This is a genomic window from Sphingopyxis sp. FD7 (genome assembly GCF_003609835.1).
GTDB lineage: Bacteria > Pseudomonadota > Alphaproteobacteria > Sphingomonadales > Sphingomonadaceae > Sphingopyxis.
Window position 1 is genome coordinate 1,924,298 of sequence record NZ_AP017898.1, and the last position, 113,538, is coordinate 2,037,835.

Annotated in this window: 107 protein-coding genes, 2 tRNA genes and 1 other RNA gene (1 of these 110 running past the window's edge); 53 read left to right on the forward strand and 57 right to left on the reverse strand. The window is 66.0% G+C overall.

The window, feature by feature from the left end; genetic code table 11:
- The 3 genes from dcd to SPYCA_RS09070 form a co-directional block, all read left to right on the forward strand.
- Window positions 1-484, forward strand: the 3' portion of a protein-coding gene (gene dcd, locus SPYCA_RS09060; RefSeq protein WP_120219879.1) for a dCTP deaminase. The gene continues 71 nt to the left of window position 1, outside the view; the window shows 484 of its 555 coding nt (coding positions 72-555); its start codon lies off the left edge, out of view; it ends in the stop codon at window positions 482-484.
- A 274-nt stretch (window positions 485-758) separates the two neighbouring features.
- Complete coding sequence (locus SPYCA_RS09065; protein ID WP_120219880.1) at window positions 759-1,931, forward strand: saccharopine dehydrogenase family protein; 1,173 nt, start codon at window positions 759-761, stop codon at window positions 1,929-1,931.
- Between the two features lie 7 nt (window positions 1,932-1,938).
- Window positions 1,939-2,739, forward strand: a complete 801-nt coding sequence (locus tag SPYCA_RS09070) for an acyl-CoA thioesterase (protein ID WP_120219881.1) — start codon at window positions 1,939-1,941, stop codon at window positions 2,737-2,739.
- Window positions 2,740-2,951: 212 nt separating this feature from the next.
- On the opposite strand, the gene SPYCA_RS09075 is transcribed toward SPYCA_RS09070, so the two are convergent.
- From SPYCA_RS09075 to SPYCA_RS09095, 5 genes are all read right to left on the reverse strand, one after another.
- Window positions 2,952-4,298, reverse strand: a complete 1,347-nt coding sequence (locus SPYCA_RS09075; protein WP_232003248.1) for a sensor histidine kinase — start codon at window positions 4,296-4,298, stop codon at window positions 2,952-2,954.
- On the reverse strand, window positions 4,295-5,029 hold the full coding sequence (locus tag SPYCA_RS09080; RefSeq protein WP_120219882.1) for a response regulator: 735 nt from the start codon (window positions 5,027-5,029) through the stop codon (window positions 4,295-4,297). Before SPYCA_RS09080 ends, SPYCA_RS09075 begins: the two co-directional genes overlap by 4 nt.
- Window positions 5,030-5,167: 138 nt before the next feature.
- Window positions 5,168-5,758, reverse strand: coding sequence for an EF-hand domain-containing protein (locus SPYCA_RS09085; protein WP_120219883.1), 591 nt, complete (start codon window positions 5,756-5,758; stop codon window positions 5,168-5,170).
- 211 nt (window positions 5,759-5,969) lie between these two features.
- Window positions 5,970-6,197, reverse strand: coding sequence for a hypothetical protein (locus tag SPYCA_RS09090; RefSeq protein ID WP_120219884.1), 228 nt, complete (start codon window positions 6,195-6,197; stop codon window positions 5,970-5,972).
- Between the two features lie 301 nt (window positions 6,198-6,498).
- Window positions 6,499-6,572: transfer RNA gene (locus tag SPYCA_RS09095), tRNA-Gly, on the reverse strand.
- Between the two features lie 172 nt (window positions 6,573-6,744).
- On the opposite strand from SPYCA_RS09095, the gene dinB reads away from it, so the two are divergent.
- Window positions 6,745-7,803 (forward strand): DNA polymerase IV, encoded by a 1,059-nt coding sequence (gene dinB / locus SPYCA_RS09100; RefSeq protein ID WP_443029506.1) that lies wholly within the window; start codon window positions 6,745-6,747, stop codon window positions 7,801-7,803.
- Here dinB and SPYCA_RS09105 read toward each other — a convergent pair.
- Both SPYCA_RS09105 and SPYCA_RS09110 read right to left on the reverse strand, forming a co-directional pair.
- Window positions 7,796-8,254: a hypothetical protein gene (locus SPYCA_RS09105; protein ID WP_146625112.1), complete on the reverse strand. Its 459-nt coding sequence runs from the start codon at window positions 8,252-8,254 to the stop codon at window positions 7,796-7,798. The genes dinB and SPYCA_RS09105 overlap by 8 nt on opposite strands.
- A gap of 57 nt (window positions 8,255-8,311) precedes the next feature.
- Window positions 8,312-9,904, reverse strand: coding sequence for a peptide chain release factor 3 (locus tag SPYCA_RS09110; protein WP_120219887.1), 1,593 nt, complete (start codon window positions 9,902-9,904; stop codon window positions 8,312-8,314).
- A gap of 602 nt (window positions 9,905-10,506) precedes the next feature.
- On the opposite strand from SPYCA_RS09110, the gene SPYCA_RS09115 reads away from it, so the two are divergent.
- Window positions 10,507-11,304: a hypothetical protein gene (locus SPYCA_RS09115; RefSeq protein ID WP_120219888.1), complete on the forward strand. Its 798-nt coding sequence runs from the start codon at window positions 10,507-10,509 to the stop codon at window positions 11,302-11,304.
- 74 nt (window positions 11,305-11,378) lie between these two features.
- On the opposite strand, the gene SPYCA_RS09120 is transcribed toward SPYCA_RS09115, so the two are convergent.
- Window positions 11,379-13,163: a sensor domain-containing diguanylate cyclase gene (locus tag SPYCA_RS09120; RefSeq protein WP_120222239.1), complete on the reverse strand. Its 1,785-nt coding sequence runs from the start codon at window positions 13,161-13,163 to the stop codon at window positions 11,379-11,381.
- Window positions 13,164-13,224: 61 nt separating this feature from the next.
- Window positions 13,225-13,833 carry a TetR/AcrR family transcriptional regulator gene (locus SPYCA_RS09125; protein WP_120222240.1) on the reverse strand — a complete coding sequence of 203 codons (609 nt, stop codon included), beginning with the start codon at window positions 13,831-13,833 and terminating at the stop codon, window positions 13,225-13,227.
- A 50-nt stretch (window positions 13,834-13,883) separates the two neighbouring features.
- Between SPYCA_RS09125 and SPYCA_RS09130 the strand changes: the two genes are divergently transcribed.
- Both SPYCA_RS09130 and SPYCA_RS09135 read left to right on the forward strand, forming a co-directional pair.
- Complete coding sequence (locus tag SPYCA_RS09130) at window positions 13,884-14,252, forward strand: hypothetical protein (RefSeq protein ID WP_120219889.1); 369 nt, start codon at window positions 13,884-13,886, stop codon at window positions 14,250-14,252.
- Window positions 14,253-14,268: 16 nt separating this feature from the next.
- Window positions 14,269-15,711, forward strand: a complete 1,443-nt coding sequence (locus tag SPYCA_RS09135) for an 8'-apo-carotenoid 13,14-cleaving dioxygenase (RefSeq protein WP_120219890.1) — start codon at window positions 14,269-14,271, stop codon at window positions 15,709-15,711.
- On the opposite strand, the gene SPYCA_RS09140 is transcribed toward SPYCA_RS09135, so the two are convergent.
- Together SPYCA_RS09140 and SPYCA_RS09145 are read right to left on the reverse strand one after the other, a co-directional pair.
- A complete protein-coding gene (locus SPYCA_RS09140; protein WP_120219891.1) occupies window positions 15,632-16,492 on the reverse strand; it encodes an NTP transferase domain-containing protein in 861 nt (286 codons plus the stop codon). The genes SPYCA_RS09135 and SPYCA_RS09140 overlap by 80 nt on opposite strands.
- Window positions 16,489-17,517 carry a D-alanine--D-alanine ligase family protein gene (locus SPYCA_RS09145; protein WP_120219892.1) on the reverse strand — a complete coding sequence of 343 codons (1,029 nt, stop codon included), beginning with the start codon at window positions 17,515-17,517 and terminating at the stop codon, window positions 16,489-16,491. The genes SPYCA_RS09140 and SPYCA_RS09145 overlap by 4 nt, the downstream gene beginning before the upstream one ends.
- A 129-nt stretch (window positions 17,518-17,646) precedes the next feature.
- On the opposite strand from SPYCA_RS09145, the gene SPYCA_RS09150 reads away from it, so the two are divergent.
- Window positions 17,647-19,164: a hypothetical protein gene (locus tag SPYCA_RS09150; protein ID WP_120219893.1), complete on the forward strand. Its 1,518-nt coding sequence runs from the start codon at window positions 17,647-17,649 to the stop codon at window positions 19,162-19,164.
- 115 nt (window positions 19,165-19,279) lie between these two features.
- Window positions 19,280-20,308, forward strand: coding sequence for a hypothetical protein (locus tag SPYCA_RS09155; protein WP_120219894.1), 1,029 nt, complete (start codon window positions 19,280-19,282; stop codon window positions 20,306-20,308).
- 102 nt (window positions 20,309-20,410) lie between these two features.
- Here SPYCA_RS09155 and rplL read toward each other — a convergent pair whose 3' ends face one another.
- Both rplL and rplJ read right to left on the reverse strand, forming a co-directional pair.
- A complete protein-coding gene (rplL, locus tag SPYCA_RS09160) occupies window positions 20,411-20,788 on the reverse strand; it encodes a 50S ribosomal protein L7/L12 (RefSeq protein ID WP_011541993.1) in 378 nt (125 codons plus the stop codon).
- Window positions 20,789-20,847: 59 nt separating this feature from the next.
- Window positions 20,848-21,363 (reverse strand): 50S ribosomal protein L10, encoded by a 516-nt coding sequence (gene rplJ, locus SPYCA_RS09165; RefSeq protein WP_120219895.1) that lies wholly within the window; start codon window positions 21,361-21,363, stop codon window positions 20,848-20,850.
- 470 nt (window positions 21,364-21,833) lie between these two features.
- Between rplJ and SPYCA_RS09170 the strand changes: the two genes are divergently transcribed.
- Window positions 21,834-22,088: a zf-TFIIB domain-containing protein gene (locus tag SPYCA_RS09170; protein WP_232003658.1), complete on the forward strand. Its 255-nt coding sequence runs from the start codon at window positions 21,834-21,836 to the stop codon at window positions 22,086-22,088.
- A gap of 48 nt (window positions 22,089-22,136) precedes the next feature.
- On the opposite strand, the gene SPYCA_RS09175 is transcribed toward SPYCA_RS09170, so the two are convergent.
- Complete coding sequence (locus SPYCA_RS09175; RefSeq protein WP_120219897.1) at window positions 22,137-23,534, reverse strand: amino acid permease; 1,398 nt, start codon at window positions 23,532-23,534, stop codon at window positions 22,137-22,139.
- Window positions 23,535-23,796: 262 nt separating this feature from the next.
- Between SPYCA_RS09175 and obgE the strand changes: the two genes are divergently transcribed.
- A complete protein-coding gene (gene obgE / locus SPYCA_RS09180) occupies window positions 23,797-24,846 on the forward strand; it encodes a GTPase ObgE (protein WP_120219898.1) in 1,050 nt (349 codons plus the stop codon).
- Window positions 24,847-24,999: 153 nt separating this feature from the next.
- On the opposite strand, the gene SPYCA_RS09185 is transcribed toward obgE, so the two are convergent.
- Both SPYCA_RS09185 and recF read right to left on the reverse strand, forming a co-directional pair.
- Complete coding sequence (locus SPYCA_RS09185; protein WP_120219899.1) at window positions 25,000-26,061, reverse strand: methyltransferase domain-containing protein; 1,062 nt, start codon at window positions 26,059-26,061, stop codon at window positions 25,000-25,002.
- 109 nt (window positions 26,062-26,170) lie between these two features.
- Window positions 26,171-27,280, reverse strand: coding sequence for a DNA replication/repair protein RecF (gene recF, locus SPYCA_RS09190; protein WP_120219900.1), 1,110 nt, complete (start codon window positions 27,278-27,280; stop codon window positions 26,171-26,173).
- 251 nt (window positions 27,281-27,531) lie between these two features.
- Here recF and SPYCA_RS19705 point away from each other — a divergent pair, with 251 nt between their 5' ends.
- Window positions 27,532-27,660: a hypothetical protein gene (locus SPYCA_RS19705; protein WP_269462414.1), complete on the forward strand. Its 129-nt coding sequence runs from the start codon at window positions 27,532-27,534 to the stop codon at window positions 27,658-27,660.
- 63 nt (window positions 27,661-27,723) lie between these two features.
- A complete protein-coding gene (locus SPYCA_RS09195) occupies window positions 27,724-27,903 on the forward strand; it encodes a PspC domain-containing protein (protein WP_120219901.1) in 180 nt (59 codons plus the stop codon).
- 94 nt (window positions 27,904-27,997) lie between these two features.
- On the opposite strand, the gene SPYCA_RS09200 is transcribed toward SPYCA_RS09195, so the two are convergent.
- The gene (locus tag SPYCA_RS09200; protein ID WP_120219902.1) at window positions 27,998-29,137 is read right to left on the reverse strand and encodes a zinc-binding dehydrogenase; all 1,140 of its coding nucleotides are present in this window, start codon (window positions 29,135-29,137) and stop codon (window positions 27,998-28,000) included.
- Between the two features lie 286 nt (window positions 29,138-29,423).
- Entirely contained in the window at window positions 29,424-29,906 is a 483-nt protein-coding gene (locus tag SPYCA_RS09205; protein ID WP_443029475.1) for a DUF6456 domain-containing protein, read from the reverse strand.
- A gap of 88 nt (window positions 29,907-29,994) precedes the next feature.
- Between SPYCA_RS09205 and SPYCA_RS09210 the strand changes: the two genes are divergently transcribed.
- Both SPYCA_RS09210 and SPYCA_RS09215 read left to right on the forward strand, forming a co-directional pair.
- Window positions 29,995-30,555 (forward strand): helix-turn-helix domain-containing protein, encoded by a 561-nt coding sequence (locus SPYCA_RS09210; protein ID WP_120219903.1) that lies wholly within the window; start codon window positions 29,995-29,997, stop codon window positions 30,553-30,555.
- A gap of 39 nt (window positions 30,556-30,594) precedes the next feature.
- The gene (locus SPYCA_RS09215; protein ID WP_120219904.1) at window positions 30,595-31,764 is read left to right on the forward strand and encodes a glycosyltransferase; all 1,170 of its coding nucleotides are present in this window, start codon (window positions 30,595-30,597) and stop codon (window positions 31,762-31,764) included.
- A gap of 227 nt (window positions 31,765-31,991) precedes the next feature.
- Here the strand turns inward: SPYCA_RS09215 and secF are convergent, their stop codons facing one another.
- Genes secF through yajC form a run of 3 tightly spaced genes read right to left on the reverse strand, consistent with a single transcriptional unit; the run spans window position 31,992 to window position 34,987 of the window.
- Window positions 31,992-32,975: a protein translocase subunit SecF gene (gene secF, locus SPYCA_RS09220; RefSeq protein WP_120219905.1), complete on the reverse strand. Its 984-nt coding sequence runs from the start codon at window positions 32,973-32,975 to the stop codon at window positions 31,992-31,994.
- Between the two features lie 13 nt (window positions 32,976-32,988).
- Window positions 32,989-34,602, reverse strand: a complete 1,614-nt coding sequence (gene secD / locus SPYCA_RS09225) for a protein translocase subunit SecD (protein ID WP_120219906.1) — start codon at window positions 34,600-34,602, stop codon at window positions 32,989-32,991.
- 55 nt (window positions 34,603-34,657) lie between these two features.
- Entirely contained in the window at window positions 34,658-34,987 is a 330-nt protein-coding gene (yajC, locus tag SPYCA_RS09230; protein WP_120219907.1) for a preprotein translocase subunit YajC, read from the reverse strand.
- Window positions 34,988-35,272: 285 nt separating this feature from the next.
- On the opposite strand from yajC, the gene SPYCA_RS09240 reads away from it, so the two are divergent.
- A tRNA-Pro gene (locus SPYCA_RS09240) sits at window positions 35,273-35,349 on the forward strand.
- Between the two features lie 250 nt (window positions 35,350-35,599).
- Here SPYCA_RS09240 and SPYCA_RS09245 read toward each other — a convergent pair.
- Entirely contained in the window at window positions 35,600-36,577 is a 978-nt protein-coding gene (locus tag SPYCA_RS09245; RefSeq protein ID WP_120219909.1) for an NADPH:quinone oxidoreductase family protein, read from the reverse strand.
- A 72-nt stretch (window positions 36,578-36,649) separates the two neighbouring features.
- On the opposite strand from SPYCA_RS09245, the gene SPYCA_RS09250 reads away from it, so the two are divergent.
- Complete coding sequence (locus SPYCA_RS09250; protein WP_120219910.1) at window positions 36,650-37,225, forward strand: glycoside hydrolase family 108 protein; 576 nt, start codon at window positions 36,650-36,652, stop codon at window positions 37,223-37,225.
- A 56-nt stretch (window positions 37,226-37,281) separates the two neighbouring features.
- On the forward strand, window positions 37,282-37,695 hold the full coding sequence (locus tag SPYCA_RS09255; RefSeq protein WP_120219911.1) for a holin family protein: 414 nt from the start codon (window positions 37,282-37,284) through the stop codon (window positions 37,693-37,695).
- Between the two features lie 179 nt (window positions 37,696-37,874).
- Here SPYCA_RS09255 and SPYCA_RS09260 read toward each other — a convergent pair whose 3' ends face one another.
- The 12 genes from SPYCA_RS09260 to dapA all read right to left on the reverse strand — a co-directional run bounded on the left by SPYCA_RS09260 (window position 37,875) and on the right by dapA (window position 51,671).
- Window positions 37,875-38,351, reverse strand: coding sequence for an SRPBCC family protein (locus SPYCA_RS09260; RefSeq protein ID WP_120219912.1), 477 nt, complete (start codon window positions 38,349-38,351; stop codon window positions 37,875-37,877).
- Entirely contained in the window at window positions 38,348-40,987 is a 2,640-nt protein-coding gene (gene alaS, locus SPYCA_RS09265; RefSeq protein ID WP_120219913.1) for an alanine--tRNA ligase, read from the reverse strand. The genes SPYCA_RS09260 and alaS overlap by 4 nt, the downstream gene beginning before the upstream one ends.
- Before the next feature lie 72 nt (window positions 40,988-41,059).
- Window positions 41,060-41,644, reverse strand: coding sequence for a hypothetical protein (locus SPYCA_RS09270; RefSeq protein ID WP_120219914.1), 585 nt, complete (start codon window positions 41,642-41,644; stop codon window positions 41,060-41,062).
- On the reverse strand, window positions 41,634-42,260 hold the full coding sequence (locus SPYCA_RS09275) for a glutathione S-transferase family protein (RefSeq protein ID WP_120219915.1): 627 nt from the start codon (window positions 42,258-42,260) through the stop codon (window positions 41,634-41,636). The genes SPYCA_RS09270 and SPYCA_RS09275 overlap by 11 nt, the downstream gene beginning before the upstream one ends.
- A gap of 18 nt (window positions 42,261-42,278) precedes the next feature.
- Window positions 42,279-43,094, reverse strand: coding sequence for an agmatinase (speB, locus tag SPYCA_RS09280; RefSeq protein WP_120219916.1), 816 nt, complete (start codon window positions 43,092-43,094; stop codon window positions 42,279-42,281).
- Between the two features lie 426 nt (window positions 43,095-43,520).
- Entirely contained in the window at window positions 43,521-44,600 is a 1,080-nt protein-coding gene (gene recA / locus SPYCA_RS09285) for a recombinase RecA (protein ID WP_120219917.1), read from the reverse strand.
- A 103-nt stretch (window positions 44,601-44,703) separates the two neighbouring features.
- Window positions 44,704-45,051: a response regulator gene (locus SPYCA_RS09290; RefSeq protein ID WP_120219918.1), complete on the reverse strand. Its 348-nt coding sequence runs from the start codon at window positions 45,049-45,051 to the stop codon at window positions 44,704-44,706.
- Window positions 45,044-47,428, reverse strand: coding sequence for a hybrid sensor histidine kinase/response regulator (locus tag SPYCA_RS09295; protein ID WP_120222242.1), 2,385 nt, complete (start codon window positions 47,426-47,428; stop codon window positions 45,044-45,046). Before SPYCA_RS09295 ends, SPYCA_RS09290 begins: the two co-directional genes overlap by 8 nt.
- Before the next feature lie 89 nt (window positions 47,429-47,517).
- Window positions 47,518-49,578 (reverse strand): M13 family metallopeptidase, encoded by a 2,061-nt coding sequence (locus SPYCA_RS09300; protein WP_172595025.1) that lies wholly within the window; start codon window positions 49,576-49,578, stop codon window positions 47,518-47,520.
- 96 nt (window positions 49,579-49,674) lie between these two features.
- Entirely contained in the window at window positions 49,675-50,304 is a 630-nt protein-coding gene (locus SPYCA_RS09305) for a DUF2062 domain-containing protein (RefSeq protein WP_120219919.1), read from the reverse strand.
- On the reverse strand, window positions 50,301-50,786 hold the full coding sequence (smpB, locus tag SPYCA_RS09310; RefSeq protein ID WP_120219920.1) for an SsrA-binding protein SmpB: 486 nt from the start codon (window positions 50,784-50,786) through the stop codon (window positions 50,301-50,303). The genes SPYCA_RS09305 and smpB overlap by 4 nt, the downstream gene beginning before the upstream one ends.
- 9 nt (window positions 50,787-50,795) lie before the next feature.
- Complete coding sequence (dapA, locus tag SPYCA_RS09315; protein ID WP_120219921.1) at window positions 50,796-51,671, reverse strand: 4-hydroxy-tetrahydrodipicolinate synthase; 876 nt, start codon at window positions 51,669-51,671, stop codon at window positions 50,796-50,798.
- 100 nt (window positions 51,672-51,771) lie between these two features.
- Between dapA and SPYCA_RS09320 the strand changes: the two genes are divergently transcribed.
- Together SPYCA_RS09320 and greB are read left to right on the forward strand one after the other, a co-directional pair.
- Window positions 51,772-53,799 (forward strand): lytic transglycosylase domain-containing protein, encoded by a 2,028-nt coding sequence (locus SPYCA_RS09320; protein WP_120222244.1) that lies wholly within the window; start codon window positions 51,772-51,774, stop codon window positions 53,797-53,799.
- A gap of 59 nt (window positions 53,800-53,858) precedes the next feature.
- Window positions 53,859-54,341, forward strand: a complete 483-nt coding sequence (greB, locus tag SPYCA_RS09325; RefSeq protein ID WP_120219922.1) for a transcription elongation factor GreB — start codon at window positions 53,859-53,861, stop codon at window positions 54,339-54,341.
- Between the two features lie 3 nt (window positions 54,342-54,344).
- Here the strand turns inward: greB and SPYCA_RS09330 are convergent, their stop codons facing one another.
- From SPYCA_RS09330 to SPYCA_RS09370, 10 genes are all read right to left on the reverse strand, one after another.
- A complete protein-coding gene (locus SPYCA_RS09330) occupies window positions 54,345-56,015 on the reverse strand; it encodes a caspase family protein (RefSeq protein WP_172595026.1) in 1,671 nt (556 codons plus the stop codon).
- Between the two features lie 205 nt (window positions 56,016-56,220).
- Window positions 56,221-56,376 carry a hypothetical protein gene (locus SPYCA_RS19255; protein ID WP_172595027.1) on the reverse strand — a complete coding sequence of 52 codons (156 nt, stop codon included), beginning with the start codon at window positions 56,374-56,376 and terminating at the stop codon, window positions 56,221-56,223.
- A 75-nt stretch (window positions 56,377-56,451) separates the two neighbouring features.
- Window positions 56,452-56,835, reverse strand: an RNA gene (gene rnpB / locus SPYCA_RS09335) — RNase P RNA component class A.
- A 240-nt stretch (window positions 56,836-57,075) separates the two neighbouring features.
- Window positions 57,076-57,765 (reverse strand): N-acetylmuramoyl-L-alanine amidase, encoded by a 690-nt coding sequence (locus tag SPYCA_RS09340; protein ID WP_120219924.1) that lies wholly within the window; start codon window positions 57,763-57,765, stop codon window positions 57,076-57,078.
- 67 nt (window positions 57,766-57,832) lie between these two features.
- Window positions 57,833-58,705 (reverse strand): CheR family methyltransferase, encoded by an 873-nt coding sequence (locus SPYCA_RS09345; protein WP_120219925.1) that lies wholly within the window; start codon window positions 58,703-58,705, stop codon window positions 57,833-57,835.
- Complete coding sequence (gene cheB, locus SPYCA_RS09350) at window positions 58,702-59,814, reverse strand: chemotaxis-specific protein-glutamate methyltransferase CheB (protein ID WP_120219926.1); 1,113 nt, start codon at window positions 59,812-59,814, stop codon at window positions 58,702-58,704. Before cheB ends, SPYCA_RS09345 begins: the two co-directional genes overlap by 4 nt.
- A 17-nt stretch (window positions 59,815-59,831) precedes the next feature.
- Entirely contained in the window at window positions 59,832-60,206 is a 375-nt protein-coding gene (locus tag SPYCA_RS09355; RefSeq protein ID WP_120219927.1) for a response regulator, read from the reverse strand.
- Window positions 60,207-60,282: 76 nt separating this feature from the next.
- The gene (locus SPYCA_RS09360; protein WP_120219928.1) at window positions 60,283-60,720 is read right to left on the reverse strand and encodes a chemotaxis protein CheW; all 438 of its coding nucleotides are present in this window, start codon (window positions 60,718-60,720) and stop codon (window positions 60,283-60,285) included.
- Window positions 60,717-63,110, reverse strand: coding sequence for a chemotaxis protein CheA (locus SPYCA_RS09365; protein ID WP_120222245.1), 2,394 nt, complete (start codon window positions 63,108-63,110; stop codon window positions 60,717-60,719). Before SPYCA_RS09365 ends, SPYCA_RS09360 begins: the two co-directional genes overlap by 4 nt.
- A gap of 64 nt (window positions 63,111-63,174) precedes the next feature.
- Window positions 63,175-63,819 carry a histidine phosphotransferase family protein gene (locus tag SPYCA_RS09370; protein WP_120219929.1) on the reverse strand — a complete coding sequence of 215 codons (645 nt, stop codon included), beginning with the start codon at window positions 63,817-63,819 and terminating at the stop codon, window positions 63,175-63,177.
- A 269-nt stretch (window positions 63,820-64,088) separates the two neighbouring features.
- Here SPYCA_RS09370 and SPYCA_RS09375 point away from each other — a divergent pair, with 269 nt between their 5' ends.
- From SPYCA_RS09375 to lexA, 9 genes are all read left to right on the forward strand, one after another.
- Window positions 64,089-65,045: an RluA family pseudouridine synthase gene (locus SPYCA_RS09375; protein ID WP_120219930.1), complete on the forward strand. Its 957-nt coding sequence runs from the start codon at window positions 64,089-64,091 to the stop codon at window positions 65,043-65,045.
- A 78-nt stretch (window positions 65,046-65,123) separates the two neighbouring features.
- Window positions 65,124-66,026, forward strand: coding sequence for an RNA polymerase sigma factor RpoH (rpoH, locus tag SPYCA_RS09380; RefSeq protein ID WP_120219931.1), 903 nt, complete (start codon window positions 65,124-65,126; stop codon window positions 66,024-66,026).
- A 26-nt stretch (window positions 66,027-66,052) separates the two neighbouring features.
- Window positions 66,053-66,883 (forward strand): LytTR family DNA-binding domain-containing protein, encoded by an 831-nt coding sequence (locus SPYCA_RS09385; protein ID WP_120219932.1) that lies wholly within the window; start codon window positions 66,053-66,055, stop codon window positions 66,881-66,883.
- A gap of 78 nt (window positions 66,884-66,961) precedes the next feature.
- Window positions 66,962-68,056 (forward strand): M23 family metallopeptidase, encoded by a 1,095-nt coding sequence (locus tag SPYCA_RS09390; RefSeq protein ID WP_120219933.1) that lies wholly within the window; start codon window positions 66,962-66,964, stop codon window positions 68,054-68,056.
- 74 nt (window positions 68,057-68,130) lie between these two features.
- Entirely contained in the window at window positions 68,131-68,775 is a 645-nt protein-coding gene (locus tag SPYCA_RS09395) for a hypothetical protein (protein WP_120219934.1), read from the forward strand.
- 60 nt (window positions 68,776-68,835) lie between these two features.
- A complete protein-coding gene (mtgA, locus tag SPYCA_RS09400; protein ID WP_120219935.1) occupies window positions 68,836-69,543 on the forward strand; it encodes a monofunctional biosynthetic peptidoglycan transglycosylase in 708 nt (235 codons plus the stop codon).
- A gap of 175 nt (window positions 69,544-69,718) precedes the next feature.
- On the forward strand, window positions 69,719-70,192 hold the full coding sequence (moaC, locus tag SPYCA_RS09405; protein WP_120219936.1) for a cyclic pyranopterin monophosphate synthase MoaC: 474 nt from the start codon (window positions 69,719-69,721) through the stop codon (window positions 70,190-70,192).
- Window positions 70,189-71,379: a molybdopterin molybdotransferase MoeA gene (locus SPYCA_RS09410; protein ID WP_120219937.1), complete on the forward strand. Its 1,191-nt coding sequence runs from the start codon at window positions 70,189-70,191 to the stop codon at window positions 71,377-71,379. Before moaC ends, SPYCA_RS09410 begins: the two co-directional genes overlap by 4 nt.
- Window positions 71,380-71,453: 74 nt before the next feature.
- A complete protein-coding gene (gene lexA / locus SPYCA_RS09415; protein ID WP_120219938.1) occupies window positions 71,454-72,137 on the forward strand; it encodes a transcriptional repressor LexA in 684 nt (227 codons plus the stop codon).
- Here lexA and SPYCA_RS09420 read toward each other — a convergent pair.
- A complete protein-coding gene (locus SPYCA_RS09420) occupies window positions 72,091-74,250 on the reverse strand; it encodes a ComEC/Rec2 family competence protein (protein ID WP_120219939.1) in 2,160 nt (719 codons plus the stop codon). The genes lexA and SPYCA_RS09420 overlap by 47 nt on opposite strands.
- Window positions 74,251-74,308: 58 nt before the next feature.
- On the opposite strand from SPYCA_RS09420, the gene gltX reads away from it, so the two are divergent.
- Both gltX and SPYCA_RS09430 read left to right on the forward strand, forming a co-directional pair.
- Window positions 74,309-75,775: a glutamate--tRNA ligase gene (gene gltX, locus SPYCA_RS09425; protein WP_120219940.1), complete on the forward strand. Its 1,467-nt coding sequence runs from the start codon at window positions 74,309-74,311 to the stop codon at window positions 75,773-75,775.
- A 38-nt stretch (window positions 75,776-75,813) separates the two neighbouring features.
- Window positions 75,814-77,097 (forward strand): citrate synthase, encoded by a 1,284-nt coding sequence (locus SPYCA_RS09430; RefSeq protein ID WP_120219941.1) that lies wholly within the window; start codon window positions 75,814-75,816, stop codon window positions 77,095-77,097.
- Window positions 77,098-78,071: 974 nt separating this feature from the next.
- On the opposite strand, the gene SPYCA_RS19555 is transcribed toward SPYCA_RS09430, so the two are convergent.
- The gene (locus SPYCA_RS19555; protein WP_232003249.1) at window positions 78,072-78,281 is read right to left on the reverse strand and encodes a putative quinol monooxygenase; all 210 of its coding nucleotides are present in this window, start codon (window positions 78,279-78,281) and stop codon (window positions 78,072-78,074) included.
- Between the two features lie 109 nt (window positions 78,282-78,390).
- Here SPYCA_RS19555 and SPYCA_RS19020 point away from each other — a divergent pair, with 109 nt between their 5' ends.
- The gene (locus SPYCA_RS19020; protein WP_146625113.1) at window positions 78,391-79,032 is read left to right on the forward strand and encodes a P-loop ATPase, Sll1717 family; all 642 of its coding nucleotides are present in this window, start codon (window positions 78,391-78,393) and stop codon (window positions 79,030-79,032) included.
- A gap of 29 nt (window positions 79,033-79,061) precedes the next feature.
- On the opposite strand, the gene SPYCA_RS09440 is transcribed toward SPYCA_RS19020, so the two are convergent.
- Window positions 79,062-80,233, reverse strand: a protein-coding gene (locus tag SPYCA_RS09440; protein ID WP_120218809.1) for an IS3-like element ISSpma3 family transposase whose coding sequence is annotated in 2 segments (ribosomal slippage) — window positions 79,062-79,981 and window positions 79,981-80,233 — 1,173 coding nt in all. Because the reading frame shifts where the segments join, the coding sequence is not laid out codon by codon here.
- Here SPYCA_RS09440 and SPYCA_RS19025 point away from each other — a divergent pair.
- The 7 genes from SPYCA_RS19025 to phoB all read left to right on the forward strand — a co-directional run bounded on the left by SPYCA_RS19025 (window position 80,141) and on the right by phoB (window position 87,757).
- Window positions 80,141-81,241: a P-loop ATPase, Sll1717 family gene (locus SPYCA_RS19025; RefSeq protein ID WP_443029476.1), complete on the forward strand. Its 1,101-nt coding sequence runs from the start codon at window positions 80,141-80,143 to the stop codon at window positions 81,239-81,241. The genes SPYCA_RS09440 and SPYCA_RS19025 overlap by 93 nt on opposite strands.
- A gap of 133 nt (window positions 81,242-81,374) precedes the next feature.
- Window positions 81,375-82,436, forward strand: coding sequence for a substrate-binding domain-containing protein (locus SPYCA_RS09450; protein WP_120219943.1), 1,062 nt, complete (start codon window positions 81,375-81,377; stop codon window positions 82,434-82,436).
- A 281-nt stretch (window positions 82,437-82,717) separates the two neighbouring features.
- Complete coding sequence (pstC, locus tag SPYCA_RS09455) at window positions 82,718-84,094, forward strand: phosphate ABC transporter permease subunit PstC (protein ID WP_120219944.1); 1,377 nt, start codon at window positions 82,718-82,720, stop codon at window positions 84,092-84,094.
- The gene (gene pstA / locus SPYCA_RS09460) at window positions 84,087-85,343 is read left to right on the forward strand and encodes a phosphate ABC transporter permease PstA (RefSeq protein WP_120219945.1); all 1,257 of its coding nucleotides are present in this window, start codon (window positions 84,087-84,089) and stop codon (window positions 85,341-85,343) included. Before pstC ends, pstA begins: the two co-directional genes overlap by 8 nt.
- 17 nt (window positions 85,344-85,360) lie before the next feature.
- Complete coding sequence (gene pstB, locus SPYCA_RS09465; protein ID WP_232003250.1) at window positions 85,361-86,143, forward strand: phosphate ABC transporter ATP-binding protein PstB; 783 nt, start codon at window positions 85,361-85,363, stop codon at window positions 86,141-86,143.
- Between the two features lie 196 nt (window positions 86,144-86,339).
- Complete coding sequence (phoU, locus tag SPYCA_RS09470) at window positions 86,340-87,059, forward strand: phosphate signaling complex protein PhoU (RefSeq protein ID WP_120219947.1); 720 nt, start codon at window positions 86,340-86,342, stop codon at window positions 87,057-87,059.
- Window positions 87,059-87,757, forward strand: coding sequence for a phosphate regulon transcriptional regulator PhoB (gene phoB, locus SPYCA_RS09475; RefSeq protein ID WP_120219948.1), 699 nt, complete (start codon window positions 87,059-87,061; stop codon window positions 87,755-87,757). The genes phoU and phoB overlap by 1 nt, the downstream gene beginning before the upstream one ends.
- A gap of 113 nt (window positions 87,758-87,870) precedes the next feature.
- Here phoB and SPYCA_RS09480 read toward each other — a convergent pair whose 3' ends face one another.
- The 3 genes from SPYCA_RS09480 to carB form a co-directional block, all read right to left on the reverse strand.
- Window positions 87,871-88,503, reverse strand: coding sequence for a rhomboid family intramembrane serine protease (locus tag SPYCA_RS09480; RefSeq protein WP_120219949.1), 633 nt, complete (start codon window positions 88,501-88,503; stop codon window positions 87,871-87,873).
- 26 nt (window positions 88,504-88,529) lie between these two features.
- Window positions 88,530-89,006, reverse strand: a complete 477-nt coding sequence (gene greA, locus SPYCA_RS09485; RefSeq protein ID WP_120219950.1) for a transcription elongation factor GreA — start codon at window positions 89,004-89,006, stop codon at window positions 88,530-88,532.
- 96 nt (window positions 89,007-89,102) lie between these two features.
- Window positions 89,103-92,423: a carbamoyl-phosphate synthase large subunit gene (carB, locus tag SPYCA_RS09490; protein WP_120219951.1), complete on the reverse strand. Its 3,321-nt coding sequence runs from the start codon at window positions 92,421-92,423 to the stop codon at window positions 89,103-89,105.
- Between the two features lie 51 nt (window positions 92,424-92,474).
- On the opposite strand from carB, the gene SPYCA_RS09495 reads away from it, so the two are divergent.
- Entirely contained in the window at window positions 92,475-92,858 is a 384-nt protein-coding gene (locus SPYCA_RS09495; RefSeq protein ID WP_120219952.1) for a FitA-like ribbon-helix-helix domain-containing protein, read from the forward strand.
- 2 nt (window positions 92,859-92,860) lie between these two features.
- The gene (locus SPYCA_RS09500; RefSeq protein WP_269462450.1) at window positions 92,861-93,313 is read left to right on the forward strand and encodes a PIN domain-containing protein; all 453 of its coding nucleotides are present in this window, start codon (window positions 92,861-92,863) and stop codon (window positions 93,311-93,313) included.
- Between the two features lie 57 nt (window positions 93,314-93,370).
- Here SPYCA_RS09500 and SPYCA_RS19030 read toward each other — a convergent pair whose 3' ends face one another.
- Both SPYCA_RS19030 and carA read right to left on the reverse strand, forming a co-directional pair.
- Window positions 93,371-93,964 carry a hypothetical protein gene (locus tag SPYCA_RS19030; RefSeq protein ID WP_146625115.1) on the reverse strand — a complete coding sequence of 198 codons (594 nt, stop codon included), beginning with the start codon at window positions 93,962-93,964 and terminating at the stop codon, window positions 93,371-93,373.
- Window positions 93,964-95,244: a carbamoyl-phosphate synthase small subunit gene (gene carA / locus SPYCA_RS09505; RefSeq protein ID WP_443029477.1), complete on the reverse strand. Its 1,281-nt coding sequence runs from the start codon at window positions 95,242-95,244 to the stop codon at window positions 93,964-93,966. Before carA ends, SPYCA_RS19030 begins: the two co-directional genes overlap by 1 nt.
- A 131-nt stretch (window positions 95,245-95,375) precedes the next feature.
- On the opposite strand from carA, the gene SPYCA_RS09510 reads away from it, so the two are divergent.
- The 8 genes from SPYCA_RS09510 (at window position 95,376) to SPYCA_RS09545 (ending at window position 103,271) form a co-directional block, all read left to right on the forward strand.
- On the forward strand, window positions 95,376-95,828 hold the full coding sequence (locus SPYCA_RS09510) for a GatB/YqeY domain-containing protein (protein ID WP_120219955.1): 453 nt from the start codon (window positions 95,376-95,378) through the stop codon (window positions 95,826-95,828).
- 114 nt (window positions 95,829-95,942) lie between these two features.
- Window positions 95,943-96,335: an endonuclease domain-containing protein gene (locus SPYCA_RS09515; protein ID WP_232003251.1), complete on the forward strand. Its 393-nt coding sequence runs from the start codon at window positions 95,943-95,945 to the stop codon at window positions 96,333-96,335.
- A gap of 64 nt (window positions 96,336-96,399) precedes the next feature.
- Complete coding sequence (gene dnaG, locus SPYCA_RS09520; protein WP_120219957.1) at window positions 96,400-98,277, forward strand: DNA primase; 1,878 nt, start codon at window positions 96,400-96,402, stop codon at window positions 98,275-98,277.
- 35 nt (window positions 98,278-98,312) lie between these two features.
- Window positions 98,313-100,325: an RNA polymerase sigma factor RpoD gene (rpoD, locus tag SPYCA_RS09525; RefSeq protein ID WP_120219958.1), complete on the forward strand. Its 2,013-nt coding sequence runs from the start codon at window positions 98,313-98,315 to the stop codon at window positions 100,323-100,325.
- Between the two features lie 331 nt (window positions 100,326-100,656).
- The gene (locus SPYCA_RS09530) at window positions 100,657-100,953 is read left to right on the forward strand and encodes a PspC domain-containing protein (RefSeq protein WP_120219959.1); all 297 of its coding nucleotides are present in this window, start codon (window positions 100,657-100,659) and stop codon (window positions 100,951-100,953) included.
- 270 nt (window positions 100,954-101,223) lie between these two features.
- Window positions 101,224-101,895 (forward strand): DUF6975 family protein, encoded by a 672-nt coding sequence (locus SPYCA_RS09535; protein WP_232003252.1) that lies wholly within the window; start codon window positions 101,224-101,226, stop codon window positions 101,893-101,895.
- Window positions 101,896-101,994: 99 nt separating this feature from the next.
- Window positions 101,995-102,840: an AAA family ATPase gene (locus SPYCA_RS09540; RefSeq protein WP_120219961.1), complete on the forward strand. Its 846-nt coding sequence runs from the start codon at window positions 101,995-101,997 to the stop codon at window positions 102,838-102,840.
- Window positions 102,840-103,271: a GFA family protein gene (locus tag SPYCA_RS09545; RefSeq protein ID WP_120219962.1), complete on the forward strand. Its 432-nt coding sequence runs from the start codon at window positions 102,840-102,842 to the stop codon at window positions 103,269-103,271. The genes SPYCA_RS09540 and SPYCA_RS09545 overlap by 1 nt, the downstream gene beginning before the upstream one ends.
- A gap of 42 nt (window positions 103,272-103,313) precedes the next feature.
- Here the strand turns inward: SPYCA_RS09545 and SPYCA_RS09550 are convergent, their stop codons facing one another.
- On the reverse strand, window positions 103,314-104,711 hold the full coding sequence (locus SPYCA_RS09550) for a methyl-accepting chemotaxis protein (protein ID WP_232003253.1): 1,398 nt from the start codon (window positions 104,709-104,711) through the stop codon (window positions 103,314-103,316).
- Between the two features lie 365 nt (window positions 104,712-105,076).
- Here SPYCA_RS09550 and SPYCA_RS09555 point away from each other — a divergent pair, with 365 nt between their 5' ends.
- The 3 genes from SPYCA_RS09555 to SPYCA_RS09565 all read left to right on the forward strand — a co-directional run bounded on the left by SPYCA_RS09555 (window position 105,077) and on the right by SPYCA_RS09565 (window position 108,620).
- Window positions 105,077-106,255: a vWA domain-containing protein gene (locus SPYCA_RS09555; RefSeq protein WP_120219964.1), complete on the forward strand. Its 1,179-nt coding sequence runs from the start codon at window positions 105,077-105,079 to the stop codon at window positions 106,253-106,255.
- 32 nt (window positions 106,256-106,287) lie between these two features.
- Window positions 106,288-107,760, forward strand: coding sequence for an amidohydrolase family protein (locus tag SPYCA_RS09560; protein ID WP_197715337.1), 1,473 nt, complete (start codon window positions 106,288-106,290; stop codon window positions 107,758-107,760).
- 65 nt (window positions 107,761-107,825) lie between these two features.
- The gene (locus tag SPYCA_RS09565; RefSeq protein ID WP_120222246.1) at window positions 107,826-108,620 is read left to right on the forward strand and encodes a DUF817 domain-containing protein; all 795 of its coding nucleotides are present in this window, start codon (window positions 107,826-107,828) and stop codon (window positions 108,618-108,620) included.
- On the opposite strand, the gene SPYCA_RS09570 is transcribed toward SPYCA_RS09565, so the two are convergent.
- From SPYCA_RS09570 to SPYCA_RS09585, 4 genes are all read right to left on the reverse strand, one after another.
- Complete coding sequence (locus tag SPYCA_RS09570; RefSeq protein WP_120219966.1) at window positions 108,611-109,018, reverse strand: endonuclease domain-containing protein; 408 nt, start codon at window positions 109,016-109,018, stop codon at window positions 108,611-108,613. The genes SPYCA_RS09565 and SPYCA_RS09570 overlap by 10 nt on opposite strands.
- 72 nt (window positions 109,019-109,090) lie before the next feature.
- Complete coding sequence (locus tag SPYCA_RS09575) at window positions 109,091-110,335, reverse strand: M24 family metallopeptidase (RefSeq protein WP_120222247.1); 1,245 nt, start codon at window positions 110,333-110,335, stop codon at window positions 109,091-109,093.
- A gap of 157 nt (window positions 110,336-110,492) precedes the next feature.
- A complete protein-coding gene (locus SPYCA_RS09580) occupies window positions 110,493-111,692 on the reverse strand; it encodes an exo-beta-N-acetylmuramidase NamZ family protein (RefSeq protein ID WP_120222248.1) in 1,200 nt (399 codons plus the stop codon).
- Window positions 111,693-111,694: 2 nt separating this feature from the next.
- Complete coding sequence (locus tag SPYCA_RS09585) at window positions 111,695-112,243, reverse strand: DOMON-like domain-containing protein (RefSeq protein WP_120219967.1); 549 nt, start codon at window positions 112,241-112,243, stop codon at window positions 111,695-111,697.
- Window positions 112,244-112,284: 41 nt separating this feature from the next.
- On the opposite strand from SPYCA_RS09585, the gene tyrS reads away from it, so the two are divergent.
- Complete coding sequence (tyrS, locus tag SPYCA_RS09590) at window positions 112,285-113,511, forward strand: tyrosine--tRNA ligase (protein ID WP_120219968.1); 1,227 nt, start codon at window positions 112,285-112,287, stop codon at window positions 113,509-113,511.
- The last annotated feature ends 27 nt before the right edge of the window (window positions 113,512-113,538 follow it).

Here is a 113,538-nt window from a genome sequence, read left to right on the forward strand (position 1 = left end):
GGCGCAGCGACGCGACGGCTGCATCAGCTATGGCCTCTCCTCCTATGGCTATGACGCGCGCGTCGCGCCCGAATTCAAGATTTTCACCAATGTCGACAGCGCCGTCGTCGATCCCAAGGATTTCGCCTCGAACAGCTTTGTCGATCGCGAAACCGACGTCTGCATCATCCCGCCGAACAGCTTTGCGCTGGCGCGGACGGTCGAATATTTCCGTATCCCGCGCGACATCCTCGTCATCTGCCTTGGCAAATCGACCTATGCGCGGTGCGGCATCATCGTGAACGTCACCCCGCTCGAACCCGGCTGGGAGGGGCATGTCACGCTGGAGTTTTCCAACACCACTCCCCTGCCCGCCAAAATCTATGCCAATGAAGGGGCATGCCAGTTCCTGTTCCTCAAGGGCAACGAACCGTGCGAGACCAGCTATGCCGACCGCGCGGGCAAATATATGGGGCAAAAGGGCGTGACGCTGCCGAAGCTGTAGCCGCGATCCGAGGCAATGGATGACTGCTTCGGGGTAGGGAGCCCCCCTCAAACCTCGTCATGCTGAACTTGTTTCAGCATCCATGGCCTGAACTCTCGTCAAGCGCTGCGTCTAAGGAGATGGCGGGCCATGGACCCTGAAACAAGTTCAGGGTGACGAGAATTGGAAGGTCAGCAACCGCTCGCAACCAGCCAGCCCCCGCCCTCACCCCTTGGCACCGCTTCCCATCTGCGCTAGCGTGCGGACTTGACGTTTACGTAAAGGGAGAGGGTCGATGGCCAACGCGCGCGATCTCGACATCATCATCTATGGCGCAACGGGCTTCACCGGCCGCCTCGTCGCCGAATATCTGGCCCACCACTACAAGGGCCGCAAGGACGCGCCCAGATGGGCGATGGCCGGGCGCAGCGCCGCCAAGCTCGCGGAAGTGCGCGACCTGATCGGCGCGCCCGCCGACACGCCGCTGATCGTCGCCGACGCCGACGACCCCGCGAGCCTCGACGCGATGGCGGCGCGGACGGCGGTGGTGCTCACCACGGTCGGCCCCTATCAGCTTTACGGCAGCGGGCTCGTCGCCGCCTGCGTCCGCGCGGGCACCGCCTATGCGGACCTTTGCGGCGAACCCGGCTGGATGCGCGAGATGATCGACATGCACGAAGATGCGGCGAAGGCGTCGGGCGCGCGGATCACCTTCAGTTGCGGTTTCGATTCCATCCCCTTCGACCTTGGCGTCCTGTTCTTGCAGGCCGAAGCGGTCAGGCGCCACGGCAAGCCCGCGCCGCGGGTCAAGGGCCGCGTGCGCAAGATGGCGGGCGGCGCGTCGGGCGGCACCATCGCCAGCCTCACCGAAACGCTGAAGGCCGTCGCGAAAAAGCCATCGCTCGCGCTGCTGCTCAAATCCTCCTTCGCGCTGACCCCCGGCTTCGAGGGGCCGTCGCAGCCGACCGGGCTGATCCCCGAATATGATGTCGCCACCGGCACCTGGACCGCTCCCTTCATCATGGCGCCGATCAACACCAAGAATGTTCACCGCACCAACTATCTGCTCGGCCATCCATGGGGCGCCGACCTCGTCTATGACGAGATGGTGATGACGACGATCGGCGATGCGGGGAAGGCGATGGCCGAGGCGATGGCCAAGGCCAATCCCTTCGGCGATAGCAAACTCCAGCCCGGCGAAGGGCCGAGCAAGGAAGAGCGCGAAAACGGCTTTTACGACATCCTCTTCATCGGCGAATATCCCGACGGCGCCACGGTGCGCGCGAGCGTGCAGGGCGACCGCGACCCCGGCTATGGCTCGACGTCGAAGATGCTCGCCGAAACGGGCATGGCGCTGCTCGAAAACAAGGGCGCGGGCGGCGTATGGACGCCGGGCGCGCTGCTGGGCCAGGCGTTGATCGACCGGCTGACCGCGAATGCCGGACTGACCTTTCAGATCGAGGAATAAGAACGGGATGACCACCTCTCCCAGCGCGCTCGACGCGCTGCTCGCGACGCTGCGCACCGAAGACGGCGTGGCCAAGGCGCATATCGACGAAGGCTGGATGCAGGGGCGCACCGCCTATGGCGGGATCAGCTCGGCGGTCGCGCTCGCGGGCACGATGGCGCTCCACCCGACCGAGGCGCCGCTGCGCTATGCGCAGATCAGCTTCGTCGGACCCGTCGGCGGCGACTGCACGGTCGAAACGCGCGTGCTGCGCCAGTCGAAATCCTCGCTGTTCATCGATGCCGGAGTGTCGAGCGACATGGGGTTCGGCACCGCGGCGGTGTTTGCCTTCTCCCCCGACCGGCCGAGCCATGTCGACCATGACCGGCTGGCGATGCCGGGCGCCCCCGATCCCGAAACGCTGGCGCCGGTACCCGAACATCACGCGCGCCCCGCCTTCACGCGCCATTTCGACATGCGCCCGACGACGGGACCGCGCTTTGCATGGAAAAGCGAGGTCGGCGAATATCTGACCTGGGTGCGCTTCGTCCAGGAACCGACCTGCCATCCCGCGATTGCCCTGCTGGCGATGGGCGACGCGCTGCCCCCCGCGGCGATGGCGCTGTTCAGCCAGTTCGGGCCGATCAGCTCGATGAACTGGACGGTCAACATGCTGACTGCCGCGCCCACCACCGACGACGGCTGGTGGCTGCTGTCGGCCAGGACCGGCTATGCGCGCCACGGCCTGTCGGTGCAGGACATGATGCTGTGGAACCGCGCGGGCCAGCCGATTCTGAGCGGCAGCCAGGCGATTGCAATCTACGTCTGATTGGGGTTGGAAGCGGACATCGCCGTCTCTTCAATCCGTTCGCATCGAGCGAAGCCTGTCCCGAGCCCGTCGAGGCGGTCGAGATGCCCCTCGGGCCAGGCTTGGCGCCGACGGGTGTCTCGACTTCGCTCGGCACGCACGGAAAGAAGGGAAGGTCTGAAACCGACCGGATCCAAAGCCGTCCCGACATAACCGAAGAAGGCAGCGGCCGCTCAACCCCGAACCGGCAACGCGATCACCGCATCGAGCCCGCCGCCCGCGCGATTGGCGAGCGTCAGCGTCCCACCTTCGCCCTCGGCGATCTCGCGCGCGATCGACAGACCCAGTCCCGCGCCGCCCGTCGCGCGATTGCGCGACTGCTCGCCGCGCGCGAAGGGTTCGACCAGCGCGCCGATCTGTTCGTCGGTCAGGCCGGGGCCATCGTCCGACACGATGATCCGTGCCTCGCCGCCCTCGATCGCCACCGACAGCCGCGCGCGCACGCCATAGGTCACCGCATTGTCGATAAGGTTGCGGATCGCGCGCTTCAGCAGCATCGGCCTTGCCCGTACCGCCGCCTCGGCCAGCGTGCCCGCCGCGACATCCTTGCCGCGCTCGCGATAATCGGCCGCCAGTTCACCGACCAGTTCGCGCAGCGAAACGGCCTCGGCCGCCTCGGTCCCCGCGCCCGATCGTGCGAGCGCCAATATGTCGGCCAGCATCGCAGTCATCTCGTCGATGCTCGCGATCATCTTGTCGCGCAGCAGGTCGTCCTCGACCTGCTCGACGCGCACGCGCAGGCTGGCGAGCGGGGTGCGCAGGTCGTGGCCGACCGCGCCGAGCATCCGGTCCTTGTCCGACAGCATCGCCGCGATGCGCGCCCGATAGGCGTTGAAGGCGGCGATCAGGTCGCGCACGTCCGACGGCCCCGCCTCATCGAGCGGCACCGCCTCGTGCAGTGCGGGACTGGCGCGCGCCGCGCGTGTCAGCTCGCGAAGCGGCGCGGCGACGCGCCATGCGATCACCAGGATCGGGATGAGCAGCAAGAGGTAGAGCGACAGCGTCTGCCAGACCAGAAAACCCTGCAAGCGTCGGCCATCGGGCGCGACCCGCGTGCGGACGCCGTAAAAGCGCCCGCCCACCTCTGCGACAACGAGCACGGTGCGGCCGGGCAGCGGCGTCCGCCCCAGCCGCGGCCGCTGTGGCAAGGCCCATGCGGTCACGCGCGTGGCGTCGATCGCTGCATCGGCGAGCAGATCGTGGACATAGTCGGCCATCGTCGGCATGGCGACCGCGCGCTCGGGCACCGGCGGCGCGCTGGTGCCGACCCAGAGCTTCGGGATGCGCGCACGGCCGAGGCGTTGGCGGCGCTCGGGCATCGCCGCGATCCGGCCGCTTTCGTGGCGGTCGACCGCGTCGATGATCCGCGCCACCGCCATGCCGCCGCCGTGCGCCAGCATCTGCTGTTTCTGCCCGCGCACGAGCAGCGCAAAATTGACCGCCTGCGCAACGAACAGCATCACCGCGACCGCGAACACCAGCTGCCCGATCAGGCTGCGGGGCCAGAGCCGCAGCGTCACGCGGCGGGCCCCAGTCGCTTCACCTCGCAGGCCAGCGTATAACCCCCGCCCCACACGGTCTTGACGATTTGCGGGTGCGCGGGATCGGTCTCGATCTTCTTGCGCAATCGGCTGACCAGATTGTCGATTGCGCGGTCGAAAATATCGGCCTCGCGACCGCGCACCAGGTCGAGCAGCCGGTCGCGGCTCATCACCTGTCGCGGGTGGCGCACGAGCGCGTGAAGCAGGTGATATTCGCCGGATGACAGCGCGACCTCCCTGCCGTCGCCATCGACCAATACGCGCTCGACTTCGCGCAGCACCCAGTCGCCAAAGGCATAGCAGGTGCCGCCCGCATCGAGCGCCCGCCCGCCCTGCTGCGTCCGGCGCAGCACGGTGCGGATGCGCGCGACCAGCTCACGCGGGTTGAAGGGTTTGACGACATAATCGTCGGCGCCGATCTCCAGCCCGACGATCCGCTCGGTATCCTCGGCGCGCGCGGTCAGCAGGATCACCGGGATGCTGCTCGTCTCGCGCAGGTGGCGGGTGAGCGAAAGCCCGTCCTCGCCCGGCATCATGATGTCGCTGACGACCAGGTCGACCGATTTGGCGCGCAGCACCGATCGCGCCTCGGCCGCGCTCGCGGCGTCGGTGACCGCAAAACCCTGCGCGGTCAGATATTCGCCCAGCGGTTCGCGAATCGACGGCTCATCGTCGATCAGCAGGATGCGCGGCATGTCGCTATCGGTCATCGGGTTTCCGTCGCTCGAACTGGCTCGCCCACCGGCCGCGAATGGCCGGTGGGCGATAGCTGGCAGGGACCGGCGACAAAGGCAATGCCGGGAGGGGGGGGGAGAGGCATCGCGCCGCCGGTCGCCCCTGCCGGCCGGCTACTCGCCGGTCGCGGCGGCCGCGCGCTTGGCGCGCCATTCGGCGCGTTTCGCCGCTCGGGCGGCCTGGCGTTCCTCGGCAGTCACCTGGCCGTCCTGATTGGCGTCGGCGGCGCCGAAACGCGCCAGCGCTGCCGCCTGGAACTCGGCCTGGCTGATCGCCTTGTCGCCGTCGGTATCGGCCCTGCCCAGCATCATCGCATGATGGCCGCCGCGCTTGCCGCGATGACCGCGCATCGCGTGGCGCTTGCCCTTGCGGCCCTCGCCAGCTTCGGCGCGCTTGGCGGCGCGTTCGGCGCCATGCTGGTCCCATTCGGCGCGGCTGATATTGCCGTCCTTGTCGGCGTCGATCCGCTCGAACATCTTTGCCTGCATCTCGGCGCGCCTGGCGGCGCGGTCGGCGGCGTCGATCCGACCGTCCCCGTTCGCATCCATCCGCGCGAACATCTGCGCCGCATGCGCCTCGGCCTCGGCGCGCGTCAGCGTGCCATTGCCATCGGCGTCGCCGCGCGCGCCGTCGCGGGGCGCGGCGAGGACCGGCACCGCGATCAGCGCGGCGCCCAGCGTCAATAAACCGATCTTCCTGTTCACGTCGCAAACTCCTTCATGGCGATACGGCGGGGTGCGCCGCGCTTCCAGTAAAGGTCATTTAGGCGCGATTTGTCCCAACGCCGTGCCGGGTTGCCGAAAAATTGTCGCAAATTGTCGCAGCGCCGCGCCCTTGTTCATGGCAGCGCAAGCGAAAACGGCCGACTGCGCAGGTGCGCAGCCGGCCATCGTCGCCCGGTCGCGGTGCGCGTCGTCAGGGGCTGACGGGCGAATCCTCGTCATTCTCGGCAACCAGGACCATCGCGGTGATACCGGCCAGCAGGCCGATCAGCCCGATAACCCAGCTCGCATTGCCTTCGAGCTCGCTCGTCCCGCTCGCCACCGATGCGGCGCGTACGCTGCTCGCCGCCGACGCGGCGACTGGCGCCGCGACGACCGACAATGCCGCCAGCGAAATCGCGGCCTTCCTGACCATGCTCATATCAATCTCCGTTGGATGAATTGCACTAGTCCTTGAGAAACCGGCACAATCCCCGTTCGATGCGCATCAGGCCACCGCTCGTCGCGAACGCGCGGCGGCTCATCCGATCGCTGGGAGAGGCAGAGCATGGCGCGCGACAAGAACAAGCCCCGTCGCTTCTCTGCGGCGGGGCTTCCCCGGTTCCATCCGAAAGGAGGGATCCGATTCTGTCGTTGCTTTCGATCGGATGGGCGGGCGAAACGCGGGCAGGCACCAATGGCGCCGCAGGAAGCGATTGTGCGGCGCTTCGACAAAGCGCGGCTGGAGCGGGTAGCGGGAATCGAACCCGCCTAGCTAGCTTGGAAGGCTAGAGCATTACCACTATGCTATACCCGCGTCGCCAAGGCCGCGGCGATTGCCATTTTGATCGGCCCCCGTCAAGCGCGGCGTCGAGCCTGCCATTGAGAACATCGTGGCAACATGATAGAATTGCGCCGTGGACGATCGCGACGATCAAAGGCCCGGTGACGGCGCGGACACCCCGGTCCGCAAGATCATCCATGTCGACATGGATGCCTTTTACGCCTCGGTCGAGCAGCGCGACGCCCCCTCGCTGCGTGGAAAACCCGTTGCGGTCGGCGGATCGTCGCGGCGCGGGGTGGTCGCAGCGGCGAGCTATGAGGCGCGCAAGTTCGGCGTCCGGTCGGCGATGCCCAGCGTCACCGCGAAGCGGCAGTGCCCCGGCCTTGTCTTCGTGCCCCCGCGTTTCGAGGTCTATCGCGACATCTCGCACCAGATCCGCGCGATCTTCCGCGACTATGCCGACGAGGTCGAGCCGCTGTCGCTCGACGAAGCCTATCTCGACGTCAGCGCCGACAAAGCGGGGCTGGGCAGCGCGACCGCGGCGGCGAAGCTGATCCGCCGCCGCATCCGTGAAGAAACGGGCCTCACCGCGTCGGCCGGGGTTTCCTACAACAAGTTCATCGCCAAGCTGGCGTCGGACCAGAACAAGCCCGACGGGCTGACCGTCATCCCGCCGGGCAAGGGCGCCGCCTTTGTTCAGACGCTCTCGATCCGCCGCTTCCACGGCATCGGCCCGGTCACCGCGGCGAAGATGGAAGGTCTCGGCATCTTTTCGGGCGCCGATCTCGCCGCGAAAGATCCGCTTTGGCTCGCGACGCATTTCGGCAACAGCGCCGAATGGCTCTACAATCTCGCCCGCGGGATCGACCATCGGCGGGTCAGGTCGAACCGGCCGCTGAAGTCGCTGGGCGGCGAGCGGACCTTCTTCAACGACCTGATCTCCGACACCGAAATCCGCGAGGCGCTGGCGCATGTCTGCACCGTCGTGTGGGACCGCGCGGCGAAGAGGGGCGCGCGCGGGCGCACCGTGACGCTGAAGCTGCGCTATGCCGATTTCCGCACGATCACGCGTGCGAAATCGGTGGCCACGCCGATCCTCGACGGCGCAAGCCTGCTCGCCGCGGGCGAAGCGATCCTGGCCCCCCTGCTCCCCACCGAACAGGGCATCCGCCTGCTCGGCGTCACGCTGAGCAAGTTCGAGGGCGAGGAGGAAGAGGAGCGGGAGGAGCCGACGGGATCAGCCGATCTGCTCAGCCTCATTTAGCGAGCGCGGGTGCGAAGCGCCGCATCGCCGCCTTCATCTTCGGCGACATCGCCTGATAGGGGCAGCGGATCAACGCCTCATCGGACACCTGGATATCCTCGCGAAAGGGCGCGCCGACGCGATAGAGCGCGCGGTCAACGCCCGTCGGCTTCACCCGGAAATAGCCCGCGCCGTCATAGCCGCCAAACTGCATCTGGGTGAAACCATCCTCGACGGCGCGCGTCTGCGTGATCTGCTGCAACTCGGCCACGGGGCCCAGATTGCCCGACGGCCCGTAATAATAGACCGAGCCCCAGCGCTTGCCGTCGAAAATATAGCCATAGCGCGCTGAGGCGCATCTCTGGTCGTCGTTCGTCCAGAAGCCTGCCGCGATCGGCAATTTGATTGCCGGTTGTGCCATTGCGGGCGCACTGCCCGCGATCGCAGCCAGCGCCATGATCCATCCGCGCATCGACACCCCCATTTTTTGCCCAAGATGACGTCATGGTGGCGGAAGTGGCCGGCGCGATCAACCCGCCCCCGCGAACACCCGCTCCTTGGTCGCGGTAAAGCGGATCGCCGGATTGCGCTGCGTCACATAGCCGACCTCCCACGCGTCCTTCGCCATGAACACCGGTGCGCCGTCGCGATCGGTCGCCGCGCCGGCGCGATTGTCGGCCTGGAACGCCTTGAGCGCCGTGGCATCGTCGCTTGCGATCCAGCGCGCGGTCTCCCACGGCGACTGTTCGAGCTTCGCCTCGACCTTATATTCGGCTTCCAACCGGCTGATGAGCACGTCGAGTTGCAGTTGGCCGACGACGCCGACGATCATGTTCGCGCCGATTTCGGGATAGAAGACCTGGATGATCCCCTCCTCCGCCATGTCGTCGAGCGCTTTCCTCAGCTGCTTGGTCTTGGTCGGGTCGACGAGCGCGACGCGGCGCAGGATTTCGGGCGCAAAGTTCGGCAGGCCGGTGATGGTGATGTCGCTGCGTTCGGACAGCGTATCGCCGACGCGCAGCGTGCCATGGTTGGGGATGCCGATGATGTCGCCGGGGAAGGCCTCTTCGGCCATTTCGCGGTCCTGCGCCAGGAACAGCATCGGGCGGCTGATCGCGATCGCCTTGCCCGTCCCGCCCTGCATCAAGCGCATCCCGCGCTCGAACCTGCCCGAGCAGAGCCGCATGAAGGCGATGCGGTCGCGGTGCGCGGGATTCATGTTCGCCTGCACCTTGAACACGAAACCGGTCACGGCATCGTCGCCCGGCTGCACCGGCGCGGGTTCGGCGGGCTGCGGCTGCGGACCCGGCGCATGGTCGGCCAGTCCGGCGAGCAGGTCGACGACGCCAAACTCCTTGAGCGCCGAACCGAAAAACACCGGCGTCAGGTCACCATTACGGTAGGCCGCGGCATCGAACGGCGCATAGCACGCCGACGCCAGCTCGGTTTCCTCCTTCAGCAGCGCCAGCCGGCCGGCGCTGACCCGGTCGGCGAGCCGGGGGTCGTCCAGCCCCTCAACCGCAATGCGGTCGCCCTCATACATGCGCGACGCATCGCCGCCCGGCACCATCAGCGCGGGATCGGCAAGGTCATAGAGTCCCTCGAACTGCCCGCCCATGCCGACCGGCCAGTTCATCGGGCACACGTCGAGCGCGAGCCGGTCGGCGACCTCGTCGAGCAGCTCGAACGGCGTCCGCCCTTCGCGGTCGACCTTGTTGACAAAGGTGATGATCGGCACCGACCGCAACCGGCACACCTCGAACAGCTTGAGCGTCTGCGGCTCGATGCCCTTGGCTGCGTCGATCACCATCACCGCGCTGTCGACCGCGGTGAGCGTGCGATAGGTGTCCTCGCTGAAATCCTCGTGCCCCGGCGTGTCGAGCAGGTTGAAGATCAGCCCCCGATGCTCGAAGGTCATCACCGACGAGGTCACCGAAATGCCGCGCTGCTGCTCAATCTTCATCCAGTCGGAGCGCGCACGCCGGGCCTGCCCGCGCGCCTTCACCTCGCCCGCGATATGGATCGCGCCGCCCGCGACGAGCAATTTCTCGGTCAGCGTCGTCTTGCCCGCGTCGGGGTGGGAGATGATGGCGAAAGTTCGGCGTTCGAGGTGCTTGGACATGGCGGCGCCGCCTAGCAGGGGTCGCGCCGTGTGGAAAGGGGTCGGAGCGTGCGCCGCGACACGCGCCTGATCCGCCGATGCGGAGAGATTGGGGACCAGGGACGCCGGCTTGGGACCAATCGCCATTCAGAAGCTGGCGAGTCGAAAATGGTGGTTTTCCGTGATCCGGAGCGCAGCGTGCTTTTTGCACGTGAGCAGCGGAAGCGCACAAGGCCGCCATTTGCAGACCGACAGAGCTGAACGGCGATTGGGCCTAGGGGTGAGAAGCGGACAGGGACGCTTCCGCCCCGGAACGGAAAGGAATGTAAACGGCCGCAATCGGGGGTGGAGCGGGGGCGAGCGTGAGCGAGTGTGGCAAGCCTGGCCCCGCCGTCAGCGCTTCGGCTGCCCCCCTCCCACGGCTATGCCACAGCGAGGATCCAATGGCCGCAATTCGCCGAAACCCGCCGCCGGGCCTTGCCGACCATCGCCGTTTCGGGACAATGAAACTCGCTTCATCGTATCTCAGGCACGGTTTGTCAGCCATGGCGTAGCCCTTGCTCCCCCATGCGCGTTCAAGACTCAGCGTTCCAATCCCTATTATCTCAAGGAGACCGTAAGCGATGCGGAAACTCGCAGGCTTTGTTGCAACTCTCTCTCTCTCGATGGCGGCCGCCACCGCGGCGCCCGCGCTTGCGCAGAATGCCGCCGCTGCGGCCGTCGACCTTTCGGTCGGCACCAAGGTTTTCGATTCCGAAGGCGCCGAACTGGGCACGGTGACCAGCGTGCAGGGCCCCAATGTCGTTGTCGATCTTGGCGACAGCAAGCAGATCGCGCTTCCCAGCGCCTCGTTCGGCATGCTGGAAAAAGGCCCGACGATCGGCGCCACCAAGGCGCAGGTCGTCGCCGCGGTCGATCAGGCGGCGGCCGCCAACGAAGCGAAGCTGACCGCGGCGCTTGTGCCCGGCGCCGATGTGCGCGGCGTGAACGGCGAAGCCGTGCTGGGCAAGGTCAAGCTCGCGATGGCCGATGGCGTGGTGCTCACGACCCCGACCGGCGAAGTCAAACTGCCGCGCAATGCCTTTTTCATGGGCCAGGCCGGGCTCCAGACCAGCTTTACGCCTGAACAGTTCGCCGAGGCGATGAAGGAAGTAAAGACCGCCGCCGCGGCCGATGACGCCGCGGTCGCCGCCGCGCTTGTCGCGGGCGCCGAAGTGCGCAGCCTCAAGGGCGCCGCGGTGCTCGGCAAGGTCAAGTCGGCGAGCGCCGACGCCGTGGTCGTCACCACCCCGGCGGGCGAGGACGTCAGCCTGCCGCGCAGCGCTTTCCTGATGTCGCCCGCGGGTCTTGCCGCGGCCTACACCGCCGAACAATTCGCCGCCGCGGTGGCCCAGGCAACGGGCGCCCAGCCGGCCAGCTAAGTCGGTTCGCAACGCCGCATATCGATCGAGGGCGCGGGAGCATCGCTTCCGCGCCCTTTTCTGTCGGGCGAAGCTCACGCCGCGCGCCGCATCCGGTTGCGACCTTCGCGTTTCGCGACATAGAGCGCCTGGTCGGCGCGGTGCAGCAATTCCTCGACGTCGGGCTCGCCGTCATAAACCGCCAGCCCGATGCTGATCGTCGCCTGCGGCAGCCCATCACCCTCGCCGACCCCGCTCTCGACCGCCTTGCGCACGCGCTCGGCGACGATCTCGGCCGCGAGTGCGCTCGATCGCTGGAGGATGCACACAAACTCCTCGCCACCGATCCGGCCCAGCATATCCTCGTCGCGAAGGGCGGCCTTGGCACGCTGCGCGACGCGCTGAATCACGCGGTCTCCCGTCGCATGGCCGTGCGTGTCGTTGATCCGCTTGAAATGGTCGATGTCAAAGATTGCCACCGCCAGCGGCGCGCCATGCGCGCGTGCGCCCGCCATCGCCTGGTCCAGAAAGGTCAGCGTGTGGCGGCGGTTGGGCAAACCCGTCAGCATGTCCGTGTTCGCGATGCGCTCGGCGGCGCTGCGCGCGGCCTCCAGGATGCGTGCGTTTTCGACGGTTTCGGTCACATCCTGTACCGTTCCGAAGATGCCCGTCGCGCGCGCGCCGCGGCCCCTTTCGATCGACCCGTGCGACTTGACGTGACGGACTTTGCCATCGGCGCGCAGGATGCGGCCCTGGAACTCGAACGGTTCGCCCGTCCGCACGGCTGCTTCGAGCACTTTGCGCACTTCGGCGCGATCCTCCGCCAGATATTGCTGGACGCTATAATCGACGTCGACGGGCGTTCCGGGTTCCAGTCCGTGAACCCGATAGGTCTGGTCGGACCAATAGATCGTCCAGTCGACCAGATCGACGCGCCAGTGGCCGACGAGCGCTGCCGCCTCGGCCTGGAGCAGCCAGCGATTGCTCTGCTCGAGCCTTTTGGCCAGCCGCTGGCGCCCGATGGTCAGCGCGGCAAGTGGCAGCGCCGCAAGCAGCAGCGCCAACAGATAGAATTGCAGGAACAGCACCTTGACCTTCGGGTCGCTGTCGATCGCCGCCATCGGGCCATAGCCCTGCCCCGACAGAAGCGACACGATGATCGTCACGATCAGCATCCCCGCCGCCGCGCCGAACGGGCCCAGCCGATAGGCCGCCGCGACCACCGCGATGCACGGCAGGAAGGTCGCCGGGAAATGCGACTGCGAAAAGACGAAGATCGTGACAATGCCCGCGCCGGTCAGGATCGCCGTCGCCTCGACCAGCATCGCGCGCGGCACCTTGCCGAACGCCTTCAATCCCGTCATGCGCGCCAGCATCACGATCGGCGGCGTCACGATCAACATACCGAGCAGCACGGTGGTCGACCAGGACAGGAAAAAGCCGCCCCCGCGCCCGGCGAGCAGCATCGCCAGCCCCGCACTAACCAGGCTGGCGGTCACTGCCGCGATGCAAAAGCTGATGACCGCGCGCGGCGCCATGAACGATAATTCGCTCGGCTCGCGCCGTCGGATCAGCCACAGCGCGACGATGGCCTCGACCATATTGGCGAAGGTGAAGGCCAGGCTTGTCCACAAGGGCGTCGTCGCGCCCAGGTTGGCGGCAACGCTGGCCAATCCCATCCCCGCAAAGGCAGCGAGGCGCGCCCGCGCGGGCATCAGCAGCAACAGCGCCAGCATATATCCGCTCGCCGGCCACACCGCGGCGATGCTGTCGACCCCCCGCGTCGCATAGAGCGACAGGCTCGCGAGCAGATGATAGCCCGTGCCGGTCAACAGGAGCCAGAAGACCGCTTCGACTCTGGGGGACAGCGACCGGGTCATGCGACCAAATAGCCGGAAATAGGAAAATAAACCGCTAAGATCGTCGCGCTTCTTCGGCGCTTCACCCCACGCCGCCAAAGGTCAGCCCGACGACCTCGGCGACGCGGGCTTCGTCCCACTCGATCCGTCGATCGAGGATCAGCATCGCAAGGCCATGGACGAGGGCCCAGGCATGGAGCGCCGCCGTGTCGGGGTCCGCCGTCCCCGGCAGCGCCTCGCCGACCCCGGCGCGCAGCAGATTATACGCCACTTCGCCGCCGTCGCCGCCCGTGCTTCGCTCGGCCATCTGGCGCGTGAAGCTCAGCCGGAACAGCGCCGGTTCGTCGTGCGCGAAGCGGACATAGGCGATGCCCGTCGCCTTGAAGCCCGCGACGCCGCCGCCAGCCTTCAGCCACGCCTGCGCCTGGAGCGCCCCCAGTCGTCGCAATCCTTCGTCGGCGAGCGCGTCGAGCAGCGCCTCCTTGTCGGGAAAATGGCGGTAAAGCGCGGTCGCGCTGACCCCGACATCGCGCGCCAGCGCACGCAGCCCCAGCTCGCCGCCATCATCCTCGGCGAGCCGTTTCAGCCCGGCGGCGATCACCGCCGCGCGAAGGTCGCCATGGTGGTAAGCGCCCCCAGTCCTGGCGCCACGCTCTTTTATGTTGACACTGTTATCTTCGCTGGGCATCATGTTTTCGCTGTAAACATTTCGAGTCGCATAGGCAAGGTTGGAGTTCCCGAATGATCGCATGGTCGGCCATTGCCGCCGGTTTAGCCGTAATTGTCGCGCTTGCCCATTCCGTGATCAGCGAGCGCGTGATCCTGCGGCCGCTGTTCCGGCAACCGGCGCAGGGCATTTTCGATACGGCGCCCGGCCGCGACATCGTTCGCGCCATATTCCATATGCCCTCGGTCGCCTGGGCGGCGCTCGGCCTGGGCGTATGGTTCAACCGGCTTCAGGACGGCCCCGACCTGATCGCGGTCATCGCGATGATCGTGTTCGCGTCGTCGGCGGTCGGCAATCTGGTCGCCTTGCGCCGTCCGCATCCCGGCGGAGTGCTGCTCCTGATCGCGACCGCCGCAACCGCAACCGACCTCTTCGTCAACTGACCGGAAGGAAACGACCATGGCAAGCAATGTCGAAACGCTGATCCGCGGCGCCGTCGTCAAAACCATCGGCAAGGTCGCCGATTTCAACCGCCGCCGCCTTCCCCGCCCCGCCGACGCCCACCCCTTCCTCACCAGCATTCACAAACCGATGACCGAGGAACTGACGATCGAGGCGCTGCGCGTCGATGGCGAAATCCCCGCCGCGCTGCGCGGCCGCTATCTGCGCAACGGCCCCAATCCGGCCGCGCCGCCCGATCCCGCCAGCTATCACTGGTTCATCGGCGCCGGCATGGTCCACGGCATCCGCATCGAAGGCGGCGCGGCTCGCTGGTACCGCAACCGCTGGGTCCGCGGCGCCGAGGCGTGCGCCGCGCTCGGCGAAGACTTGCCGCCCGGCCCGCGCGAAGACCGCAATGATGCGCCGAACACCAATGTCGTGGGGTTCGCCGGGCGGACCTTCGCGATCGTCGAGGCGGGCGGTAAGCCGGTCGAGCTCGATTATGAACTCGGTACGATCGCACACAATCCTTTCGACGGCACACTCGCTGGTCCCTATACGGCGCATCCGCATGTCGATCCCTTCACCGGCGAAACGCACGCGATCACCTATCGCGGCGACGAACCGAACAAGGTCTGGCACGTCGTCCTCGACACCCAGGCGCATGTGGTGCGTGAAGAGCCGATTGCGGTCAGCGACGGCCCCTCGATCCACGACTGCGCGATCACCGAAAATTACGTGCTCGTCTTTGACCTGCCCGTCACCTTCTCGATGAAGATGCTGCTCGCGGGCTATCAATTTCCCTATGCGTGGAACGATAATCACCCGGCGCGCGTCGGCCTGCTCCCCCGCAAGGGCCGCGGCGATGAGGTCGTCTGGGTGCCGGTCGATCCCTGCTACGTCTTCCACCCCGCCAACGCCTTTGAAACCGCCGACGGCAAGGTGATCGTCGATGTCGTCGCGCACGACACGATGTTCGCCAGCTCGAAACGTGGCCCCGACAGCGAAAGGTCGCGCATGGAGCGCTGGACGATCGACCCCGCCGCGCGCACGACGACGCGCGCCGTCATCCACGATCATGCGCAGGAGTTTCCGCGCTATGACGAGCGGCGGACGACGCGGCCCTATCGCTTTGCCTATGCCGTCGCGCTGCCCGATCGGGCGACGACCGAAATGGAAATCGCCGATACCCGGCTATTCCGCCACGATCTGGAAACGGGCACGACCGCCATTCACGATTTCGGACCCGGCCGCCACCCCGGCGAGTTCGTCTTTGTCCCGCGCAGCGCGGCGGGGGCGGAGGATGACGGCTGGCTGATCGGCCTCGTCGTCGACATGAACGACGAGACCACCGATCTCGTCATCCTGAACGCCGACGATTTCACCGGGTCGCCGCAAGCCGTCGTCCATCTGCCGCACCGCGTTCCGCCTGGCTTCCACGGGAACTGGATCGCGGACTGACGGGCGCGGCGCGCTGCATCAGCGCCTCGGTCACGCGCAGCGACCGCTCATTGTCGACGTCGATCGCCGTCGCCCCGTCGCTGACCAGCAACGGGGCGACCTCGACCCCCATGTGGCGCGAGATGCGCCGGAAAATATGGTGGATCGGCCCCAGTCCGAAACGGAAGCGCAGCAGGTTCACGAAACCGAAAGCCTGCATCACGCGCAGCGGCTTCTTGACGAACTGCCCGCCACCGCGAAACGCCTCGGCCGCCTTGAGCGCGCCGCGATGGCCGATCCAATAGGCGTTGCAGTTCGACACGGCGACGTCGGAAAACTCGTAAAAGCGCCGCTGGCCTTGCGGGTGAACCGCGAGCACATCCTCGCGCCGCGCCAGCGCGACCCCCGCCTCGCACCCCAGCCGCGCCGCTTCGCGGCCGATCTCGTCGATCGTCGCCGGAGTCAGCAGGCAATTGTCAGCCGTCGTGACAAAAAGCGGAAACGCCGCGCGCTCGGCGACGCCCAGCACCGAGTCCGCCAGATTGTCCGCTGCCGGCACGACGACCAGCCGCGCGCCCAGCCGCTCGACCACCGGATCGGCCAGCTCGCCCAACAAGCCTTCATGGTGCGTCGAGACGAAAATCTGCTTCGCCGCCGTCGCCGCGGCGCTTTCGAGCACATGCGCGATCATCGGCCGCCCGGCGACGGAAACCAGGCATTTGTCGGCGACGCCATGCGCCTCCGCGAGCGCATCGACCGCGCCCGGCCGCCGACCCGCGAGGATCAGGATCGCCCCGCTCACGCCGCATCCTTGCGCGCAAAGCCGACGAGCTGGCGGATCATGCTTTCGGCGACGATCGTTTCGATCAGGTCGGCCTGGCTGAAACCCGCGGCAACCGCGGCGCGCCCGAACACTTTTTCGGACCACAGGTTGCAGTTGAGATTGACCTCGAGCAGCCGGATCTCGCCGGTCGCGAAATCGACGCGAAACTCGAAGCGGCCATAATCGAAGGGACGGAAAACATCGGCCATCCGCGCGGTATAGTCGATCAGGCGCGCGGCCATCGCCGCATCGTCGAACAGTTTCAGCCTGTATTTCTGGCTGCGGTCGACCAGGTCGCGCTTTTCCTGATAGGTGCGCAAATGGCCGGGATCGGCCTGTTCAAAAATCATCATCGGCAGCATCGCGGGCGCGCCGCGCAACGTGATGACGGGCACCTCGACGTCGCTGCCCTCGATAAAGGGTTCGACGAGCGCGTCATGGTCGAGCGCGTGAACTTCTGCCACTGCGCGCGCCAGCTCGCTCCGGTCGTGCGCGTCGCGCAGCCCCCACGACGCCGAGCTGTTGTTCGGCTTGACGACCCAGCGGCGCGCGGGCGGGCAGCGCGACACATCGACCGGCGCGCCGCGGCGGAACAGCGTCCAGCGCGCGGTCGGCACGCCGCGCGCGGCCGCTTCCAGCTTGGTCAGATGCTTGTCGTCGGACAGGCCGCGCACGATCGGCGAGGCGCCGACATAGGGAAGGCCGAGCCGGTTGCACAGCAGCGGCAGCAGCATCTCCGAATTGAAAAAGCCGCCGCGATTGAGCAGCGGAAAGACAAAGTCGGCGTCCGGCCGCTCGAACAGCGCCTCATAGCGGTCGGCGACGAGCAGCGGCATTCCCAGGCCCTGGAGTATCTCGCGCGTTTCGCGGTGATAGACGGCGTGATTGCCGTCCTCGGGGTGAAGTCCGCCGGTCCAGTTGGCATGTTTGGCGACGAACAAAAGCCGCTGCGTCGCGCGCAGGCGGTCGGGCAGCCTGGTGGGCTCGAGATGATCGGTCTGCATGGCGCCGCGACACCATATCGGGGTTACACCGCGATGACCTTTTGATGACGGCGCTGCAACGCAAACGCCAAATCTCTGTCATGCTTTCCCGGTAAACCGGCCGCGCTCTCCTCCTCCATAGGATGCCCGATGCGTCTCTCTCCCAAAGGTCTCGATGCCCGCGCCCTGCACCCCGACGGGCGCGACGCGGCGCGATTGACCCAGCTACTGGTCAGCGGCGGCGACCGGCGCATCCGGCTCGACGCCGCGGGGCGCAACCAGTATCACGCCAGCGCCGCGCCCAGCGACGCGCTTGCCTATGGATCATCGACGATCAGCAGCATTTCCGATCACGCCTTCGCGGCCTTGCTGCGCCGCTGGCGTCCCCGGCTGGACCGCCCCGTCGCGGCGGACGATTATGCCCGCGAACTCGATGCGATCCGCGACGGTCTCACCCGCTATTTCGGGCTCGATGACGGCACCGCCATCATCTTTGCCGCGTCGGGCACCGACCTTGAATACGCCGGGCTCGCCGCCGCCCATGACGGGCGCCCGCTCACCGCGATCCTGCTCGGCCGCGACGAGGTGGGCAGCGGCTGCGTCCACAGCGCTGCGGGGCGCTTCTTTGCCGAAGAGACGGCGATCGGCGCGCGCGTCGTCGCGCAGGCGGCGATCGATCCGGTTTTCGCGGGCACCGAACTGGTCGACGTGCCCGTCCGCGACGACAGCGGCCAGCCGCGCGCCTCGGCGGCGGTCGCGGGCGAGCTTGCGCGGCATGTCGCGCGCGCCGTCGCCGTGGGGCGCCGCGCGGTCGTCCATGTCGTCCACGGATCGAAATCGGGCCTGACGCTCCCCGCGCTGCCCGATGTCGAGCGGCTGGTCGCGGCGCATGGCGACGCGATGACCGTCGTGGTCGACGCCTGCCAGCTGCGCATCGCGCCCGCTGGCGTGCGTCGCTATCTCGACCTTGGCTGCATCGTGATGCTTACCGGGTCGAAGTTCGCGGGCGGCCCGCCGTTCAGCGGCTTCGCGTTCGTCCCCGCGGCGATCCGCGCGCGCGTCCGCCCCTTGCCACGAGGACTGCGCCGGATCGCCTGTCGCGCCGAATGGCCCGCCGACTGGCCGGGCGTCGATGCGCTCGACGCGCGCGGCAATTTCGGCCTGCTGCTGCGGCTCGAAGCCGCGCTGAGCGAAATCGAGCGCTTCGCCGCCGTGCCCGACGATCGGGTCGCCGCGGTATCGGCGCGCTTCTGTCAGTACGCCGCCGACATGGCAGGACGCCTTGGCGTTGCCGAAGTGCCCGGCGCGGGCGGCGTATCGTGCCTCGCGACGCAGACGCTGCGCACGATCGACCTCTCCGCGCGATGGCCGGACTGCGACCTCGATGCCGCCCGCGCGCTGCACGCGCATATCGCGCGGCACGCGCGCCGCGACACGGGCCGCGAAATCCGCCTCGGCCAGCCGGTCAGGACGCACCGCCTCCCCGACGGGCGCAGCGCGGGGACGCTCCGCCTGTCGCTGTCGATGCCGCTGATCGCCGAGTTCGCGGCCCTCGTTCCCGCGGCGCTCGACCGGCGGCTCGGCGACGATATGGCGCTGATCGAACGGGCGATTGCCGCCGCGGCCGACGTCACGCTCGATCGAAAGACTCCCGTCGCGCTCGCCTGATTGCCCGCGCCGAATCGGATCCCGAACGTCGCCCGGCCGCCGCGCCGCCACGGCTCGTCGCGGAAAATCGTTGCTTTGGGCAGCGTTGTGCGCCGCACGCTCGTTTGTTGTGCCTATGACAAAGAATATCGCCCTCATCCGCCCCGCCACGAGCGCGATTGCCGCACTCCTGGTCCTGTCCGCACCCGCCGCTTTCGCGCAGGAAACGACGATATCGATGACACCGCCGGTCGCGGCTCCTGCGCCCGACACGGCGCCAACGGCGCCCGAAACCGGCCCCGCAATGGTCTCGCCCCCTGCCGTGCAGCGCCCTGCCGCGCAATCGACGCCGCCCGCCGCGCCGCCGCCGGTGATCCGCGTCCCGCTCGACATCGCCCCCGCCGAATCCGCACCGACCGAAGCCGAACCGGCGGCGCCGTCCGCCAGGCGGGCCCAGACACAGGCGCGCAGCGAGCGGAGCGCGCGGCAGGCTCCGGCGACACCCGCTGCCGCACCCGGCGCAACCACATCGACCGCCGAACCGCCGCGCAGCGATCCGATTGCCGGGACGGCGCGCGCCACATCGCCCACGATCGCGCCACCCGCCGCGACGACGGCCCGCGCGGCCTCCGCCGCCGAACCGGCAGCGCCCGACGAGTTCCCATGGGAACTCGTCGGCGCCGCCGTCGCGCTGATCGCGCTCGGCGGTGCAAGCCTGGTCCTTGCGCGCCGTCGCCGCATCGAAGCCGGAGCAGTCGAAAACCCCGAACCGCGGCCGCTGACGATGCCCGCCGCCCGGCCGACCGATCAGCCATGGGTTACGCCTGCTTATGCCGCGACCCCGGTGCGCTCGACCCCGGCCTTCGTGGCGGCGCCGAGCGGCAGCATGGGCCGTCACGAAGCGATGGCGATGACGGGTCCGACGCCGGACAATCCCTTCGTCACGCTATCGAAGCGGCTGAAGCGCGCGCGCTTCTTCGACCGGCAGGAACGCCTTGCCTATGCCGAGATGCTCGGTGCGCAGAAGGACAGGACGCGCAAGCCCGTCGGCGCGTGGGAGATTTCGCCGTACGACATCCCCGCCGCGCCGCAGGAGCAGGCGGTCGGCCGCCCCGCTCCGGCGCGCGGACACCGCGCCCTCCGCCCTGGCTTCTCGCGCTCCTGACCCCCTTGCCCGGCGTGCAACGAAAAAGGGCGGCGCCGCGCGGCACCGCCCTTTTCCTTTTCGTCGCAGCGCGGCGGGAAACCCCGCCGACGGCGAGCCGAATTACTTCAGTTCGACGGTCGCACCGGCCGCTTCGAGCTTCTTCTTCAGCTCTTCGGCTTCGGCCTTGCTGGCGCCTTCCTTGACGGCCTTCGGCGCGCCTTCGACCAGCGCCTTGGCTTCGCCCAGACCCAGGCCGGTGATCGCGCGGACTTCCTTGATCACGTTGATCTTGTTGCCGCCGTCGCCGGTCAGGATGACGTCGAACTCGTCCTTTTCTTCAGCGGCGGGAGCAGCGGCGCCCGCGCCACCCGGCGCGGCAACCGCGACGGCAGCGGCGGCCGAAACGCCCCACTTTTCTTCGAGCAGCTTCGAAAGCTCGGCAGCTTCCAGAACGGTCAGCGCCGACAGGTCTTCAACGATCTTTGCAAGATCAGCCATTTTCATTCTCCATCAGAACCGGGAAAGCCCGGTGAATTGTTTCGGGGTAGGTAAAAGTCTTATGCCGCTTCCTTGGCGCCATAAGCGCCAAAGACCCGCGCCAGCTGACCGGCCGGAGCCGCCGCAATCTGGGCGACCTTGGTGGCCGGAGCCTGGAGCAGGCCGACAAGCTTGCCGCGCAGCTCGTCGAGCGACGGCAGCGATGCAAGCGCCTTCACGCCTTCCACGTCGAGGACCATATCCCCCATGCCGCCGCCAACGATTTCAAGCTTGTCGTTGGTCTTGGCAAACTCCACCGCGATCTTCGCCGCAGCCACCGGGTCGGTGGACGAAGCGATTGCGGTGGGGCCGGTCAGCAGGTCGCCGATGCCGGTGTAGGAAGTGCCATCGAGCGCGATCTTGGCCAGGCGGTTCTTCGTGACCTTGAAGTTCGCACCCGCGTCGCGCATCTGCTGGCGAAGCACCGTCGACTGGGCGACGGTGAGACCGAGGTTGCGAACGATCACAACCGCGGCGGCATTCGACAGCGTAGCATTCAGCGAGGATACGGCTTCGGCCTTTTCAGCACGATCCATGCCTGTTTCTCCACTCATGCCCGGACGCGCGAGCGAACCCGCGCCGCCGGGCGGCTAACACACGCCAGAGCCAGAGGAGCGAAAGCCCGCCTGTCCTTGACGCAACGATGTCCGATGGGGTCGGTCAAGCCGCTGGCGCCTGACGCATCAGGCGGGCGACCGATAAAAGACTGTTCCCCGTCTCGGCTGGAAATTAAGAAGGGCATATCCCCTTCACCAACTGTCTCGGACGGAATTGCCAGAGCAAAGCCCCGACAACACGCGGGCGCTCATAACCCGAATCGTGGCGGAGTCAAGCATGTGGCGGTCCAGCCTGTCGGACCGGCGCCCTTGTCGATCGCCGCCTGGAGCATATCTGTATATGGAACGCCCCGCGCTCCGCGGCGTTGGCGTCCGAGAGGATAGAGAAAGGACCGTCCGTGACCGATGCCCAGGGGCTGCTGTGCCCGACTTGCCGCGTGAACCTTGTCATGTCCGAACGACAGGGGATCGAGATCGACTATTGCCCGCAATGCCGCGGCGTCTGGCTCGATCGCGGCGAACTCGACAAGATCATCGAGCGCAGCGAAACCGCGAGCACGCCCGCCCCGGCACGGCCGCAGGCGGCGCCCCCGCCGCCGCAATATCGCGAACCCGACTATCGCGAACGCGGTTATGACGACCGCTATTATGGCAAGCCCCACAAGAAGAAATATAAGAGTTTCCTCAGCGAATTGTTCGATTGATCGGGACGCGGCGCGTCGTCAGGCGCGCCCCTAAGATGGCGCCGCCGATCAATCCGTCACCGCATGACGGCGCGCATAGAGGAAATAGACCGCAAGCCCCGCGATGTTCCAGATCAGGAACCAAAGCTGCGTCTGCACCGGCAGGCTGAAGAAGAGATAGATACAGCCGCCGATCGCGCCGAGCCCGACCACCCACGGCAGGGGCGCGCGGAAGGTGCGCGGCGCTTGCGGAGCGCGGCGGCGCATGATCAGCATACAGATGGCCACCGCGGTAAAGGCGGCGAGCGTGCCCGCGTTGGCGAGCGCGGCCAGCTCGCCCAGCGGAATGAAACCCGCAAGGATCGCGACGACGATCGCGGTGAAGATGGTGATCCGCACCGGCGTCCCGCGCGACGACAGCTTCGCAAGGCTCGCGGGGAGCAGCCCGTCGCGCGCCATCGTAAAGAAGATGCGGCTCTGCCCATAGAAGAAGGCGAGGATCACCGTCGGCAGCGCGATGACCGCCGAAACGCCAAGATATTGCGCCGCGAGCGGACTGCCAAGCTCGCGCAGGATCAGCGCAAGCGGTTCGGGGCTGTTGGCGAAGCGGGTGTAGGCGATCGCGCCGACCGCGGCGACCGCGACCGCGATATAGATGGCGACGCAGGCGAGCATCGACCCGATAATGCCGATCTTGAGGTCGCGGTCGGGGTTCTTCGCTTCCTCGGCCGCGGTCGCGATCGCGTCGAAGCCGTAGAAGGCAAAGAAGATGATCGCCGCGGCGGCCATCACCCCGCGCTCGACCCCGTCGGGGCCCATATGCTTGGCAAAGCCATAGGGACTGAAGGGTTCGAGGTTCGCGGCGTCGAAAGCGGGCAGCGCGACCGCGACGAACACCGCGAGCGCGGCGATCTTGACCAGCACGAGAATCGCATTGACCGTCGCGCTTTCACGCGTGCCGACGAGCAGCATCCCGGCGACCGCGGCGATGATCGCGATCGCCGGCAGGTTGACGATGCCGCCCAGCTCCGGCCCCTGCATCAGCGCCATCGGCGCGCCGGCCCACGCTTCGAGCAGCGGCGCCGCATAGCCCGACCAGCCGACCGCGACCGCGCTCACCACCAGCGAGTATTCGAGGATCAGGCTCCACCCGACGACCCAGGCGATGATCTCGCCGATCACCACATAGCTGTAGGTATAGGCGCTGCCCGATGCCGGGATCATCGTCGCCATTTCGGCATAGGCGAGCGCCGCGCAGGCGCAGATCAGCCCGGCGACGGCGAATGACAGGATCACCGCCGGTCCCGCCTTGTCGGCGCCGACGCCGATCAGCGTCAGGATGCCCGTGCCGACGATCGCGCCGACGCCCAGCGCAATGAGGTGCGGCCAGCCCAATGTGCGCGCCAGCCCTTGCCCGCCCGGCTGGTCCGGGACGATCGATTTGCGACGCAGCAGGCTGTCGGACATAAAGTGACTCCCCTTTGTTCGATTATGGCTTTTGACGTTGGCCGCTTGTAAGCGCACCGGGCGGCAACGCAAGCTGCGTCGCCCGACCTAGCCAAAGTCGGCCATTGCGCCTAGAGCAATGCCAGCTTCCCCAGAATCGTCATTCCGGCGAAGGCCGGAATCTCACCGTCGCGTGGACAAGCGCGGGTGAGATTCCGGCCTTCGCCGGAATGACGAAACAGGGCTATGTTACCCCGACCCGATGTTGTTTTAGAGACCCGCGATGCACTTTCTGGACCAGGCCAAAATCTTCATCAAGTCGGGCGACGGCGGCCCTGGCGCCGTGAGCTTCCGGCGCGAAAAATATATCGAATATGGCGGCCCCGACGGCGGCAACGGCGGCAAGGGCGGCGACATTGTGTTCGAGGCGGTCGCCGGGCTCAACACGCTCATCGACTTTCGCTACACGCAGCATTTCAAGGCGAAGCGCGGCGCCCCCGGCGCGGGCCGCGACCGCACCGGCGCGGGCGGCCCCGATCTGGTCATCCAGGTGCCGGTCGGCACCCAGATCCTCGCCGACGACGAAGAGCGCAGCCTGCTCGCCGACCTTACCAAAGCGGGCGAGCGCATCCATTTCCTGCGCGGCGGCGACGGCGGGCGCGGCAACGCCAGCTACAAGAGCTCGACCAATCGCGCCCCGCGCCAGCATGGGCCGGGCTGGCCGGGCGAGGAAATGTGGGTGTGGCTGCGGCTGAAACTGCTCGCCGACGCGGGCCTCGTCGGCCTGCCCAACGCCGGCAAGTCGACCTTCATCAACGCCGTCACCAATGCGCAGGCCAAGGTCGGCGCCTATGCCTTTACCACGCTGCGTCCGCAACTCGGCGTTGTCAGCCACAAGGGGCACGAGTTTGTCATCGCCGACATTCCGGGGCTGATCGCGGGCGCGGCCGAAGGCGCCGGGGTCGGCGACCGCTTCCTCGGCCATATCGAGCGCTGCCGCGTGCTGCTCCACCTCGTCGACGCCAATGACGAGGATGTCGCAACGAGCTACCGCATCGTGCGCGACGAGCTCGAAGCCTATGGCGCCGACCTGATCGACAAGCCGGTGATTGTCGCGCTCAACAAGATCGACACGCTCGACGACGAGCTGATCGCTGCGCTGTCGGCCGAACTCGCCGAGGCGAGCGGCCATCCGGTGATGGCGCTGTCGGGCGCGAGCGGCGCGGGGATCGAGCCGGTGCTCGACAAGCTGCTCGAGGCGGTGGGCGAGCCGGGGCCAGGTGCCGATCCCGACGAGGAAGAGGGCGACGGAGGCGACTGGTCGCCGATTTGATCCTCCGAATATTTTGGTGTGCTCCCGCGAAGGCGGGAGCCCATCTGCGGTCCGTGCAAGATGGAACCGACGGGCGATGGATCCCCGCGTTGGCGCTACGCGCCGCCTTCGGCTCCGCGGGGACACACGGTATTTTCATTTAGCGTGGAAGCCTCAGCGCGCCTCGATCACCATGTTGAACGGCCCCTCGGTCGCACGCCGAACGCTGGCGAAGCCGCCCTCGCGCACGATCTGCGACAGCCGCGCTTCACCCGCCTGCGCGCCGAGCGCCTCGCCGACCTCCTGATCGAGCGACGTCGGCACGCAGATCATCGTCGAGGCGTTGTAATAGAGCCGCCCGACCGGGTTCATATTTTCTGCCGGTCGGTCGCCCGCGATCGGCTCGACGATCATCCAGCATCCATCGGGCGCCAGCATCTCGCGCATATGCCGGGCACAGCCGCGCGGATCGCCCATGTCATGCAGACAGTCATACATTGTAATCAGGTCAAAGCCGTCCTCGTCGATTTCCTTTGCGGCCGCCACTTCAAAGCGCACCCGGTCGCCATAACCATGCCCCTCGGCATGACGCCGCGCTTCCGCGATCGACGGTTCGTGAAAGTCGAAGCCGACGAATTCGCTCTCGGGATAGGCGTCGGCCATCAGCAGCGTCGAAAAGCCCACCCCGCATCCGACATCGGCGACGCGTGCGCCTTTTTTGAGCTTCGCCTCAACGCCGCCCAGCGCCGGAATCCAGGCCTGGACGATATTGTTCGCATAACCCGGCCGGAAAAAGGCGCCCGTGGCGCAGAAGAGACAACCGGCATGGTCGCCCCAGCGCACGCCCGATCCGTGACGGAAACACTCCTCGACCTTGCTTTCCGCCTCGATCATCGCCGCGATGATCTCGAACGCGCCCGCCAGATAGACCGGACTGTCCTTGTGCACGAACACCATTGCCTGTTCGGGCGCGATGCTGAAGCGATCCGAACCCGGATCATAGTCGATATAGCCGTTCGCCGCCTGCGCGAGCGCCCATTCGCGAACATAGCGTTCGTGCAGGCCGCCCGCGCGCGCCGCGAGTTCGCCCGCCGTCGCCGAAGCCTGCGCCAGCGCGTCGAACAGCCCGAGCCGGAATCCCAGCCGCACCGTGGGCACGCTCATCCCGCCGCCAACGTCGCCGAGCATCTTGCCGACGAACGCATGCAGCTTGTCTTCATCGATTGCCGTAGCCATTGTTTCGCTCCTCGCCAGTTGGGGGTAGCGCGACTCTCCAGAAGGTCTTGTTGAGACAAGCATCATAGCATATCGGCCGCAAAAGGGCACATAGGCCCGTCGGCTCTCGCTAACCCGCGGCGATCCGCCCGCCCGCGATGCGATAGCGCGTTACCGGCCCCGGCATCGCGTCGAACAGCGCCGCTTCGGTGCCGGTCAGCCACGCCTGCCCGCCCTGCGCCGCCAGCCGTTCATAGAGCGCCGCACGCCGCAGCGGGTCGAGATGCGCCGCCACTTCGTCGAGCAGCAGCACCGGCCGCTGCCCGCGCCGCCGCGCAACGCAATCGCCGTGCGCCAGGACGAGCGACAGCAGCATCGCCTTTTGCTCGCCCGTCGAGCAGCGCGCGGCGGCCCGGCCCGTAACCGCGTGCACCGCCGCCAGATCGTCGCGGTGCGGCCCCGCGGTCGCGCGGCCCGCCGCGGCGTCGATCCGCCGGCGCGCGGCGAACAGCGCCTTCAGCGCCTCGACCGTATGCGGCGCGGTGCGTTCCACGCCCTCGCTGTCGACCAGCGTGAGCAGCGGCCGCGCGAAGGGCGCGTCGGGCTGCCCCGCCAGCTCGGCCGAAAGCGCCGCCAGCGTATCGAGCCGCGCCGCGTCCATCGCCGCGCCATGCTCGGCAAGCTGCGCCTCGAGGCTCGCGAGCCACGCCGCATCGGCGGCGGCCAGGTCGGCGAGCAGCTTGCCGCGCGCGCGCAGCGCCGCTTCATAGCGGTTGCCATGTTGCGCGTGGCGCGGGTCGAGCGCGAGGACGAGCCGGTCGAGGAAGCGCCGCCGGTTGCCCGCGGTCTCGACGAACAGTCGGTCCATCGCCGGGGTCAGCCACAAAATCGCCAGCCATTCGCCCAGCGCCGTCGCGGCGGCGGGCGCGCCGTTGATGCGGACGATGCGCCGTCCGGGCTGCGCGGGCTCGATCCCCGTCCCCAGCGCCACCGGCGGCAGCCCCTCGCCCGCCGCTACCTCGGCAAAGACCGCAAAGCCGCCACGCGCACCGTCGCGCACCATGTCGGACAGCGGCGCGCGACGCAGCCCGCGCCCCGGCGCGAGCAGCGAGATCGCCTCCAATATGTTCGTCTTGCCCGCGCCATTGTCGCCATGGAGCGCGACCAGCCCCGGCCCCGCCGCCAGATCCGCGCCGGCGTGATTGCGAAAATCGGTCATCGAGAGGCGGGCAAGCGTCATGCCCGACCGCGCCTACCGCAGCCGATGCGGCGACGCCAGCGTCGACACGCATCCGCGCCTCGACACGACATAGCGAATTTTCCCGTCTTCCGGCAATTTTTTCGATTTCAATGAAAAACGCGCGCTATCATATTTTTTTCGGAACCAGAAAACCGCGGTTAACCGCCGCTGAATGAAATTGGCACGCCTCCTGCATTACTGTTGGCATCCACCGGATGGTCCGGATGGAAGGTTCAAGGAAGGATAAAATCATGGCCCATTTCAACGTCAACGCCGTCAAGAGCTACGCCCTCGCCGCTTTCGCTTCGCTTTATGCCTCGGTGATGCTGCTCGCCATCGTCGGTCAGAATGGGGCTGAGGTCGGTCAGCTGATCGTCTGATCGGCTGACAACCTCCCCTCAGAAAGAACGCCGGCCTTCCCGGCCGGGATCGAAAGGAAAGAAATGAAACAGGGTTTTCGCAAGAATCGCCAAAGCGGCATCCTCTTCGGCGTGTGCGCCGGGATGGCGGACCACTTCGGCTTCGATGTCTTGTGGACGCGCGTCGCCTTTGTCGCCCTGACGCTTCTCGGCTTCGGCCTGCCGCTGCTGCTGTATCTGACCGTCGCGATCCTCGCGCCATAGGACAGCCAAGGGCCGGTCGCCACAGGCGCTCCGTTCACCGGCCCCCATTCCCGAAATCAGGGGCTCACCGGCCACCGCCGGTGGGCCCTTTTGATTATCCGTGCGGGCGGATCAGATATTTCTCGCCCGTCCGCTTGGCATTATAGGCCTGCGCTGTTTCGACATCGAGCGCCTCGGTCAGCGAGATTTCGTGGCTGTAGTGGCTCTTGAAGGTCGTCGTCAGCTCGTCGACGACGCGCTGGCGCATCCGCCCCACGACCTCGGCGCCCGCCTTCGCCAGGAACGGCGTCAGCAAAAAGCCGCCGAGCGCCCAGGTCAGGCCGAAACTGCGCGCCGAAAAAGTCGTCGGCGACAGGTCGAGCGCGCCATAGATATAGACCTGTTTGAACGTGTCGGAGCCATAGCGGCTGTATGTCGTCATGCGCCGCACCGCCGCCGCCTCCATCGCGGTCAAAATCTGTCCCGCCAGCTTGCCGCCGCCGGTCGCGTCGAAACCGATCGTCGCGCCCGTTTCGGCGATCGCGTCGATCAGCCGGTCCATGAAATCGTCGGCGCTGCTGTTCACGACATATTGCGCGCCGATGCCTTTCAGCAGCGCGACCTGCGCGTCGCTGCGCACGATATTGACCAGCGGGATGCCGTCCTTCGCGCAAATCTTGACAAGCATCTGGCCCAGGTTCGACGCCGCGGCGGTGTGGACGATCGCGCTGTGTCCCTCCATCCGCATCGTCTCGGTAAAGGCCAGGCTGGTGAGCGGGTTGACGAAGCAGGAGGCGCCGTCCCTGGGATCGGTGCCATCGGGCAGCGGCATCGCCATCTGCACCGGCAGGCAGCGATATTCGGCATACATCTCGCCGCCGAGCACCGCGACCGTCTTGCCGAGCAGCGCCTGCGCCTCCGCCGACGCGCCCGCCGCGACGACAATGCCGCAGCCCTCGTTGCCGATCGCCATCGCCTCGCCCACGCGCCCCGCCATCGCGCGCATCCCCGCGGGCGGGACATCGGCGGTCAGCACCGGCAGCCCACCCTGCTCCGAAGCACGCGCCGTGCTCATGTCGGCGCCGCCGAACAGCAGGCCGAGGTCCGACGGGTTGATCGGCGCCGCGAGCAGCTTCACCACCACCTCATGCGGTTTCGGTTCGGGCATCGGCCGCCGCTCGAGCGAGACTTCGAGCTGCCCCTCGGGCTTCACGAGCGTCAGCATGGTCAGATTGGTTTGGGGCAGGTCGGTCATCGCGCATCTCCCGTCGCATTTCAGTTTCTGGATGCAACGGGAATAGGATGATGCGGCAGGGCTGGCAATCGTTCGCGCAATAAATTGTACGCCACAAGCATTCCCCCGAGGGGGCCTTCGCACCTTGTCGAGCAATATCTGTACCCCGGCGAAAGCCGGGGCCCAGGGCGTTGTAGAGCAGCGCTTGGCTTCTCGACGCCCTGGACCCCGGCTTTCGCCGGGGTACCGCGCGCACTTATCGCATTGGGATAAGCGCCAGGGGGCTCATTTCCACCGAACAACCCCGCTACCCCGTCCCGTAAAAACGCGCGAGGCGGTCGAGCGCCAGCCCCAGCACCAGCTTGCCCGACCGCGCGGGCCAGCCGAGCGCCTTTTCGGCGCCGCCGATCCCCTCGCCCGCGCAGATCACGCGCCAGCAGATGTCGGCCAGCCCCGGCCCCGCCGCGTCGAGCGCGCCGTGAAAGCGCCGGTGCGCGTCAATCCGCGCCAGCGACGCTTCGGCCGCGCGCGCGCCGCCGCGGCGCTTGCCCGGCGGCGCCGCGTCCCAGCGCATCGTCACCCGCGCCGCCAGCCCCGCGCGCTCATAATCGGCGCGCAGCCGCTCGCCCGCCAGCAATTGCGCCGGGGTCAGCAGCCCGCGCGAGGCCAGCCAGGCGATCGGGCTTTCGGCGACATTGACGGTCACATGCCGCATCACCTGCGGCCCCGCCTTGCCGGGATCGATCCGATCGTCGGGATGGATACGCGACTCGAGGCGGCGTGCAGTCATATCGGTCTCCTTCTGAAGGAGACGGGCTTGACATTGGATGATTATGTAGGAAAGAAAAAACCGATTTGGTTATCGAAAGGACGCCGCCGTGATCAACAGCATCCGAACCGTCCGCCGCGCCAAGGGGTTGACGCTCGAGGAGGTTGCGCGGCGCTGCGATCCGCCGACGACCGCGCAGACGATCGGACGCCTCGAAACCGGGACGCGCACGCTGTCGCTCGGCTGGATGAACCGCATTGCCGCGGCGCTCGGCGTCGACGCCGCCGAACTCGTGCGGTTGCCGCAGGACGCGCAGCTGACGATCACCGCGCTGCTCGGCGCCGACGGCGCGCACGCGCCGACGCGCACCGAACAGGCGCTCGCCGCGCGGCCGGGCGAGGATATGGTCGCGGTGCGCGTCACCTCGTCGATCGGTGACTATCGCGCGGGCGACGAAATCTGGTGCCGCCGGATAGAGGGTGACTGGGCGCAGGCGCTCAACCGCGACCTGCTCGTCCCGCGCCCGGCCGGCCGCTTCTTCTTCGCGCGCCTGCTCAACGTCGACGGCGAAAAGCTCCACCTGCTCCCGCTCGGCACCGGGCAGCGGCAACAGGTCGTGAGCAATCCGCCCTGGGCCGCGGTCGCGATGCGTTTGATGCGCAGTCTGTGATCGCCAGCCCCGTCATTGCGAGCGGATGAGAGGACAGGCATGACCGCCCCGCTGCGCATCCTCTCGATCGCCACCCTCTTTCCCGACGTCGCGCGCCCGAACTTCGGCCTGTTCGTCGAAAAAAGCCTGCGCGCGCTCGCCGCGCAGCCGGGCGTCGAACTCACCGTCGTCGCGCCGGTCGGCCTGCCGCCTTTCCCGCTTTCGCTGCACCCGCGCTACCGCGCGCTGCGCAGCCTGCCCCGCGCCGAAATATGGCACGGCCTCACCGTCCGCCGCCCACGCTTCACGCTCATTCCGCGCTATGGCGCGCGCTTCAATCCCGCGGCGATCGCACGCGCCGTGCTCGGCGCGGCCCGGGACCGGACGTTCGACGTCGTCGACGCGCAATTCTTCTACCCCGACGGCCCCGCCGCGATGCGCGTCGCGGATGCACTCGGCCTGCCTTTTTCCGTCAAGGCGCGCGGCGCCGACATCAGCCATTTCGGCCATGCCCCGGCGTCGCGCGCGCAGTTGCTCGCCGCCGCCGCGAAAGCCGCGGGCCTGCTCGCCGTCTCCGAAGCAATGCGCCGCGACATGGCCGCGATCGGCATCGACCCGGCAAAGGTCGCGGTCCATTATACGGGCATCGACACCGCGCGCTTCCATCCCGGCGACCGCGCCGCGGCGCGCGCGGCGCTCGGCTTCGACGACGCGCCCGCGATCCTCTCGGTCGGCGCGCTGATCGAACGCAAGGGGCAGGCGCTCGTCATAGCGGCGCTGCCCGCGCTGCCCGGCGTGGATTATTGGCTCGCTGGTGCGGGCGAAGCGGAAACCCGCTACCGCGCGCTCGCGCGAAGGCTTGGCGTCGAGGCGCGCGTGCATTTCATGGGGCCGGTCGCCCATGCCGACCTGCCGTTATTCTATCGCGCCGCCGACGTCGTCGTCATGCCCTCGGCCAGCGAGGGCCTGGCCAATGCGTGGGTCGAGGCGCTCGCCTGCGGCACGCCGATCGTCATCAGCGACGCGGGCGGCGCCGCCGAACTCGTGCGCCTGCCCGCCGCCGGCCGCATCGTGCCGCGCACGCCGGGCGCGATCGCCGAAGCGGTGCAGGACATCCTCGCCGCCCCACCCTCACCGGCCGACGTGGCCGCGAGCCTCGACGGCCGCTTCGACTGGAACCGCAACGGCCGCGAGCTGGCGGACCATCTGCGGCGCTGCGCGGGGTTTTGAGGTGTGCAGATAATTGGAATGTCGGTTTTCGGCCGGTAGCGGCCATTCTCTCCCCTCCCGCTTGCGGGAGGGGTCGGGGGTGGGCAGCTGCGTGGCAATGGCCCACCCCGCTGCGACTAACGAACAAAGTTCGTAAGTCTCGCTGCCCCTCCCGCTTGCGGGAGGGGAAGCCAGCGCAACCCCTCAATGTCTGCTCCCCACCCCGAAGCGGAAGCCCGCTGGCGCCGTCAAACCACCGCGCCGTCGTCGTTCTTGCTCGACACCCGCTCGGCGCCTTCGGTCGCCGCCGTCGTGCGCGGCACGAAACTGTGGGGACCGACCTTCAGCCACACCAGGATCGGCGCCGACATATAGACCGACGAATAAGTGCCGACGAAAATGCCGAGCAGCATCGCGGCGGTAAAACCAAAGATCACGTCCGGCCCGACCCACAGCAGCACCGCAAGCGCGATCAGCATGGTAAAGCTCGTCATCACCGTGCGCGCCAGCGTCTCGTTGATGCTGAGGTCGAGCAGCGGGATGATCTCCATCTTGCGGTATTTCTTCAGATTCTCGCGAATCCGGTCGAACACGACGATCGTGTCGTTGAGCGAATAGCCGATGATGGTGAGCAGCGCGGCGACGATATTGAGGTCGAACTGCATCTGCGTCAGCGCAAAGAAGCCAAAGGTCAGCGTGACGTCGTGGAACAGCGCGAACAGCGCGCCGACGCCGAACTGCCATTCAAAGCGGATCCAGATATAGATGGAGATCGCGATCATCGCGAGGATCAGACTGAGCGCCCCGGTGCGCAGCAGTTCCTCCGACACCTTGCCCGACACGGTTTCGACCGATCCGGTCTTCGCGGTGGGGAACGCCTTGGCAATGCCCGCGACCAGTTGTTGCCCGGCGCGCTCGGCGGCCGCCTTGTCGCCTTCGGGCAGCGCGGTGCGGATCGACACCGCCTTGTCCGATCCGAACTGCTGGATCGTCGCTTCGCCAAGGCCGATGGCGCCCACCTTTTCGCGGATTTCGTCGATCGGCGGCATCGCCCCGGTGAACTCGACGCGCACCGACTGGCCGCCGACAAAGTCGACGCCAAGGTTGAGCCCGCGCACCGCGACGAGCGCGATCGACGCGACGATCATCAGCAAACTGATCGCCATCGCGACGTTGCGCCATTTCAGGAACTGGATGTTGGTGTCGTCGGGGACGAGTTTCAGGAGACGCATGACCGGTCCCTCCTCAAATGGTCAGCGACGCGGGGCGCGTCTTGTGCAGCCAGCGCGCCGCGAACAGCCGGGTCACGGTGACGGCGGTGAACACGCTGGTGATGATGCCGATCGTCAGCACCACGGCAAAGCCCTTGATCGGGCCGGAGCCGAACCAGAACATCAGCCCCGCCGCGATGACATTGGTGATATTGGCATCGAAGATCGCGCGGCTCGCTTCCGAATAGCCAAGCTCGACCGCCTGGAACACGCGCCGCCCGCGTTTCAGCTCTTCGCGGATACGCTCGTTGATGAGCACATTCGCATCGACCGCGGCGCCGATCGTGAGCACGAAGCCCGCGATGCCCGGCAGTGTCAGCGTCGCATTGAACGCCGCCATGATCGCGATGATCAACCCGATGTTAAAGACCAGCGCGACATTCGCATAAATGCCGAAACGGCCATAGACGATGATCATGAACACCAGCACCGCAACGGTCGCGATGATGCCCGCGATCGCGCCCTTGCGGATCGAATCGGCGCCAAGTTCGGGGGTGACCGTGCGTTCCTCGACCACCGTCATTTTCACCGGCAGAGCGCCCGACCGCAGCGAGATCGCCAGATTGTTCGCGCTCGCGACGCTGAAACTGCCCGAAATCTGGGCGCTGCCGCCCAGTATCGGCTCGTTGATCGACGGCGCCGACAGCACCTTGCCGTCGAGCACCATCGCGAACCGCTTGCCGACATTCTGCGCGGTCACCTTGGCAAAGGTGCTCGACCCCGCCGAATCGAAACGGATCGACACCACCGGCTCGTTCGTCTGCGGGTCATAGCTTTGCTGCGCATTGATGAGCTGTTCGCCGCTGATCATCACCTGGCGGCGCAGCACCTCGAACGCCGCGCCATTGCCCTCCCCCTCGGCATAGGGGACGATCTCGCTGCCCACCGGCACGCGGCCCGCGGCGGCTTCATTGGGATCGGCGTTGGCGTCGACCATGCGAAACTCGAGCCGCGCGGTCTTGCCGATCAGTTCCTTGAGCGCTGCCGGATCCTGAAGCCCCGGAACCTGCACGACGATGCGGTCGGCGCCTTCGCGGATGATCGTCGGCTCGCGCGTGCCGAGCGCGTTGACGCGCTTGTCGATGATGTCGCGCGCGGTGTCCATTGCATTCGCCACCGCCTGCGTCTGCCCGGCGCTGGTCGGCGTCATCACGATCCGCGTCGAATCGACGACGTCGATATTCCAGTCGCGCTGGCCGGTCAGCCCGGCGCCCTGAGTCTCGCTGAACAGCCGCTCGCGCGCTTCGTCCAGCTTCGCGGCATCGCGGACAAGGAAGCTGATGCGGCCGCCCGTCGTCGACAATTCACCGATCGCAATATCGTCGTCGGGTCCGCTCTGCCCGCGCATCGCCGTGCGCACCGTCTTTTCCATATTGGTGAGCTGCGTCTTCCTGAGGTCGTTGATGTCGGCCTCGAGCAGCAAATGGCTGCCGCCGGCCAGGTCGAGCCCCAGATTGACCTTGGCCTGCGCAAAGCCGGGCAGGCTTTCAAACGCCTTGGGCGGCAAAAAGCTGGGAATGGCAAAAAGGACGCCGAGCAGCAGGATGATGCTGATGCCGATGGTTTTCCAGCGCGGGAAATCGAGCATGTCTGTGATCCGATTGCAAAAATGGGGGCCGCGGACACCCGCCCGCCCCGTCGCGTCAGTCGTTCGCGGGCTTGCCGCCGGGCTGCAGCACGTCGGCCAGCGTCGCCTTGACGACCTTGATCTTGACGCCCTGCGCGATTTCGACGTCGGCATAATCGTCGTCGACGCGCGTGACCTTGCCGACGATGCCGCCGCCGGTGACGACCTGGTCGCGCGGCTTGACCGCCGCGATCTTGGCGCGATGCTCCTTCGCGCGCACCTGTTGCGGGCGGATCAGAAAGAACCAGAAGACCGCGAAGATCAGGATATAGGGCACCAGCATCAGGAAACCGGCCGCCCCGCCGCCCGATCCGGCCGCCTGGGTCAGAAGCAATTGCATCGACATGGATGAAAGACTTTCGTTCGAAAGCGTCGCGCGGCCCACCGGGACCGGCACGCAAGGATGGCGCGGCGCCTATCACACGAGGGGCCGCGCGCGCAACCGGTCGCGCGCGCCGTGCCCCCGGCGGCAGGCGTCGGCAGAAAATGGGAAGCAGGCGGCGAGGATCAAGGGCGCCGCGCCGAATACGCCGCGGGCGACGTCCGCGCCCCTCCCCGGAACGCCGCTCAGGATGGCCTTGCATCGCCTGCCAAGGCGCGCTAGGGGCCTCGCCTGCCCAATCGGGCCGGTCGGGACGTAGCGCAGCCTGGTAGCGCATCACACTGGGGGTGTGGGGGTCGGAGGTTCGAATCCTCTCGTCCCGACCAATTTACCGGAAAATCCATCCATGGCCCGTCGGCGTGCAGATCGGCCGCGGTCGCCGACCGGCTGGTGGATTGCCGGCTCCGGGGTGGGGAGTGGACCTTGCCCTTATCCGTCATCCCGGCGAAGGCCGGGATCTCGCCGGTGCGGCAAACCGAAAGGGTGAGATCCCGGCCTTCGCCGGGATGACGATGGAATAAAGGTCCGCAAACGGCCGAAACGCGGCATTGCCCTCAAGCGGCCACCCAACAGTGCCTAGGGCCGCAGCACGACCTTGCCCACCGCCTCGCGCCGCTCCAGCATCGCGAACGCCTTGCGCCAGTCGGCGAGGTCGAGCGCCGCATGGACATGCGGCCGGATCCTGCCTTCGGCCGCGAGCGCATCGATTGCCGCAACATTTTCCGCTCCGCGTTCGGGAAAGCGGCGCCCATATTCGCCCGCGCGTACGCCGACGACCGAAAATCCCTTGATCAGCGGCCTGTTGACAGACAGTTCGGGGATGCGCCCCGACGCAAAGCCGACGACGAGCAGCCGCCCGCCAAAGGCGATGCAGCGCGTCGATTCGTCGAATATATCGCCGCCGACGGGATCGACGATGACATCGGCGCCCTGCCCGCCGGTCAGCGCCTTCACGGTATCGCGAAAGCCCGCCGCGCCATCGATCACGGCTTCGGGCGCATAGAGCCGTTCCAGCGCCGCGCGTTTATCCGCGCTGCTCGCCACGGCGATCACCCGCGCGCCAAGCGCCATCGCCAGATCGACCGTCGCCAGCCCGACGCCGCCCGCCGCGCCATGGACCAGCACCCATTCGCCCGGCGCGACGCGCGCGCACCGTACGAGCGCAACATAGGCGGTGAGATAGGCGACCGGATAGGCCGCCGCGGCCTCCCAGCCCAGCGCCGCGGGCTTGGGCCGCAGCGATGCCGCGGGCACGACCGTATAGTCCGCCATCGCGCCGAACCGATTGCCCCCCACCACCGCATCGCCGACCGACCAGCTTTCGACCCCCTCGCCCACCGCGTCGACCTCGCCCGAAAACTCAAGTCCGGGCACGAACGGCAGGTCGGGTTTGAGCTGATAGGCGCCGCGCGTCATCAACAGGTCGGGAAAGTTCACCGCCGCCGCGCGCACGCGCACGCGCACCTCGCCCGGCCCCGCGTCGGGGACGGGCAGGTCGACAAATCCCGCGCCCGCATGATCGGGCCGCAATTCGCGCACCTGCAACGCCCGCATGGCGAAAATCCTTTCCTACATTGTTCCTATATGGTTCGTTGATTGCCTCAACATAACCAGAAGGAGCGAATCATGGCTTTGTCCCTATCACCGGCCTCAGACGTCGACATGCTGATCGACGCCGTCATCGACCGCGAAGGCCGATATGTAAACCACCCCGCCGACCGCGGCGGCGCGACCTGTTGGGGCATCACCGAAGCGGTCGCGCGCGCCGAGGGCTATGCGGGCGCGATGCGAACGTTGCCGCGCGACACCGCCGCCGCCATCTATCGCCGCCTCTATTGGCTGCGCCCCGGCTTCGACAAAGTCGCACTCCGCGCCCCCGCGATCGCCGCCGAACTGTTCGACACCGGCGTCAACATGGGCACCGGCACCGCGGCGGGCTTTCTCCAGCGCGCGCTCAACGCGCTCAACCGCGCCGCGCGCGACTATCCCGACATCGCGGTCGACCGCGCGATCGGCCCGCGCACCCTCGCCGCGCTCGACGGTTTTCTCAAGACGCGCGGCAAGGGCGGCGAGACCGTCCTCCTGCGCGCGATGGAGGCGCTGCAGGGCGAACGCTACATCGCGCTCGCCGAACGCCGCCCCAGCCAGGAGGCCTTTCTCTACGGCTGGCTCGCCAACCGCGTGGGCGACGCAAACCCCTGATTTCCAACGCCTCCAGGTGACAAGTTTGACAAGTTAAGGATGGAAGGAACGCGCATATGAGCATTATCGAAGGCCTGATCGGCCCCATCGCCAGGCTGATCGACAAGATCATTCCCGACCCCGAAGCGCGCGACCGCGCCAAGCTCGAACTGCTGAAACTCGAAGGCAGCCAGGAAATGGAGGCGATCCGCACGCGGATGACCGCAATCGTCGCCGAAGCGAACAGCGCCGACCCCTGGACCAGCCGCGCGCGGCCGAGCTTCCTCTATGTCATGTATGCGCTCTTGCTCTGGGCCATCCCGATGGGCCTGATCGCCGCCGCGCGCCCCGAAATGGCCAAAAGCATCGCCGAGGGCATGAACGCCTATCTCGCCGGCATCCCCGAACCGCTCTATGCGCTCTTCGGCACCGGCTATCTGGGGTACACGGCGGCGCGCGCGTGGGGGAAGGCGAAGGGGGTGGAGAGTTGAGTTAAACCGTCGCCCCCGCGCAGGCGCGGAGAAGAAGATATTCGCGCAGAGACCGCAGAGCGCGCAGAGAAAAGAAAGGGCGGCAAAAGCCGCCCATCTCTCTCTTCCTCCGCGCCTCCGCGTGAACAAATCCTCGGCGACCTCTGCGACCTCTGCGCGAATCCAAACAGGAACCTGCGCTATCCCGCCACCACCCTCGCCAAATTCGCCAGCGACGAGTTCAGCCCCGCCACATGATCCTTCGCCGAAATCCCCGGCGGCACATGGTGCGCGTCGACCGTGACCAGCGTGCCGCCGCCCTGCCGCGACAGATACCAGTGCATCGCCATCGTCCCCGAAAAGCGCGGGTCGTCGGATTCGAACGCGACCTCCCACACGATCAACCGCCCGTCGTCGAGCACCGGAATATGCACCGCGACGACGTCGCCGTCCTCGTCGCTCTTTGTCTCGACCTCGGCATCGTCGAAGGTCAGCCGCATCCGAAAGCCGCCCCCGGCCCGCAGGTCGACATGCTCGAACGCACCGGTCGCCCCTTCGGGCGGCAACCAGCGCGCCAGCGTGTCGGCGCTGGTGAAGGCCGCAAACACATCGACCAGCGGCGCCGCGATCAGCCGCTCGGCATGATCGGTGCGCCGCGTCTTTTTCGTGGGCTTCAAGCGAGCGCGGCCTTCACCGCCGCCACCGCATCATTCGCCGCGCCGCCGTTCGGGCCGCCGCCCTGCGCCATGTCGGGCCGCCCGCCGCCGCCCTGCCCGCCCAGCGCCGCGACCGCGGCCTTGACCAGATCGACCGCGCTGTGGCTGCCCGCCTTGTCGTCGGTCACCCCGACCGCGACCGAGGCGCGCCCGTCGTTGACCGCGACCAGCATCGCAACGCCGCTGCCGACCTGTTTCTTCAGCCCGTCGACCGTGCCGCGCAATTCCTTGGGGTCGAGTCCGTCGACAATCTGCGCGAGGAAGGCGACATCGCCGACCTGCTCGACCGCCGGACCCGCCGCCGCGCCGCCGCCCATCGCCAGCGCCTTTTTCGCATCGGCGAGCTCGCGCTCGGCCTTCTTGAGCTGCTCGGCCAGCTGCGCGACGCGCGCCGGCACCTCGTCGGGCGATGCCTTGAGCGCCGCCGCCGCCGCCTTCAGCGCCTCGTCGCGGCCGTTCAGCCATTGCCGCGCCGCTTCGCCGGTCAGCGCCTCGATGCGCCGCACGCCCGACGACACCGCGCTTTCGCTGACGATCTTGAACAGGGCGATGTCGCCCAGCGCCCGCACATGCGTGCCGCCGCACAGTTCGACCGAATAGCTTTTGTCGTCGGCCGTCCCCATGCTGAGCACACGCACCTCGTCGCCATATTTCTCGCCGAACAGCGCGAGCGCGCCCGCCGCGACGGCGTCGTCGGGGGTCATCAGCCGCGTCGTCACCGGCTCGTTGCCGCGGATCTGCGCGTTCACCTCCGCCTCGATGTCCGCGATCTCCTGGGCCGTCAGCGCCTTGGGGTGCGAAAAGTCGAAGCGGAAACGGTCGGCGGCGACCAGGCTGCCCTTCTGCGTCACATGCCCGCCGAGCCGGTTGCGGAGCGCCGCGTGCAGCAGGTGCGTCGCGCTGTGATTAGCGCGGATGCGGTCGCGGCGCTCGGCGTCGACGGTCAGCTGCACCGTGTCACCGACCTTCAGCGTCCCCGCCTCCAGCTTGGCCTGATGCGTGTGCAGGCGGCCGAGCGGCTTGCCGGTGTCGCTCACCGACGCCTTCGCGCCTTCCAGCGTCGCGATCGTCCCCGCGTCGCCCATCTGTCCGCCGCTTTCGCCATAAAAGGGCGTCTGGTTGGTGAGCACCACGACTTCGTCGCCCGCGCTGGCTTCGTTCACCGGCGCGCCGTCCTTGATGAGCGCGATCACCGTCGCCTCGCCCGTTGTCGAGGTATAGCCGGTGAATTCGGTGCTGCCGTTCGCCTCGGCGAGGTCGAACCAGATATCGTCCGACGCCTTTTCGCCGCTGCCCTTCCACGCCGCGCGCGCCGCCGCCTTCTGCTGCGCCATCGCCGCGTCGAAACCCGCGCGGTCGACCGAAATATCCTGCGCGCGGAGCGCATCTTCGGTCAGATCATAAGGGAAGCCATAGGTGTCATAGAGCCTGAACGCGACCTCGCCCGCCAGCATGTCGCCCTTGCCCATGCCCGCGGTCGCCTCGTCGAGCAGCTTCAGCCCCTTGTCGAGCGTCTGCCGGAACTTGACCTCCTCGCGCTCCAGCGTCTCCGAAATCAGCGGCTGCGCGCGGATCAGCTCGGGGTAGGCGGCGCCCATTTCGGCTGTCAGCGAGGGCAGCAGCCGGTGCATCAGCGGGTCTTTGGCGCCGAGCAGGTGCGCGTGACGCATCGCGCGGCGCATGATCCGGCGCAGCACATAACCGCGGCCCTCGTTCGACGGCAGCACGCCGTCGGCGACGAGGAAGCTCGACGCGCGCAGGTGATCGGCGATGACGCGGTGGCTCGCCTTGTGCGCCTCGTCGGCCGGAACCCCGGTCAGCTCGACCGACGCCTCGATCAGCGCCTTGAAGGTGTCGGTGTCATAATTGTCATGGACACCCTGAAGCACCGCGGCGATGCGCTCCAGCCCCATGCCGGTGTCGATGCTCGGCCGCGGCAGGTCCACGCGCTCGCCGCCCGGCATCTGCTCATATTGCATGAACACCAGGTTCCAGATTTCGACGAAGCGGTCGCCATCCTCCTCCGGCGATCCAGGCGGGCCGCCCCGGATATGATCGCCATGGTCATAGAAGATTTCGCTGCACGGGCCGCACGGCCCGGTATCGCCCATCGACCAGAAATTGTCGCTCGTCGGAATGCGGATGATGCGCTCGTCGGGCAGGCCGGCGATCTTCTTCCACAGGTCGAACGCCTCGTCATCGGTGTGATAGACGGTCGCGGTCAGCTTCTCGGGCGCCAGCCCCCAGGTCCTGGTGATCAGCGTCCACGCATGGTCGATCGCCTGCTCCTTGAAATAGTCGCCAAAGGAAAAATTGCCCAGCATTTCAAAGAAAGTGTGGTGGCGCGCCGTATAGCCGACATTGTCGAGATCATTGTGTTTGCCGCCCGCGCGCACGCATTTCTGCGACGAGGCGGCGGTGCTGTAGGGGCGCTTTTCCAGCCCCGTGAAGACATTCTTGAACGGCACCATGCCTGCGTTGACGAACATCAGCGTCGGGTCGTTATACGGCACCAGCGGCGCCGACGGTTCGATATGGTGCCCCGTGCCCCCGAAATAGTCGAGGAACGAGCGGCGAATGTCGTTGGTCGATGTCATGCGCGCGAATTAGGCATTTTGCGGCGGTGCGACAAGCCGCTTCGTCGCGATGACGCCGATCGGCAGCGCCGGTCAGAAGGCCGTCGCGATTCCCTTGCCCAGATAGCAGGGCAGCTGGCGCAGCACATCGGCCTTGGGCACGCCGTCTTCCATGAATTGCGGCGGCACTTCGGTCGTGTCGGTCCGGACAATGGTGAAGGACGCGTCCGGTCCGGCGCGATGGACGGCAACATAGCCGCAATCCATGGTGCCATCCGTCCGGTCGCCGCGGAAGTCAAACGCCGCATAGAGGCCCGGTGGTTGGCCCGCCGGGTCCGCGTACCAGCTCAGCCGCAACACGCGCAGCGTCCCGTCGGCCCACAGCACCGGGCGCTTGCGAATATTCATCTCCCATTCGAGCCGCGGACTCGACGCCTGAAACGACAGGCGCAGCATGGCATAGGCCGCGTCGAAGTCGCGCCGGGCCAGCGCCATCGTATAGGCGGCGAAACGGTCCATCGCAGCAGTTTCATCCGCTGGTGTCGGCTCGAACATCCGTCCCGCTGCCACGTTGACCTCGCGCTCGAGGTCGGGGCCGAGGAGCGGCGTTTGCGCCGTGGCCGTGCAGGCCAGAAATGCCGATACCGCGAGCGCCAGCCCACGCCCCTCAATAGCCATAATAAGCGCCGCCCTTCTCTCGCGCGCGCTGCCACGCGGGACGCGCGTGGCAGGCGTTCACAAAGGCCGCGAGCCTGGGATAGCGCGGCGCCATGCCCTGCATGACGGCGATCTCCGCCGGAAAGCTCAGCATGATGTCGGCCGCCGACAGGCTGTTGCCGATGAAATGGCCGCCGTCGCCGATGCGGCTTTCCATATAGGAGAAATGCGAATCGAGCTGCTGACTGATCCGCGGTTCGAGCGGCGCCGCCGCTTCGCCGAGCCGCGCCGTATAAATGCGCAGCAGGATCGGCGTCATCGCCGAACCCTCGGCGAAATGGAGCCATTCGAGATGGCGGACATGATCGTCGGTGCCGCGTTCGGGGACGAGATGCCCGCCGCCGTGTCGCTCGCACAGATATTCGGTGATCGCGCCCGATTCGATAACCACACGGCCGTCATCCTCGATCACCGGCGACTTTCCGAGCGGATGAACCGCGACGAGTTCGGGCGGCGCGAGGTTGGTCACCGGATCGCGGTCGTAAAATCGGATCTCGTACCGCGCGCCGATTTCCTCGAGCAGCCACAGGATGCGCTGCGAGCGGCTGTTGTTCAGATGGTGGACGATCAGCGTCATGATCTTCTCCTCAAAGAATCAGGTCTGGCAGCGGCCGTTGCGGTCGATCAGCGCCGCGACTTCGCGCACCAGCTTGGCGCCGAGGATCGCGGTGACGCCGCCGACGTCGCGGCCGGGGTGATGCTCGACGATGTCGGCGCCGACGATCGGCGCGGTCTGCTTGTGCAGCACCGCCAGCACTTCGCGCGCGGTCAGCCCGCCGGGCTCGGGGTGCGCGACGCCCGGCGCCTCGGACGGATCGATCCCGTCGAGGTCGATCGAGATATAGAGCGGGCCTTCGAGGACGGGGACGCGATCGGGGCTGAAATCGGCCATCGGAATGACCTCGACCCCGAAGCGCGTCGCCTGCTCGCGGCAATGGCGGGTGAGCGTGCGGATGCCGACCTGCACGAGCCGCGCCGCATGACCCGCCTCGCAGATGCGCGCAAAAGGCGAGGCATGGCTGCGCGGGTTGCCGCCGAAATCGGCGTAGAGGTCGGGGTGCGCGTCGATGTGCAGGATGTTGAGCGGCCCGAAACAGGTCGCGGCGGCCTCGACGAGCGGAAAGGTCACCGCATGATCGCCGCCGAGCGCCAGCGGCACCTCGCCATCCTCGCACAGCATCGCGACATGGCGGCGGATCGCGGCGTCATCCTCAGCGGTGCGTTCGGTGAGCGGCAGGTCGCCATCGTCGGCGAAGGCGATGTCGGTGCCGATTTCACCACCAAGCTCGCTTGCCATATTGCCGCGGTCGCTCCACAGCGCCGCGCGGATCGCGGCCGGACCAGCCGCCGCGCCGCGCTCGAAGCTGCTGTTGATATCGGTCGGCAGGCCGAAGAGGCGGATCGCGGGCATGGACCATCTGTAGCCGTTGCCGACGGGCGCGCAAGACGCCGCCGCCGAGGATCGCGTCGGCGCCGAACGGGTTGCGTCATGCCGATGGCGGCAGACGACCGGTTGCGGACCTATCAATCATCGTCACCCTGAACTTGTTTCAGGGTCTATGGCCCAGTCGTTTCGTTCGGCGCTGCGTGGAATTAATGGGCAGGCCATGGATGCTGAAACGAGTTCAGCATGACGGAGTTATAGGGCTGCTCCCCACCCCAAAGCCGCCTTATCGTGCACACTCAACAAATAACGTACCAGACGACCGATCAACGGCAGGCGGGCCCACCCGCGGGGGAGAGGGGCATGCAGGTGTCCGCGGCTACAAGGAGGCCGCGAGGCCCGCCGCCGTTTGCCCACCGGGTCGCACAAACGCGCGAACCAGCGGGACGATCGTCAGATGTCGTCGCCCGCGTCGTCGTCGGGACCCGCCATCATTTCTTCGGCGACCGCGTCGGTGCGGCCGCGGATCGCGGCTTCGAGCCGTTCGCGAAGTTCGGGATTTTCGGTCAGGAAGTTTTTGGCGTTCTCGCGGCCCTGCCCGATGCGGATCGAGTCATAGCTGAACCAGGCACCCGATTTTTCGACCAGCCCGGCCTTGACGCCGATATCGAGAATCTCGCCGATCTTGGAAATGCCCTGCCCGTACATGATGTCGAACTCAACCTGCTTGAACGGCGGCGCGACCTTGTTCTTCACCACCTTGACGCGCGTGGTGTTGCCGACGATCTCGTCGCCATTCTTGATCTGGCCGGTGCGGCGGATGTCGAGGCGGACCGAGGCATAGAATTTGAGCGCATTGCCGCCGGTCGTGGTTTCGGGGTTGCCGTACATCACGCCGATCTTCATGCGCAGCTGGTTGATGAAGATCACCATGCAGCGCGAGCGGCTGATCGAGCCGGTGAGCTTGCGCAAGCTCTGCGACATCAGCCGCGCCTGCAGGCCGACGTGACTGTCGCCCATCTCGCCCTCGATCTCGGCGCGCGGCACAAGCGCGGCGACCGAGTCGACGACGAGCACGTCGATCGCGTTCGAGCGCACGAGCGTATCGACGATCTCAAGCGCCTGCTCGCCCGTGTCGGGTTGCGACACAATGAGTTCGTCAATGTCGACGCCCAGCTTGCGCGCATAGACGGGGTCGAGCGCATGTTCGGCATCGACGAACGCCGCCGTGCCGCCCATCTTCTGCGCTTCGGCGATGCAATGCAGGGCCAGCGTCGTCTTGCCCGAGCTTTCGGGGCCGTAGATTTCGATGACGCGGCCGCGCGGCAGGCCGCCGACGCCCAGCGCGATGTCGAGGCCGAGCGACCCGGTCGAAATCGCCTCGACCTGCATCGCTTCCTTCGACCCCAGCTTCATCACCGAGCCCTTGCCGAAGGCGCGGTCGATCTGCGCCAATGCGGCGTCGAGCGCCTTCTGCCTGTCCGTTCCGTTCACTGATTTCCCCGATTCGACGAGTGACAATTGTCCGGCCATTTGCCGTCCTTTCCTGCTCTAGAGCGACCGCGGACGCATCGCAACGCCGGACCCGTGTGCCACATTTGTTCTATGGGAACAAGAGGGGAACGATATATTTGCGCTACGCGCCGAACTCCCGCAGCGCCGCCTCGATATCGCCGATCCGGAACGGCTTGCTAATCAACCGGCGGCCCGCGTGTGCGGCCGGAATGACATCGCCGCCGCCTGAGGTGAAGGCGAAAGGTATTCCCATGGCGGCGAGCGCGTCGGCGACGGGCCAGCCCTTTTCTTCGCCGAGGTTGATGTCGACGAGCGCCCCCGCGAGCGGCTCGGACGCGATCAGCGCCAGCGCCTCGTCCTTGCCCGTCGCCTGCGCGGGTTCGGGCAGGCCGAGCGCGTCGAACATGTCGACCAGCATCATGCCGATCAGCACATCGTCCTCGACGATCAGGATGCGCGGATCAGCCATCCTGTCCCCCGCGATGCGCCGCCTCGTCGAGCGCTGCCGACGTCGCCTCGGCGAGCTGTGCGACCGAAAAGGGTTTGGGCAGGAAGGACACGTCGTCGATGTCGATCGACTGGCGCAGCTGTTCCTCGGCATAGCCCGACATGAACAGCACCGGCAGGCCGGGGCGCCTGGCGCGCATCGCGCGCACCATCGCGGGCCCATCCATCGTCGGCATCACGACATCGCTGATGACCAAATCGACCTTCTCCAACTCGTCAAAGCGTTCGAGTCCCTCCTCGCCCTGCGCGGCGGTGACGACGGTATAACCCGCGCGGGCCAGTGCGCGTTCCGCGACCGCGCGCACCATATCTTCATCCTCGACGAGCAGGATCGTCCCGCTGCCCCACTGGCTCTTCTTGGCCTTTGCGGTCGGCTGCGGCACTGCCGGAGCCTCGCCCGCGACGCGGTGAACCGGCAGGTAGATGGTGAAGCTGGTGCCCTCGCCCGGCTGGCTGTCGGCAAAGATGAAACCCGCCGACTGTTTGATGATGCCATAAACGGTCGACAATCCCAGCCCCGTTCCCTTGCCCACATCCTTGGTCGTGAAAAAGGGCTCGAAAATCTTGGGCAATATATCGGCGGGAATGCCCGTGCCCGTGTCGCTGACCTTGAGCGCGCAATAATCGGCGGGCGGCATGAACTCATTGCCCATCTGGCGCACATCGGCGGCCGACACCGGATAGGTCTCGATCGTCAGCGTCCCGCCGCCGGGCATCGCGTCGCGCGCGTTGTCGGCCAGGTTGATGATGACCTGTTCGAGCTGGCCGGGGTCGGCGCGCACCGCGCCAAGGCCGCGGCCATGGTGCACCGACAGTTGCACCGTCTCGCCGATCAGGCGCTTCAAGAGGTGCGACACTTCGGAAATCACGTCGGGCAGCTGCAAAATCTGCGGGCGCAACGTCTGTTGCCGCGAGAAAGCGAGCAATTGCCGCGTCAGGCTGGCCGCGCGATTGGCGTTACTGCGGATCTGTTGAATGTCGTCATAGTCGCTGTCTCCGGGTGTGTGGCGCATCAGCATCAGGTCGCACGCGCCGAGCACCGCGGTCAGGATATTGTTGAAATCATGCGCGACGCCGCCCGCGAGCTGACCCACGGCCTGCATCTTCGATGCCTGCGCGACCTGGCGCTTCAGCCGCGATTCCTCGCTCGAATCCTTGAGACTGAGCAGCACCGCCGCTTCGCCGAGGCCGCGCACGCCGACGATGCGCATCGACACAGGTTCACCGCTCTGCCCCGCGAGCCGGATCGACAGGTCGCCGCCCACCTGTTGCCCGCTGCTGTGGCGGCGGATCATGTCGGCGAGCGGCCCCTTGTCCTCGCCGACCACGATGTCGCCCGGATAGCGCGGTTTCTTGCCGTCGGGCAGGTTCGCCGCGCGGACGAACGCACGGTTCATGTACAGAAAGCGCCCGTCGCGATCGACCAGCGCCAGCCCGAAGGGCAGCAGCGACAGCAGCGTCTCGACATAGGTTTGCGCGGTGCCACGGTCGGCCGGTCCCATCTCTTCGTCGAGCATCGCGAGCAGCACGGGTGTCGTGCTGTCGGCGGGCGCCAGCGGGATCTGGATCAGCCGCACCGGCGTCGCGCGATCGCCCTCGCGCGCGAAATAGAGCGCGCCGCCATCATCGAGCCGCAGCATCGGCGCAACGTCGCGCCCGGCGAAATGGCGCGCGTCATCCTCGCCCAGCGCACGCAGCAGAAAGGCCTCGTTCGCCGCGCGCAGCCGCCCCTCATGGTTGACCAGCGCCGCCATCACCCCGGCATGACCCAGCGTGCGCCCCACCGGGCCGCCGAGATGTCGGGTGAGTTCGGCGACCAAATCGAAGCGCTCGACGGCCGCAAAGCGCCAGACGAGATAATCCTCGGCCTGCCCGGTGCGCGTCACCTGCGCGCGCAATTGCAGGGGGCCGATCGCGATATCGTCGGCGCGCCCTTCGCCGTCGCGCCACGCCGCGCGCCCGGCGTTCTTCAAAAGCTCGGCGCCGCGGCCGTCGAGCGGCAGGCCCGGCGGCGTGACAAAGCCGCCCATCCATGTCGCGAACAGGTCGTTGGCGCATACCATCCGCCCGGCGCGATCGGTGACGGCGATCGCGATATCGTCGTGATTGACCGCCTGACGCAATATCGTCCAGTCGGGCGCCGCCGCCTCGCCGCGCGTCGCCGCGGGGAACAGCCGGCGCGCCAGCACCACGCCGCCCGCCGCCACCGCCAGGCCCGCAGCAAAACCCGCGGCAAGGATCGCGCTGCCCGTCGCCCAGAACAGCAGCGCGGCCGACACGAGCGCCAGCCCGACGAGCAGCGCCAGATCGACGCGCGACAAGTCGGTGGGCGGCGCGATCGTCCCGGCAGGGCCCGCCCCCCTGATGACGTCACCATCAGCGGAGGGCAGGCTTTGCGCGGTCAAATCACGGACTTTCTATCGTTTTGTCACCAGATGCGGACACGCTCTTCGGGTGTCAGGTACAGCTTCTGGCCGGGCTTAACCTGAAACGCCTTATACCAAGGGTCAAGGTTGCGCGAGACCCAAGTCCGCTGAATCGAGGGCGCGTGGGGATCGGTGGTGATCCGCTGCGACAGATTCTGCTCGCGGTAATTGCGCCGCCACACCTGCGCCCAGCCGAGGAAGAAGCGCTGGTCGCCGGTCAGGCCGTCCAGCACGGGCGCCTCCTTGCCGCCGAGCGACTTCTTATACGCCTCATAGGCGACGGTCAGGCCGGCAAGGTCGCCGATATTTTCGCCGAGCGTGAAGGTGCCGTCGAGCTTTTCGCCGGGCAGCACTTCATAGGCGTCATATTGCGCGACCAATGCCTTGCCCGCCGCCTCGAACGCCGCGACGTCGGCGGGGGTCCACCAATCGGCGAGCTTGCCCGTCTCGTCATATTTCGCGCCCTGGTCGTCGAAATGATGGCTGATCTCATGGCCGATCACCGCGCCGATGCCGCCATAGTTGATCGCCGGGTCGGCGTGCGGATCGAAAAAGGGCGGTTGCAGGATAGCGGCCGGAAAGACGATCTCGTTCATGCCGAAATTGGCATAGGCGTTGACCGTCATCGGGGTCATGCCCCATTCCCAGCGGCGGATCGGCCCGCCGAGGCGGCTGATATTGTCGTCGTGCGCAAACTGGTTCGACCGCAGCGCGTTGCCGAACAGGTCGTCGGCCTTGATCTCCAGCTTGCTGTAATCCTTCCAGCGGTCGGGATAGCCGATCTTGGTCGTGAAATTGGCAAGCTTCTTCTTCGCCTTGACCTTGGTTTCGGGCTGCATCCAGCTCAGCCCGTCGATGCGGTCGCCCATCGCCGCCAGCACATTCCTGACGAGCTGGTCCATCGCCGCCTTGGTTTCGGGCGGGAAATATCTGGCGACATAATCCTGGCCGACCGCCTCGCCCATATTGTTCGTGGTGAAATCGACCGCGCGCTTCCAGCGTTCCTGCATCTGCGGCGTGCCCGACAGCGCGGTGCCATAGAAGGAGAAGGCTTCCTGCGCGACCGCATCGGGCAGCACGTCCGAAAAGCCATCGAGGCTGCGGACGATCAGCAGGTCGCGGATGACGCCGATCGGCGCTTCGGCGAGCAGCTTCGCTTCGCCGGTGAAGGCGCTCGGCTGCGACACGAGCAGCGAATCCTCCTTGACGCCGATGCCGCGAATGAAGGTCTGCCAATCGAAGCCAGGCGCCGCGGCCGCCAGCTCGGCGATCGTCATCTTGTTATAGACTTTGGTGGCGTCGCTGCTGTCATTCTTGTCCCAGTGGACGGTCGCGATCTGCTTCTCGAAATCATAGATTGCCTGCGCACGCGCCGCGGCGTTCGCCTCGCCGACCAGCGTCAGCACATTTTCGAGATGCTTCAGATAGGCGGCCTGGAGCCTGGTATTGCGCTCATTCTCTTTCAGATAGAAATCGCGGTCGGGCATGCCGATGCCGCCCTGGAACATCGTGTAGATGTAAACGTCGGGATTTTTGTCGTCCTGCCCGACATAGCCGCCAAAGAAATGCCGCACTCCGTTGCGGTCGGCCTCGGCGAGCAGCCTGGCCAGCCCCGCCTTGTCGACGGTGCGGATCTGGTTCAGCCACGGCTCGATCGGCGCCAGGCCCTTGGCCTCGACCGTCGCCGCGTCGAGATAGGCGGCATAGGCGCGGCCGATCATGCTGTTCGGATCGGTCCTGGCCGCCTCCAGGATTTCCTGCGTGCGCGTCTGCGACAGATCGGCCAGCACGGTGAACATGCCGAAGTTCGATTTGTCGGCCGGGATCTCGGTATTTTTCGCCCAGGTGCCGTTGGCATAGGCGTAAAAATCGTCACCCGGCTGGACGCTCTTGTCCATGCCCGAAAGGTCGAAGCCGAAGGTGCCGAGTTCGGGTTTCGCAGCGCTCGCGGCGGCGGACGCCGCTGCGGGCTTTTCCTCGGCCGCCGCCGGAACGGCGGTCAGCATCAGCGCGCCGAGCGCGGCGCTCGCCATCAGGCGCGAAGTCTTGGGCAGGTGGATCATGATATTCCCCGGTTATCAGAATGAAGCGGCAACCCGTGCCGCGTCGGTGCGGAACGGGTCGGCGATGGATCAGCTATACGCCTGCGAAGGGCCGGTTCAACCAGCCGCCGTGTCGCTCGTCGATGCCTCATGTCGTTGGTCGCGTGCGCGCGCCAGCTTGCGCCGCCAGCGTAGGCGAATCCAATTGTCCCAGAAGATCGCGGCCAGCACATAGCCGACCGCCGCCGCGACGACGGAAATCACGAACAGCCCCGCGAGCATCGCCGGCGCGGCGTCCGAAAAGGTCCAGCGCACCCACTCGCCCGCCGATGCGCCATGCTCGATCATCGCCGAAAAGGTCGCGCTGTTCGCCTGAAGCCCGAACAGCCAGTCGCCGAGCCATACCGAGGCGAGGATGATGAACGGGGTCGTCACCGGGTTCGACAAAAAGGTCATCGCCGCGCCGATCGGAATGTTCGCACGCACCGGCAACGCGAGCAGCGCGACGCCCAGAATCTGGACGCCGGGAATGAGGAAAAAAATGCCGACAAACAGGCCGAGCGCCGTGCCGCGCGGCACCGAGGTGCGCGTGAAGCGCCACAAATGGCTGTGCGCGACCCTATGGGCAAACGGCTTGACGAAACGGCTCGCGAGCAGTTCCTCGCGCGTCGGTGAATTGCGGCGGATCCAGTTCATCACCGCGGCCTTGTCGCGGGATTTGCTATCCTTTGGCGTGCCGCCGCTCATCCGCGGTCCTTCAGCAGTCGTTGCTTGTCGCGCTTCCAGTCGCGTTCCTTGATCGACTCGCGCTTGTCGTGCGCCTTCTTGCCCTTGGCGAGCGCGAGTTCGACCTTGGCGCGGCCGCGGCTGTTGAAATAGACGCTGAGGGGCACGAGCGTCATCCCCTGCCGCATCACGCCCGCGTGCAGCTTGTTGATCTCGCGCCAATTGAGCAGCAGCTTGCGCGGCCGCCTGGGCTCGTGATTGAAACGATTGCCGTGGCTGAACTCAGGGATATTGGCGTTGATCAGCCACACTTCGCCGCCGTTCACCTCGGCATAGCTTTCGGCAATCGTCCCCTCGCCGAAGCGCAGCGACTTGACCTCGGTGCCCTGCAGCGCGATCCCCGCCTCGAAAACCTGCTCGATGGCATAATCGAAGCGCGCGCGCCGGTTCTCGGCGACGATCTTTTTCTTGTCGAACTCGGCGGCGGACTGCGGACGGGCCATGACGAAAGCTTAAATCACTCCTGCCGACGACAATGCGGCATCGACGGTCGCGCGCGATGCGGCGGACGCCGGGATGATAGGTAGGCGCACTTCGGGCGAAAACCAGTCATGGACGCGCGACAGCGCATATTTGACCGGCCCCGGCGAGGTGTCGGAGAACATCGCCTTGTGCAGCGCGAACAACCGCTCGTGGAGCATCAGCGCCCGCGTCCAGTCGCCCGCGGCGCAGGCGGCGGCGAAATCGGCGCAGAGGCGCGGCGCGACATTGGCGGTGACCGAAATGCACCCCGCGCCGCCCATCGCCGCGTGCGGCAACCACAGATCGTCGTTGCCCGACAGCTGGCAGAAATCACGCCCCGCTCCTGCGCGGTGGATGGTCACGCGGGCAAGGTCGCCGCTCGCATCCTTGACGGCCACGACGGTCGGGATCTCGGCCAGCCTGCTCATCGTTTCGGCACTGATGTCGGCGACGGTGCGGCTGGGGACGTTATAAACGACGATCGGCAGGTCGCTGGCATCGGCCAGCGCCTTGAAATGCGCGACCATCCCGTCCTGGCTCGGCCGGTTGTAATAGGGCGCGACGATCAGCGCCGCATCGGCGCCCGACGCCTGCGCGTGGCGCATGTGACGAATCGCGGTCGCGGTGTCGTTCGATCCGCAACCCGCGATCACCGGCACGCGCCCCGCCGCCGCTTCGATGCAGCAGTCGATCACGCGATAATGTTCGTCAAATCCCAGCGTCGGGCTTTCGCCCGTCGTCCCGCACGGCACCAGCGCGCTCGATCCTTCTTTGACTTGCCAATCCACAAGCTGCGCAAAGGCGGGCGCATCGAACGCCCCGTCGCGAAATGGCGTCACCAAGGCGGGAATGGAACCCGAAAACATGCTCCGCTCCTTTACAAGGACATGGCCGACCCGATAGAATCCGGGCTGCGCGCCGCTATTGGACGTCTATTCAGCGACCCGCAAGGAGTTTGGCGTTACGATGACCGCCATGTTGTCGATATCTTCCCTCTCCCGCCTCGCTCTCGCGCTGGCGCTCGCCTTTCCCACCGCCGCCATCGCCAGCGAGCTTACCCCCGAACAAATGGCCTGGTATCGCGCCCAGATGGGACTGGCCTCGGTATCGGGGCCCCCGCCCGCTCCCAATATGGTCGGCGAAGCGGTGCTGGAATGGCGCCGCCTCACCGCGAACAGCGGCGCGTCCTTCGATCAGCTCTCGCGTTTCCTGATGGCGAACAAGGGCTGGCCCGATACGGACAAGCTGCGCCTGCGCGCTGAAAAGGCGATCGCGCTCGACAGTTTCGATCCCGCGCGCACGCTTGCCTATTTCGCCGCCTATCCGCCGCAGACCGCCAGCGGCCACCTGCGCATGGCGATGGCGCTGAACGCCTCGGGTCGGCGCCAGGAAGCCCATGCCGCGGTGCGCCGCGCGTGGACCAGCGGACCGCTCGACGATTATGAAACCAGCCGCGTGCTCGGCATGTTCCCCGGCGCGCTGACGCTCGCCGACCATGACGCGCGCATGGACAGGCTGCTGTGGATGGGGGAAACCTCGGCCGCCAGCCGCCAGCTCGGCTATACGTCGCCCGAAAAGCGCGCGATCTTTGCCGCGCGCCTCGCGATGCGCAGCGGCGCGGTCGATGCCGCGCTCCAGGCCTCGGCGGTCGAAAGCGTCCATCCGTCGCTGGTCCGCACCGACCCCGGTTATATCACCGACAAGGCGACCTGGCTGCGTGCGTCGGGCCGCGTCGGCGAAGCCCGCGCGCTGCTCGCCGCGCCCCGGTCGCTGACAAGCGCGCCGACCGACGCCGAGGAGTGGCTGGAAACCCTGCTCACCAACGCACGCCTCGCCGAGAGCGGCGGCGACAAGCTCACCGCCTATAATATCGCGCGCCAGCTGGGCGACGCGCTGCCGCCCGGCACCCTGGTCCGCGAAACCCCGCTCGGCGTGCGCGACGATTATACGTCGCTCGCCTGGCTGGCGGGGCAGCTCGCCTTCAAGGATCTCGGCCGCCCCGCCGAGGCCGCAAAGCTCTTCCGTGCCTATGGCGAGGCGGCGCGCTCGGCGCAAACGCGCACCAAGGGATTCTACTGGGCGGGCCGCGCCGCGCTCGCCGCGGGCGACCGTGCGGCGGCGAACGCACATTTCGCCGATGCCGCGCAACATTATGACCAATTCTATGGCCAGCTGGCGCTCGAGCGGCTGGGCCGTCCGCAACCCAAACCGACGCCGAACCCGACCATCGAGATCAGCGCCGACGAGCAGCGCGCGTTCGAGGACGACCGGCTGGTCCGCGCCGCGCGCGCGCTTGGCGAAATCGGCGCGTGGCGCGAGCAGTCGCTCTTCCTCCGCGCGCTCGCGCAACGGGCGAGCACGCCCGCCGACCATGTGCTCGCAGGCAGGCTCGCGTCGCAGATCGGCCGCCCGGACCTCGGCGTGATGATCGGCCGCAGCGCGCAGGCGAACAGCCTCGACGCGGTGGAGGTTTCGGGCTTCCCGACCGTGCGCATCCCCGCGGGGCATGAGAATAACTGGACCTTCATCCACGCGATCACGCGCCAGGAAAGCCAGTTCGACCGCGCCGCGATCAGCCACGCCGGCGCGCGCGGGATGATGCAGCTGATGCCCGGCACCGCGCGCGAAGTCGCGGGCAAGCTGGGCCTCAGCTATGACGGCGGCGCGCTGACCACCGACACCAATTATAATATGACGCTGGGTTCGACCTATTTTCAGCAGATGCTGCGCTATTATGGCGGCAGCTATCCGCTCGCGGTCGCCGCCTATAACGCCGGGCCGGGCAATGTGAACAAATGGCTGCGCGCCAACGGCGACCCGCGCACCGGCGCGATTGACATCCTCGACTGGATCGAGGCGATCCCGATCTTCGAGACGAAAAACTATGTCCAGCGCGTGCTGGAAAATGCCGTCGTCTACGACACGCTGCGCGACGGCAAGACGCTGCCCAACGCGCCGCTGAGCTTCTATCTCGGCAAGCGCACGCCGGGTTGATGCTCCCTCATGGTCGTCATCCCGGCGCAGGCCGGGACGACGATATAGGTTCTGGACGGATGGCGGCGGATAAAACGAACATCATCAGCCCCGCGGGCTTTGCCGCGCTGCGCGCCGAATATGACGCGCTGCTCGGGCAGGAGCGACCGAAGCTGGTCGAGGTCATCAGCTGGGCAGCGGGCAATGGCGACCGCAGCGAGAATGGCGACTATATCTATGGCCGCAAGCGCCTTCGCGAAATCGACCGGCGCCTCGGCTTCCTCGCGCGCCGCATGAAGACCGCGCGCATCGTCGACCCCGCCGAGCAGCCCGACAAGAGCCGCATCTGGTTCGGCGCGACGGTCGAGCTGGCCGATGACGACGATGCGCGGCGCACCGTCACGCTGGTCGGCGACGATGAGGCCGAGGCGGGCGAAGGCCGGATCGGCTGGAACAGTCCGCTCGCCCGCGCACTGCGCGGCGCCGCGGTCGGCGATCTCCGGACGGTGCAGCTTCCCGCGGGGCCGAAATTATGGGAAGTGATCGCGATCCGCTATCCGTGAGCGTCACCCGCCGATGCCCGCGATCAGCTCGCGCTGATCCTTGCGCAGTTCGGGCAGGTCGCGCGCCAGCCGCGCCCAATGCGCCGCCTCGCGGGCGTCGGCGGCAACCCCCGTTCCCTTGGCATAGGCATGCGCCAGGATCGCCCGCGATCCCGCGAAGCCCGCGCGCGCCGCGAGGGCGCAATCCTCGATCGCCGCCGCCAGCGTCTTGTCGGCGAAATGCGCCTCGCACAGCCAGTGATTGCCTTCGGGATTGCCCGCGTCGGCGAGGGCGCGAAGCCGCGCGAGGTTCGCGGCGCGCGTGTCGGGAAAAAAGGTGAGCGCAAAGATCGCCGCGGGATGTCCCTTCTCGGCCGCCTCGGCATAGAGCGCCTGCGACCGCGCAAAATCGGGCGGGCCAAAGCGTCCCGCCGTCAGTTGATAGGCGAGGTGCGTCTTCGCCTTTGAAAAACCTGCATTCGACGCCGCGACATACAGGTCATAGGCGCGCTTGACGTCGGCGGGCGACGGATCATTTTCGAGAAGCAGATAGGCGAGTTCCTGCTGCCCCGCCGGGAACCCCTGCGCCGCCGACTGTTCAAGATAGGCGCGCGCGCGGGCGACATCCTTCTTCACCCCGACCCCCAGCGAGAACATATAGCCCACCAGCTGCTGCGCGAGCGGATGGCCGCCGTCGGCGAGCGCGACGAGCTTCGCCGCGGGATGGCGCGACAGCACATCGGCGATCAGCACCGGCTCGTCCTCGATCGCCAGCCGGTCGAGCGAAATGTCGGCGAGCGGATCGGCGGCGGTGCCGCGGACGGCCGCCGTCGATGGCGGCGGGGGCGGCGCCGCCAGCGGCCTGATTCCGCCGGTCAGTGCGGCCCGCACCGGTATCTCGGGCGGCGCGACCAGATAATAATCCTCGAACCAGCTGCCATAATGAAAGGGCTGTTGCGGCCCCAGCTCCATTCCGTGCGTCCGCTTGTAAACTTCGCGCGAGACGACCTTGAAATAATCGCCGATCTCGAGCCCCGGTATCGCCAGCTCCTTGACCACGGCCGCGGCAAAAGGGCTGACCGGCGACCCTGGCGGCGCGAAATCGAGCGCCGGGCGTCCCTTTGCGGTGGAATAGAAAACGGCTCCCTGCGCGATGTCGAGCAGGCCGAGCGGCGCCGATCCGGCCTCGCCGCGCGCGGTGTCGACGTCGGCGATTCGCACGACCGGTTCGGCGGTGCGGCACGCATCGACAAAGACCAGCGTGAACGCGCCGTCGGGAACGATGCGCTCGACCGCCGCCTCGATCGACAGGTAACGCTTTTCGATATCGGCGCGGCGCGTCGCCGGCGGCGCATCCATCGGGACCAGCCAGTTGCGCCCGCCATATTCAAAACCGTGCCCCGCATAATAGAGGATGACCGACTTCGCGCCCGCCGCTTCGGCCGCGAAGCGCGTCAGCGCGGCGTCGAGCGCGCCCATGTCGGCATTGCGAACGATCCGCGGCGCGATGCCGGCCTTTTGGAACGCGGCACAGACATGATCGATGTCGTTGACCGCATTCTTCAACGACGGCCATTCCCAATCATTATAAGCGCTGTTGCCGATCAGCAGCGCGACGCGGTCGCCCCGCAGGGGCGCGTCGCCGCATGGGGAAGTTTGCGCGGACGCGGTAAGTGCGCCGAACAGGGCCGCCATAACCGCCGCACCAAAAGCGCCCAAGCGCATTCGCTCGCCCATGCTTACCCCCCGTGACACGCGCCTAGACACTGCGAGGCGCCAAACCTAAAACGGCAGAAATCTGCGCAACTTCACACTGAAATCGCACCACCCAGCGTTTTTCGACCTGCCGGGACGACGGTAAGGGAGCGACCCGATGTAGGAAAGCGGAAACTCCGCGGCGTCAGGGTTGCAGCAGCACCGGAATGATCCAGATCGCCGACAACACGATCACCACGGCGATCAGCGAAAACGCCAGCACATAGCGGACATTATGCCCTTTGACTCCGCCGCTCGCTTCGGTTTCGTCCACTTCGACATGATCGTCGACGACTTTCATCGCGTGTCTCCCTTCTGCTTCGCCTTAGAACGCAGCCTTTTGCCGCGCGGTTCCCCGCGGCCGGGTGTCGGGCGAGATGCCAGAGGGTCTGTAAGCCGGGTTCTGTCCACCCCGTTGCCGGGGATGGGCGATCATTCCTCTAGGCGGACGGTTACCCGACCGCTCAAGCAGTCAACCCGGACGGCGGGGCCGGAACCAGCCCTGGTTTCCCGTGCCATCCCTATTCGACCTTGCTCCCGGTGGGGTTTGCCGTGCCGCGTCCGTTACCGTCCGCGCGGTGCGCTCTTACCGCACCCTTTCACCTTTCGCCGGGCCGAAGCCTTTGGCGGTCTGCTCTCTGTGGCACTTTCCCTGACCCCTTTTGGGGGGGCCGCCGGACGTTATCCGGCACCGTGGTTTCCGTGGAGCCCGGACTTTCCTCCCCTTCCTTGCGAAAGCGGCGATCGCCCGACCCTCTGGCACGCTCCCAATATAGCGCGAATGATGGGGGATGGCGAGCGAATGTGGGAGGACGCCTTGGGGTGGGGAGCGGTCCCATACGTCCGTCATGCTGGCTGCGGCGATGGCCTCGCTGTTTCAGCATCCATGGCCCGACCTCTAATCGGGCACTGCGCCGGAGGAAACAAATGGGCCATGGACCCTGAAACAAGTTCAGGGTGACGATGAAGCAAAGGTGCGCTGTCGCTCGCTAACGGCCGCTCAATTCCCCTCGGGCTGCGGCAGCAGCAGCGCGAGCAGGATCGCCCGGCATTCGCCGTCGATCGTCCCGTCGATCAGTTCGGGGCGAAAGCGCCGCTGGAACGCGACCGTCGCCGCAAAACCGTCGGTCACGTCATAGCCGAAGCGTTCGAGCGCGAGCAGGAAGCCCGCGTCGGTCCACAGCGGATCGGTCAGCTTCTTGGTCGGGCGCGGCAGCGCGAGGCGGCGGCGCGCGAGTTCTTCCCACGGGAACAGCTCGCCCGGATCCTGCTTGCGCGTCGGCGCGATGTCGGAATGGCCGACGACATTGCCGCGCGTGATCGCATAACGGTCCTTGATCAGATGAACGAGCCGCACGACCGAAGCGATCTGGGGTTCAGGAAAGGGGACATAACCATATTCGTGTCCCGGATTGACGATCTCGATCCCGATGCTCGCCGAATTGATGTCGCTGACGCCGCGCCAATGCGCCTTGCCCGCATGCCACGCACGTTTGTCCTCGGGCACCATATGGGTGACCTGGCCATCCTCGCTGACGACATAATGGGCGGATACCTTTGCCGCAGGATCGGCAAGCCGATCAATGGCTTCGGCGCCGGTCTTCATGCCCGTATAATGAAGGACGATCATCGAAACGGGCAGCGCGCGCTCGTCGAAATTGGGAGACCAGCGTTCGACAAAATCGCTCATGCGCCTTTTTGGCCCGTCCTGTGGCTGCCTGTCCGTCGCTTGCGCCAGCGGGGGACAAAAAGCAAGGTCAGGCGGCGACCGGCCGCCCGGAACCGAGGCGCCGTGCCTGCTGGTCGGCGGGTTCGTAAAGCCCGCGCAGTCGCGGACTGGCGACGAACTGGTCGGTTTGCCCCAGCACCGTTTCGCCCGCGCCGAGCACGAGGAAACTCTGCGGCGCCGCCGCCGCGCGCAGCCGCGCAAACGCCTTCTGCCGCATCGGCAGCGAGAAATAGAGCAGCAGATTGCGGCAGAAGATGAGGTCGGCCGGCGAGGCCAGCGGCGGCCGGTCGGTCAGCATGTTCTGCACCGAAAAGTCGATCCGGCGGCGCAGATCCGCCTTGGCGAGCCAGCCGCTCTCGGTCTGGTCGAACCAGCGCACCATGCGCTGCACGGGAAGGCCGCGCTGGATCTCGAACTGACTGAACAGCCCCACGCGCGCGCGGCCGATCGCCTGATGGCTGACGTCGGTTCCGACAATATCGACCTGCCAGCCCGCCCATGTCGCGCCCTGTTCGGCGATCAGCATCGCCATCGAATAGGCTTCCTGCCCCGTCGAAACGCCGCAGTGCCAGATGGTGAGCCGCCGTCGCTCGGCATTGATCGCACGCAACTTTTCAAGTGCTGTCGCAGCAATGTCATCGAACACACTATGTTCGCGATAAAAATATGTTTCATTGTTCAACATCGCGTCGACCGTGTCGTCGAGCAGCTGACGGCTGTTCGCGGTGACAAGCGCGCCAACGAGCGCATCGAGGTCGGCGATGCCATGGCGTTGCATCACCGGCTTCAGCGACATTTCGATGCGCCAGATGCGGCTCGGCGACAGCGTCTGGCCGGTCCGTGATTCGAGCACCCCCATCAGCACACGATAGGCCGATTCGCTGGCGCTCGCCCCCATCATGCTTTGTGGCGCCCCGGCGCCCGGCCAGAGAGGAAACTGCCGAGCATCAGCGCAATCGCATCGGGATTGAGCGTCGCCGCGGCGATCCCCGCCTTTGCCACCGCGCCCGGCATTCCCCAGATGACACAGCTTTCGGGGGCCTGGGCAAAAACCGTGCCCCCCGCCGATTTCAGCCGCGCCGCGCCCACCGCCCCGTCGCGCCCCATGCCGCTCAGGATCACCGCGACGCCGCCCTTGCCATAGGTTTCGGCAACCGAATCGAGCATCGGGTCGGCCGACGGACAGCAGCCATTGTCGACGGGGCGGCGGTCGAGCGCGATTTCGCGGCGCGCGCCATTGGCGACGACGAGCAGATGCGCGTCGCCCGGCGCCAGATAGATATGCCCCGGCTCGACCGCCATTCCCGCCGCGGCGACATGCACGCGCCGACTTGTCATCATGCCGATCTGCCGTGCGTAGAACGCCATGAAGGCGTCGGGCAAATGCTGCGTCAGCAGGATCGGCGCGGTCACCCGCGGATCGAGATGGGCGAGGAAATTGGTAAAGGCCGGGATGCCGCCCGTTGAAGCGGCAACCGCGATGCAATCGATCGGCTGGTCGGTGTCGACGATCATCGAAACCGGCGCAGGGGCCCGCCGTTGCGCAACGGGAACGGGCGCGGGAAACTCCTGCTGGTTGCCCAGCGTGAGGATGCGATCGGTCAGCACCTCGGCAAAGCGCCCCGAAAAACTGCCGCGTCCCGGCTTCGCCAAAGTATCGCTCGCCCCGAGCGCCAGCGCCTCGACCGCTGCGGGACCACCTTCGACGCAGTTCGACGACAGGATGAGCACCCGCGCCCGCGCCGCCCGTTCCAATATATGCGGCAGCGCGTCGATCCCGTTCATGCCCGGCATCTCGATATCGAGCACGACGACGTCGACGGGTTCGCGCGCCAGATAGTCCAACGCATCCTTTGCAGAGGCAACCGAAGCGCAGACGCAAAGACCCGGCCGCTGTTCGACGATGCGTTCAAGGATGCTGCGCACGACAAGGCTGTCGTCGACCAGCATCACCCGCACCGTCCGCGTCGGCGGATCGGGGTCGGGAGCCAGGGGTTGCGCAAGCGCCATCGAACCGGACCTTTGCGTCAGGCGACGCCGACGAGCTGCAACTTTCCTTCGAGCGTTTCGCGGTCGAACGGCTTCATCACATATTCGTCCGCGCCCGCCTCGATTGCGGCGCGAATATGGTCGATGCTGTTTTCGGTGGTGCAGAAAACCACCCGCGGGCGCTCCTCATGGCCGTAATCCAGGTCATTGAACGCGCCCAGAAACTCCATCCCGCTCATCACCGGCATGTTCCAGTCGAGCAGGATCACATCGGGCCGATTGGCTCGGCAATAGGTCAGCGCCTCTTGTCCGTCGGCAGCTTCCTCGACCGCAAAGGACATGCTTTCAAGGATATGGCGCGCGACCTTGCGAATGACTTTGCTGTCATCAACGACCAGACAGGATTTCGACATCAAATTAACTCCGACCCCCGGACATATCGCCACGCTAATGGCAAGACGTGTGCAGCGCGTTAATGAACGGCACGATTCACGCCGCCTTTAGGCCGGGCAAATGAATGAGATGCGACGGATCGACGACGAGCAGCGAAGCGCCGTCATGTTCGATCATCGCGTCGGCGACGCGCGCCCATCCCGGAAGCAGCTTTCCGGCGATGCGCGTCTCGGGTGCCTCGATGAAGCAGACATCCTCGATCTCGTCGGCAAGCAGCGCATAGCCATGTTCGGCGACTTCGATCACGATCACCCTTTGCCCGGCGACGACGGGGACCGCAGGCAGGCCGATCACGACATGCGGATCGATCAGCGTGAAAACGCGGCTGCGCAGAGCGAACAGCCCCGCGACGTGCGGCGGGGCGGCCGGCACCTCGACCGGCGTTCCGACGGTCACGACCGAGTGGATGGTCCGGCTCCGCAACGCGACACGCGTGTCGGCGATGCGGGCGATCAGATAGAGTTTCTCCATCATGGCCGTGCCCCCCCCACGCGGCGGCGCATCGCGGCGAGCAGCGCCTCGCGGTCGTAACGATAGACGCTCTGGTCGTCGGGCGCCGTCGCCTCGATCGACGATCGCAGGCGGATCACCGGCACCTCGCCCGCGCCATGGTCGCAAAGCTCGCTCTCGTCCGACAGGCAGAGCAGCAGGTCGGGAGTTTCGTCGGCGGTCTCGCCCGCGAGCGTGACGCGATACCCCGCGCCGCGCAGGATCGGCGCCAGGAAATTGGCGCCCCAGCCGTCATGGTCGTCGGCCAGATGGCAGAGCGGTTCGCGCAGCGGCAACGGGGCCGGGCGAACGGCCTGTTGTTCCATCAGCCAGAAGGGGTCGATCAGCTCGACCGGTTCGCCGCCAATCAGTGCGACGCCCGCGATCAACCCCGGCGTCGGCGATGGCTGGATCGCATCGGGCAGCCGAACGATGTCGATGACTTCGGCGATCGGGTAGCACAGCACCGATCGGCCGTCGTGGAGGCGGAGAAGCTTGATGTTGCCCTCTCCGGCCGGCGGCTGGGCGGTGTGGACCGGGAAAATCGCCTCGCCGATCTGCGCCTGCACGCGGCCCGCACTTTCGAACAGCGCGGACGCCGGGACGTCCTCGACGCGCTCGATCACCGACAGGCGGATGCCGCGCACCCGCTTGTTCAGATCGCGGAACAGCAGCAGCTGCGTCGCGTTGCGCGTCGCCAGCGCGTCGGCCTCGGCGTCGGCCAGCCCGTCCTTGCTGCGCCCCGCTTCGCTGGCGTCGATCCCCGCGACCGCGAGCAGCCCCTGCACGTCGAGGAGGAGCACCGGGCGGCCGTTGTCGGGCAGCGTCGTCCCCGCATAAAGCCCCGTCGCCATGATCATCGGCGCCGCGGGCTTGATCACCAGTTCCTCATGGTCGTGGATCGCCGCCACGCTCAGCGCATAGCTTTGCCCCTGCCCCGGCCGCACGATCACCAGCGCGCGGTCGTCCGCGTCATCGTCGCTGCCGCATTCGCAGCCGAGAATGGTCTCCAGGCGCAGCAGCGGGAATTGTTCGCCGCGCACCGTCGCCAGCTCGCCGCCGCCGACGCGGTCGACGCGCACCGTGTCGCCGCTCTCGAGCAGGATTTCACGCACCGCGCCGCGCGGGATGGCGAAATACTGCCCCGCCGCGCGCACCATCAGCCCCGAAATGATCGTCAGCGTCATCGGCACGCGCAACAGGATGGCGAGCCCGCGTCCCTCGTCATTGCGCAGCTCGACGATGCCGCCGATCTTCTCCACATTGGCCTTGACGATGTCCATGCCGACGCCGCGGCCTGACACCGCGGTGACCTTTGCCGCGGTCGAAAAACCGGGGCGGAAGATGAGCTCGAGCTTTTCCCTGGGCGACAGCGCGCGGGCGTCGGCCGCGGTCAGCAGCCGCGACGCGATCGCTTTCGCGACCAGCGCGTCGGGCGACAGGCCGCGCCCGTCGTCGCGCACCTCGATTTCGATCTGGTTGCCCGACTGGCGCGCCGCGACCGAAATCGTCGCCGTAATATCCTTGCCCGCGGCGACCCGGTCGTCCAGCGTCTCGATGCCATGATCGATCGCGTTGCGGACGATGTGGATCAGCGGATCGCGGATATTTTCCATCATCTCGCGGTCGAGTTCGACTTCGCCGCCGCTCGTCTGGAACGCGACCTTCTTGCCCAGTTCCTGCGCCAGATCGCGGACGATGCGCGGCAGCGGCGCGAACAATTTGTCGATGCGCTGCATCCGCATCTGGCTGACCGACTGGCGCATCCCGGCGATCGAATCGGACAGGCGGTCGAACGCGGCGATCGTCGCGCTGTCGGCGCCCGATTCGCGCAGCATCCGGGCAAATTCGTTGCGCGCCAGCACGATGTCGGTAACCCCGGTCATCACGCTGTCGAGCAAGGGCAGCGGCACGCGGATCGACCGCCAACCGTTGACGTCGGCGCCGACATCCTCTTCGCGGCGGAGCGGGACACCCGCCACTTCGACAGGCGCAGGCGCTCCCGCCTCCTGCCGTGCCAGCGCGCCGATGACGTCGCTGTCGTCGCCGACGGGCTCGGCGCCGTCCTGCCCCAGCGCGGCGCACAGCGCGTTCAGCCGGTCGATGACCGCCAGCACGCCCGACACGAGCGCGGCGTCGGCGGCGCGGTGGCCGCGACGCACCTGGTCGAGCGCATCCTCGGCGGCGTGCGCCAGCGCGGTGACGCGCGGCAGCGCCAGAAAGCCCGAACTGCCCTTGATCGTGTGGACGAGGCGAAAAATCGCGTCGAGCTGCGCGCGGTCGGCGGGGTCCGCCTCCCACGCGACGATCGCCCCGCCCGCATCGGACAGGATTTCGGCCGTTTCGGCCAGAAAGTCGTTCAGCAGATCGTCCATCGCCGTATCGGTGCGCCCCATAAACTTGCGGCGACACCATGGCGGACAATGGTTAAAAGTGGCTTTACCCGCGCCCCCGCAGCACCGCGCCGACGAGCAGCGAGGTCGGCGTTTCGCGCGCCAGCATCACCCTGCCCTCGCTCTGCCGCGCCACCGCCTGCACCAGCACGGCGGGTGCGGTGCGCGACGTCATCGGGCTGGCGTCTTCGCCCTCGGCCAATATGCGCTCAACGTCGGCGTCGAGGAAGATGCGCTCGGCCTCGACGTGCAGCGCAATTTCGATGCCCTCTCCCTGCTTTTCACAGCCGACGTCGAGCCGCCCGCCGCGCACCAGCGCATCGATCAGCAGCAACGCGAGGTTGAGGACGATCTTGACCGCGGGTTTGGGCAGCGGGTCGGCGCCGATCATCCAGTTGAGCGTGATCGCGCGGTCGCCGATGATCCCCTCGATCGCCGATTTGGCTTCCTCCGGCGGAACGAGCTCGCCGAAACCGCCCGCCGACCCAAAGGCCAGACGAAAGAATTTGAGCTTGTTCGCCGACGTCCGCGCGCTCTGCTCGAGCAATTCGACACAGCGCGCACGCATTTCGGGGTCTTTCTCGTCGGCGAGCAGTTCGAGCCCGTTGGCGAAGGCGCCGACAGGGCTGAGCAGGTCATGACACAGGCGCGAGGCCAGCATGGAGGCGAAATCGACGCGGTCGTCGGACATGGATGAACAGGCTCCCCAGCGCAGCCGCCGGATTTACCCGGCGTGCGCCGCTCCTAGTGCAGCCAGGGGGGAAAGGGCAAGCGCGATGCGGGCTGCTTCACCGCCATTCGCCCTTCCCCATTTTGCCGTCATCCCGGCGCAGGCCGGGATCTCGCCGGTGCGTCAGGTTGTGAGGGCGAGATCCCGGCCTGCGCCGGGATGACGAAATGGTGGCGCGCGCGACGCCCCGGTCCCTTGAAAATCGGCGCGCCAAACACACATCCCCGTCAATGTTGGGGGACGACGAGATACTGACCGTGACGCTCGATGACGCGGCGGCGGGGCTGCGGCTCGACCGGGCGCTTGCCGAAGCGCTCCCCAGCCTGTCGCGTGAGCGGTTGAAAAGCCTTATCAAAGGCGGCCGCGTGCTCGACGTTCACGGCGCAATCCTGTGGGATCCCGCCGCGAAAACCGTGCCGCCTGCGACGATCGAAATCCGCCTGCCCGCTACGCTGCCCGCGCACAATGTCGCGCAGGACATGGGCCTCGTCATCGCCTATGAAGACGAGCATCTGATCGTGATCGACAAGCCCGCGGGAATGGTGGTCCACCCCGCCGCGGGCAATCTCGACGGCACGATGGTCAATGCGCTGCTCCATCATTGCGCGGGGCAGTTGTCGGGCATCGGCGGCGTCGCGCGGCCGGGAATCGTCCACCGCATCGACAAGGATACGAGCGGGCTGATCGTCGCCGCCAAGCATGACAAGGCGCACGAAGGGCTCGCAAAACAATTTGCCGCGCACAGCATCGACCGCCGCTATCTGGCGATCGCGACCGGACGCCCGATGCCCGCGAACGGCACCGTCGACGCCGCGCTCGGCCGGTCGGCGACCAACCGCAAGAAGATGGCGGTCGTCGCCGCGGGCCGCGGCAAACATGCGATCACCCATTATCGCACGATCGAGCCACTCAAGGGTGCGACCTTGATCGAATGCCGGCTGGAGACCGGACGCACGCATCAGGTGCGCGTCCATATGGCGCATATCGGCCATCCGCTGGTCGGCGATCCGGTCTATGGTCGCGCCCGAAAGCCGCTTTCGGATGTGTTGAAGGCCTGCAATTTCGCGCGGCAGGCATTGCACGCGGCCCATTTGGGCTTTATTCATCCGGTGACCGGTAACAGCATCGCGCTCGACAGCGAACTCCCAGCGGACATGCGGGAACTGATCGATGAACTGCGCGTTTAGGTTTCGAATAAAAATCTATTTTGACCGCCGGAGCCAACCGCGGCAAGATGATTTCAGGTTTTAGGGAAGACACTCTCCATGGCTAACAAAAGCAATGTTCCGGCAGTGGTGCCCGCGCTCGGCGGTGAGGCGAGCCTGAACCGCTATCTGGCCGAAATCCGCAAATTTCCCCTTCTGACGCCCGAGCAGGAATATATGCTCGCCAAGCGTTTTCAGGAGCATGGCGACAATGAGGCCGCCGCGCAGCTCGTCACCTCGCACCTCCGCCTCGTCGCGAAGATCGCGATGGGCTATCGCGGCTATGGCCTGCCGGTCAGCGAGCTGATCAGCGAGGGCAATATCGGCCTCATGCAGGGCGTGAAAAAGTTCGACCCCGAACGCGGCTTCCGCCTCGCCACCTATGCGATGTGGTGGATTCGCGCGTCGATCCAGGAGTTCATCCTGCGGTCTTGGAGCCTCGTGAAGATGGGCACCACGGCGGCGCAGAAAAAGCTGTTCTTCAACCTCCGCCGGATGAAGAACAATCTCGAAGCCTTCGAGGACGGCGACCTCAGCCCCGAACATGTCGCCAAGATCGCGACCGACCTCGGCGTCACCGAGGAAGAAGTCGTCAGCATGAACCGTCGCATGGCGATGGGCGGCGACACGTCGCTGAACGTCCCGATGGGCGAAGATGGCGACAGCCAGTGGCAGGATCTGCTGGGCGACGAAGGCCCGTTGCAGGACGAGCGCGTCGCCGAGGCGCAGGAGCGCGACGTGCGACATGAGCTGCTGACCGAGGCGCTCGATACGCTGAGCGAGCGCGAGCGCCATATCCTGACCGAGCGCCGCCTGACCGACGATCCCAAGACGCTCGAGGATTTGAGCCAGCTTTACGACGTCAGCCGCGAGCGCGTGCGCCAGATCGAGGTGCGCGCCTTTGAAAAGCTGCAAAAGGCGATGCTGAAGCTCGCCGGCGACCGGCGCCTCCTCACCGCCTGACGCGGCACGGCGCCGGGCACCCGACGATGATCCGTCCGCGCGCGCCCGTTACCCGCGCCGGATGGAGCGGCCTGACGCTGGCGGCATGGACGCTGGTGGCGCTCGCACAGGCCGGGCAAGGCTATTTCGTCGCGGCGTATCGCGGCCATGCGCAGGACTGGTGGCCGACGCTCGGCTATGTTGCGGCCATCTATTCGATCTGGGCGCTGCTCAGCTGGCCGGTCGTCGGCGCGGCGCTGGCCATCGAACGCCGGATCAGGCCGTGGTGGGGGCGTATCGCCGCCTATCTGCTGCTGTGGCCCGTCACCGTTTACGCGCACGTCCTGCTGTTCGGGCTGATCTATTGGCCCGTCTATCGCAGCGCGCGCGTCGCAACGCGGGGCGCGATGGCCGACATCATGTTCGTACGCAATTTCGACACCAACACGATGCTTTACGCGGGCGTTGTCGCACTGACGATCGCCTGGACGCGTTGGCCGCGCCGACAGCGGGAGGACGGCTCTCGCGCCGATGCCGTCATCGAGATACGCAGCCGCGGACGGCTGACGCGCATCCCGCCGGACACGATCGACTGGATCGGGGCCGCGGGCGACTATGCCGAAATCCATGCGGCGGGACGCACGATGCTGATCGAGGAATCGCTGACCTCGCTTGGCCAGCGCCTGCCCGCCGCCGAGTTCGCGCGCATCCACCGCGGCGCGCTGATCCGTATCGACCGGGTGCGCGAGATCGCGCCGATCGGGCGCGGCGACGCGCTTGTCCGGCTGATCGGCGGCGAACAATTGCGGCTGAGCCGTCGTTTCCGGGACAATCTCGCCGCGCTGCTCGACCCCCGGCCCGCTCGTCCGGGCGAATAGTCCCGCTCGCCGATTGGCGATCGTCCGCGGCGCCCTTTCCCACCATGACGGCCTCCCCTTCATCGTGGAGACCCGTCTATGCCGTTCAGCCTCTTGTTCCTCCTCCTCTCCGCCGCGCCCGATGCTCCGCCCGCGATGGCCGAGGTGCGGCCGTTTCAGTCGCTGCATCTCACCGTCCCGCACAGTCCGCCGGTCGCGCGGATCGACGGCGAGGACCGGCTCGTCTACGAGCTTCATGCGACCAATTTCGCCGCGCAGACGCTGACCGTCACCGCTGTCGAGCTGCGCGCGGCTGACGATGGCGCGATCATCGCCCGCATCGACCCGGCCCGAGTCATGCGGCGGATCGGCGCCCAGCCGGGCGGCGCGCACGACCTTGCCCCCGGTCAGCGGGCGATCTTCTATCTCGCGGTGCCGTGGCGCCGCTGCGACGTGGAGCCGCTGACCCACCGGATCGGCCTGGTGCCGCAACGCGCGGATGCTCCGGGCGATCCGGTCGCGATCGAGGGGGGCGCCTTCGCGCCGCAGCCCGCAACCGACCTCGACATCGGCGCGCCGCTGCGCGGGGGGCCGTGGGCCGCGGTGGCGCTGCCCGAACTCGATAACGGCCATCGCCGCTATCCCTATGCCGTCAGCGGGCGCGTCCGCCTGCCCGGACGCCACGCGATCGACTGGATGCCCGCGGCGGGGTTCGACCGCGCCTCGGCGGGGAGCGATGTCGCCGCCGACGGATCGGGCGCCGACGTGCTGGCGGTCGCCGATGGCGAAATCCTGGTCGTCAAGGATCCGGCTGCCCCCGAAGCGCGCGCCAGCGTCGAGGACGAGACGGGAACGATGATCGTCCAACGGCTGCCCGGCGCCCGCTATGCCTTTTACCAGCATCTGATGCCGGGCATCCCCGTCCGGCAAGGCGAGCGCGTTCGCAAAGGGCAGGTCATCGGCCGGGTCGGAGCGACCGGCCATGTCACCCAGCCGCACCTGCATTTCCACGTCGCCGACGCCATCGCACCGCTCGACGGCGAAGGCCTGCCCTATCGGCTGGCCGCCGGGCGTGTTGTGGGGGCCTATGCGACCCGCGAGGATTTTGGGGAAGGAAAGCTCTGGCGCGCCGAAACCCAACGCCCCGTCGACGGCCTGCCCGCCCCCTATGCCGTGATCCGCTTCGACCCCTGAACCGGCGATTTGACTCGGCGAGACAATCGGCTAGCCTGCCCGCCGGGTCGCGTTTACCGTGAGGGGGAAACAGCATGTGGAAATGGATCCGGATTCCCAAGGGCATCGCCCTCGTCGCCTTCCTGCTGCCGTGGATGACGATCAGCTGCTCCGAACAGAAGATCGCCGAAGCGACGGGCTTTGGCCTTGCCTTTGGCAATGTCACGACGATGGGGCGCGCGGCGTCGGCGGGCGATGGCGCGGCGATGAACCTGTGGCTGATCCTGGCGCTGCTGGCGATTGCGGGAGGTCTGTTCCTGCTCTTCACGCGCGGGCGCGAAGCGGCGAAGCTGGTGCTCGGCACGTCGGTCGCCGCGCTGGTGCTGATCTTCCTCGGCACCTGGCGCTACAGCAAGGATGCGATCATGGCCGAGGCCGCGAAAAACGGCGGCGGCGGCGACATGGACCGCGCGGCGATGGCGATGATCCAGGTCAATTGGGAAATCGGATATTGGCTCGCCCTGTTCGCGCTGATCGCCGCCGCGGCGATGGCGTGGGTCGTGATGAGCGGCAAGGAAGCCGAAGCCGAGGCGAAGATGCGCTCGCTCGCGTCCGACGCCGCCGACGCGGCCAGGGGCGCCGCCGCTAAGGCGGGCGAGGCGATCGACGCCGCCACGGACAAGAAGGACGGCGACAAGAAGCATGGCGACGGGCCGGGCGGCGAACCGCCCAAGGCCTGACGCCCCTCCCGACACCAAACAGCCGCTTGCCGCGCGTCGGCAAGCGGCTAATGAACCATCATGCCCACTGCGAAATCGACCCGGCGCCGTAAATCCCATTGGCTTCTCCGTCCGCTCAAATGGCTGTTATGGCTGATCGCCTTTTCGGTGCTGTGGGTGCTCGTCTATGCCGTGGTGCCGCCGCCGGTGACCTTCACCATGCTGGCCGACCGCAACGGCATCACCAAGGACTGGACCAGCCTGTCGGACATCGACCGCAACATGGTCCGCGCGGTGATCGCGGCGGAGGACGGGAAATTCTGTAGCCACAGCGGCTTCGACACCGAGGCGATCGAGGAAGCGATCGAGCGCAACGCCAGGGGCAAGCGGCTGCGCGGCGGATCGACGATCAGCCAGCAGACCGCGAAAAATGTCTTTCTGTGGCAGGGCAGCGGCTGGACGCGCTATGTCCGCAAGGTGCCCGAAGTCTGGTTCACCTTCCTGATCGAGACGATCTGGGGCAAAAGGCGGATCATGGAGGTTTACCTCAACGTCGCCGAGACGGGGATCGGCACCTATGGCGTCGAGGCGGGGGCGCGGCGTTATTTCAAGAAGGGCGCGGCCAAGCTGACCCCGCGCGAGGCGGCGCGCATCGCCGCCATCCTGCCGCTGCCCCGGAAGCGCGAGGCGGTGAGCCCGTCGGGCTTCACGCGCCGCTATGGCAACACCATCGCCGCGCGCATCGGCCAGGTCCGGCGCGACGGGCTGGATGCGTGCGTTTACGATTAGGCGCCGGATGTCCGCTTCGGGGCGCGGAGCGGTCGGCACGGCCCCGGCGCAATCGGTCCAAAGGTCAGGAAAGGTCAGCCTTGTGCGGCTGGTGTGGGGTGGATTCCGGCCGTTCCCCGACAATTCCTCCTCTGTCCCCCTTGCCTTTCGCCTCGCCCCTTGCTTCGCTCCCCTTATGACCCTCAAACCGACTCATCTCGACGACAGCGGCGCCGCGCATATGGTCGATGTCGGCGCCAAGCCCGCGACGCAGCGTCGCGCCGTCGCCGGCGGACGCATCGCCATGTCGGCGGAGGCTCTCGAAGCCATCCGCGGCGGCAATGCGCCCAAGGGCGACGTGCTTTCCACCGCGCGTATCGCCGGCATCATGGCAGCCAAGCGCACCGCCGACCTCATCCCGCTCTGCCATCCGCTCGCGCTCACCAAGGTTGGCGTGGATTTCGCGTGGGAGGACAATGGCATCGCCGTCACGGCGGTCGCGCAGACGACCGGGCCAACCGGCGTCGAGATGGAGGCGCTGACCGCCGCGTCGGTCGCGTTGCTCACCCTCTATGACATGGCCAAGGCGCTCGACCGCGCGATGGTGATCGGCGACGTCCGCCTGCTCGAAAAGAGCGGCGGCCGCTCGGGCGACTGGCGCGCCGAATGAGCGCGCTCTTGCCCGTCGAGGAGGCGCAGGCGCGCCTGATCGGGCTGCGCGCGCCGCTCGCGGGCGAAACGGTCGCGCTTGCCGAAGCGCATGGCCGCTATCTCGCCGCCGACGTCCTCGCCGGGCGCGACCAGCCCGCGGCGCCGCTGTCGGCGATGGACGGCTATGCGATCCGCTTCGACGACCTGCCCGGCCCGTGGGCCGTGACCGGCGAGGTCGCCGCGGGTGCGGCGCCCGACCGCGCGGTCGGCGTCGGCGAGGCGCTGCGCATCTTCACCGGCGCGATCGTCCCGCCCGGCGCCGACACGGTGATCGTGCAGGAGGATGTCGCGCGCGAGGGCGACCGGCTGGTCCTGACCGGCGACGGTCCGGGGAGCCGCGGTCGCCACATCCGCGCGCGCGCCGCCGATTTCGCGGCCGGCGACGCGCTGCTCGCGGCGGGCTCATGGCTGACGCCCGGCGCCATCGCCACCGCGGCGATGAGCGGCGCGGGCACGCTTCCCGTCGGCGCCCGACCGCGCGTCGCGATCCTCACCACCGGCCACGAACTTGTGGCCCCAGGCCGCGCGCTCGGCCCCGGCCAGATCCCCGACAGCAACGGCGTGATGCTCGCCGCGATGCTCGCGGGCGAGGTCGCCGTGCCCGTGCAGCCGCTCCACGTCCGCGACGACCGCGCGGCGCTGGCAGGGGTTCTCAAGGATCTGGCGCGGCATCACGACGTCATCGTCACCGTCGGCGGCGCGTCGGTCGGCGATCATGACCATGTCCGCGGCGCGCTGGTTGATGCGGGCGGGCGGCTCGATTTCTGGAAGATCGCGATGAAGCCCGGCAAGCCGCTGATCGCCGGAACGCTGGGCGATGCGATCCTGCTCGGCCTGCCCGGCAATCCCTCGTCGGCCTTCGTCACCGCGACGCTGTTCCTACTCCCGCTCGTTCGTCATCTCGCGGGTGCGCGCGCACCCTTGCCGCCGGTGCAGCGCGCGCCGCTCGCCGCGCCGCTGGATGCGGGGGGAACGCGCCGCGACTATCTGCGCGCGCGGGTCGAGCGCGGGCTGCTCACCCCGCTCGTGGGGCAGGAAAGCGGCCGCACCCTCCCGCTCGCCGCGGCCAATGCGCTGCTGATCCGCGATATAGACGCCCCGGCGCGCAGCGCGGGCGATGCAGCGGACTATATCGCCATCGCTTGACAAGTTCTGCTTTGTTCCACTATCGTTCCCGCTATGTCCGGCCTGACGCTCCAGGCCTTCATGGAGAATGACCGATGTTGACCGCGAAGCAGCATGAACTGCTCCACTTCATCCAGCAGCGCCTCGACGCGAGCGGCATCTCGCCCTCGTTCGAGGAGATGAAGGAGGCGCTGGGCCTCAAGTCGAAATCGGGCATCCACCGTCTGATAAGCGCCCTGGAAGAAAGGGGCTTTCTCCGCCGCCTGCCCAATCGCGCGCGCGCGCTGGAGGTGCTGAAGCTGCCCGAAGCCGCGAAGTCCGTGGTGAACAACAATCGCGACAATGTCGTCGCGCTCCGCAAGACGCCCCCCGCACTCAAACCGATCGCCGCGAACGACATTATCGAAGTGCCGCTGCACGGCAGAATCGCCGCGGGTGTCCCGATCGAAGCGTTTGAGGACCATGAGCAGCTCGCCGTTCCCGCGGCGCTGCTCGGCGCGGGCGAACATTATGCGCTCGAAGTGTCGGGCGACTCGATGGTCGAGGCGGGCATTTTCGACGGCGACTATGCGCTGATCCAGAAAGCGGATACGGCGCGCGAGGGTGACATTGTCGTCGCGCTTGTCGACGGGCAGGATGCGACACTCAAATTTTTCCGCCGCGAAGGCAAGATGATCCGGCTCGATCCTGCGAACAGCGCCTATGAACCGCAACGCTACCCTGCCGAGCGCGTCATTGTGCAAGGGCGTCTGTCGGGATTGCTTCGTCGTTACCACTGACCTGCTGCGGGCGGCGCCACGGATGCTCGGCGCCGGATCGCAATGCGGCGACGGCTTTGGGCCGTTCGCCAAGATAGAGCGCGAGCCCGCCCGTTTCGGCGAGGCTGTCGCGCTCGATCGTCAGCCAGCGGCCGACGCATTCGCGCGGCAGCCAGCGGTCGCTGATGACAATATCGGCGGCGGCGCACGCCGCGGCCATGTCCGTGCCCTCGACCCGGTCGCGCCCGCGCGAGGCGAGGATGATGCGCCGCGCCGTCCCCGCGCCCTGCACCCAGCGGCAGAAATCGCGGTTGCACTCGACATGATCGAGATCGGCGAGCGTGGCGAGCGGGGCGTCGATTCCGGCGGCTTCGGCCATGCTGTCGCGGACATAGTCGCCCGCGCGATCGCGGAGCAGCGCGTAACCGCCGTCGGGCAGGGCCGCGGCGATGTGCCGTCCGTCGCCGGTGACCAGCAGGTCGGGGCGCGGCTGCGCAAACAGCACGGCGGCGCCCGCCGCGAGCGGAATCATCCCCCATCGGCGCCAGCGCGTCTTCCACAGCAATATCCACAGCCCGCCGAATAGCGCCAGGCCAAAGCCCCATGGCGGAAAGCTGGGCAGCGTCGTCACCGCCCCCGGCGCGCCCGAAACGGCGTGGGCGAGCGCAATCAGCAACCGCAGCGCCTGTTCGGCGACCCACCAGAAGGGCGCCCCAAGTCCGACGCTGTCGAACAGTAGCGCCAGTGCCTCGGCAGGCATGACGACAAAGGTTGTGAGCGGGATCGCGATGACATTGGCGAGCGCGCCGTACAGCCCCGCCTTGTGGAAATGGAAAAGCGCGATCGGCGTGAGCGCGACCTCGACGACGAGGCCCGTAATCAGCAAGCCGATGACGCCGCGCCCCAGGCGAAACGGCCACGATTCCTCACGGCGCGCGAGGAACGCCTGCATCGCCGGGCTTTCGTGGAGGGCGACGATCGCGGCGACCGCGGCAAAGCTCAGCTGGAAACTCGGCCCCGCCAGCGCCTCGGGCCGCCACAGGAGCACGATCAGCGCCCCCGCCGCGACGAGCCGCAAGGTCAGCGCCTCGCGTCCCATCAGGAAGGCGACGAGCACGAGCAACGCGGCGATGAACGAACGCAAGGTCGGCACTTCGGCCCCGGCGAGCCATGTATAACCCCCGCCCGCGAGCGCCCCCGCCGCCGCCGCGAGCGGCAAGACAAGGCCCGCGAGCGCGAGCCGCTGGCTCAGCGCGAACAGCCGCATCGCCAGCAGCATCGCGAAACCGACGACCGCCGTGACGTGCAGCCCGCTGATCGACAGCAGGTGCGCGAGCCCGCTCCGCCGCATTGCCTCTTCGTCGGCCTCGGCAATCGCGCCGCGGTCGCCGGTCACCAGCGCCGCCGCGATGCCGCCCGCCGAGCCTTCGACCTCACCCTGAATATGCGCGCTCAGCCGTGCGCGCAGCGGCGGTTCGGCATCCGCCCGGCCTGGCACGCGCGCGACGTCGCCGAGCACCGTTCCCACCGCGCCGATGCCGTCGAACCACGCGCGCCGCGCGAAATCATAGCCGCCGGGCAGGCTGGCGGTCGGCGGCGGCATCAGCCGCGCGCGCACCCCGATCGCCTCGCCCGCGGCCAGGTCGCCCGCCTGTTCGGTGCGCAGGGTCAGGCGGATGCGCGGCGGCAGGTCGGCGCGCGCGCTTGGCCGGGCAAGAATCCGCACCTGCCCCCTGGCGGGCCGCGGCTCGACGCGTTCGACGATGGCGGAAAATTCGGTGACGACCGGCTGCACGAGCACGGGCGCTGCAACCCACAGCGCGCGGCCCCAGATGAGCAGCATCCCCGCCGCCATCACGCCGCAGCCGACCGCGACCGCTCGGCCGGCGCGGCGGCGCCAGCCAATCATCAGCCCGCCGAGCACCCCGGCGGCGAGTAGCAGCAACGACCCGATCCAGTGCCCCCTGGTCGGCAGTGCGAGCCATGCGGCGATGCCCGCCCCCAGCGCGACGGGGAGCCAGAGGCCGATGCGTTCGCGCTCCGCCTCCAGTCGCGTTTCGAGCGCCGCGACGAGCGCTTTCCAGCGGGCGGCGCGGCGGGGTGCAATGGGCGTTTGAAGCGGACTTGTCGCCATGCTAGGGGCACCCCCGATCCCGCCCGACCGGGCGGCAAAGTGAGTGAAAGAGGCCGTGGTGGCAACCGAAAACCCAACCAAAGTGGCAGAAGCGACGCCCGAGGCGACCGGCGCCGACGTGGTGACGCGCTTCGCGCCCTCGCCCACCGGCTATCTGCACATCGGCGGCGCGCGCACCGCGCTGTTCAACTGGCTGTTCGCCCGCCATCACGGCGGCCGGTTCCTGCTGCGGATCGAGGATACCGACCGCGCGCGGTCGACCGACGCGGCGATCGACGCGATTCTGGACGGGATGCGCTGGCTGGAGCTCGACTGGGACGGCGAGACGGTGTTCCAGTTCGCCCGCGCGCCGCGCCATGCCGAGGTCGCGCACGAACTGCTCGCGCGCGGCGCGGCCTATCGCTGTTACCTGACGCCGGACGAGCTTGCCGCGATGCGCGCCGAGGCGCAGGAAAAGCGCCAGCCATTCCGCGTCCGCAGCCCGTGGCGCGACCGCGCCGACGGCGACCCCGCGGCGCCGCACGTCCTTCGCCTCCGCGCGCCGCAGGACGGCGCGGTGACGATCGCCGACCGGGTGCAGGGCGAGGTCACGGTGCAGAATGCCGAACTCGACGATTTCATCCTGCTGCGCAGCGACGGCACCCCCACCTATATGCTGAGCGTCGTCGTCGACGATAACGACATGGGCGTCACCCATGTGATTCGCGGCGACGATCACCTCAACAACGCGTTCCGCCAGCTGGCGCTGATCCGCGCGATGGGGTGGCGCGAGCCGGTCTATGCCCACGTCCCGCTGATCCACGGCGCCGACGGGGCGAAGCTGTCGAAGCGCCACGGCGCGCTCGGCGTCGATGCGTACCGCGACGCGATGGGATACCTCCCCGAAGCGGTGAACAATTATCTGCTCCGCCTCGGCTGGGGGCATGGCGATGACGAGATCATCAGCCGCGCCCAGGCCGTCGAATGGTTCGACCTCGACCATGTCGGCCGCTCGCCCTCGCGCTTCGATTTCAAGAAGCTGGAGAATCTCAACGGCCATTATCTCCGCGAAGCCGACGACGTCCGCCTTGCCGGCCTCGTCGCGCCGCGGGTCGAAATGCTGGTCGGCCGCGCGCTGGACGATGGCGACCGCGCGCTGCTGACCCGCGCCATGGCGGCGCTCAAACCGCGCGCCAAGACGCTGGGCGAGATCGCCGAGGGCGCGACCTTCCTCTTCGCCCCCGACCCCATGCCGGTGGACGAAAAGGCCGCCGAAGTGCTAGCCTCTGCCCCCGAAGGCCTGCTCGCCGCGGTGACGCAGCGCCTCAGCGGACTCGGCGACTGGACGAGCGACGAGCTGGAAGCCGCGGTGCGCGCCGAAGCCGAAGCCGCCGGACTGGGGCTGGGCAAGCTGGCGCAGCCGCTGCGCGCCGCGCTGACCGGCCGCACGGTTTCGCCCGGCATTTTCGACGTGCTGCTGCTGCTCGGACGCGAAGTCAGCCTGGCGCGACTTGACGCAGCGCAACATTATCCGGCAGGGGCGTAGCCGCAACATTCTCCCGCCGTCAGAACAGGGAAGCTAATATGACCGACACCGCAAAAATCACGCTGGGCGACAAGACCGTCGACAGCCCTGTCCTGTCGGGCACCGTCGGCCCCGACGTGGTCGATATCCGCAAATTCTATGCCCAGACCGGCGCCTTCACCTACGATCCCGGCTTCACATCGACCGCGAGCTGCGAATCGAAGCTGACCTATATCGACGGCGACGAGGGCGTGCTGCTGCACCGCGGCTATGCGATCGGCGACCTCGCCGAACATTCGTCGTTCATGGAGGTGTGCTACCTCCTGCTCAACGGCGAGCTGCCGACCGCCGACGAGCTTCAGGCGTTCGACAATACCATCACCCGCCACACGATGCTGCACGAACAGCTCGCGACCTTTTACCGCGGCTTCCGCCGCGACGCGCACCCGATGGCGATCATGTGCGGCGTCGTCGGCGCGCTCAGCGCCTTCTATCACGACTCGACCGACATCCAGGACCCGCACCAGCGGATGATCGCCAGCCACCGGCTGATCGCCAAGATGCCGACGATCGCGGCGATGGCGTATAAATATTCGGTGGGCCAGCCGTTCATCTATCCCGACAACAAGCTCAGCTACACCGGCAATTTCCTGCGCATGACGTTCGGCGTTCCGGCCGAGGAATATGAGGTCGTGCCCGCCGTCGAGCGCGCGCTCGACCGCATCTTCATCCTCCACGCCGACCATGAGCAGAATGCGTCGACCTCGACCGTCCGCCTGGCGGGTTCGTCGGGCGCCAACCCCTTTGCGTGCATCGCCGCGGGCATCGCCTGCCTGTGGGGCCCGGCGCATGGCGGCGCGAACGAGGCCGCGCTCAACATGCTGCGCGAGATCGGCCGCCCCGAACGCATCCCCGAATATATCGCCCGCGCCAAGGACAAGGACGACCCGTTCCGCCTGATGGGTTTCGGCCACCGCGTGTACAAGAATTACGATCCGCGCGCGACGGTGATGCAGAAAACGGTGCGCGAGGTGTTCGACGCGCTGAAGGTCAACGACCCGGTGTTCGAGGTCGCGCTGCAACTGGAGGAAATGGCGCTGAACGACGATTATTTCGTCGAGAAAAAGCTGTTCCCCAATGTCGATTTCTATTCGGGCGTGATCCTGTCGGCGATCGGTTTCCCGACGACGATGTTCACCGCGCTCTTCGCGCTGGCCCGCACCGTCGGCTGGGTCGCGCAGTGGAACGAGATGATTTCGGACCCCGCCCAGAAGATCGGCCGCCCGCGCCAGCTTTACACCGGCCCGGCGCACCGCCCCTATGTGCCGGTGAGCCAGCGCTAAGCCAAGCGCCGCACAGTAAGGAATGTGAGGAAGGGGCCGCGCTTTGCGGCCCCTTTTTCGTGGGCGGCGGCGGGGCGAACGGCGCATCCCCCCTTCCCGCCTGAAACGTCATCCCGGCGAAGGCCGGGATGACGGGATTGGGAGGCGATGCCAGACCCGATCGCGCGCTTAACTTGTCAAACTTGTCACCTTCATGCGCCGGAAATCAGGGGCTTGCGAAGAGCGCGCGGACGGTGGCGGACGTCGGCAAGGCGCGCGGGCTGCGGCCAAAAGTCAGTAAAGGTCAGCCCTGCGCGCTGTCCTGCGTGCTCCCCCGTGGCGCGGGAAAAGACGGCCGGGCGCGCCGCGTCCACAGCGGGGCGACGAGCATTATATCCATGATGCGAAAGAGCCAAATCAAAGGCTGGCACAGCGGCGCCATGTAGGACAGCGTTTTTATGAAGCCCCGCTTCCATTCGTCACGCCGGACCCGATCCGGGGTCCATCGACACCAGCGATTAGGGATGCCGGATCGAGCCTTGCCTGACCCTGTCCGGGTGGGCGGGAATAAAATGGTCTCACGCAAAGGCGCGAAGGCGCGAAGAAGAAGAGAGATTTTTCACACAAAGACACAAAGATGGCCGTTTCGGCCACTGTCGTCGGCGTGTCAGACGAGCGCCGGTCGGTTTCGATGCCGGACGAAGTCCGGCCTCAAGCCATCCGACGCCCGATCGGCATCCATGACTTACCAGCCCAAACCGCCATCTTTGTGTCTTTGTGTGAGACCCGACGCCGCCAGTAGGCAAAAGCCGCCCGCGACAGATCACCAGCCCGTCTTTGCGCCTTTGCGCCTTTGCGTGAGATTATTCTTTCTGCACCGACACCAGCGTCGCGGTCATATCCTCCGCCGCATAAATCCGGATCACCGGCGGTTCGGGCGACAGCGCGCGCATGTCGGCCACGAAGGCGCGCGACACGGGCAGCGCAATCCCGGATCACGTCCGGGATGACGGCGCGCGCACGGCATCGACGCTCTCCCACTCCTCGACGAACATCAGCCGGTCGGAGTTCTCGACATCGATATCGCAATTATGCGCCAGACACCCCGGCTCGGAACGCGACCGCGCGCTATGCTCGGCGCCGAGCGCGATCATGCGGTTGCGGTGGTCGAGGGTGAGGATGATGTGGCCGGTGATGAGGATCATGCATCCTCCAATTGTTTGCTTGACAGAAATTTGGAGAAAGACACATTACATGCTCATTTGATCGAAATAGTCGCCCGTTTCGTTAGCCTGCAAGCCTTGGATAAAGCAAATGAGCATGCCCGTTAAAAACATAAAATTTGGCGAGATAGACGCGAAGAATGAAGTATTCGAGCAAGGGCGAACTGGAAGTCACGTTTTCAAAAACTCATTTCAGATACCGCCAGGCATTGAAATGCACAAACTCACCAGCGGCGCGAAGTACTTTATTCACGGTCAAAAGGGGTGCGGAAAGACCGCATTACTTTTATATCTGAAATCTATTTTAGATGAGAGTAACTGCAAGACAAAAACTATACTTTTCAAATCTGGAATAACTGAGCCGGAGCGGCAAAAAATTGCCGCAGGTCAAGGCTTCCAGATTGTACAACAAAACGACATTCCGGTCGTTGAATACGATTATAAGATCAACTGGCTCTGGTACATATATAGGAATCTTCTTAGAGAGGTTTCTGAAGACCAAGTGTTTGAAGGGAAAGACACTCTTTCATCTCTAAAAAGGCTCCTAGGTATCCACGCCGAAACCAGCACCTCCTTCTTGTCAGACCTAACCACAAAGAGAATCAAAGCCCATGCAAAAGCCGGCATTGGAGCAGGCCCCTTCTCAGGCGAAATTGGAGCCGAAATCGAAGCAGTTAGCCAAAACGATGAAAATATAGAAATAGAAATAATAGAAATTGTTGAAAGACACTGACGTGACCCCCTGGTTTCCACCAGCGGGGATTAGAGCCCAGCAGCTTTGTTGCGCATGAGCGCAGTGTAAGCAATGGCCTGTGCAGCGGAGCCCGAAGGGCGTAGCTGCACAGGCCATTGCTTATGCAGTTCGGCGGCGAACGCCGCCGGTGTCTCATATCCAAGGGCCGAGTGTGGCCGCGCCTGGTTGTAATCTTCGGCCCAGGCCGCGATCACTGTGCGGGCATGATCGAGGTCGAGGAACAGCGTCTCGTTCAGAAGCTCATCGCGCATCCGGCCATTGAAGCTCTCGACATAGCCGTTCTGCATCGGCTTGCCCGGCGCGATATAATGCCACTCGACCCCGACCTCACCGCACCATGCGAGCACCGCGTTCGATGTCAGCTCGGTCCCATTGTCGCTGACGATCATCCCCGGTCTGCCGCGCTCCTCGATCAGATCGCTGAGCTCGCGCACGACCCGGCGCCCGGAGATCGACGTGTCGGGCACCGCGCGCAGGCACTCCCGCGTGACATCGTCCACGATGTTGAGCACCCGGAACCGCCGACCTGACGCCATCTGATCATGCACAAAGTCGAGGCTCCACCGCTGGTTCGGCAGCGCGAGCACCGGTGCGGGCGCCCGCGCACCGATCGCCCGGCGCCGGTTGCGTCTTCGTCGGACCATCAGCCCCTCCTCTCGATACAGGCGCTGGGTCTTCTTCCTGTTGATCATCACGCCCTCCCGGCGCAGCAGGATATGCAGGCGCCGATAACCGAACCGGCGACGCTGCTGCGCCAACTCGCGCAGCTTCTCCCGAACCTCGGCATCGTCGCCACGCTGCGACCGGTAGCGCATGCTCTTCCGATCGGCGCCTGTGACACGGCACGCCCGCCGCTCGCTCATCCCATGGCAAGCCTGGAGATGGGCGACCGCTTCCCGCTGAACGGCGGGCGTCACCATTTTTTTGTGAGAAGATCCTTCAGCGCCGCATTGTCCAGCATCGAGTCCGCAAGCAACCGCTTCAGCTTCGCGTTCTCGTCCTCGAGCGAGCGTAGCCGCTTCGCCTCCGACACCTCAAGGCCGCCATACTTGGCCTTCCAGTTGTAGATCGTTGCTTCCGACACCCCGTGTCGCCGCGCCAGCTCGCCGGTCTTCGCGCCCGCCTCCGCTTCCTTCAACACCCCGATGATCTGCTCTTCCGAAAACCTCAAACGCTTCATCTGTCCGTCCTTCCTTCAAGACCGGACTCTAATCACTGTTGGAGGAAAATCAGGGGGTCACGTCAACACATAGGTAAAGTTAAAATTTATCCCAGGCGTCGAACAGCACTGCTGTTTGATGAGTTGGAATTATTTTGGAATAAAACAGATCAAAGATCAAGAGATTTATTTCTTATTCGAGATTTGTTATATGCTGTATCTCGCTGCAACCAAACATTTGGAATGGATACGGCGGCCCTCATGGTTGTAGCCTGCGTTCGGTCGGAGGTTCTTCACGAAGTTAACAGAGTAGGTCCCGAGATTAGCAGAGACGTGGACGATTTTGGTGTCCGCGTGAACTGGAACGTTACAATCGAAAACGAAAATCAGCCCATTTTACGCATCGTCGAGGCAAAGATAAATGCGTCCGAAATCGAGTCCGATGAAGAACCAACCCATCCGGAAGAAATTTGGGTAAAATATTTTCCAAGGAGTGCGTTTGGTAGGAAGTTCAAGCAGTATATTCTTGATAATGCGATGTTTAAGCCAAGAAATATAGTTAATATGTTGACACTGGCGCGCGATCTGAGACCAGATGATCACTCAATATCATTTTCATCTATTGATCAAGTTCAGTTAGAATTCTCTAAGAGAACTTGGCGGGAAATTGAAGAAGAACTTTCCGGAGAATATTCATCTGATGAAGTTGCGGCGATAAAATCTACACTCATAGGATTCGCGTCAGAGTTTGATATTCCAAAACTACAAAAGAGAATAGATCACCTTTCCAAATTCGATCCAAACGTTCATTCTTTTTCATCAAAGTATAAAGCATTTGATATGATAACTTCTCTGTACAGAGTTGGAGCGATTGGAAATCTGTATTTTGTTGGAAGCGCCAAGAAGGAGATCCGTTTTGGATGGATATTCCGCGATAACTACGATCCACTCTACGACAAGAAATTCATGGTTCACGAGTCTCTAAGAAAATTTCTGCAACTCTCCTTTAGGGCTGAGGGGAAAAAGTGACGTGGTCTTTTACATGACACTTCCATGACACTCCCTGTCACAAACACGTCACACAAAACCCCCATTGGGCGCTCAGCGAGTCGCCGCGGGGGTGGCGGCTTGGTTCGGTAACGACCCCCGACAGGACTTTTTCATGTTCAAGACATTCGCTCCCAAGATGCTTGGCGTCGCTGGCGCCGCGACGTGCGCGCTGGCGCTTTCCGCGTGCCAGGATCAGGCGTCTTCGGGTGGCGGCGCGCGCGATTATATCAGCGCGGTCGGCTCCTCCACCGTCTATCCCTTTGCCACCGCGGTCGGCGAACAATTTGCCGAAGCGACGGGCAACAAGACGCCGAAGATCGATTCGACCGGCACCGGCGGCGGCTTCGAGCGGTTCTGCGCCGGCGTCGGCGGCGACACGCCCGACATCGCGAACGCATCGCGCCGCATCAAGAAAAAGGAATTCGACACCTGTCAGGCCAATGGCGTGAAGGACATTGTCGAAATCCAGATCGGCATCGACGGCATCGCGCTGGGCGAAGCGACACGCGGCCCCGGTTTCAAGCTGACCGAAGAAGACGTCTATAAGGCGCTGGCCGCCAACCCCTATGGCAAGCCGAACACCGCGAAGACGTGGAGAGACGTCAACCCCGCGCTGCCCGCGGTCGCGATCTCGGTTTTCGGCCCGCCGTCGACCAGCGGCACCTATGATGCGTTCAAGGAGCTGATCCTCGGCCGCGGGTGCGACGCGAACCCCGAAATGAAGGCGCTGAAGGCCAGCAACGCCGACGAACATGAAGCGACCTGCACCACGCTGCGCGGTTCGCCCTATTATGTCGAGCAGGGCGAGAATGATAACCTCATCATCTCGAAGCTCGACAAGAATCCGACCAGCCTTGGCATATTCGGCTTTTCCTATCTCGATGCGAACAAGGACAAGATCAAGGCGGTGCCGATCCAAGGCGTCGCGCCCACTTACGCGGCGATCGCCGATGGCAGCTACCCCGGTTCGCGCCCCCTCTTCATCTATGTGAAGAAGGCGCATGTCGGCGTCGTCCCCGGCCTCGCCGAATATGTCGCCGAGTTCCTGAAGGGCGCGGCCGACGGCGGGTATCTGAACGCCAAGGGGCTGATCGTGTCGCCCAAGGCCATCGCCGACAAGGCGCGCGCCGCGGGCACCGCGATGACCCCGCTGGATGGCAGCGAGCTGAAATAGGTTCCTCCCGCAAGGCGGCCGGGCGGGTTCGCCCGGTCCGGCCGCCGGTTTTTCCCTTCGTCGAGAGGCAAGAACGATCCACTATCCCGTTCGCATCGAGCGAAGTCGAGATGCCCATCCGGCATACACTCCCGAGGGGTGTCTCGACTTCGCTCGACACGAGCGGGGAATGGAGCGCTCGACACGAACGGGGATGTGGGTGAGAAATAGGACCGCGAGTCACGAAACTGCCATCCCGCCCCGCTTTGGGTCGGCACGGGCATGATGATAACGGGGATCAAGTGACCTTCAACGCCGCCGCCCTCTTGCTGTTGATTGCGGGCCTTGCGCTGATCGGCTGGCTGGCCGGGCGCGCGCGGTCGAACCTGCTCGCGGGGCGCGCGGGGACCAAGCTGCATTCGCGGCCGCAATATCATGGCTGGTATGTCGCGCTGTGGCTGTTCGCCCCCGCGGCGATCTTTCTCGCCGTCTGGTCGTCGGTGTCGCCCGCGCTGATTACCAATCAGGTGCTGGCGAGCGAAGCGGCGCAGGGCCTGCCGAGTTTCGGGTTCGAGCGCGGGGCGATCCTGTCCGACGCGCGCGACGTGGCGCAGGGGCGCGCCGCCGAGGTGCGCCTGCCCGCCGCCGAACCGCTGGTGAAACCCTATGCCGACGCATCCCGCAAATATGCGTGGATCGGCATCGCGGCGATGCTGGCGCTGGCGCTGGCGGGTGGGCTCTATGCGTTCACGCGCATCCGCCCCGATTTCCGCGCGCGAACGCGGGTCGAGCGGATCGTCATGCTGGTGCTGCTGCTCGCGTCGCTCGTCGCGATCCTGACGACCTTCGGCATCGTGCTGTCGCTGCTCTTCGAATCGATCCGCTTCTTCCGCCTCGTCTCGCCCGCCGAGCTATTGTTCGGCACGACCTGGGCCCCGCAGAGCGGCGCGCCGCAGCCGGGTACCTTTGGCGGCATTCCCTTGTTCTGGGGCACGGTGCTGATCGGCGCGATCATCGCGATGATCGTCGCGATCCCGATCGGGATGATGACCGCGGTATATCTGACCCAATATGCCGCGCCCGCGGTTCGCCGCTGGGTCAAGCCCCTGCTCGAGATCCTCGCGGGCGTGCCGACGGTGGTTTACGGCTATTTCGCCGCGCTGACCGTCGCGCCGGCGCTGCGCGAATTTGCGGTGATGCTGGGCATTCCCAACGCCTCGACCGAAAGCGCGCTGGCGGCGGGGATCGTGATGGGGGTGATGATCATCCCCTTCGTCTCCTCGATGGCCGACGACAGCATCAACGCGGTGCCGCAGGCGATGCGCGACGGGTCGCTGGCATTGGGCGCGACGCCGAACGAGACGATCCGCCAGGTGCTGATCCCCGCGGCGCTGCCCGGCGTGATGGGCGGCATATTGCTCGCGGTCAGCCGCGCGATCGGCGAGACGATGATCGTCGTGATGGCGGCGGGCCTGTCGGCGAACATGACCGCCAACCCCTTTGCCAGCGTCACCACGGTGACCGCGCAGATCGTCAAGCTGCTGACCGGCGACCAGGAGTTCGACAGCGCCAAGACGCTCGCCGCCTTTGCGCTGGGGCTGGTGCTGTTCATCGTCACCCTGCTGCTCAACATCGCCGCGCTGCGGATCGTGAAAAAGTATCGTGAAGCTTATGAATAGGGACACCGCCCCCACCGACTGGAAAGCCGCGGCGATGCAGAAACGCATCGCGGGCCGCTATGCCGCCGAGCGCCGGTTCAAGATGATCGGGCTGGGCGCGGTGCTGCTGTCGGGCGCGTTCCTGGCCTTTCTGTTGTTCGTGATGGTCGGCAATGGCGCGCGCGGCTTTACCTATACGCATGTCGCGGTGCCGATCGATTTCAAGGCGATGCCGCTGACGATCGACGCATCGCGGCTCGACGATCCCGATGCCGACCAGCTGATCGCGAACGCGGGGCTGGCCGACATCGTCGCCTTTGCCGCCGAGGAGGCGCTGGGTGACGACGGGGCCGAGCTGATCTCCGAAAATGCGTGGAAAGAGGTGCGGAGCGCGATCAAGGCCGATCCCGAGTTGCTCAATGGCAAGAGCGTGTTCGAGCTGCCAGCTTCGTCCGAAGTCGACATGATCGCCAAGGAAGGCGGTCGCGGCGAACTCGGCGCGCGGGTCGAGGCGCTGGAAAAGGCCGGCAAGCTGGGGACCGGCATCCACTGGCCCTTCTTCCGCAACGCCGACGCCACCGACCCGGCGGTCGCGGGCATCTGGGGGGCGCTCAAGGGATCGGTGCTGACGATCATCATCGCCTTCCTGATCGCCTTTCCGACCGGCGTGCTCGCGGCGCTTTACCTTGAGGAATATGCGCCGAAGAACCGCTGGACCGACCTTATCGAAGTGTCGATCAACAATCTCGCCGCAGTGCCCTCGATCATCTTTGGCCTGCTCGCGCTGGCGGTGTTCATCAACTGGTTCGGCCTCTGCCAGGCGAGTCCGCTCGTCGGCGGGCTGACGCTCGCGCTGATGACGATGCCGGTGATCGTGATCGCCAGCCGCAACGCGATCAAGTCGGTGCCGCCGTCGATCCGCGACGCGGCGCTGGGCGTGGGCGCCAGCCCGGTGCAGGTGGTGTTCCACCACGTCCTGCCGCTCGCGCTGCCCGGCATCCTGACCGGCACGATCATCGGCATGGCGCGCGCGCTGGGCGAAACGGCGCCGCTGCTGCTCGTCGGGATGCGCGCCTTCATCGGCGACGTGCCGGGGGGCATCTGCTCGCCCTCGACCGTGCTGCCGATGCAGATTTTCCTCTGGTCGGACGAAGTCGACCGGGGCTTTGTCGAGAAAACCTCCGCCGCGATCATCGTGCTGCTTATCGTGCTGCTGTCGATGAACGCCTTTGCGATCTATCTTCGCAACAAATTCGAAAAACGCTGGTGACCATGACCCCCTCAACCATGACAAACGACGATCTTACCATCGCCGATCCCAAGATGCGGGCGCAGGGCGTCAACGTCTTTTACGGCGAGAAACAGGCGATCAACGATGTGTCGATCGACGTCGGCACCGACCTGGTCACCGCCTTTATCGGCCCGTCGGGGTGCGGCAAGTCGACCTTTCTGCGCTCGCTCAATCGCATGAACGACACGGTGGCGAGCGCGCGGGTGACGGGCACCATCCTGCTCGATGGCGAGGACATTTATGCGCCGTCGATGGACGTCGTGCAGCTGCGCGCGCGCGTCGGCATGGTGTTCCAGAAGCCCAATCCCTTTCCCAAGTCGATCTATGACAATGTCGCCTATGGCCCGCGCATCCACGGCCTGGCGCCGTCGAAGGCCGACCTTGACATGATCGTCGAACGCGCGCTGGTCCGCGCCGGCCTGTGGGAAGAGGTCAAGGACCGGCTCAGCGAAAGCGGAACCGCATTATCCGGCGGCCAGCAGCAGCGCCTGTGCATCGCGCGCGCGATCGCGGTCGACCCCGAAGTCATCCTGATGGACGAGCCCTGCTCGGCGCTCGACCCGATCGCCACCGCGAAGATCGAGGAGCTGATCCACGAACTGCGCGGCAAATATGCGATCGTGATCGTCACGCATAACATGCAGCAAGCGGCCCGCGTGTCGCAGCGCACCGCCTTTTTCCACCTCGGGACATTGGTCGAATATGGCAAGACCACCGACATCTTCACCAACCCGAAGCAGGAACGGACCAAGGATTATATCACGGGTCGCTATGGGTAGAGATTTTCACGAAAATGCGGCGCTCCCACTTCCTTCGTCATGCTGAACTTGTTTCAGCATCCACGGCCTGCGCTATCCATCAGCGCGGCGCAGGTGGAGAGGGCCGGTCATGGATGCTGAAACAAGTTCAGCATGACGGGTTAGACAAAAGCTGGGCTCCCGATTTCAGGGCAGCCGCCAGGATAGGACAAGTAGGATGGCATTAACGAACGATCATACGGTCAAAGCCTTCGACGAAGACCTCAACCGCCTGCGCGGGCTGATCAGCGAGATGGGCGGTCGCGCCGAACAGGCGCTGCTCCAGGCGATGACCGCGCTGAAACAGGGCGACCTCGACCTTGCCGCGCAGGTGGTGCGCGACGACAGGAAGATCGACGCGCTGGAAGCCGAGGTCGAGCAGCTGGCGGTCCAGACCATTGCCCTCCGCGCCCCGATGGCCGACGATCTGCGCGAGATGATCGCGGCGCTGAAGATCGTGTCGGTCGTCGAGCGGATCGGCGATTATGCCAAGAATATCGCCAAGCGCGTCGCGCTGATGGACCAGACGCGCTCGATCGAGGCGATCCCGCTGCTGATGTCGATGTCGTCGAACGTCGCCGAACTGGTGCATGACGCGCTCGACAGCTTTGCGGCGCGCGACGCCGAACTCGCGGTGCGGGTGACCGTCCGCGACAAGAATGTCGACGATTTCTACAACAGCATCTTTCGCACCCTCGTCACCTTCATGATGGAAAATCCGAAATATATTTCGGAAAGCGCGCACCTGCTGTTCGTCGCCAAGAACCTCGAGCGCATGGGCGACCATGCGACCAACATCGCCGAGATGGTCTATTATGTCGTGACCGGCGAACATATGGAGGAGCGCGAGCGCGGCGAACAACCCGAAGATGGCGCCGCGGAGCGGGAGCAAGGCTGATGCCGCAGCCCGACCTGCTGCTGATCGAGGATGACGAGGCGATCGCCGAGCTCATCGTCTGGCATTTCGCACGCGAGGGTTTTTCGGTCCGGCAGACGCCCGACGGCGAACAGGCGCTGGTGCTGGTCGAGGAGCGCGTCCCCGACATCGTCCTGCTCGACTGGATGATCGAAAGCCTGCCCGGCATCGAAGTGTGCCGCCGCCTGCGCCGCAACCCCAAATCGGCGAACGTGCCGATCATCATGCTGACCGCGCGCGGCGAGGAAGAGGACCGCATCCGCGGCCTCGAAACCGGCGCCGACGATTATGTCACCAAACCGTTCAGCCCGCGCGAACTGGTCGCGCGCGTATCGGCGGTGCTCCGCCGCCTGCGCCCCGCGCTCGCGGGCGAAATGCTGAGCTATGCCGACATCGAACTGGATTCGGTTGCGCACAAGGTCGTGCGCGGCGGCCAGGTCGTCGCGATGGGACCGACCGAGTTCCGGCTGCTGAGGCATTTCATGGAACATCCCGGCCGCGTCTTTTCGCGCGGGCAATTGCTCGACAGCGTGTGGGGCCAGGACAGCGACATCGAACTGCGTACCGTCGACGTCCATATCCGGCGGCTGCGCAAGGCGATCAACCTGCCCGGCACCGCGGACATCATCCGCACCGTGCGATCGGCGGGCTATGCGCTGGATGCGGGGAAGAGCATCTGAGGGACACGCCCGGGTTGGGGCACCGCAGGGGACGTTCGGCGCCTCCCCGGAACGCGGCGGCGCGGATGATGACAGCTTGCTTCCCGAAGCCGCGCTTCGTTCCGCCGTCGCCCCTACCGCGCGCCGAAACGCCAGCGCAGCAGCGGCCGCGCGAGGAACAGTCCCGCGAGGAAACCCCCGACATGCGCCCAGATCGCAATGGCGCCGAACCCGGCCCCGCCCGCGAAGCCGAGGAGTATCTGCACGCCGATCCACGCCGCCGCGAGCCAGAGCGCGCGCACCCAATGGCCGGGAATCGGTCCGATCGCGGGCGCCTGGCTGCGGCTGAAGATCAATGCGAACACCGCAATCAGCGCCGAAATCGCGCCGCTCGCGCCGATCATCGGCGCGGCCGAGGCGGGATCGGCGAGATATTGGGCGAGCGCGCCGCCATAGGCGCCCGCCACCAGCAGCACCGCCATCGCCCTGGCCCCCAGTGGCGCTTCCAGCTGGCGGCCGATGAACAGCAGCACGACCATGTTGAAGGCGATGTGCAGCACCCCGCCGTGCAGGAATGCCGACGTCAGCGGCGTGAGAACAAAGGGAACCAGCGTCCCCGGCGGCACGATCAGCTCGCCGTCGAGGCGCGCGGGAATGAAGCCCGCGCGCACGATCGCGTCGATCTGGAATCCGGTGATCCAGAGCAGGACGAAAAGGATGACGCAGGCCAGCGCATAGCCCGTGACCAGCGGCGCATCGCGTTTCATCGACCCGATCCGACCCCGGCCGCGCGTCAGATGAACTCGATCTTGGTCACCAGATAATATTTGTCGCCCGACGGCACGGTCACTTCGACCTCGTCGTCGACGCGGCGCCCGATCAGCGCGCGGCCGAGCGGCGAATTATAGCTGATCTTGCCCGCCTTCGCGTCGGCTTCGGCCTGCCCGACGATCTGATATTTGACCGGCTTGTCGTCCTCGTCGGCAAGGGTGACGGTCGCGCCGAACACGATGCGGTCGCCCGACAGCGTCGTCGGGTCGATCACCTGCGCGCGCGAAAGCTTGTCCTCGAGGTCGCCGATCGTCGCTTCGACCTGGCCCTGGCGCTCCTTGGCGGCATGATATTCGGCATTTTCCGAAAGGTCGCCATGCGCGCGCGCTTCCTCGATCGCATCGACGATCAACGGTCGCTCGGCTTTCAGCGCCGCGAGTTGCGCGGTCAGCTTTTCATAGCCTTCTGCCAGCATCGGAACCTTTTCAACGCTTGCCATTATCCTGTTGTCCTTCGTCAATAATCCTGCCCCGGCGGTTGCGCGCCGGGCGGCTGAGCCGCTGTTTCCGTCGATGTGGGGAGGTGGAGCGGTGGTTCAATAATAGTCCTGAAGCGGCTTTACTTCAAGGGAGTGCGCGCGCAGCGCCCCGATCGCCTGCGTCGCGGCATCACTGGCGGCAGCCGTGGTGTAATAGGCGATGTCGGCGGCAAGCGCCGAAGCGCGGATCGATTGCGAATCCTGCAAGCTCTGCCAGCCTTCGGTGGTGTTGAAGATCAGCTGCACATCGCCATCCTTGATCCGGTCGACGATGTGCGGGCGGCCTTCGGCGACCTTGTTCACGCGCTCGACGTCGATTCCCTCGCCCGCCAGATAGTCGGCGGTGCCGCCGGTCGCGATCACCTTCCACCCCCAGGCGCGAAGCTGTTTGACCGCGCCGACGATGCGCGGCTTGTCGCTGTCCTTCACCGACACGAAGAGGCGGCCGTCGGTCGGCAGGCGGTCGCCCGCGCCGAGCTGCGCCTTGGCAAAGGCCAGGTTGAAATCACGATCGATTCCCATGACTTCGCCGGTGGACTTCATCTCGGGCGACAGCACCGGATCGGTGCCGGGGAAGCGCGCGAAAGGAAACACCGCTTCCTTGACGGCGACATGCTTGATGTCGCGGTTGATCCGCGGCAGGTCGGCGAGCTTTTCGCCCGCCATCACGCGCGCGGCGATCTTGGCGATCGGCGAGCCCACCGCCTTGGCGACGAAAGGCACCGTGCGGCTCGCGCGCGGGTTGACCTCGATCAGATAGACCTCGCCGCCCTGCACGGCGAACTGGATGTTCATCAGCCCGCGCACTTGCAGCGCGCGCGCGAGCGCGTCGGTCTGCCGCTCGATCTCGGCGATAATATCGGCGGGCAGGCTGTAGGGCGGGATCGAGCAGGCGCTGTCGCCCGAATGGACCCCGGCTTCCTCGATATGCTGGAGCACGCCCGCGACAACCACGTCGGTGCCGTCGCAGAGCGCATCGACGTCGACCTCGATCGCGTCGCGCAGATAGCGGTCGATCAGCACCGGCGAATCCCCCGACACCTGCACCGCGGTCTCGATATAATGTTCGAGCTGCGCGGAATCGTCGACGATCTCCATCGCGCGGCCGCCGAGCACATAGGAGGGGCGCGTCAGCACCGGATAACCGATGCGCGCGGCGACCGCGACGGCTTCCTCGCGGCTGCGCGCAATGCCATTTGCAGGCTGCTTGAGGCCGAGCCGGTTGACGAGCGCCGCGAAACGCTCGCGGTCTTCGGCGAGGTCGATCGCATCGGGCGACGTGCCGAGGATCGGAATGCCGGCCTCTGCCAGCGCCTGCGCCAGCTTGAGCGGCGTCTGCCCGCCGAACTGGACGATCACGCCCGCCAGCGTGCCCCGCGACATTTCGACGTGCAGGATTTCCAGCACATCCTCCGCGGTCAGCGGCTCGAAATAGAGGCGGTCCGACGTGTCATAGTCGGTAGACACGGTTTCGGGATTGCAGTTGACCATGATGGTTTCATAGCCCGCCTCTTCCAATGCGAAGCAGGCGTGGCAGCAGCAATAGTCGAACTCGATCCCCTGCCCGATCCGGTTCGGGCCGCCGCCCAGGATCACGACCTTCCTGGCGGACGAGGGGTTCGCCTCGCATTCGGGTTCACCGAAGGTCGGCACTTCATAGGTCGAATAGAGATAGGGCGTCTTGGCCTGAAACTCCGCGGCGCAGGTGTCGATCGTCTTGAACACCGGGCGCACGCCGAGCTTGTGGCGCAGCGCGCGTACCTCGGCCTCGGTCACCCCGCCGGTCATCGCCTTCACCGCTTCGTGGATCAGCCCGCTGCCGCGCGCGGTCGCGCGGCGCGTGCCGGGTTGAAGGTTCGCCGACTGGAGCGCCAGATAGGCAAGGCGCTTGTCGGAGAAGCCCATGGCTTTCAGCTTGCGCAGCCCTGCGGCATCGCGCGGCAGGCCGTTTTCGCACACCTCGCGCTCGGCCGCGACGATCTCGGCGATGCGCTCGAGGAACCACATGTCGTAACCCGCGACGCGGTTGATCTCTTCGAGCGGCAGCCCCTCGCGGATCGCCTGGGCGGTGTTGAGCAGCCGGTCGGGGGTCCGCTGCGCCAGCTCGTTGCGCAGCTGCTCATGGCTCGCGCCGACGAGCCGGTCGACGAAATTGAAGCCCGACAGCCCCGTTTCGAGGCCGCGCAGCGCCTTCTGCAGGGACTCGTGGATCGTCCGCCCGATCGCCATCACTTCGCCGACCGATTTCATCGCGGTCGACAGCGTCGCTTCGGCGCCCTTGAACTTTTCAAACGCAAAGCGCGGGATCTTGGTGACGACATAATCGATCGTCGGCTCGAACGACGCCGGGGTGACCCCGGTGATGTCGTTCATGATCTCGTCGAGCGTGTAGCCGACCGCGAGCTTCGCCGCGACCTTGGCGATCGGGAAACCCGTCGCCTTCGACGCCAATGCCGACGAGCGCGACACGCGCGGGTTCATCTCGATCACGATCAGGCGGCCGTCCTTGGGATTGACCGCGAACTGGACGTTCGACCCGCCCGTCTCGACCCCGATCTCGCGCAGCACCGCGATGCTGGCGCTCCGCATGATCTGATATTCCTTGTCGGTCAGCGTCAGCGCGGGGGCGACGGTGATGGAATCGCCGGTATGCACGCCCATCGGATCGACATTCTCGATCGAGCAGATGATGATGCAATTGTCCTTGCGGTCGCGCACCACCTCCATCTCATATTCTTTCCAGCCGAGGAGCGATTCCTCGATCAGGACTTCGGTGGTCGGCGACGCGATCAGCCCGCCGCGGACGATATGCTCGAACTCCTCGCGATTATACGCGATCCCGCCGCCGGTGCCGCCGAGCGTGAAAGACGGGCGGATGATCGCGGGCAGCCCGGTGCGTTCGAGCACCGCGAACGCCTCGTCCAGCGTGTGCGCGACGCCGCTGCGCGCGCTTTCCAGCCCGATCCTGTCCATCGCGTCGCGGAACTTCTGCCGGTCCTCGGCCTTGTCGATCGCCTCGGCATCGGCGCCGATCATCTCGACGCCATATTTCGCGAGCGTCCCGTCGTTGAACAGCGCCAGCGCGGTGTTGAGCGCGGTCTGCCCGCCCATCGTTGGGAGCACCGCATCGGGGCGCTCCTTCGCGATGATCTTCGCGACGATCTCGGGCGTGATCGGCTCGACATAAGTGGCGTCGGCGAGGTCGGGATCGGTCATGATCGTCGCCGGGTTGGAGTTGACGAGGACGATGCGATAGCCCTCCTCCTTGAGCGCCTTGATCGCCTGCGTCCCCGAATAGTCGAACTCGCACGCCTGACCGATAACGATCGGGCCGGCGCCGATGACGAGGATGGATTTTATGTCGGTTCTTTTGGGCATGATTGACTTCTATGCTTTCATTGCATACATTGATTGCATTGGAGACATCGCATGGCGACGCTGACGGTCCGGAACATTCCCGACGATGCCAAACACCGTTTTCGGCAAATCGCGGCTGCGCACGGGCGCTCGATGGAAGAACATTTGCGGCAACTCGTGATTGAGGCCGATTTCGGCGAGAGCGCATCGCCTCCGAGCAGCGTTAACGATGCCCGCCGCAATTTCCGGCGCGAGCCGACAAGGGAGGAATGGGTGCACGAGCTGATCCGAAAGGCCGACGGTGCAGGCGAAGGCGTGTTCGACCGCGGGAAATATGCCGATATCCGCTTTATGTCGGCAAAGGACGCGCTGGCCGAATTGCGCCGACTCGCGAATGGCGTCGGCCTCGACCTGCCCCCGCGGCTCAACACCAAGCGTGAAGCGCCCGACTTTTGATTTTGGTCGATACCAATGTGTGGAGCGAGTTGGCAAAGCCCGACGGCGATCCAACCGTTCTCGCATGGCTGGAGGCGAACGATCACCAGCTGGCGCTGTCCACGCTGGTGATGGCCGAAATTCAATATGGCATCGAGCTGCCCAAAGCGGCGCGGAAGCGCCCCCACCTGACGCTGTGGCTGCGCGGGCTGGAGGAGCGCTATTGGAGCCATGTGTGGCATTTCGATGCGGAGGATGCCCGTGCCTATGGCCGCCTTGCGGCCAGCAAGGAAGCCAACGCCCGCGATCCGCAAATAATCGACCTGCAACTGGCCGCGCAGGCGCTGGCACGCGGCGCATCGCTCGCGACCCGCAATGTGAAGGATTTCGCATGGACCGGGGTGCCCGTGATCGACCCGTGGGAAAATGAACCGCAGCAGAACCCACAGCATCCGTCGCAAATGCCCGACCGATAACGATCGGGTCCGCGCCGATGACGAGGATGGATTGGATGTCGGTTCTTTTGGGCATTTCTAGCCTTTGACTAAATATTCAATGTAGAGTTCGAGCAGTTTCGCAGCCGCCATGCCCAAGGCAGTTTTTCCATAAGTTGAAATTAGTCTTGAAAGCACTTCAACGACCAGTTGGTAGAACAGATATGCACGAATAGATTCCGAGCGAACCAACTCTCTGGCGGCGGCCAATTGCGCCAAAAAGCGCTGACGGAGAGGCTCGTCGCCATCTACGGCGTTAACCCGTTGGAGCTCACTGATTAATTCCGTCGATACACCATCTAGCGCAGCCTGCTGATTGTGATTTAGATTAACAATGCGATCAGATGCAGGAACCGGAACATTTGCGCTATGGCCTGGAGCAAGCCTCTGCTCCTCAATCAGCCTGTAACCTTTTTCGGTGATTATATAAACCGGCGGGTTACGATGATATTGCCCTTCTAGACATTCATCATTCGCCAATCGCTGCACCGCCATGCGAACTCTTGCATTAGGAAGGGCTAGAGCCTCTGCAATCTCCTCATAGTTCAGCCATTGTCCTGACGAATTCGCTTCGTCAAAGAAAGCAGACAATACTGAATCTTGAATGGAGTTTTGAGTAATCTCTTGCGCCATTAACGAAGCCCACCCACAAACTTCTCGAACAGATAGAAGCTGTCCTGCGGCCCCGGGCTCGCCTCGGGATGGTACTGCACGCTAAACGCATTCTTCCCCGTGATCGCGATGCCGCAGTTCGATCCGTCGAACAGGCTCTTGTGCGTCTCAACGACGCCCGCGGGCAAGGTCGCCGCATCAACCGCGAAGCCGTGGTTCATGCTGGTGATTTCGACCACGCCGTCGGCGAAATCGCCGCCGACGCGCTGGACCGGATGGTTCGCGCCGCGGTGCCCCTGGTGCATCTTCACGGTTTTCGCCCCCGCGGCGAGCGCGAGCAGCTGGTGGCCGAGGCAGATGCCGAAGATCGGGACGTTGCGGTCGAGCAGCCCCCGGATCACCGGCACCGCATAGTCGCCCGTCGCGGCGGGGTCGCCGGGGCCGTTCGAGAGGAACACGCCCGCGGGCTCCAGCGCCAGCACTTCGTCGAGGGTCGCGGTCGCGGGCACCACGGTGACGCGCGCGCCGGCCTTCACCAGATTGCGGAAGATATTGTCCTTCGCGCCATAATCGATCGCGACGACGTGGGGGCGATCATCTCCCTTCCCGCTTGCGGGAGGGGTCGGGGGAGGGCCTGTTTCGGTCGAGGATGGCGACATGCCCTCCCCTAGCCCCTCCCGCAAGCGGGAGGGGGACTGATAGCCCTGCCCCAGCACCCACGTTCCCGCATCCCACGCCGCCGTATCCGTACGGCTGACCTCTTTCGCAAGGTCCAGCCCCTCCAGCCCCGGCCAGCTCCGCGCCAGCGCCAGCAGCTCGTCGATGTCGAACCTGCCCTCCGCGCTGTGCGCGATCACCCCGTTCGGCGCGCCCGCATCGCGGATGCGGCGGGTGAGCGCGCGCGTGTCGATGCCCGCCAGCCCAATGACGCCCTGTTCCGCCATCCATTCGGGCAAGGTCTGGACGCTGCGAAAATTGCTGGGCTGCGTCGGCAGCTCGCGCGTGATGCACCCCAGCGCGCCATGCACGCCGCGCTCCATATCTTCGGGGTTCGCGCCGACATTGCCGATGTGCGGAAAGGTGAAGGTGATGATCTGCCCGGCGTAGCTCGGGTCGGTCAGGATTTCCTGATAGCCCGTCATCGACGTATTGAAACAAATCTCGCCTACTGCCGCACCCCCGGCGCCATAGCCGACGCCCCACAGGATGGTGCCGTCGGCAAGGACGAGCACGCCGGTGGCGCCGGACGGCTGGCTTCTGGGCGCGACTGATGGGTTGGCCAAAGGGCTGGCAAGTGCCATTTAACATGCTCCGGACGGGGGGCTAAACGGCCGACCAATTAGGCGGCAAAAAAGTGATTCACAAGCTATCGGATTTGGAATCTTCCCGCTAGAGAGGGCCTTTCCGAAATTTGAGAGCCATGGGGACACGCATGATTCGCGATGACATCAAGGCTGCGCAGGTTGCCGCGATGAAGAGCGGCGACAAGGCGCGCCTGGGCACGATCCGGCTGATGCTGGCCAAGATCAAGGACAAGGACATCGAGCTGCGCACCGGCACCGCGCCGGCCGACGACGATGTGCTCGTCACCGACGTCTTGCAGAAGATGGTCAAGCAGCGCCGCGAATCGATCGCCATGTACGAACAGGGCGGGCGGCAGGAACTGGCCGACATCGAGGCGGCCGAGGTCGCGGTGATCGAGGATTTCCTGCCCGCGCAGCTGAGCGACGAGGAGGCGGTCACGGCGATCAGGGCGATCGTCACGGAACTGGGCGCGTCGAGCCTGAAGGATATGGGCAAGGTGATGGCCGCGGTGAAGGACCGGTTGGGCTCGCAGCTTGACATGAGCAAGGCGAGCGGGTGGGTGAAGGCGGCTTTGTCGTAAGGGGACAGGCCCTCCCCTAGCCCCGCCCGCAAGCGGGAGGGGAACTGGACGGTTGCGATCCCGCTTCTCCCCTCCCGCTTGCGGGAGGGGTCGGGGGTGGGCATACGCCCTATGATGGACGGACAGTTTCAGCCCCGCGACACGCAGCGTGCAAAAGAGCTGCGAAATGCCGCAGCGCCAGCAGAGCGAACCCTGTGGCGTTGCCTGTCGGGCCGGAAAGTCGGCGGCTGGAAATTCAGCCGCCAGATGCCTGTCGGTCCCTATTTCGCAGACTTTCTTTGCCGCGAAGCGCAATTGATTGTCGAACTCGACGGATGTTCGCACGATATGCGCCAAGCCTACGACGATCGTCGGGATCAATGGCTTGCAGAAAACGGGTTTCGAGTCCTTCGTTTCACGAATGGCGACGTGATGGCGAACATCGACGGCGTCGTGAGCGAAATCGAGCGCAGCCTTGCCCTTCTGCCCACCCCTAACCCCTCCCGCAAGCGGGAGGGGGACATATGAACTCGAACACGGATCCTTTCCCCTCCCGCTTGCGGGAGGGGCCGGGGGTGGGCATGGCACACCCATGACCCTAACCCCGCAATGGCTCGACGAACTGCGCTCGCGCATCACGCTGTCGACCCTCATCGGCCGCACGGTGAAGATCACGCGCGCGGGGCGCGAGTACAAGGCCTGCTGCCCCTTCCATAACGAAAAGACGCCCAGCTTCACGATCAACGACGAAAAGGGATTCTATCACTGCTTCGGCTGCGGCGCGCATGGCGATGCGATCCGCTGGATGACCGACCAGCGCGGCCTGTCGTTCATGGATGCGGTCAAGGAACTCGCGGCCGAAGCCGGGATGGACGTCCCCGCCCCCGACCCGCGCGCCGCGAAAAAGGCCGAGGAGCAGGCGAGCCTGCGCGACGTGACGCAGGCCGCGGCCGAATGGTTCGCACAGCAGCTCGAGAGCAGCAACGGCGCCCCGGCGCGCGAATATCTCGCCAAGCGGGGCATTTCGGAGGCGACGCGCAAGGCCTTCGGCTTCGGCCTCGCCCCCGACAGCCGCACCGCGCTGAAGGAGGCGCTCAAGACGTTTCCCACGGCGATGCTCGTCGAGGCAGGAATGCTGATCGCGGTCGACGACAAGGAGCCCTACGACCGCTTTCGCGGCCGTTTGATGATCCCGATCCGCGACGCGCGCGGGCGGGTGATCGCCTTCGGCGGCCGCATCCTCGGCGACGGCGAGCCCAAATATCTCAATTCGCCCGACACGCCGCTCTTCGACAAGGGGCGCACGCTCTACAATCTCGACAAAGCCTCGCCCGCCTCGCGCCAGACCAACCGCATCATCGTCGTCGAGGGCTATATGGACGTGGTCGCGCTCGCCGAAGCGAGGATTGCCGATGCGGTCGCGCCGCTCGGCACCGCGCTCACCGAAAACCAGCTCGCGATGCTGTGGCGCATGGTGCCGGTGCCCATCCTCTGCTTCGACGGCGACAGCGCGGGGCAGAAGGCGGCGATGCGCGCCGCGACGCGCGCGCTGCCGCTGCTCCGCCCCGGCTTCAGCCTCGCCTTCGCGACGCTGCCCGCGGGGCAAGACCCCGACGATCTGGTGCGCGCCAAGGGCGCCGACGGTTTCGCGGCGATCCTGGCCGACGCCCAGCCGCTCGTCGAACGCCTCTGGGCGCATGAAGTCGCCGCCGGCCCGCTCGCGACGCCCGAGGAGCGCGCGGCGCTCAAGACCCGGCTGCTCGCCCATGCCGATGCGATCGAGCATGCCGATGTGCGCCACCATTATCGTGAGGCGTTTCGCGAAAGGCTCGACGCACTATTTGCAAGGGCGCGGCCCGACCAGGGGCCCCGCGTGCCCTGGGCGCCGCAGCCGGGGCGCGGCGGCCGCCGCTTCGCGCCCGACCCGCGCCTCCAGCCGCCCGCCGCGGAAACGCGCGCGCTTGGGCAGGCGGGGATTGCGGGACCGCTTGTGGCGGCCTTGCTCGGCGGCCTGCTCCGTTATCCGGAGGCAATCCGGCGCAACGAAGAGGCGCTGGCCCGCCTCGCGATCCCCGATTCCGGCGACGCCGAACTGCTCGGCCTGATGCTTGACATCGCAAATGCCCGCGAAGGGCTTGATTGCGAGGGGTTGCTTGCCATATTGGAGCCGATGAAAGTGTATAATAGGGCGATGACATTGCTCAGAGCCGATGGAATGCACTTCTCGTTCAATCGACGGCTCGAAGGCGAAGAGGTTGATGCGGCACGCGAAACCGCGCTGCGCGACCTGGACGAATATATCGGCGTGCTCGTGACGCAGCCCGAAATCCGTGCCCGGCTTGCCGAGGCGACCGCGGATTATATGCGCACGATGGACGACGAAGGCCATGCGCGGCAGCAAAAGCTGCGCGCGATGGACGAGGATCTGACCCGCCGCCTGGCCGCGCTGTCCGACAGCCGCAGCCAGTAGCGACCCGTAAATGCCCCCGCAGGCAAGGAACGAATATGGCCACGAAGAACGAAGCCGACACCGACGCCCCGCTGATCGACCTCAACGAGGCCGACGTCAAAAAGCTGATCGCGCGCGGCAAGAAGCGCGGTTACCTGACCTATGACGAGCTCAATGAGGCGCTGCCGCAGGACCAGATGTCGTCGGAGCAGATCGAGGACATCATGTCGGCGATTTCCGACATGGGCATCAATATCGTCGAAAGCGACGAGGATGTGCAGGAAGAGGCCGAGCAGGAAGCCGACGACGACATCGACGTCAGCGCCGGCACGGGTTCGGTGTCGAACCCCGCAATCGAGAAAAAGAAGGAAACGGTCGATCGCACCGACGACCCCGTGCGCATGTACCTGCGCGAAATGGGCGCGGTCGAATTGCTGTCGCGCGAAGGCGAAATCGCGATCGCGAAGCGCATCGAGGCCGGTCGCGACACGATGATCCTGGGACTGTGCGAAAGCCCGCTGACCTTCAATGCGATCATCGAATGGTCGAACGCGCTCAACAATGGCGACATGCAGCTGCGCGAGATCGTCGATCTGGAAGCGATGCTGTCGAAGGATCCCGCACCCGAAAATCTCGACGAGGAAGGCGCCGAGGACGACGGCGAAATCAGCGAAAAGACCGCCGGCGTCTCGTTCAAGGACGAGGACGAGGTCGAGGAAGAGCCGTCGGCCGATTCGGATGACGAGGATGGCGAAGGCGCGTCGGGCAAGCGCGAAAGCTTCGACGATGACGATGAGGACAATACGCTGAGCCTCGCGGCGATGGAGGAATTGCTCAAACCCGACGCGCTCGAGAAGTTCGCGAACATCACCAAGAGCTTCAAGGCGTTCCAGAAGCTTCAGGAAGCCCGGCTCGAAGCGCTGTCGGGCGGCGAGGAGTTTCCGGCGGCGTCGGAAAAGAAATATCACAAGCTGCGCGAGGAACTCACCGCGCAGGTCGAGAGCGTGCAGTTTCATGGCACCAAGATCGAATATCTGGTCGACCAGCTCTACAGCTACAACCGCCGCCTGACCGCGCTCGGCGGCCAGATGCTGCGCCTGGCCGAGCGCCACAAGGTGCCGCGCAAGTCGTTCCTCGACCATTATGTCGGGCGCGAGCTGGAGGAAAACTGGCTCGAGGAAGTCGCGGGCATCGACAAGAAATGGGCGGCCTTCGCCGAAAATGAGGCGGCAGCGGTCGACCGCATCCGCATCGAAATCAGCGAAATCGCGCAGGCCGCGGGCATGAGCCTGGCCGAGTTCCGCCGCGTCGTGAACATGGTCCAGAAGGGCGAGCGCGAGGCGCGCATCGCCAAAAAGGAGATGGTCGAGGCGAACCTGCGCCTCGTCATCTCGATCGCCAAGAAATATACGAACCGCGGCCTGCAGTTCCTCGACCTCATTCAGGAAGGCAATATCGGGTTGATGAAGGCGGTCGACAAGTTCGAATATCGCCGCGGCTACAAGTTCAGCACCTATGCGACCTGGTGGATCCGCCAGGCGATCACCCGCAGCATTGCGGATCAGGCGCGCACGATCCGCATCCCGGTTCATATGATCGAGACGATCAACAAGCTGGTGCGGTGCAGCCGCCAGTTCCTCCACGAGAGCGGCCGCGAGCCTACCCCCGAGGAAATGGCCGAGCGGCTGTCGATGCCGCTCGAAAAGGTCCGCAAGGTGATGAAGATCGCCAAGGAGCCGATCAGCCTCGAAACGCCGATCGGCGACGAGGAAGACAGCCACCTCGGCGATTTCATCGAGGACAAGAATGCGGTGATCCCGGTCGACGCCGCGGTGCAGTCGAACCTCAAGGAGACCGTCACCCGCGTCCTCGCGTCGCTCACCCCGCGCGAGGAGCGCGTGCTCAGAATGCGCTTCGGCATCGGCATGAACACCGACCATACGCTCGAAGAGGTCGGCCAGCAGTTCAGCGTGACCCGCGAACGCATCCGCCAGATCGAGGCGAAGGCGCTGCGCAAGCTCAAGCACCCGTCGCGGTCACGCAAGATGCGCAGCTTCCTCGATCAATAGGTGCGAGCCTGTAACCCGCTGACGACATTCATCGAATTTTGACGGCGGCCGGTCTAACCGGCCGCCTTTTTTTCGCGCGACCCTTGTAGGGAAAAGGCCGCCGCCCATATTCGGCGGCGCTCTCCCCCGAGTTCACGCCATGAAAAATGATACAGTATGATGGTGACATTTCCCGACTGATGGGACAATTTTCCAACTCATGCGCCGTTCGCTCGACAGCGCATGGGTCGAATCGGCCGGAAATCCACGCATCTGAACAATTGGCACGCCCTTTGCGAAGCATGGGGCACGAGCGCGGGGCTGAGCCCGCAGCCAGAGGAAAGACGCAAAAATGCAGAATGAAACCACCAATCTCTTCCGCCGCCGTGACACCTTCTTCGGTATCTGCGAGGCCGTGGGCCAGGATTTCGGCTTCAACCCGCTCTATCTGCGCCTGGCGTTCATCGCGCCGCTCTTCTTCTTCCCGGTGCAAAGCTTTGCCGCCTATTTCGGGCTCGGCCTCGTCGTGCTCGTGTCGCGCCTGCTTTTTCCGGCCAGGGTCGCGCCGACGGCCACCCCCGCGCTCAGCATGACCGAGGGCGGCGCGCAGTCGGCGTCCAAGGCCGACGAGCTCGCACTCGCAGCTTGAGCCGAAGCGGCCGGGTTCTCCCTCTCCCCGAGTCCGCCGTTTCGCTCCGATGGCGCGTTTCGCGCGCCATATATGGGACCGCCGAGCCTCTTCCCGGGGCTCGTCGGTCCCTTTATCCTTTGCAGGCCCACCGGCGCTGTCCCCCCCTGAAACAATCGCGCCGCAAATCCGTCCGCCCATATAAACGCGTCGTTTACGACGTTCGCCTATGACGGATCGCGAGCCATTCCATCGGCTTGGCCCCGGTCAGGCTCCAGAAAGGAACCCGCGTTGAGTCAGTCGCCGCAAATCCGAATGCCGACGCGCAGCGCCGCCGAACTGCTCGACGCGCTCGTCGCGCGCGAAGGCACCGGCGCGCATCCGCACATCCGTTCGGGCGCGCTGTCGAGCGGCGCCGACGCGATGCGCAACCTTGCCGATGCGGTCCACTTCCTCTGCCTGCTCCACGGTCGCCATCCCGGCGTGATCGACAGCGCGGCGCGCAAGGCGGTCGATCCCGCGGCGCGCGCATGGATGGACCAGGCCGCCGCCGCCTTTGTCGATGAGCGCGCTTTCCTGTCGAAAATTGCCTCGGCGGCCGGCCCGGTGCCGAGCACAGCGGGTCAGGCGCAATGCGAGGCCGCGGTCGCCGCGCAATGCAAAGCGCTCGACATGCTCGCCGAATCGGACCGTCACGGCTGCGCGCTCGGCGCGGCGATCGCGCTGACGCTCGACTGGCGGACGATCCGCGTGCTGCTCGACATCAGCGCGCTGCGGCTCGACCTCGCGCCGCCTGCCTGTTCGCTTCCCGACCTTCCCGGCACCGCGCGGCTCGCCGCGAGCGCCGCCGATACGCCTGCGGTCGAACGCGCGATGCTGTTCGGCGCGCAGCAGCTGATCGCGCAGCACAGCGGCCTGTGGGATCTGCTGGCGGCGCGCGCCGCCAGCCGCGCGCACAGCTGAATCCCTCTCCCGCAGGCGGGAGGGGAGACAAGCTTGCGCCCTCTCCCTCCCCCCGCTATGCCCGCTTGACGTTCACGTTAAGGGAAAGGCAGCCAGCCGATGCGCTTTGAAGGAACCAGCGCCTATATCGCCACCGACGACCTCAAGGTCGCGGTCAACGCCGCGACACTCCTCCGCCGCCCCCTGCTCGTGAAGGGCGAACCGGGCACGGGCAAGACCGTGCTCGCCGAGGAGATAGCGAAAGCATTCGACGCGCCGCTGATCACCTGGAACATCAAATCGACGACCAAGGCGCAGCAAGGGCTTTACGAATATGATGCGGTGGCGCGCCTGCGCGACGGGCAACTTGGCGAAGAGCGCGTTCACGACATCCGCAACTACATCAAGCGCGGCAAATTATGGGAAGCCTTCACTTCGCCCAGGCTTCCCGTGCTGCTGATCGACGAGATCGACAAGGCGGACATCGAGTTTCCGAACGACCTGCTTCAGGAACTCGATCGCATGGCCTTCCACGTCTATGAAACCGACGAAACGATCAGCGCGAAGGAACGCCCGATCGTCGTCATCACCTCGAACAATGAAAAGGAACTGCCCGACGCCTTTCTGCGCCGCTGCTTCTTTCACTATATCAAGTTTCCCGATCGCGACACGATGGCGGCGATCGTCGAGGTCCATTTCCCCGGCATCCAGAAGACGCTGGTGAGCCGCGCGATGGACATTTTCTATGATGTGCGCGAGGTGCCGGGGCTCAAGAAAAAGCCGTCGACGAGCGAACTCATCGACTGGCTCAAGCTGCTGCTTGCCGAGGACATGCCGCTCGAAGTGCTTCAGAACCGCGATGTCGGCAAGGCGATCCCGCCCTTGCACGGCGCCCTCCTCAAGAATGAACAGGATGTGATGCTGTTCGAAAAGCTCGCCTTCATGGCCCGGCGACAGGGGGGCTGATGGCGTATAGCGGCGAATGTTCGTGCGGTGCGGTCAAGGTGCGCATCGACGCCGAGCCGTTGACGGTGCGGCAATGCTGGTGCCGCCGCTGCCAGAAGATCGCCGCGGGCGGGCCGACGCATAATGCGATCTTTCCGACCGAAAGCATCGTCGCCGACGGCCTTCTGGCGTCGGACAGCTATATCGCCGACAGCGGCAACACCCTGACCCGCTGGCATTGCGCGGCGTGCGGCACGCCGATGTTCAGCGCCTCATCGGCGCGCCCGCAGCTGCGCGTCGTCCGCCTGGGCGTTCTCGACGGATCGCATGGCTTGAAGCCCACCGTCGCGATCTGGACGAGCGAAGCGCCCGATTGGGCGATCATCGATCCGTCGATGGACCAGTTTCCGGAGCAGCCGCCCGCGCCGCCACCCCAGAATTGCCGGAATTGATCGCGGCGCGGGCGTAACCCTCCCCCGCGCGGCCGTCCGTCGTCAAAGCTGGTATGCCACCTCGACATCGCCCCAGCGGCGTCCGCCGATGATCGCGGGCATATAGACGTTGCGCACGGTCAGATAATTGATCCCGTCGCCTTCCTGGCGATAAACCGTCATGAAAAAGGGCGCCGTGCTGCGTTTCGCCGCGGCGTCGGTTTCGTCGAACAGGATGCGCCCGTTGCGGCAGTGCGCCGTGTCATGTTCAAGGTCGCCGGTCGGCGTGCGCGAACAGTCGGTGATGTGGGTCGGCAGAAAGCCGTTCATGTCGCCCGCCGACGACATCTTGATTTCGGGATGCTGCGCGACGACGCGGTCGAACAGCGGGCGCCAGTTGGCGTCGGCCCAGTCGCTGAGCGTGGTGCGAAAACGTTCGGGGTTCGAGTTCGGTACACGCACATAATCGGTGTCGAACAATTGCTCCATCGTCAGCTCGCCGCGCGCGAGCGCATGTTCGGCGATTTCGACGAACTCATCGCGCACCTTGGCCGCGAGCGCGACGATTGCCGAATCCCGCGGGCTGACCCCGGCGGAAATCACCGCATTGAACATGCGGTTCGATACATGCTCCATCGTCAGGATCGAATCGCGCGTGCCGATCAGGGTCGAACTATTGTCGCGCACCGACGCGACGACGCGGTCGAGCGCCTCGCGCACCTTGGCCCCGTTTGCGTGGACCATCGCGCTCGACTGCGCGATGCGGTCGCTCTGGTCGTCGAGCAGCGCGACGAGGTGCGTTGCATCGTGAAGCGCATCGGTGATCGTTTCAAACTGCGCCTCGGCGCGGCTCGACTGTTCGACCCCCGACTGGATTTCGGTGACCAGCCCGCTCGCTTCGACGGCGAGGCTGCCGATCGAACGGCGGATTTCGTCGGTCGCGCCGCGGGTATTCTGCGCCAGCTTCTTCACCTCGGCGGCGACGACGGCAAAGGTGCGCCCGGCGTCGCCCGCGCGTTCGGCCTCGATCGCGGCGTTGAGCGCGAGCATGTTGGTGGTCTTGGCGATCGACTCGATCGACTGGCTGACCTGCTGCACCTGCTCCATCACCGCGGCGAAATTGGTGACATGTGCGCCCAGTCGCGCGATGAGGTCGATGACCGACCGGAACTCGCTGACCGCCGCGTTGACGCGCTCGGCCCCGACATCGAGCTGTTCGCGCGCGCGCGCCGAGAGCAGCTTCGCTTCGTCGGTCGAATCGGCGATCTGGCGCTGGTCGGCCTCGAGGCTGACGACGTAATTTTCGAGCCGCCCAAGCTCGGCGATCTGGCGGTCCATCTGGTCGGTCGCGCGCTTGATGCGCCCGGCGGCATCGCTGCACCCAACCGCCAACTCGCCGCAATCGCTGGCGACCGACTGGTCGAGAATCGGCGTCGCCGGATTGATCGGATCATATTTCATTGGCTTGCCCACATCCCGGAATGATCGCAAAGCTATGCCCAACATTGGTTAACGGGGCGTCAATGGGTGCGCGGCGGCGATGACGGCTTTGGGGTGGGGAGCGGACGTTGATGGTCCTCCCCCGCAGGGGGAGGGGGACCACCCGAAGGGTGGTGGAGGGGTACAGGCCCGCATAGGCCCGTTCGACCGATGGTACCCCTCCACCATGCTTCGCATGGTCCCCCTCCCCGTTCCGGGGAGGAACTTACAGGTCCGCAACCGGCCGAACGGCGCCATCCGAAAATCGACCTTGCCCCGGCCGCCCATCACTTTCCGTAAACGTAAAGTGATTGCACCCGCCGCGTCGACAGGTTACCCCTGCGTCCATGTTTTTCGGTTTCCTCGACGAGCTTCGCGCCGCGGGCATTCCCGCCAGCCTGAAAGAGCATCTGATGCTGCTGGAGGCGCTCGACCGCGAGGTCATCGACCGTACCCCCGAACAATTTTATTATCTATCCCGCGCGATCTATGTGAAGGACGAAGGCCTGCTCGATCGTTTCGACCAGGTGTTCAACAAGGTTTTCAAGGGGTTGCTTGCCGATTACGGTCAGAATCCCGTCGACATTCCCGAAGAATGGCTGAAAGCCGTCGCCGAGAAATATCTCACCGCCGAAGAGCTGGAAGCGATCAAGTCGCTGGGCGACTGGGACGAGATCATGGAGACGCTGAAAAAGCGGCTCGAGGAACAGCAGAAGCGCCACGAGGGCGGCAACAAATGGATCGGCACCGGCGGCACCAGCCCCTTCGGCAATTCGGGCTATAATCCCGAGGGCGTGCGGATCGGCGGCGAGAGCAAGCACAAGCGCGCGCTCAAGGTCTGGGAAAAGCGCGAGTTCCAGAATCTCGACAACACGAAGGAACTCGGCACCCGTAACATCAAGATCGCGCTCCGCCGCCTGCGCAAGTTCGCGCGCGAGGGCGCAGCCGACGAGCTCGACATAGCGGGCACGATCGACGGCACCGCGCGGCAGGGCTGGCTCGACATCAAGATGCGCCCCGAGCGGCGCAATGCGGTCAAGCTGCTCCTGTTTCTCGACGTCGGCGGATCGATGGATCCGTTCATCAAGCTGTGCGAGGAATTGTTCAGCGCCGCGACGAGCGAGTTCAAGAATCTGGAGTTCTTCTATTTCCACAACTGCCCCTATGAGGGGGTGTGGAAAGACAATAAGCGCCGCTGGTCCGAACGCACGCCGATGTGGGACATCCTCCACAAATATGGCCATGATTACAAGGTCGTCTTCGTCGGCGATGCCTCGATGAGCGCCTATGAAATCACCCATCCGGGCGGCAGCGTCGAGCATTTCAACGAGGAATCGGGCGCGGTGTGGCTCCAGCGGATCACCCATGTCTATCCTGCCGCGGTGTGGCTGAACCCCGTGCCCGAGGCGCATTGGGGCTACACCCAGTCGGTGAAGCTCATCAAACAGCTGATGAACGACCGCATGTACCCGCTGACCCTCGCCGGCCTCGACGACGCGATGCGCGAGCTGACGCGCAAGCATTGACGTAGCGCGATCGGGCGATGGCAAGAACTCTGTTGGCCCGTATCGGCCTGGTCCTGACGGGATTACTGCTGTTTCTTGTCGCCGCGCTGCTCTGGCCGCCAGCGAACGCGCCGCTGCCAGCACGACACGCCAGCCTGCTGATCGACGGAGCGCGGATTATTGATGTCGAAAGCGGCACGGCGGGCGACCCCACCCGCATACTGGTGCGCGGCGGGCGGATCGCGGCGATTGCGCCGGACCTCGCGCCGCCCACGGGCGCCCATCGCGTCGACGCGCGCGGCCGATGGCTGATGCCCGGCCTGTGGGACATGCACAGCCACAGTTTCAAGGTTTCGCCGCAACTCCATCTCCCCTTGCAGCTGGCATCAGGGATAACCGCGGTGCGCGACATGATGGGCTGCCCCGAAAGGACCGATCCGCTGCTCGCCTGCCATGCCGACAAGCGGCGCTGGTCGGCGGCGGCGGCGGCGGGGACGATGGCGAGCCCGCGCTTCATCGCCGATGCAAGCTTCTATTATGAGGATCCTTCGCTGACCCCCGCGACGGTCAAGGCGCGCGTCGCCGAAGATCGCGCGCGCGGTGCGCGCTTGCTCAAGGTCTATAACAATCTGCCGCTCGCCGCCTATCGCACGCTTGCAGGCGAAGCCCAGGCCCAGGGCATGTCGCTGGTGGGTCATGTCCCCAAGGCGGTCCCGCTCGCCGAAGCGGTTGCGCGTGGCCAGCGCAGTTTCGAGCATGGCCGGATTTTCATCGAGGGTTGTTTCGCCGACGCCGCTCGCTGGCGCGCCGGACATTATGACAAGCTGCCCCGCCCGCAACTGATCGCGCATATGCTCGGCGCGCGCAATCGCGCTGGCTGCGAGGCGATCATGGGCGGCATGGCCGCGCGCAATATCGCTTTCGTTCCGACGCTGGTGACGCGCGAGGAGGATGCACGGGCGCATGACCCCGCCTATTTGCGTGACCCGCGTCTCGTCTATGCTGATCCGCTGTCGCGCTGGGCCTTTGGCGACGATGCGGCGGGAACCGCAGCGATATATGCCGCGCCCGAGGATCGCGCGCTGCTTGCCGGGGTGCTGCGACAAGCGCAGGCCGACACGCTGGCCGCACATCGCGCCGGCATGCCGGTGCTTGTGGGCAGCGACACGATCATCGCCGGCCCGAAGTTTCACGACGAGATGGGGCTGCTGGTCGACTCCGGGCTGACGCCCGCCGAAGTGCTCCGCGCCGCCACCCTCGACGCCGCGCGCTTCGCCGGACTCGATCGCGACTATGGCAGCGTCGCGGTCGGAAAGCATGCCGACCTGTTGCTTCTCGACGCCGATCCGCTGGCCGACATCGGCAACAGTCGGCGAATCGCGGCCGTTATTCTGGGCGGCCATCTCTACGACCGCGGGGGCGTCGCAGCGCTGCTCGATTTCGTGCGCGCGCAGGCCGCGCATCCCGGCAACGGTATTCGGCTTATCTGGGGCTTTCTGACCAGCCCCGCCAGCGCGGACCTGTGAGTATTACGCAGCGACCGGGCGTGTCGCACAGCCGCTTCCACGCGGTCCGCACGCGGCTGGAGGCGATGGCGGTCGCGCCGGGACCGCGCGGCTGGTTCCTGGAGTTTCTGGTGTTCGGGTTCAAGCAGGGCTGGGCGTGCCTGTTCGGCGGCCTGATGCTCGCGCTGCTCCTCGGCACGCATGTCTTCTGGCCCGACGATGCGCCGCTCCATCGCTACGACGCGATCACCATCGGCGCGGTGCTCATCCAGCTCGCCATGCTCGCCTTCCGGCTCGAAACGCCGAAGGAAGCGCTGGTCATCCTGCTCTTCCACATCGTCGGCACGGTGATGGAGCTGTTCAAGACCGCCGCGGGATCGTGGCAATATCCCGAAGCGAGCCTGCTCCACATCGGCGCGGTGCCGCTCTTCTCGGGTTTCATGTATGCCGCGGTCGGCAGCTATATCGCGCGCGTCTGGCGCATCTTCGATTTTCGCTACACGGGCTATCCGCCGGTCTGGACGAGCTATGTGCTCGCCGCCGCCATCTATATCAATTTCTTCGCGCACCATTGGACCTATGACATCCGCTGGTTGCTGTTCGCGGCGACCGGCCTGCTCTTCTGGCGCTGTCAGGTGTGGTTCCGCCCGCTCCACGTCCATCGCCGGATGCCCCTGCTCGTCGGCTGGGGGCTGGTCGCGCTGTTCATCTGGTTCGCCGAGAATATCGGCACCTTCGCCCGTGCCTGGACCTATCCCAGCCAGAATGACGGCTGGCATATGGTCGGGCTGGAAAAGCTCGGCAGCTGGTATCTGCTGATGATCATCTCGTTCGTGCTGGTCAGTTTGGTGCAGCGGCCGAAGGAGCCAGGTCACTTGTAGCGCGGCCGCCTCACTCTCCCCTCCCTGAAAGGGAGGGGTTGGGGGTGGGTACCGCCGAGGCACTCGGCGGCTTCTTGGAGGATCAGCCGGGCGACGCCTTCTGGATTAGAGAGTGCGTCGTTGTTCCAAATCCGCATGACTCGCCAGCCTTCGGACTCGAGAAACTTCGTCCGGCGATCGTCATAGTTTTGCTGCTCAAGATGCTGGCTGCCGTCGAATTCGATCGCCAACTTTGCTTTGCGGCATGCGAGATCGACTATGTACGAACCCACCACGAGCTGCCGAGTGAACGATGGCCGATAATTGGAAAGCAGCTGCCACATGGCCCGCTCAGCAGGCGTTGCCTCGTTACGCAACCGGCGCGCACGATCAGTCATTTCTTTCGGCACGCGACGCATGATCGATAGGTAGCGCGGCGAGCTTCGCTCGCCAACCCACCCCTAACCCCTCCCTGAAGAAGGGAGGGGGACTTAGGCAAAAGGCCTATCGATCGACGGCGGCGGTTCGCTGAACCATGTCGGCCCGCTGGCGGTCATGTAAAAACAATCCTCGAGCCGGATGCCGAACTCGCCCGGAATATAAATCCCCGGTTCGTTCGAAAAACACATGCCCGGTGCCAGCTTCACCGTCTCGCCGCGCACCAGATTGACCGGCTCATGCCCGTCGAGACCGATGCCGTGCCCGGTGCGATGCGACGTGCCGGGCAGCTTGTAACCCGGCCCCCAGCCGAGGCTTTCATAATAGGCGCGCACCGCGTCATCGACCGCGCCCGCCGGGGTGCCGAGCTTCGCCGCGGCGAAGGCGACGTCCTGTCCCTTGCGCATCTGGTCCCAGACCTGCCGCTGGCGCGGGCTCGCCTTGCCGTAAACGAAGCTGCGCGAAATGTCGGACTGATAGCCATGGACCGAGGCGCCGCAGTCCATCAGCACCACCTCGCCCGTCTTCACCGCCTGTGGCTTGCCGCTTCCATGCGGATAAGCGCTCGCCTCGCCGAGCAGAATCAGCTCGAACTCGCTCTTGCCGCCGAGCGCCACGGTCGCGGCGCGCATGATCGCGCCGATCTCGGCGGGCGTCATCCCGGCCTCGATCCGCGGCGCCGTGTAGCGATAGGCGGCAAGCGTGATGTCGTTTGCGAGCTGCATCAGCGCGATTTCGGCGGGCGACTTGTGCATCCGGCACCCGCGCACGACGGGCGCGCCATTGACCACGGTGGCGTCGGGCATGGCTTTCTCCAGCCCGTCGACCGCGAAATACCGCACCGTTTCCTCGACGCCGATCTTGCCCTTCGCCAGCCCGCGCTTGCCAAGCCAGGCCGCGACGGCAGCGAGCGGGTTCTCATCCTCGTTCCACGTCAGCACCTCGGCCGCGATGCCCAGACTTTCGCGCACCGACGGTTCCTCGAAGTAGGGCGTGACCACCGCCACCTCGCCCTCGCGCGTCAGCACCGCGGCGGTCAGCCGCTCGCTGCGCGACCAGCGCACCCCGGTGAAATAAATGAGGCTCGACCCCGGCTCGATCAGCAGCGCGCCCATGTCGTTCGCGGCCATCAATTCCCTGGCCTTGGCGATCCGCGCCATGCGCTCGGCGGCGGTGATCGGAATCGCGGCTGCGGCAAGGTCGGGCAGGTCCGCCGTATCGGCGGCCAAGACCGATACCGATCCCGTTAGCGCGAGCCCAGTCAGCGCCGCTGTCCCCATGAATTGCCGCCGGTATATCACCACGCTCTCTCCTGTTCCCGTTCGTCCTGAGCTTGTCGAAGCCTGTCCTGAGCGACTGACAAGTCAGTCGAAGGGAGCCGTTCTTGTTTTCGATGTTCAAAGAAAAGAACAACCCTTCGACAAGCTCAGGGCGAACGGAGATGGAGGGATATCGTCAATAAAGCAAAAGCCCTTCCACCTCGCCTCTCCATCCCGCCTCGTCAGTCAGCGCCAGCGCGTCGAGGTCGCCCGCAACGGCGCCCGCATCGTCGACCCACTCGCGCAAGCCCGGCCCGCCGTTGATGACATCGATCGCCAGCACATCGTCGGTATATTCATATTTGAAATCGAGCCCGCGCCAGATCGGATAGTCGGGCCAGAGCGAGCGGATCGCCTTGAATCCCAGCGCCTGCACGCGCCACGGGCGAAAGGCGGCATGGGCGTACCACGCACCCTCGGCATGGATATGGACGCCGCTGCAAAGGTGCCCGACATGCTTGTGGAAGGTCGGCTGGAACCAGATGTCGCGCAGCTTGCATCCGGCCAGCCATTCGGGCGCGAGCCGGTACATTTCGGCGATCACCGCCTTGGCGTCGATGTCGGGCGCGCCAAACAGTTCGAGCGGGCGCGTCGTCCCCCTGCCTTCGCTGAGCGTCGCACCCTCGACCATCACCGTCCCGGCATAGGCGCGGGCCATGTTGACGTTCGGCGCATTGGGGCTGGGGTTGATCCAGACGCGATCCGTCGGCCAGCCGAAGCCGGGGCCATCGGGTTCCCATCCCTCCATCTCGATGACGCGATAGTCGACATCGAGGTTGAAGTGGCGGATGAACCAGCGCCCCATCTCGCCCATCGTCAGCCCGTGGCGCATGACCATCGGCCCGGCGCCGACGAAGCTTTCCCAGCCGGGGCGCAGGCGCGTCCCTTCGATGGGTCGCCCCGCCGGATTCGGCCGGTCGAGCACCCACACCGCCTTGCCATGCTGCGCCGCGGCTTCGAGCACATAGAGCAGGGTCGTGACATAGGTGTAGATGCGACAACCGAGATCCTGGAGATCGACCAGCATGACGTCGAAACTGTGCATCGACTGGCCCGTCGGGCGGCGCACTTCGCCATATAGGCTGAAACATGGAACCCCATACACCGGATCGGTGAAATCGGGTGATTCCATCATATTGTCCTGAAGGTCGCCGCGCACCCCATGCTGCGGGCCGAACACTGCCGTGACATTGACCCCCGCGGCAACGAGCGCGTCGAGGCTGTGCGTCAGATCGGCGGTGACCGATGCCGGATGCGCGAGCAGCGCGACGCGCTTGCCCTCAAGCGGTTTGCGCAGGTCGGGGTCGGCGAGCAGGCGGTCGATACCGAAGGAAATGGTCATGCCCGCCCGCGTGCCTCAAGCGTCAGGGCAAAGCAATCGGGATGATGGAAGTCGGGCTGCCCCGGCGGATGCGCGAGCGCCCAATAGCTTTTGGTGCCGTCGAGTTCCTCGATCACCGCGGACAGGCCGAGCTTCGCGCCGACGTCGGGAAAAATCCCCGGCTCGACGCGCAGCGCATAGCTTTGCTCGCCGCGTTCCGCCGCGATTTCCCACGGCGCCAGATCGTCGGACCGCAGCAGCGAGCGATAATCGTCGAACTGGTAACAGGCCCAGCGCCCGTCGGGCGCATAGTTGAATTCGGTATAATCCGGCTGCCCCTCTTCGGTCAGGAACGCCTCGAAACAGGTGCTTTCCCACAGGCCGTCGGTGGCGCTGTCGGCGATGACCAGCTCGCCCTCGCCCACGGGCAGCACCAGATCGGCGATCGCGCCGTCGATCAGGAAGCGCAGCGCAAAGCCATCGTCGAACGACAGGCTGACCTCGACCGCAACCGACCGCACGGCGCGCGCGGGGGTATCGGGGTGACAGATCAGCTCCTTGCGCATGCTATCCAAATATCAAACCCCATGCTAAGCGCCCGCCCGCTATGACCAACTATAAATCCGACCTGCTGCGCCTTCTCGACGAGCGAGGCTATATCCATCAGATGACCGACGCGGAAGGGCTTGATGCGCTCGCCGCCGCGCAGATCGTCCCCGGATATATCGGGTTCGACGCCACCGCGCCCTCGCTCCACGTCGGCAGCCTCGTTCAGATCATGATGCTGCGCCGCCTGCAACAGACGGGTCACAAGCCCATCGTGCTGATGGGCGGCGGAACGACGCGGATCGGCGACCCCACGGGGCGCGACGAAAGCCGCAAGATGCTCTCGGACGAGACGATCGCCGCGAACATCGCGTCGATCTTCAGCATCTTTCAGCAGTTCCTGATTTTCGGCGACGGGCCGACCGACGCGGTGATGGTCGACAATCAGGACTGGCTCGGCAAGCTCGGCTATATCGAGCTGCTCCAGGAAGTGGGCACGCATTTCACGATCAACCGCATGTTGACCTTCGATTCGGTCAAGCTGCGGCTCGAGCGCGAGCAGCCAATGACCTTCCTCGAGTTCAATTACATGATCCTCCAGGGTTATGACTTTCGCCACCTGTCGCGCGAAATGGGCGTGCGGCTCCAGATGGGCGGGTCGGATCAGTGGGGCAATATCGTGAACGGCATGGAGCTGGGCCGCCGCATGGACGGCGCCGACCTCTATGGCCTGACGACTCCGCTGCTCACCACCGCCGCGGGCGCCAAAATGGGCAAAACCGCCGCCGGCGCGGTGTGGCTTAATCCCGACCAACTGTCCCATTTTGACTATTGGCAATATTGGCGCAACTGCGACGATCGCGATGTCGGCAAGTTCCTGAAGCTCTTCACCGACCTGCCGCTCGCCGAGATCGCGCGACTGGAAAAGCTCGAGGGCGCCGAGATCAACGAGGCGAAGAAGATCCTGGCGAACGAGGCGACCGCGATGTGCCGCGGTGCCGACGCGGCAAAGGCTGCCGCCGAAACCGCCGCGCAAACCTTTGAAAAGGGGCAGATCGGCGGCGACCTTCCGCACGTCGCTGCGCCCGCCGAGGGGATCGGCATCGTCGATGCCCTGCGCGAACTCGGCTTCGCCGCGTCGAACAAGGAAGCGCGCCGCAAGCTCGAAGAGGGCGCGGTGAAGGTCGGCGGCAGCGTCGTTCGCGATCCCGCCTATCGCATCGTCCCGTCCGACGGCGACGTTCCGCTGAGCCTCGGCGCCAAAAAACACGGGCTTGTGACCCGTTAAGGCGGCAAAGATCATTTACCACTTCTT

Coding starts and splice junctions, on each gene's coding strand:
- SPYCA_RS09065 (WP_120219880.1), top strand. CDS start 759: ATGGCCAACGCGCGCGATCTCGACATCATCATCTATGGCGCAACGGGC.
- SPYCA_RS09070 (WP_120219881.1), top strand. CDS start 1,939: ATGACCACCTCTCCCAGCGCGCTCGACGCGCTGCTCGCGACGCTGCGC.
- SPYCA_RS09080 (WP_120219882.1), bottom strand. CDS start 5,029: ATGACCGATAGCGACATGCCGCGCATCCTGCTGATCGACGATGAGCCG.
- SPYCA_RS09090 (WP_120219884.1), bottom strand. CDS start 6,197: ATGAGCATGGTCAGGAAGGCCGCGATTTCGCTGGCGGCATTGTCGGTC.
- dinB (WP_443029506.1), top strand. CDS start 6,745: ATGGATGCCTTTTACGCCTCGGTCGAGCAGCGCGACGCCCCCTCGCTG.
- SPYCA_RS09105 (WP_146625112.1), bottom strand. CDS start 8,254: ATGCGCGGATGGATCATGGCGCTGGCTGCGATCGCGGGCAGTGCGCCC.
- SPYCA_RS09110 (WP_120219887.1), bottom strand. CDS start 9,904: ATGTCCAAGCACCTCGAACGCCGAACTTTCGCCATCATCTCCCACCCC.
- SPYCA_RS09115 (WP_120219888.1), top strand. CDS start 10,507: ATGCGGAAACTCGCAGGCTTTGTTGCAACTCTCTCTCTCTCGATGGCG.
- SPYCA_RS09120 (WP_120222239.1), bottom strand. CDS start 13,163: ATGACCCGGTCGCTGTCCCCCAGAGTCGAAGCGGTCTTCTGGCTCCTG.
- SPYCA_RS09125 (WP_120222240.1), bottom strand. CDS start 13,833: ATGATGCCCAGCGAAGATAACAGTGTCAACATAAAAGAGCGTGGCGCC.
- SPYCA_RS09130 (WP_120219889.1), top strand. CDS start 13,884: ATGATCGCATGGTCGGCCATTGCCGCCGGTTTAGCCGTAATTGTCGCG.
- SPYCA_RS09135 (WP_120219890.1), top strand. CDS start 14,269: ATGGCAAGCAATGTCGAAACGCTGATCCGCGGCGCCGTCGTCAAAACC.
- SPYCA_RS09145 (WP_120219892.1), bottom strand. CDS start 17,517: ATGCAGACCGATCATCTCGAGCCCACCAGGCTGCCCGACCGCCTGCGC.
- SPYCA_RS09150 (WP_120219893.1), top strand. CDS start 17,647: ATGCGTCTCTCTCCCAAAGGTCTCGATGCCCGCGCCCTGCACCCCGAC.
- SPYCA_RS09155 (WP_120219894.1), top strand. CDS start 19,280: ATGACAAAGAATATCGCCCTCATCCGCCCCGCCACGAGCGCGATTGCC.
- rplL (WP_011541993.1), bottom strand. CDS start 20,788: ATGGCTGATCTTGCAAAGATCGTTGAAGACCTGTCGGCGCTGACCGTT.
- rplJ (WP_120219895.1), bottom strand. CDS start 21,363: ATGGATCGTGCTGAAAAGGCCGAAGCCGTATCCTCGCTGAATGCTACG.
- SPYCA_RS09170 (WP_232003658.1), top strand. CDS start 21,834: ATGTCCGAACGACAGGGGATCGAGATCGACTATTGCCCGCAATGCCGC.
- SPYCA_RS09175 (WP_120219897.1), bottom strand. CDS start 23,534: ATGTCCGACAGCCTGCTGCGTCGCAAATCGATCGTCCCGGACCAGCCG.
- obgE (WP_120219898.1), top strand. CDS start 23,797: ATGCACTTTCTGGACCAGGCCAAAATCTTCATCAAGTCGGGCGACGGC.
- SPYCA_RS09185 (WP_120219899.1), bottom strand. CDS start 26,061: ATGGCTACGGCAATCGATGAAGACAAGCTGCATGCGTTCGTCGGCAAG.
- recF (WP_120219900.1), bottom strand. CDS start 27,280: ATGACGCTTGCCCGCCTCTCGATGACCGATTTTCGCAATCACGCCGGC.
- SPYCA_RS19705 (WP_269462414.1), top strand. CDS start 27,532: ATGGCCCATTTCAACGTCAACGCCGTCAAGAGCTACGCCCTCGCCGCT.
- SPYCA_RS09195 (WP_120219901.1), top strand. CDS start 27,724: ATGAAACAGGGTTTTCGCAAGAATCGCCAAAGCGGCATCCTCTTCGGC.
- SPYCA_RS09200 (WP_120219902.1), bottom strand. CDS start 29,137: ATGACCGACCTGCCCCAAACCAATCTGACCATGCTGACGCTCGTGAAG.
- SPYCA_RS09205 (WP_443029475.1), bottom strand. CDS start 29,906: ATGACTGCACGCCGCCTCGAGTCGCGTATCCATCCCGACGATCGGATC.
- SPYCA_RS09215 (WP_120219904.1), top strand. CDS start 30,595: ATGACCGCCCCGCTGCGCATCCTCTCGATCGCCACCCTCTTTCCCGAC.
- secF (WP_120219905.1), bottom strand. CDS start 32,975: ATGCGTCTCCTGAAACTCGTCCCCGACGACACCAACATCCAGTTCCTG.
- secD (WP_120219906.1), bottom strand. CDS start 34,602: ATGCTCGATTTCCCGCGCTGGAAAACCATCGGCATCAGCATCATCCTG.
- yajC (WP_120219907.1), bottom strand. CDS start 34,987: ATGTCGATGCAATTGCTTCTGACCCAGGCGGCCGGATCGGGCGGCGGG.
- SPYCA_RS09245 (WP_120219909.1), bottom strand. CDS start 36,577: ATGCGGGCGTTGCAGGTGCGCGAATTGCGGCCCGATCATGCGGGCGCG.
- SPYCA_RS09250 (WP_120219910.1), top strand. CDS start 36,650: ATGGCTTTGTCCCTATCACCGGCCTCAGACGTCGACATGCTGATCGAC.
- SPYCA_RS09255 (WP_120219911.1), top strand. CDS start 37,282: ATGAGCATTATCGAAGGCCTGATCGGCCCCATCGCCAGGCTGATCGAC.
- alaS (WP_120219913.1), bottom strand. CDS start 40,987: ATGACATCGACCAACGACATTCGCCGCTCGTTCCTCGACTATTTCGGG.
- SPYCA_RS09270 (WP_120219914.1), bottom strand. CDS start 41,644: ATGGCTATTGAGGGGCGTGGGCTGGCGCTCGCGGTATCGGCATTTCTG.
- SPYCA_RS09275 (WP_120219915.1), bottom strand. CDS start 42,260: ATGACGCTGATCGTCCACCATCTGAACAACAGCCGCTCGCAGCGCATC.
- speB (WP_120219916.1), bottom strand. CDS start 43,094: ATGCCCGCGATCCGCCTCTTCGGCCTGCCGACCGATATCAACAGCAGC.
- recA (WP_120219917.1), bottom strand. CDS start 44,600: ATGGCCGGACAATTGTCACTCGTCGAATCGGGGAAATCAGTGAACGGA.
- SPYCA_RS09290 (WP_120219918.1), bottom strand. CDS start 45,051: ATGGCTGATCCGCGCATCCTGATCGTCGAGGACGATGTGCTGATCGGC.
- SPYCA_RS09300 (WP_172595025.1), bottom strand. CDS start 49,578: ATGATCCACCTGCCCAAGACTTCGCGCCTGATGGCGAGCGCCGCGCTC.
- SPYCA_RS09305 (WP_120219919.1), bottom strand. CDS start 50,304: ATGAGCGGCGGCACGCCAAAGGATAGCAAATCCCGCGACAAGGCCGCG.
- smpB (WP_120219920.1), bottom strand. CDS start 50,786: ATGGCCCGTCCGCAGTCCGCCGCCGAGTTCGACAAGAAAAAGATCGTC.
- dapA (WP_120219921.1), bottom strand. CDS start 51,671: ATGTTTTCGGGTTCCATTCCCGCCTTGGTGACGCCATTTCGCGACGGG.
- SPYCA_RS09320 (WP_120222244.1), top strand. CDS start 51,772: ATGACCGCCATGTTGTCGATATCTTCCCTCTCCCGCCTCGCTCTCGCG.
- greB (WP_120219922.1), top strand. CDS start 53,859: ATGGCGGCGGATAAAACGAACATCATCAGCCCCGCGGGCTTTGCCGCG.
- SPYCA_RS09330 (WP_172595026.1), bottom strand. CDS start 56,015: ATGGCGGCCCTGTTCGGCGCACTTACCGCGTCCGCGCAAACTTCCCCA.
- SPYCA_RS19255 (WP_172595027.1), bottom strand. CDS start 56,376: ATGAAAGTCGTCGACGATCATGTCGAAGTGGACGAAACCGAAGCGAGC.
- SPYCA_RS09340 (WP_120219924.1), bottom strand. CDS start 57,765: ATGAGCGATTTTGTCGAACGCTGGTCTCCCAATTTCGACGAGCGCGCG.
- SPYCA_RS09345 (WP_120219925.1), bottom strand. CDS start 58,705: ATGATGGGGGCGAGCGCCAGCGAATCGGCCTATCGTGTGCTGATGGGG.
- cheB (WP_120219926.1), bottom strand. CDS start 59,814: ATGGCGCTTGCGCAACCCCTGGCTCCCGACCCCGATCCGCCGACGCGG.
- SPYCA_RS09355 (WP_120219927.1), bottom strand. CDS start 60,206: ATGTCGAAATCCTGTCTGGTCGTTGATGACAGCAAAGTCATTCGCAAG.
- SPYCA_RS09360 (WP_120219928.1), bottom strand. CDS start 60,720: ATGATGGAGAAACTCTATCTGATCGCCCGCATCGCCGACACGCGTGTC.
- SPYCA_RS09365 (WP_120222245.1), bottom strand. CDS start 63,110: ATGGACGATCTGCTGAACGACTTTCTGGCCGAAACGGCCGAAATCCTG.
- SPYCA_RS09370 (WP_120219929.1), bottom strand. CDS start 63,819: ATGTCCGACGACCGCGTCGATTTCGCCTCCATGCTGGCCTCGCGCCTG.
- SPYCA_RS09375 (WP_120219930.1), top strand. CDS start 64,089: ATGTTGGGGGACGACGAGATACTGACCGTGACGCTCGATGACGCGGCG.
- rpoH (WP_120219931.1), top strand. CDS start 65,124: ATGGCTAACAAAAGCAATGTTCCGGCAGTGGTGCCCGCGCTCGGCGGT.
- SPYCA_RS09385 (WP_120219932.1), top strand. CDS start 66,053: ATGATCCGTCCGCGCGCGCCCGTTACCCGCGCCGGATGGAGCGGCCTG.
- SPYCA_RS09390 (WP_120219933.1), top strand. CDS start 66,962: ATGCCGTTCAGCCTCTTGTTCCTCCTCCTCTCCGCCGCGCCCGATGCT.
- SPYCA_RS09395 (WP_120219934.1), top strand. CDS start 68,131: ATGTGGAAATGGATCCGGATTCCCAAGGGCATCGCCCTCGTCGCCTTC.
- mtgA (WP_120219935.1), top strand. CDS start 68,836: ATGCCCACTGCGAAATCGACCCGGCGCCGTAAATCCCATTGGCTTCTC.
- moaC (WP_120219936.1), top strand. CDS start 69,719: ATGACCCTCAAACCGACTCATCTCGACGACAGCGGCGCCGCGCATATG.
- SPYCA_RS09410 (WP_120219937.1), top strand. CDS start 70,189: ATGAGCGCGCTCTTGCCCGTCGAGGAGGCGCAGGCGCGCCTGATCGGG.
- lexA (WP_120219938.1), top strand. CDS start 71,454: ATGTTGACCGCGAAGCAGCATGAACTGCTCCACTTCATCCAGCAGCGC.
- SPYCA_RS09420 (WP_120219939.1), bottom strand. CDS start 74,250: ATGGCGACAAGTCCGCTTCAAACGCCCATTGCACCCCGCCGCGCCGCC.
- SPYCA_RS09430 (WP_120219941.1), top strand. CDS start 75,814: ATGACCGACACCGCAAAAATCACGCTGGGCGACAAGACCGTCGACAGC.
- SPYCA_RS19555 (WP_232003249.1), bottom strand. CDS start 78,281: ATGATCCTCATCACCGGCCACATCATCCTCACCCTCGACCACCGCAAC.
- SPYCA_RS19020 (WP_146625113.1), top strand. CDS start 78,391: ATGAGCATGCCCGTTAAAAACATAAAATTTGGCGAGATAGACGCGAAG.
- SPYCA_RS09450 (WP_120219943.1), top strand. CDS start 81,375: ATGTTCAAGACATTCGCTCCCAAGATGCTTGGCGTCGCTGGCGCCGCG.
- pstA (WP_120219945.1), top strand. CDS start 84,087: ATGAATAGGGACACCGCCCCCACCGACTGGAAAGCCGCGGCGATGCAG.
- pstB (WP_232003250.1), top strand. CDS start 85,361: ATGACAAACGACGATCTTACCATCGCCGATCCCAAGATGCGGGCGCAG.
- phoU (WP_120219947.1), top strand. CDS start 86,340: ATGGCATTAACGAACGATCATACGGTCAAAGCCTTCGACGAAGACCTC.
- phoB (WP_120219948.1), top strand. CDS start 87,059: ATGCCGCAGCCCGACCTGCTGCTGATCGAGGATGACGAGGCGATCGCC.
- SPYCA_RS09480 (WP_120219949.1), bottom strand. CDS start 88,503: ATGAAACGCGATGCGCCGCTGGTCACGGGCTATGCGCTGGCCTGCGTC.
- greA (WP_120219950.1), bottom strand. CDS start 89,006: ATGGCAAGCGTTGAAAAGGTTCCGATGCTGGCAGAAGGCTATGAAAAG.
- carB (WP_120219951.1), bottom strand. CDS start 92,423: ATGCCCAAAAGAACCGACATAAAATCCATCCTCGTCATCGGCGCCGGC.
- SPYCA_RS09495 (WP_120219952.1), top strand. CDS start 92,475: ATGGCGACGCTGACGGTCCGGAACATTCCCGACGATGCCAAACACCGT.
- SPYCA_RS19030 (WP_146625115.1), bottom strand. CDS start 93,964: ATGGCGCAAGAGATTACTCAAAACTCCATTCAAGATTCAGTATTGTCT.
- carA (WP_443029477.1), bottom strand. CDS start 95,244: ATGGCACTTGCCAGCCCTTTGGCCAACCCATCAGTCGCGCCCAGAAGC.
- SPYCA_RS09510 (WP_120219955.1), top strand. CDS start 95,376: ATGATTCGCGATGACATCAAGGCTGCGCAGGTTGCCGCGATGAAGAGC.
- SPYCA_RS09515 (WP_232003251.1), top strand. CDS start 95,943: ATGGACGGACAGTTTCAGCCCCGCGACACGCAGCGTGCAAAAGAGCTG.
- dnaG (WP_120219957.1), top strand. CDS start 96,400: ATGACCCTAACCCCGCAATGGCTCGACGAACTGCGCTCGCGCATCACG.
- rpoD (WP_120219958.1), top strand. CDS start 98,313: ATGGCCACGAAGAACGAAGCCGACACCGACGCCCCGCTGATCGACCTC.
- SPYCA_RS09530 (WP_120219959.1), top strand. CDS start 100,657: ATGCAGAATGAAACCACCAATCTCTTCCGCCGCCGTGACACCTTCTTC.
- SPYCA_RS09540 (WP_120219961.1), top strand. CDS start 101,995: ATGCGCTTTGAAGGAACCAGCGCCTATATCGCCACCGACGACCTCAAG.
- SPYCA_RS09545 (WP_120219962.1), top strand. CDS start 102,840: ATGGCGTATAGCGGCGAATGTTCGTGCGGTGCGGTCAAGGTGCGCATC.
- SPYCA_RS09550 (WP_232003253.1), bottom strand. CDS start 104,711: ATGAAATATGATCCGATCAATCCGGCGACGCCGATTCTCGACCAGTCG.
- SPYCA_RS09555 (WP_120219964.1), top strand. CDS start 105,077: ATGTTTTTCGGTTTCCTCGACGAGCTTCGCGCCGCGGGCATTCCCGCC.
- SPYCA_RS09565 (WP_120222246.1), top strand. CDS start 107,826: ATGGCGGTCGCGCCGGGACCGCGCGGCTGGTTCCTGGAGTTTCTGGTG.
- SPYCA_RS09570 (WP_120219966.1), bottom strand. CDS start 109,018: ATGCGTCGCGTGCCGAAAGAAATGACTGATCGTGCGCGCCGGTTGCGT.
- SPYCA_RS09585 (WP_120219967.1), bottom strand. CDS start 112,243: ATGCGCAAGGAGCTGATCTGTCACCCCGATACCCCCGCGCGCGCCGTG.
- tyrS (WP_120219968.1), top strand. CDS start 112,285: ATGACCAACTATAAATCCGACCTGCTGCGCCTTCTCGACGAGCGAGGC.